The following is a 115,343-nucleotide window of genomic DNA, read 5'->3' on the forward strand; positions in this document are numbered from 1 at the left end:
CAGTAAGAAACTGGGGAGTTATTATTGATCAATTTTTAATCCTATATCAAGAAAGGGTTAGACTCTAAAAAGTAGAACCTAACCCAAGCTTAATTTTTGAACTTACACACTTTAAGAGACAGTCCTTAAAAAAATCGGGATTTACCCGATTTTAGATTTTGCGATGACTTTGCGATAAAGTTCTTCGTATTGCGGAAGAATATTCGTTTTATCAAATCGTATCGCTTGTTCTTTTGCTTGATGACTAAATTCTGCCAAACGCTTGTCATCTTCTAAGATATAGATTGCTTTTTCTGCCATCATTTCGATATCTCCTACAGGACAAACAAAACCAGTGACTCCGTTAATATTTACTTCTGGAATTCCGCCTGCATTGGACGAAATAACTGGAACACTTGCCGCCATAGCTTCAAGCGCTGCCAAACCAAAACTTTCTTGTTCGGATGGTAAAAGGAATAAATCTGCTGCTTTCAAGACATCATTCAAATCACTTACCATTCCAAGACTTTTCACTTTATCTTGAATTCCAAATTCTTGAATCATTTGATCCGCCATATCCCATTCAGGACCTTCTCCAGCAATAATCAATTTCGATGGAATTTGTTTCTGAATCAAATTAAACGTTCCAATTACATCTTCAATACGTTTAACTTTTCTCAAGTTAGAAGTATGCAAAATCACCTTCTCTTTTGGTTGCGCAAAATTATCACGACAACACACACATTTCTCTGGCAAATATTGATCGTTATCAATAAAATTTGGCACAACTTCTATCTCATTTGTAATGTCAAATGCTTGTAAAGTATCTTGTTTCAAACTTTCGGAAACTGACGTTACAGCATCCGATTCATTGATCGAAAACTCAACAGCCGTTTTATACACAGGATGTTTCCCCACCAACGTAATATCTGTTCCGTGCAACGTTGTTACAATTGGTAATTTATAGCCTTTTCGCGCCAACATTTGTTTCGTAAAATACGCCGCATACGCATGCGGGATCGCATAATGTACATGAACCAAATCTAATTCGTAATGCAAAACTTTATCATACAAAATTGTACTCAACGCCAAATCGTATGGCTGATATTGAAACAATGGATACGTTTCGACATGAATTCGATGAAAGTATATATTTGGTAATTTGATGTTTAATCTCGCAGGAACATTTGTGCTAAAAAAATGTACTTCATGACCTTTTTCCGCTAAATCCATTCCCAGTTCTGTTGCCACAATTCCACTCCCTCCATAGGTTGGATAGCATACAATTCCTATTTTCATTCGCGATTTTTATTTAGACAAATTTAAGGTAAAATTGCTTCATAAATAACTTGTCGAATATTTTCTCGCACTTTTTTAATCGAAAGATAATTTGGCTCGACAGTTTCATTGACACGATTCGAAAGAAAAATGTATACTATATTATATTTAGGATCAGCCCAAACCATCGTTCCAGTAAAACCTGTATGACCAAAACTTTCGGCTGATGGACCTATTTTAGATGAAGTTTGCATTTTATCAAAACCAGCTCCACGATGATTGCCATTGAATTGTTGTTTGGTAAATTCCGCCACCGTTTCTGGCTTCAAATAAACCTCATCACCATATTCGCCACCATTCAAATATAGTTGCATCAATTTTGCCAAATCAATCGAGTTGGAAAATAAACCAGCATGCCCCGCAATTCCGCCCATCATTGCAGCGCCTTGGTCGTGCACAAAACCATGAACGAGTTGATTTCTGTAGGTTTTGTCATATTCGGTTGGAATAATATCTTCTAAACTAAATTTTTCCTTTGGATTGAACGTTGTGCGATACATTCCTAATGATTGATAAAATTTCTCTTGTGTCAGTTGATTCAGATCTTTTCCAAAATCCTTTTCTAACTTTTTCTTGAAAATATAATAACCTAAATCTGAGTATTCATATGATTTACGACCTAAAGATGATTTATAAATATCTTCGTAAATCGTATCTTTTATAGAATTGATGATATAAATGTTATCCGTAACTTTTATTTGATGTTCTTCGTCTTGCTTTCTCGAATAGAAATCTAAATATAATCGCGCATTTTTTACATTGACCGTTTCATTATAAAAGCCAATCCAAGGTTTCAGACCAGCCTGGTGCGCTAATACTTCACGAATTTTTAAAGAAGATTTGTTCGAATTCTTCGCTTCATTGTCAATTTCTCCAATTGTTTGATCGAGGTTTAATTTTCCTTCGTTTACCTCCAACATCAACAAAGGCAACGTTGCCGTCACCTTTGTTACCGAAGCGACATCATATAAATCTGTCCACTTCACTTTTTTTGAAGAATTTTTATCTTGTGTTCCGAAGCTTTTATCATACACGATTTTCCCGTCTTTTGCGACTAGAATTTGTATTCCAGGCGTGTAATGATTTGCAATTGCTTCTTCGGCAAGTTTATCTATTTCTGAGAGTTTTTTTTTCCTAAATTCACATTTTCAGGTGCAGTAAATCCTAAACGTTTGATGTGTTTTGTTACAATTCCTTGTCCTTCTTTCAAATTTTGATTGATATCTACTGGAAACGTTCCATCTGCATCAATTGCTCCAAAAATAACTTGTGCAGCAGCTGCTTGTGCATCTTTTGTATTTTGATAATGAACTGTAACCGCATCCAAATTTGATAAATCAAGATCTTTCAAACCATAAGGACTTGTGAATAACGAAAAGATTTTCTTTTTGTCTTTTGGTAACGCTTTCAAAATTGCTTTCGAATTATCTGACAATTTATAAGGTTTATAAACCGTTTCATTCGATAAAAACGCTCCAGAAATAATCACATCATAATCATTCAATAAATTGATTTGATTTGGATTTGAAATCTTCACCAATTCAACATTAGCGTATTTTTGTAAATGTGTCAAAAATTGATCATAATCTGTTTGTTCAAGCGGAACAAAAGCTATTTTTTGATTCAATTTTTTAATTGGTAAAAGTTTGTGTTCATTCTTTACAACTGTCGAAGCTTTCTCAAAAATTTTAGTTGTTAACGCTAGATTTTCAGGAGAATTTAAATCTTCTAAAACATTTGCAGAATTTAAAGTTTTTATTTCATTTAAACCTGTAATATATTTTGCCATCAAAATTTTCTTCACACTTTCTTCTAAACGTGCTTCAGAAATCTGACCTTTATTTATTGCATCAATAATTTTTTGTTTCCCAACGTGTACATTTTGCGAAAACAATAAAATATCATTTCCCGCTACAAATGCTCTATAATCTACATCACCAGCAGGAAACATTTTTGCTACACCATCCATATTCAACGCATCTGTAATCACAATTCCTTTGAATTGTAATTCTCCTTTCAAATAATCTGTAATAATATTTTTAGATAAAGTTGAAGGTATTTTTGGATCTGGTTCTAAAGCTGGAACATTTAGATGCGCCACCATAATTGACTGTACACCTTCATCAATCATTTTCTTGAAAGGTGCAATGTGATATTTCTCTAAATCTGCTTTATTATCTGGAATCAACGGCAAAACTTTGTGCGAATCTTGATCTGTATTTCCATGTCCAGGAAAATGTTTTGCAGACGATAATACGTTTTGCGCACGCATTCCATCCATATAAGCAATTCCTTTTTCTGCAACTCGATCTGGATTTGAACCAAAAGAACGATTCCCGATAATTGGGTTATTTGGATTAACATTGACATCAACTGAAGGTGAAAAATTAAACTGAACACCCATTCTGTTCGCTTGTATACCAATTTGTTTTCCAACTTGATACACCAACTTATTATTGCGTAGAGCACCAAGCGTCATATTCCAAGGAAAACGCTCCACTCCTTTCAAACGCATTGCCAATCCCCATTCTGCATCCATTCCAATTAACAATGGAATTTTAGAAATAGATTGAAATTTATTTGTCAACTCAATTTGATGAGCCGCTTGATCTTGCATAAAAATTAATCCTCCGATATGTTCTTCTTCAATTAATTTTTGAATATCATTTTCATGCACCACATCTCTATTTGTATAGGCTGCAACGATAAATAACTGACCTACTTTTTCTTCCAATGACATTGAATTATACTTCTCATTCACCCATTTCATCTGAATAGAATCTTTGTACAATGGCGAAACGTGTTGCGCTTTCGAAGCTATAGGTAAAATAATTGTTAAGAATACGTATGCGATTACTCTTTTCATTCCGGAATAAATTAATTTTGCTTGTTTTTTCTTTTTTAGAAACATTTTTTAAAGGCCAATCAAGTTAGGATTGGTAAATTTATAGTAAATTGTCAAATTAAATAAATTTATATGAGTATTTTCAGTGTTGTACAGGATAGCATGTTGAATCATCCTGGACTAATAACTGTTTTTGGGGTTGCAGTAATTATTATGTTACTACTTGATTTAGGTGTTTTTAATAAAAATGCGCACGTGGTTTCGAACAAAGAAGCGCTTACTTGGACTATCGTTTGGATTTCCTTGGCGATGATTTTTAGTGGAGTGATTTATTTCGTTTTTAAAGAAGCAGATGGACATGCATTTGCCATCAATAAATTTTCGCAATTCCAGGCGGCGTATTGGATAGAAAAAGCCTTATCCGTAGATAATTTATTCGTCTTCATACTCGTTTTTGGATTCTTTAAAATTCCAAAAGAATATCAACATAAAGTCCTTTTTTGGGGAATTTTAGGTGCTCTTCTTTTTAGAGCAATCTTTATTTTTGCAGGTGTTGAATTAATTAAAATGACTTATTTACCATCTTTTTCTATTGGAGATTGGCACTTTAATCTTGGTGATGAAGCAACTCATGCAAATTTTGAAGCAAAACAATTCTTCCGTCCAAATGTCGTTTTAACACTGTTTGGTTTCTTCTTAATTGTCGCCGGAATCAAATCTTGGAAATCAAGTGATGATGATGAAAATCAAGATTTATCACAAAATTTTGGTGTTAAATTGGTACACAAATTCTTTAAAGTTACACCGAATTTTGATGGAGATAAATTCTTTTCTGTTCAAAACGGAATTAAAATGGCAACACCACTTTTCGTCGCTTTAATGGTAATTGAAGTAACTGATTTGGTTTTCGCTGTAGATAGTATTCCTGCTATATTCGCTGTTGCTCCAGACGATCCTTTTATTCTATATTCATCTAATATTTTTGCAATTTTAGGACTTCGTTCATTATATTTCTTGTTGGCAAATTCAATGGATAAATTCAATAAACTACATTACGGCTTAGCGATTATTTTAAGTTTTATCGGAATTAAAATGATTATTATGCCATTCTATCATTTCGAATCGACTATTTCATTGTCAATAATTGGTGGAGTTTTATTAATAACAATTATTTGGTCGTTAATTTCGAATAAATCAGAGGTTAAGGAATAGATTATTATCTTCATATAATGATAAACCCCAAGATTAAATTCAATCTTGGGGTTTATTTTATAATCATTATACCTTACGAAACAACTTCTATCAAACTACCTTTTTCTTCATCTTTTGTGATTTGTAGCGCAGCTGGAATTCGATCTTTTAATTCGTCAACATGAGAAATAATTCCGACAATTCGGTTCTCTTTTTGTAAACTCATCAACGTTTCAAACACGATATTTACCGCATCTGCGTCTTGCGTTCCAAAACCTTCATCAATAAAGAAGAAGTTCTTTTCCGACTTCGCATTTGTTTGCACACTTTCTGCCAAAGCCAAAGCCAAACTCAACGAAACTTGGAAAGATTGTCCTCCAGAAAGCGTTTTCACACTACGTGAACGACCTTCGTTCAAATAATCTATAATCTCAAAATCATTGTTGTCATTCATTTGTAAACTCAATTGATTTCTCGTCATTCGATGAAATCTCACATTTGCGTTATCACATAATTGTTTCAAATAAATTGACGAAACATATTGCACAAATCCTGCTGAATTAAACAAATTTCGCATCGTTTGTAAATTAGCCGCTCGCTTTTTCAACTTTTCCAATTCAATTAACAAATCTTTCTTTTCTGTAAAAGATTTATTCAATCGCTCAATTTCAGTTTTTATTTTAGTAACAACTTCAGTAGCTTCTTTCAATTGATTTATCACAAAAATCAATTTTTCTTCTTGTATTTTATAAATCGTTTCATCAAAAGAAACTTCCGATAATTTTTGCTCTAATTCATGAATTAAATTTTTCAACGTTTCATACAAAATTCGAAAATCTTCCAACTCTTTTCTGATTTGAGAAACATTAAATTTCTGATTTAAAACAAATTGAACCTCTTCAATGTTTTGTATTTGATATTTTTCTAATGCTTTTTCTATTTGATTTTGATTAATAGCCAACTCTTCTTTTAACTCAATAAGTTGTTTTTCAACTAATTCAATTGAAGTTTTTTGAGAAGCTAATTTTGGATTCAATTGATTTAAACTGTCTGTAAATTGAATATAATCTTGTTCAATTTTTGTATTATTTAACTTTAAATCATTCAAATTTTGAAGCACATTTTCTGTTGTTTGATTTTGAAAATCTTCAAATTTCAAGACTTTCAAATTTGCTTGATTTTGCTTGATTTGAGAAGCTTTTTCAGCTTCTTCTAATCTAAATTTTTCTAAAGCATTTTTATATTTTTCAACAGATTCACGTTCTTTCTCTAAAGTTTCACGAAAAGTTTCAATCTCTTTATTTTTATTCGAAATTGTTTTGTCCAAAGCAATAGCTGCTTTCTTTTTTTCTTCAAATAATTCAACATTTTTCGAATCAAAATCTTTCCAAACAAACAAATTCATATGATTTTCTTGTTCAATTTTCAGATCATTCAAAACTTGATTTTCTTGTGCAATTTGTTTTTCAATAAACTGTTTTTGATCAATCATTTTCTGAACTTCATTTTGTTTTTTCTGAAGCGATTTTAACTTTTCATCAATTTGATTTAATTCATTATTTACAACTTCAAATTTCGTGGAAATATCATCAATTTCAACAATATTCGGATGCTCTAAAGCGCCACAAAGCGGACAAGATTCACCTTCGTGTAAATTATGTGCAAAATGAACCAACTTTTGCTGAACTTCTAATTCATTTTTCTGTTTTTCAATTGATTTTTTAGTTGATTCAAGCTTTTCAAATTCAGAACTAAACCAATTTTCAAAACTTGAAATTTCAATATTATCTGTTTTGAATTGAGCTTCGAAAACATTAATTTGTTGCTTTTGCTCATCTATTTTAGTTTGTTGTTTCTGAATAGATTGTTGCAAATTTTGATTCTGAACAAACCAATTTCCAACCTCCATCAATGTTTGCGCATCTATTTTTGACTCAGCTAAAGTTTTGACTTCTTTTTCAGATAATTTGATTGAAGCTTCAATTTTCTGTTCATTTTTCTGAACCTCTTCAACTTCTTTCAAACCTTTTGCTGTTCTTACTTTTAACTTTTCTATCTCCTCTGAAAAAGTTAAAATTTGAACTATTAATTCTAAATCTGTTTCTTCTTTTCGTTTTATTGGTAAAGTTTCATAATCAGTTTTAATCGCTTCAATTTGGTTCGAAATTTCTTTGATTTGATTCTCGATTAAAGTCAGTTGTTTTTGTTGATTTTCAACTGAAATTGACTTTTCTTCAATCTGATTTGAAAGTTTTTTATGATTTTCTAAAAGTTGAGAAAACGCATTAAAAATCAATTCATAGCGCTCAATTTCAAGTTTTCGTTGATCCATTTCATTTTTCTGAACTGAAACTTTTTCAAAATCAATTTTCTTTTGTTTTAAAGTCTCAAAATCTGATTTCAACGCTTTTAAACGTTGAAATGATTCATTCATTTGATTATATTCTTCTTGAACTTGATTGGTAACTTTTGTTTGCTCAATCAAATTTTCTTCAAGCTCTTTTATTTTTTCTTCCGAAACTTCTTCAAATCCAGATAATTTCCCTTCTAGTTGATTCAAATTCGTTAAGTTTTGAGAATTTAAAGCTGCAACTTTATCTTGTAAATCATAACGATGAAGTCCAAAAATTTCCTTCATCATTTGTGTTCGATCTTTTGCACCCAACTCAATAAATTCCTTGAATTGCCCTTGCGGAATAATAATTGTTCGTTTGAAATTTTCGTAACTCAACCCAATTATTTCTTCTGCTTTCGAATGATTAAGCGGAATCCATTCATTGTCTTTTTGTTCATAAAAAACAACTATTGGCGATTTTACATCTTCAAAACGTTTCGAATTTCTTTTAAATTCACGTGTTGCTCTGAATAATTTTTGTTCAAAATTATAGAAATCAAACTCGATATATGCCAAATTCGATTTCAAATTCATCATATTGTAAGCACGCTTATCTTTGGAATTTAGACGTTCTGTTTCGCCATACAAAACGTACATAATCGCTTCCAAAATTGACGATTTTCCGGAACCTACATTCCCGAAAATTCCAAATAATCCTGCTTCTGTTAATTCAGAAAAGTCAATTGTTTGACGTTCTTGATACGAATAAAGTCCTTCTATGGTTAATTTTACTGGAATCATTTTTTAAGTTTAAGGTTTAGATTAAGGATAAGATTTCTTGATATCATAATATAACTTCAAAAAATAATCAATTTAACTATTCAAAATTTCGTTAAACAAATCCTTTATTTCGTCGTTTGGTTCTTGATTTCCATTCTTCGATTTGAAATAATCTGCAAACAATTCTTTCATATCTTTTGTTTGATCTGCAAACTTATATTCGACTGTTTCAATCTCTTGATTTTTAACTTTCGGAATCAAATGAATAATTCCATCATGTGATTGATAAATCAATTTTCGTTCATCAGCTTTCAAAAAAGAATCACTTTCTAAAATCAATTCAACCAACGCATTTTGATTTTCATTCAACCATTCTACAGCTAAATTTATATCATCAAAAGTTTTTCGAATAAGCGGTTTTCCATGCTTTAATTCAATTTTATGATAAGAAATAGTTTTATTTGGTTCTGCTTCTATTACCGAAACATACTTGGTTTGACCAGCTTCGGAAAAACTATAACACAAAGGCGAAGAGCTGTACACAACAGGTTTTTCTTCTGTTCCGATGTTCTTAAAACCATGCAAATGTCCAAGCGCTGTATATTGAATTTGAGGCGGAATAGCTTCGGAAAAAATCATATCTGCATTTCCAATTTTAATCGGTTTTTCGCCTTCTGGTTCCTCTAAAATTTCAGCACCTTTTTGGTTCATATACAAATGTGCTATCAATAAATTAACACCATTTTCGTCACAATATTCATCCGCAATATTTTTCCAATTTGTCGCTAAAACTTCATTCAATGCATCTTCTTTATTCTCTCCAAAATATTGTTTCAAACGAATTTCGTTTGCATAAGGCGTATGAATAATTCGAATCGGGTAATCGAAAGAATTTAATTTCAATTCAATCATTCCTTCTACAGATTTTAAAATTTTGAAATCATTTAATTCAAATTCCTGAATTTTTGCATTTGGATAACCAATCAAAATAATTCCACATTCGCGTGCCAACGGATCTGGCGCATCAATCAAACTTGGAGAATCGTGATTACCAGAAATCGCTACAACAGGACGTTTTCCGTTATTCGAAAGTCTTTTTAATGTTTTATAAAATAATTCTACAGCTTCCACACTTGGATTAAAATTATCAAATAAATCGCCCGCAATAAGTACCAAATCGACTTGTTGTTGATCTGCAATTTCGATAATCTCGTTCATCACTAAAATTTGTTCTTCTAATCGCGAAAAACTATCCAATTTTTTGCCCAAGTGCCAATCGGCTGTATGTAGAATTTTTATCATTATTCTTCCGTTTCTGGTTTATTTTTATCATTAAATCGTTGATTGATTGCTTTCAATCGAGCTTTGCGTTCAGCTTCGGCTTCTTGCGCTTTACGTTTCTTTTGATCTAACTTTTTCTTATGCGCTTTTTTATTTGCATCTGTATTTCTACTCATTTCTATTTGGTTTAAAATTAATTTTTCTCCACGCCAAATGATGTCGCAAAGTTAGATTAAATGATAAAGAATTGTAAATCTTTTGTCCAACTAAATTGAAATTATTAACTTGGCTAGAAAGTAATCGAATTTATTAATTTTAAAACATTTATAATGGGAAAAGGCGATAAAAAATCGAGAAGAGGAAAAATTGTGAATGGCTCTTATGGTGTAAAACGTCCGAGACATAAGTATTATTATGAGGAAGATGTTGTTGAAGAAAAACCAACCAAAAAAGCTAAAAAGTAATTTTTTGAAGCTGAAAATCAGGATTGATTTTCAGCTTTTTTATTTTATTGAATTTTTAGACATTCTAACAAAAGTCATTGAATACAAAATCAACAACCTCATTATATTTGCCGAAACAAAAATAACATGAAAGCAATTTTATTTGCCTTATTTCTATTATTGAATACTACAATTTTTGCTCAATCTCTTGAAATAAAATCACCGAATGAACTTCCTAAAAATGATCAACGTACAAAGATATTTTTAGGAGGAACGATTGATATGGGAAATTCTGAAGATTGGCAAGCGAAAGTTTCAAAAGAACTGAAAAATGAAAAAGTCATCCTGCTAAATCCTCGTCGTGATGATTGGAATACTGCTTGGAAGCCTGTGAAAGAAGAGCCCGAATTTCGCAAACAAGTGGAGTGGGAATTGAATGCATTGGAAAAAGCAGACTATATTATTATGTTTTTTGGAAAAGATTCTAAAAGTCCGATTAGTTTGTTGGAAATGGGATTGTATGCAAAAAGTGGAAAACTTTTGGTGATTTGTCCAGATGGTTTTTGGCGAAAAGGGAATGTTGATATTACAGCAGAAAAATATGGTGTAAAACAATTTGATTCAATAGAAAATGTGTTAGATTATTTAAAAAATAATCTAAAATAAATAATTAAAAAAGAGAGATTTAAGTTGAAACATGAAAGGTTTAACATATAATTTTATTTCTCAAAATCTTATTTTAAAAATTTATGTTTTAGCTTTGAAACCGCTTTAATAGTAAGTTTTAGAGATTATGAAACATAATGATTTGGAAATTAATCGGTTGATTGAACGATTAGAATCTTTAGGAATTTTGGTCGAAAAAATCGAGAGTTCTGGTTTTGGTAGCATGTTAAATTTTGAAATGATTTATCAACTTCCTGAGCAAAATATTTCTAATGCAATCAATTTTAGACGTTTTGATATACAAGATGTTTATCTTTATTTCAAAGAAGCTGTTAACCAAAAAGGAGATTTACTTTTTATAGAATAAACGAAAAATGCTCAAGAATTTGAGCATTTTTTTATTTCAATTTTTGTAAGTCATTAACCGTATAAAACTTCATATCATTATTCTTCACAAACTTGCAAATCTCTTCTAAGGTTTTAAATTCAGTTTCATAATTATTACTTGCTTTTGCAACTGTTTTATGCGCATAAAAAACGACTATCTTATTGTTATCTTTTGCATATTGCAACAACGAAATAAAATAAGGCACACTAAAATGCGCGTAACTATTATCGATTCCTAAACCAAAAAATAACGGTTTATTTTGATAATAACAGTTCTGAAAATTAGGCGCTTCGTTTCCATAAGTTGTTCCTCTTAATGTTTTAAAATGATTGAAAAGTAATTGATCCGATTCTACACTTCGATCGCCATAAGGATAAGAAAAATCGGTTACATCAAGACCTTTGTTTTTCATCAAAGTTAGCATTGGAGCGATTTCTTTATCAATAAATTCTTTTCCTCCAAATTCTTTTATATACTTTGTTGTATGAACGTGATTTAAACCATGCGCAGCAATCTCATTTCCGTTTTGTTGCAGATAAGTTAACTCACGTATTTGACTCTCCGAAAGCTTATCAAAATGCGTTACATAGAACGTTCCTTTCCAATTGTATTGTTTCAATTTTATATTCGCATTGAACCATTCGTCCACATAATCATCATCAAACGTAAGCACCACTCCTGCTCTATTTGTAGATTTTTTTGGTTCTTTTATCGCATCTTCTTCGTGTGTACAGCTATTCAACACAAAAATTGAAATTAAGCAAATAAAATAATAATTAAGTTTTAGCATTCTTTATCAGTAAGTTTTAGTACTTAAATATATCGAAAAAGTAACTGCTAAAATGAGAAATTTTTAAAATTAAGCAAATCTTAATTTTAGATCATTTTGAAGTGATTTAAAACAAAAAAACCACTCAAAATTGAGTGGTTTAGAAAATACTATAGTGTAATTTATATCTGCTGATACATAAAGTTTTCACCTAAATAAACGCGACGAACATCTTCATCATTTGCTAATTCTTCTGGCGAACCTTCTTTCAAGATTTTACCTTCGAACATAATATATGTTTTATCGGTAATTGCAAGCGTTTGCGATACATTATGATCGGTAATTAAGATTCCGATATTTTTATCTTTTAACGAACGTACAATTTTCTGAATATCCTCAACCGCAATAGGGTCAACTCCAGCAAAAGGCTCATCTAATAAAATAAAATTAGGTTCTGTTGCCAAACAACGTGCTATTTCGCAACGACGACGCTCACCTCCAGAAAGTAAATCACCACGATTTTTACGAACATGCTCTAACGAGAACTCTTCAATCAAAGCATCTGTACGCATTTGTTGTTCTTTTTTGGAATGTTTCGTGAATTGTAAAACAGATTTGATGTTATCTTCTACAGAAAGTTTACGAAAAACAGAGGCTTCTTGCGCCAAATATCCAATACCTTTTTGCGCGCGTTTGTACATCGCATCACTTGTGATATCTTGTTTATCCAAAAAAACTTTTCCTTGCGTAGCCTTTACTAAACCAACAATCATATAGAAAGAAGTCGTTTTACCAGCACCATTTGGTCCTAATAATCCAATAATTTCTCCTTGTTCTACTTGAAAAGACACATTTTTTACGACATGTTTTTTACCGTAATCTTTTACTAAATTCTGACCTTTTAATACAATTCCCATATCGCTTCAAAGATAGGATTTTTGTTATTTAATCGAGTTAATAATATCATATTTTGTGATGATATGATATTTTCCGTTTTCTAATTCTATTAAAACAGCTTGATTATCCTTTGTAATTAACTTCGAAACTTCTTCGATAGATGTTCCTGCTTTTACGACTGGATATGGTTTTCCCATTATTTCGTGAACAGGTTTTTCAGCAACATTTCTATCTTCTAAAAATGCTTGAAACAAATCTGATTCATCCAAAGAACCAACAATTCCATTCACGTCCGTTACTGGAATTTGAGAAATTTTGAAACGACGCATACGATCAATTGCATGAGAGGCCAATTCCTCTGTACGAACCGTAACCAAAGGCTTATCGACATGTTCTTTGATTAAATCTACAGCCGTTTTGATTTCTTCGTCCAAATATCCTCTATCACGCATCCAATCATCATTAAAGATTTTTCCTACATAACGAGAACCTGAATCGTGGAATAAAACCACTACAACATCATCTGGTCCGAATTCGTCTTTCATTTGCAACAATCCTTTTATCGCAGATCCCGAAGACATTCCTACAAACAAACCTTCTTCTAAAGCTAAACGACGCGTATAAACCGCTGCATCTTTATCAGTCACTTTTGTAAATCCATCAATAATATCAAAATCTACGTTTTCAGGTAAAATATCTTCACCAATTCCTTCTGTTACATAAGAATACACTTCGTTTTCGTCGAAAATTCCGGTTTCTTTATATTTTTTGAAAACTGATCCATACGTATCAACTCCCCAAATTTTAATGTTAGGATTTTTTTCTTTTAAGTATTTTCCAACGCCTGAAATTGTTCCTCCAGTTCCAACTCCAACAATAAAATGCGTTACTTTTCCTTCTGTTTGTTCCCAAATTTCCGGTCCAGTTTGCTCATAATTCGCTTGTGCATTCGATGGATTATCGTACTGATTTACATACCAACCATTCGGCGTTTCTTTTGCCAAACGTTTCGAAACTGAATAATAAGAACGTGGATCATCTGGCTCAACATCTGTAGGACAAACGACAACTTTTGCACCAACAGCTCGCAAAATATCCATTTTCTCTTTCGATTGTTTGTCTGTAATCACACAAATTAATTTGTAACCTTTGATCACAGCAGCCAAAGCCAATCCCATTCCTGTGTTACCAGAAGTACCTTCGATAATTGTACCTCCTGGAACTAAACGACCATCTTTTTCGGCATCTTCAACCATTTTTAACGCCATACGATCTTTACAAGAATGACCAGGGTTAAAATATTCAACTTTTGCTAAAACTGTACATGGTAAATCCTTTGTAATCTTATTAATTTTAACCAAAGGTGTATTCCCAATCGTTTCTAATATATTGTTTGCGTATTTCATTTTTTTCTAACTTTTAAATTAAAACATTAAATTTTATCTAAAATTAATAGCTTTTGCAGGTGTAATTTTAGATATCATATACGAAGGCAAAAGTAATACAATTGCACAAACTAATAACGCTCCTGCATTTAATAAAACAATTGTGCCAAAGTCTAAATAGACTGGAGCTGTTGATAAATAATAGTTTTCTGCTGGAAGTTTTATAATTCCGAAATATTTCTGAATGAATAATAATCCAAGTCCAATTACATTTCCAGCAATTAATCCTGGTAACATGATAAATAATGCGTAATTGATGAATAATTTTCGGATTCGCCAATTTGTCGCACCAAATGCTTTTAAAATTCCGATTGAATGTGTTCGTTCTAAAATTAATATCAATAAAACCATCACCATATTAATCACCACCACAAAAAGCATGATAAAAAGAATAATGACAATATTTTTGTCGAAAATCGAAATCCAATCATTAATCTGAGCAAAAGATGCTGTTGCTGATTCTGCATACAAATTATATGGAATATTTTCTTGCACACGCTTTGCAACTGGATCAATATTTTCGACATCATTTACAAATAGTTCGAAACCACCAACAGTTGTCGAATCCCAACGATTAAGGCGTTGCACATGCTTGATATCACCAAACATAATTTGATCGTCAAAATTTTTGATATCAGTTTTGAACAATCCAGAAATGGTAAATCGACGATAAATAGGCTTTGTATCTTCTTGAATAAAATACATCACAAACGAACTATCAACATCCAATTTCATTTCGTCCGCAATCTTTTTAGATAATAAAACCTCATCCATTATCGAATCTTTATTGATTCGAGGAAAATGTCCTTTTACCATAAATTTTTCGAAACGAACCGAATCATAATCTGTTCCAACTCCTTTGAACACCACACCACTAAAGTTTTCATCCGTTCGGATAACACCACTTTTATTGGCAATTGCTTGTACATGTTCTATTTCTGGAATCGATTTAAACTTTGGATAAAAAGCTTGATGAAGTGATAATGAATCGGAATTTAATGACGTATTACTATTATAGTTTCTAATCGTAATATGACCATTAAAATCGGCCAATTTTTCTTTGATTGCCATTCTTGCTCCAACACCAGTCGAAATTGTCACCAAAGAAACAATCAACCCTAATGCTACCGCAATTTGACCTACTCGAATAATAATACTCGATAAGTTATTTTTAGTATTTTTACCAAGCGCAATTTTTTTTGAAAACCACCAAGAAAAACTCAAATTATATATTTTTTATAAGATTAAAACTAACTTTAGGCTTTAAATTCGTCTAAATTCAAATGATTCAAAACGAAATGAAAAACTTTGTCAAATATACATCAATTGGTTTACTTAGTTCAGTTATTTTTTTCGGCTTTTCTACTCCAATTTTAGCTCAAAATAATACATCAAAAACAATAGATAATCATTCAACTATTCTTGTTGGAGCAGAAAATACAGCTAACTATCTTTCGAAATTAAAAGGTAAAAAAGTTGGATTAATTTCTAATCAAACAGGAATTGCTACAATTAATGGAACAACGATGCATACAGTTGATTTGTTGTTAAAAAACAACATAAATGTTATAAAATTATATTCTCCTGAACATGGTTTTCGTGGTGATGCTGATGCTGGAGCGAAAGTAAAATCTGGTGTTGATTCTAAAACAGGCTTGCCGATTGTTTCGCTTTATGGCGACAATAAAAAACCAAAAGCAAATCAAATTTCGGATGTTGATGTTTTGATTTTTGACATGCAAGATGTTGGTGCTCGTTTCTATACTTATATTTCCACTTTGCATTATGTAATGGAGGCTGCAGCTGAGAATGGTAAAAAAGTAATTGTATTGGACAGACCAAATCCGAACGGACATTATGTAGACGGACCAGTGATGAAAAATGAATATAAATCGTTTGTTGGTATGCACAATGTTCCGATTGTTTATGGAATGACGATTGGCGAATATGCACAAATGATAAACGGTGAAGGTTGGCTAGCAAATGGTGTAAAAGCAGATTTGGAAATTATTCCACTTATCAATTATACCCATCAATCCAAGTACAATTTACCTGTGAAACCATCGCCTAATTTACCAAATGCTCACGCGATTAATTTATATCCAAGTACATGTTTGTTTGAAGGGACAAACGTTAACGAAGGTCGTGGAACAGATATTCAGTTTCAGGTTTATGGTTCACCATTCCTAAAAAATATGTCTTTTCAATATACGCCAACTTCAAAACCTGGTGCAACAAGTCCAAAATTCAAAGATGAAGTTTGTTACGGAGAGGATTTATCGGATGTTCCGTATCAATCTGCCATCAATTTGAAATGGTTAATCAATGCATATAAAAATAATACGAAGCAACCTTTTTGGACGATGAATGGTAAAAAATTGTGGATTGATCAACTTTCTGGAACTGATGAATTGCGCAAACAAATAGAAGCTGGTTTATCAGAAGCAGAAATAAAAGCAACTTGGCAAAAAGATTTGGAAGCTTTCAAGAAAATAAGAGCAAAATATTTGATTTATAAAGAGTAATCTAATTATAAATGATTAGTTATGAATTATGAATATCAAAATAATAAAACGGAAGCCTAATTTGACTTCCGTTTTTATGTTTTAGAATGATTATTTTTCTCCGACAACCGCAGAAATAGATTCACCCAATTCTTTCACTTTTTCATATAATTTTGTAGAACCTTTATCAAATTCTATCGAAATTTTTCCTTCACGTGCCTTTATTTCTAAAGATTCTCCTTCTCGCCAAACATAGTTTTTTCCTTCAGTCGTTGGCTTTCCAAAAGCTTTCTCTATTTCATTTATTGCAGCTTTAGATTTTGGTTTATCAAAAATCGCCGAATACGAATAAACTTCGTTACTATCGCTCACACTAACCGAAACATTAGAATGAGTTGTTGATCCTGAAGATTTGGCAACTGCGTGTGATTTTGCTGTTTGTCCGTTACAAGCTAAAGCTGATAAAGTTATTGCTATAAATAATGTCTTTTTCATATTTTTATTTTTTATAAAATTCTGAAAAAGATTGGTTTGCATTGGTTAATGAACGGTTAACGAAGCGTTAACACAAAAAAAGCCACAAAATAATTGTAGCTCGTTTTTAAGTATTAAATTTATTTATATTTTTTGTCGCAAGAATTTTATCTCCAAGATTTTTAATTTTATCTACAATTTCTTGATTATCTGTACTTTTTTGAATCTCCATTTTAAGTGAATTATCATTCAAAATAATTTCAAAACTTCCTCGTCCAGTCCAGATATAACCAGATTCTTCCAAAATTCCTTCACCAAATTCTTTCTCGATTGTTTTCTTTATAATCTCTTTTTTATCCGAATTAAAAGTTCCTTTCATCGAGTAATAAGACTCCGTATTATTCGCTCTCAATTGTGCAAAAACTGCAAACGTTAATAACATTAAGAACAAGCTTAAATATTTTTTCATTTAAGGTCTATTATTTAAGATAAATATATGAAATTTTTCAGCAAAAAACATTTTATAATTCGTTTAATATTTCAATAGTTAAGAATTCTCCCGTCATCGAATCAAAAGAGAATAAACAATTTAAACGACTATAATCATTTGCTAAACGATTTGGATCATTATTAATAATTCTTTGATAATCATTACTTTTACGAACTTGAGTTTCATCAATATTACGATTCAAATCAAAAATATTTTGACCTTCATACACCTTACAAATTGGATTTGGAGAAAGATAAAATTTAATCGAACTAATCATTTCATCAACAATTTTCACCGAAATTCCATGCTGTTTGTACAACACAATTTTTCCTTGAGGAATATTTTGCTCTGAAATGTCAGATTCAAATTCATTTTGAAATGATTGAAATAATTCGTCATTCATCGATTTTCCGATTAAAGAAAAATACTGATTTGGATTGGCTTGAAATAAGTTTGTCATATTTTATAGATTTGATTTCATAAAAAAACCTTTCCAAAAATAGAAAGGTTTTGATTAATTATTGAGTTAAAAATATTAGTTTTCTTTCAAATAAACTCCATCAGCCTCAAAATTATATTGCAACTGAGGTTTTGTAATTTTCGCAATTTCTTCTTTCGATTGTCCTGCATCTTCTGCATAATGACGCAATTTCTCAACAGAAATTTCACTAACAAAAGCTTTTCCGTGCACGACAACATTCGCTTTTTCACCATCTAAAGGCATAAAAAAACCATAATCTTTGAAACGCACAAACGACTGTTCTTCGCCTTTTCCAAGATCAACTTTCATCCAACAACCTTTCTTTTTGCAAACAGATTCTATCGTCGAAACAAACTGAACATTTTCCAAAGAATCACCACTTTTCATGTTATCATATAACTTTCCAAGCTCGTTTTTTGTTAATGTATTTTTGATATCAAACGATTCTCCATACACTTGATACGCATATAAATCGTCTATTTTTGCCGTTCCGTTATCTAAAATTTTTAATTGAGATTTAGAAGCTTTTTCAGTTTTAACCTTGGTTTCTTTTTTCGTTTGAGCATTAGTTGTCAAAGCAAAAGATGTTAAGGCACAAAAAGTTAATATATATTTTTTCATATTAATTTTATTTAGTTCAAATTTAAATAATTGTCCATTAACAATTTTATATTTGGATATGAATTTTCTAATAATTGAGGAATTTCATTCTCTTTTTTCCATTCAACCGATTCAATTCCTTCCTCAGTTTGCGGCAAAGGCAATTCAACACCGTCATAAAAAACTTCGAACCAAAATGTTTCTTTGATAATATATTCTCTCAAAAAATAAATGTGAAAAGTAGGCATTAAAAATCGTTTCAACTCTAAATTTGTCAAACTACATTCTTCTTCAATTTCGCGAATTGCAGATTCTTCTCTCGATTCTCCTTTCTCCATTTTACCTTTTGGCAAATCCCATTTCCCAAGTCTGAAAATGAACAAATAATCGTCTTGCGGATTACGAACAATTCCGCCCGCGGCTTGAATATGTTTGTAATATTTTAAGAATTTCGTCCAAACAACATCAATATCTTCACTAAAAATATTGACTAAAGCGGCTGCTTTTGATGATAATAAATGAAAAGATTCATCAAATTGAGCTTCATTTTGAAACAAAATATTTTTTGCTTCAGGATTAGATTGGTTGCTGAAAGTTAACAAACTTTCATTAAAAAAAACTTTGTACATTTGAACGATTTGTTACAAATTTATAAAAAACTCACAAGGATATGAAGGTAAATACAAATAAAGTCCGTTTTGCAAAAAATCAACAAGAAGCATACACTTTTTTGTTGGATATGAAGAATTATGAGCAACTGATGCCAGAGGATACAAAATCGTTTGAAATTCATGAATCTGGAAAAGGATTTACGGTTGGTGTTGGTGCTTTACCAAAGGTTGGAATGCGTTTGAAAGAGACAGTTGAGCCATCGAAAATTGTTTTCGAATCTCCGGCACCTGCTTTTGAATATACTTTGACAATTTCTATTGATGCAGTTGATGAGAATTCGTCTGATGTTTCGTTAGATTTTGATGGAAATTTCAATATGATGATCGAAATGATGGCGAAAAAACCATTGACATCTTTCATTGAAACTATTGCAGAAAATTTAGGAAAAATAGGGTAAAACCATTTTTTCGGTAAATAAAATTTCTAAAACTGTTAAATAAACTTTATATTTTAAAGTTATTTAGCAGTTTTTTTATCTAAATTATTTTTTATGAAACACTTTTACTCAAAAATAATTCTCCTACTCTTTTTTACTTTTACACTAAATAGTTTTTTATTTGGTCAATATATTCAGGTAGATACATCTTTACCGAAAGAAGAATTAATTGATAAATTTATTGGAACAAACACAGGTTGTATTACTATTTCTAATATTAATATTTCTGGATACAATAGAGCTTATGATGAAATAAGCTATGGTTATTTTACAAAAGGAACTAGTAATTTTGATCTTTCTGAAGGAATTATTTTATCTACTGGAAAAGCAAAAGCTGCTGAAGGTCCAAATGCTACTTTACAAAGTTTTTATGGAACTAATTGGGGAGGAGATCAAGATTTAATTGATATTTTGATACAATCTAATTTACCTCATGACAAGATTTTAAATGCAACTTATCTTGAATTTGATTTTGTATCAAATCTAACAACAGATCAAATTAGTTTCGAATATATGTTTCTTTCAGAAGAATATCAATCAAGTAATTGCCAATACTCTGATGCTTTTGCCTTCTTAATCAAAAAAGCAGATAATTCTGAACCCTATCAAAATATCGCATTAGTTCCAAATACAACTATTCCTGTTACTTCATTAACCATAAATGGCGCAAGAGATTGTCCGAGAAACACATCATATTTTGGAAGTTTTAATACTAGGAATAGTCCAACGAATTTCAATGGACAAACAAAAGTTTTGAAAGCAAATGCACAAATAGAAGCTGACACAAAATATCATATCAAATTGGTAATTGCTGATCATGGAGATTCAAAAGGTCGTTATGATTCTGCTGTTTTCTTGAAAGCTGGAAGTTTTATAGGTTCAAAAAGTTTAGGTTCTGATGTTGTATTATGTCCTGGAACATCTGAAACAATAGATGCGACAACGACAAATGCTACAACCTATAAATGGTACAAAGATGGTGTGGAAATTAGTGGTGAAACAAATGCAACATTAGTGGTAGATGAAACAGGTTATTACGAAGTAGAAATCACATTGAATACTGGTTGTTCTTTGAAAGGTCATATTAATGTTTCTGTACAAGAAGAACCGCAGATTTATCAATATAATATTCCTATTTGTGATGATGATTTAGATGGAAAAACACAAGTAAATTTAGACGAATATACTGATCGAATTGTAGAAGATTATTATTCTGCTCATCAAGTGAAATATTTTGAAACCGAACTAGATGCAAATAATAATATTTCTGCTGGGATAACAAATTTCGAATTAAATGAAATTCAGACATCTAAAGAAGTTTGGATTCGTGTCCAAATCGGAACTTGTAAGCCTGTTATTAAAGAAATTACTTTTACATTAAATCATTTAAGTGTTGCAAACGTAATTCCTCCAATAGAAATTTGTGATGAGAATTTAAGCAATGATGAAGAAATTGTTTTATCCGATTATGTTGATGACTTGGTTACAAATCTTGAAGGCTCACCGACATATTACTTAAATGAAATTGATGCTAAAAATAAAAAAAATAATATCAACACAACACAAATTATAAATTCAGATCAAACATTTTGGGTAAGATTTAAACAAAATGGATTATGCGAAAACGTTGCTCCATTGCATTTTATTTTCAAACAATCTGGAAAATCATCAACCTTAAAAGATCTTACAATTTGCAAAGGAACAACAACGACTTTAGACGCAGGTCCAGGATTTAAAACTTACGAATGGTTACATAATGGCGACAAAAATCAATCAATTACAAATGTTCCTGTTGGAACTTATTATGTGAAGTTAGGATTGAATGGTTGTTTTTATACACAAGAAGTAAAAGTTATTGAAGCCGAAGATCCAACTATTCAATCTATCGAAATTCAAGGTTCTACGGTGACCATAAAAGTCACTGGATCTACACCGCCATATCTGTATTCATTGGATAATGGCACTTTTCAATCTTCAAATATTTTCACAAATGTAACTTTAGGAACTCATACAATTTCTGTGAAATCGGCAGATAATTGTTTGCCTATTTCGAAAGAATTTTCGCTGATTAAACTAATCAATTTTATTTCTCCAAATGGTGATGGTAAAAATGATGTGTTGGATTATTCTCAATTAAAAAGTAAAATCAATCCGAAATTTGTCATTTATAATCGAAAAGGAAAATTATTATTTACAGGTTCTGAAGCTAATAATTATACATGGGATGGAAAACTGAATGGAAAAGCGCTACCTTCCGATAGTTATTGGTATATTATCGAATGGACTGAACCAAATTCAACTCAAACTCAAAAATTTGAAGATTGGATTTTATTAAAAAGTACTTATTAATGAATAATTGGATAAATTTTCCTAAAAAGGATTTGATGCTCGAAATTTATTTTTCTGAACAAAATATGGAGGACAAAACTTTATTATTTTGGAATCAAATTAAAATTTCTCCTGAAATATGGAAATGTGATGATGTTATTGAGGATAATTTTTGGGTAGTTGCTGTATACGAAAATTATTTGATTTGATACAATGATATTGAAGAAGGTTTTAATGTTTCGAGATTCAAAATTAAAGGTGAAATAGTAGAATATAACGCTTCTAAAGATGAATTAAATTTCGCAATTAAAGCACTTAAAAATAAAATCGAATCTATTTAAAACAAAAAACCAGAAGATTAACTTCTGGTTTTTTTGTGATATATAATTTCAAATGATTAGCTCATTGATTTTTCGAAACGCTTACGATCTACTTCTTTTAAGTGAATTTTACGTAAACGGATGAAATTTGGAGTTACCTCGATACATTCATCAGCTTGGATATATTCCATACATTCTTCCAAAGTCATTTCTGTTTTTGGAGCGATAGAAGATGAATCATCTTTACCAGCTGCACGGATATTGTTCAATTTTTTAGCTTCAACAACATTTACTACTAAATCATTGTTACGAGAATGCTCTCCGATAATCATTCCTTCGTAAACTTCTTCACCTGGCTCGATAAAGAATTTTCCACGATCTTGTAATTTATCAATAGAATAAGGAGTTGATGTACCTTGATCTTTTGAAATAATTACACCTGCAGAACGACCAGCGATTGCTCCTTTGAATGGTTTATATTCTAAGAAAGTGTGTGCCATTACAGCTTCACCAGCAGTAGAAGTTAACATTTGAGAACGTAATCCGATTAATCCACGAGATGGAATTTCGAATTCTAAGTGTTGCATTCCTTCTTTCGCCTCCATAACTAATAAATCACCCTTACGTTGAGTTACTAAGTCGATTGCTTTAGAAGAATAATCATCTGGAACATCAATTACTAATGTTTCATATGGTTCACATTTTACACCGTCAATTTCTTTGAAGATAACTTGTGGTTGTCCAACTGTTAACTCATATCCTTCACGACGCATTGTTTCAATTAATACAGATAAGTGCATGATACCACGTCCGTAAACTAATTGAGTATTTGAATCTGAAGTTGGCTCAACACGTAAAGCTAAATTACGCTCTAATTCGTCCTCTAAACGCTCAACTAAGTGACGAGAAGTAACGAATTTACCATCTTTACCAAAGAATGGAGAGTTATTGATACCAAAAGACATATTCATTGTCGGTTCATCAATGTGCATTACTGGTAATGCTTCTGGATTCTCAGCATCAGCAATAGTATCTCCAATTTGGAAACCATCGATACCAACTACAGCACAGATATCACCTGCTTTAACTTCTGTAGCTTTAACTTTACCTAAACCAGAGAAAGTATAGATTTCTTTTACTTTTTGTTTCTTAGAAGATCCGTCAGGTTTTGCTAAAGCAACCCAATCACCTTCTTTAATAACACCACGAGTTACTTTACCTACAGCAATACGGCCTAAGAATTTAGAGTAATCTAAAGAAGTAATTTGCATTTGTAATTCACCTTCGTGAGCTTCTGGAGCTGGAACGTGCTCTAAAATACCATCCATTAATGGTAAGATATTTTCTGTACGAACATTCTCAGTATTAAACCATCCTTGTTTAGATGATCCGTAGTATGCTGGGAAGTCTAATTGCTCTTCTGTAGCATCTAAGTTGAAGAATAATTCGAATACTTTATCGTAAACTTCGTCAGGACGACAGTTTTCTTTATCAACTTTGTTGATTACTACTAATGGTTTTAATCCTAATTCTAATGCTTTTCCTAATACGAAACGAGTTTGAGGCATTGGTCCCTCAAAAGCATCAACTAATAAGATAACACCATCAGCCATTTTCAACACACGCTCAACTTCACCACCAAAATCGGCGTGGCCAGGAGTGTCGATAACATTGATTTTTACACCTTTATACTCTACCGAAGCATTTTTAGAGAAGATCGTAATCCCTCTTTCGCGTTCGATATCATTGTTATCCATGATTAATTCACCTGAATCTTGGTTTTCTCTGAAAACGTTTGTTGAGTGAAGAATTTTATCAACCAAAGTAGTTTTACCGTGGTCAACGTGTGCGATAATCGCAATATTTCTAATGTTTTGCATCCTTGAAATTTATGGGTGCGAATTTACGATAAATTATTTTTAATTACTATAGATTTTATTTAATTTAATGAAATCGCAACAAACGTATGTTATTTATCGTTTTTTATTACCAAATGGGTTGTATGATATACCAAAGTTGAAATAGAAAGATGATTTTGGTTTATACTCGTATATATAGTCATTAAAAGATTCATTTTTTTCAAAGATTCTTCCAGTAGGAATGCTACGTAGTCCTGTTTTTACAGTACCAATAAAATCACCAATTCTATGTTCATACATTACACCACTATTAATTTCTGTTTGTCTAAATTCAAATGTTTTATTCGATTGGTTAAAATAGAATGATGTAACATCCATTTCACTACCAAGAGAAAATCGACCATTATTAAATACATTTTTTTTCATCATTACTCTTTTTGGAAGTATGATATCGGCTATCCAACCATTTTTAAATTTATGCTCATAAGAAATAATGGGGAATGTAGGTACTTGCGAACTAGGGTCTATAATTACAGCTAAACCTAAAAGTAATTTGGTTCTTTCGTTTGCTGTAATCATTATACTACCTGTTAGTAAACCACGGAATCTTTCAAAACTATTTTCGTTACCATCAACTGATAGAGTAGCTGAATAAATTGCTGTTTTTTTCCATAGTTTAGAAATATGACTTGCAGTTACAGCTTCCGAATGATAATGAAAGTTTTGTTTCGTTTCATTCATAGTAGAACTAAGGTTATCTATATTTGCTGTCGTGTACTTATAATTAAGTGCTGTAGATATCGTCCATTTTTCTTTTTTGAAAAAATATAAATTCGCATTTGCCTTTATTTGTTGAAAGTTTTTCACTTTACTTTCGGGTAAATTAAAGTTGCTATCTTCTAACTTTTGAGAAAATTTATAAGGTGTAAGATTTGTATATTCTACATTAAGAACACGGGTAGAGGGGAATTTATCTGCAACAAAAACGACAGCTCTTTTTTGAATACTATCTTTTTTTTGAGCGAATGACAAAGTTGAAAGTAAAAGCAATAAGCTTGTAATTGCTTTTTGTTGTATTGAATGCATTAATTTTTATTTGATTTCGTGAATACTCGATTGGAAAAAATTGAAGACAAATACCTTATCATAAATCTTACTGATATTGTGTTCTTCTATTGTTTTTAAAATTGATTTTAAGGTTGTGTCTAATTTGTCATTTACAAGAACAAACCAAGATTCTTTGTTTCTATTTATAGAAATTGTTTCGTTATTTTTAAGATTAGAAATATCCATTAACTTTACTTCTTTAATATGTTCATTCTTCTCAATAATACAAAAATCATGATGTATACAATCTACAATTTCTAATGTCGGATCGTAGCATTGTATAAAACGATTTAAATCTGTTATTTGAATAATTTTATCTTCTTTTTCTGTTGCAGAAAAATTTAGAAGATTTAACTTATTTACCCAAAAATTAAAATTTTTCACACTCATAGTATTTCATGTTTTGTAAATTGAATAGCTAAGAAAAGTATAAAAAAATAGTTTTGATCGTTTTTTATACCAACACTAGATTTTTTTATACCAACCAGAAAAAAAAAGAAGAAGTATAATAAAAACGTTGGTTCGTATAAACTTTAATAATGGAATAGATTAATCAATTACCTTTGTTATAGATAAGATTTTTATAAAAATGAATTCATTGTTACCTCAATCAAAAAATCAAAAAATCATAAATTTTTTAGTAGATAAAAAGTTTAGATTTTCTCGTCATTTACTTTTTATAGTTGGATTTTTATTAGTGATATATAGTTCTACGTTTGCATCTAATTATTATGGTGTATATAGATATTATGTTATTCTTTTACTATTTGTAGTATTTGTATTAAAAACATATATTAATATTTATATATTGGTTCCAAAGTTTTTTTTTAAAGGTTACTATATTTTATATCTATTACTATTAACAATTTTAGTTTATGTGGGGATTAATATTATTGGTCAATCATTAGATATGTTTTTTGAAAAATATAGAATAGCTAATCCTAGACATTTTGGTGAAAACATAAGGAGAAGTTATGAAGGGCTTATAGTTGTTGTGCCAATTATTATGATGACAACTACCTTAAAACTTTTTCAGAAATGGATTGAAGATAATAGACAAATATCTGAACTGAAAAATTTGACATTTTCAATGGAGATAAATGAATTAAAAAATCAAATCAACCCACATTTTTTATTCAATATGTTGAATAATGTAAAAGCATTAATCAGAAAAGATCCTGAAATAGCGACAGATGTTATTATGAAACTTTCAGATTTTTTAAGATATCAATTATATGAAAATAATGAAGAAAAAACACCTGTTTCTTCAGAGTTGAAATTTTTAGCTAATTTTTTAGATTTAGAGAAAATTCGTCAAGAAAATTTAAATGTAGTTATAGAGACTGAAGCGAATAAAAGCGAATTAAATTCTACTTACATTCCGCCCAATTTATTTACAACATTTGTAGAAAATGCTATAAAGCATAGTGTTAATTTAAATGGAGAAGCAACTTATATAAAGGTAAAAGTTTCGATTATTGATAATCATTTACACTTTGTTTGTTTAAATTCTTTAGATCCTAATTACATCATTCCTAATAATAAATTTAAAGGTTTAGGGCTTCCAAATATTACAAGAAGATTAGAACTTTTGTACGGAAAAATGTATACTTTAAATATAGAATCTACAAAAGATGAATATGTTGTTAACTTAATAATTCCAATATGAATTGTATTATAATTGATGATGAGCCTTTGGCAAGAGAAGAAATGGAGTTATTAATAAACGAAGTTTCTGAATTAGAAATTCTAGGTAAGTTTCCGAATGCAGCTTTAGCTTCAAAATTTTTAAGTACAACACAACCAGATGTTATATTTCTTGACATAGAAATGCCATTAATTAATGGGATAGAGTTTGCGCAAAGTGTACCTAGAAATACTTTAATAATTTTTACAACCGCTTATTCAAGATACGCAATAGATAGTTATGAATTAGATGCTATCGATTATTTGTTAAAGCCAATTGATAAAAAGCGTTTAGAAAAAGCAATAAATAAGGCGACGTTTTTTTATAATTTCCTTTCTAATAAAAAGGTTGAAGAAAATACTGTTGAAGAGAATGATGATAATTTTTTATTTATAAAAGCCGATAGAAAACAATATAAAATAAGTTTTTCTGAAATCTTGTTCATAGAAGGTTTGAAAGATTATGTAGTGCTTTACACAACGACACAGAAGTTAATTACAGCAATGAATTTAAAAACGATTCACCAGAAAATAGATTCAGAATTTTTTATACGCGTTAGTAAATCATATATCATAAATTCAAAACATATTATTTCATTTGATAATCATACCATTTATATGAACGAATTTGAAATTCCAATAGGAGAGACCTATCGATCAGAATTCATGCTGAAATACTCAAAAGGGAATTAGATTAAAAGAAAGTAGTATAAATAAAAAAAAAAGCCAAACATTTCTGTTTGGCTTTGTGACCTGGCTGGGGCTCGAACCCAGGACCCCAACATTAAAAGTGTTGTGCTCTACCAACTGAGCTACCAGGTCTCCATTTTGGAGTTGTTATTGTTTTTAGACTTCTCAATAACTAGAAGTTTGTGACCTGGCTGGGGCTCGAACCCAGGACCCCAACATTAAAAGTGTTGTGCTCTACCAACTGAGCTACCAGGTCTCCGTTTTGGAGTTGTTACTGTTTTTAGACTTCTCAATAACTAGAAGTTTGTGACCTGGCTGGGGCTCGAACCCAGGACCCCAACATTAAAAGTGTTGTGCTCTACCAACTGAGCTACCAGGTCTCCATTTTGGAGTTGTTACTGTTTTTAGACTTCTCAATAACTAGAAGTTTGTGACCTGGCTGGGGCTCGAACCCAGGACCCCAACATTAAAAGTGTTGTGCTCTACCAACTGAGCTACCAGGTCTCCGTTTTTTCGGACTGCAAATATACGATTATATCTGAGTTTACAAAACGAAAGACGTTTTTATTTTTTTATATAAAAAAGAACGTTTTGACTAAGTGACCTGGCTGGGGCTCGAACCCAGGACCCCAACATTAAAAGTGTTGTGCTCTACCAACTGAGCTACCAGGTCGGTTTCTTAAATCGAGTGCAAATATAGGGCGTTTAATACTAATTTAACAAACGTTTTGTGAAGTTTTTTACAATTTATTAATTAATCATTTCGGTTTTAAGAACTTAAATTTAGATAAATTTTTAGTTTTTTTTTGAAAGATAGAATTTCGGATAAGAAAACTGAAAAAATAAGCCATAGAAACATCATTTTATATATTTGATAAATGATTTATATACTATATTTGTCATCCAGCAAATCTAAATCTATGTGAACCGAAATTATTTTCGGAACGCTATTTAAAGATTGAAATTTTAGAATGAAGAAGAATATACTATATATTATTATTGCTTTGTTTTCGATAGTGTCGTGTAAAAAATCTGACAACCCAGAGGCAGACGTACCCGATTCTGAATATGCAAACAATTGTAATCAGGAAACAAAAGATGCACATTTGTCTAATTTTGCATTGAAAGAATTAAAGGAATTAATAAAAGATCAACCACAGATTATTCATCAAAAATTGAATGATCGTTGTTTCAAGGTTTCTAAACTTGGAAAAAATTTATACATTCAAAATTCAGATCGTTTAGATTCTTTGAAGATTAAAAACAATAATCAAGGAACAATGTTTTTGAATAAAATAACAGCAATACAGGTTTCACAAGAGATTGTTTATAAATTAACATATTCTTTTCCTATTAAATTCTTGAATCAATATAGAGCAGAAATCAAAAAAGATGCGCCAAAATCTAAATATCATCATTCAAATTCTATTGTTACCAACGAAGATTATCAAGTAACTTATAATGTGGAACGTTATGATGCAAGACGTTTGGAGAATACGTATTCATATCAAATTGATACGTTTGATGGATATGCGAGATTAACTATTTTTTATTCAGAAGACTTACCAGTAGACTAATCATGATTATTTCTTTAGTAGGATATATGGGTAGCGGAAAATCGACTACCGGAAAAGATTTAGCCAAAGCATTGGGTTTCGAATTTATTGATCTTGATGATTTTATCGAACAAAAATATCAAACAAAAATTAGTGAGATTTTTGAAAAAGAAGGCGAATTAGGTTTTCGTAAAAAAGAACGAGAAGCCTTAAAAGAAGTTCTGACTTCAACAAACATTGTGCTTTCTTTAGGCGGTGGAACTCCTGTTTATTTCGATAATATGAATGATATTGCCAACAATTCAATTTCATTTTTTATGCGTGTACAATTACCACAATTGGTGAAACGATTAGAAAATAAAAAAGAAACTCGACCTTTAATTGCTCATCTTTCTAATGAAGAAATGATGGAGTTTATTGCGAAACATTTATTTGAACGCAATCAATATTATGAAAAGGCAAAATATACAATCAGTATTTCAAACCAAAGTACATTAGAAATTTTGGACGAAATTATGAAACATCTTAAAAAGGAGAAGATTTGGAATTAATCCAAATCTTCTCCTTTTATAATGATACCTTCTGCATCTTCTCCACCTTCTTCTAAATAATCATCCAAATCTCGCCGATCTTTTTTCGTTGGTCGACCTTCACCTCTTTCACGATAATAATCTTGCGAAAGCTTGCGAAGCTCTAACACCTCATATTCTTCTTTTGGAGTTGTATCCACAATATGCAAGGTTAACAATTTAGCTCCAATTCTATTATTTGGCACTTGCAATACTTTAAAAGATAAATTAATTTGATCTTTTCTCACCTCAATCGCATCACCCGGAATTATATCTCGCGACGCTTTTGCTACATCTCCATTCACTTTTACACGATTCTTTTTTACCGCATCAGCCGCTAAAGATCTCGTTTTATAATATCTAACACTCCAAAGAAATTTATCTAATCTCATTTAAAACTGAATATTTGTTAGGTTAAACTAATATTTTTTCTAAATTCGCAATATAAATCGAAATAACATGATAAAGAAATTCTTCGTTACTTTAATTGCATGTTCTGCTGTTTTAGTAGGATGTAATAATGATGATGATAATGGTGTAAATAAAGAAACTAAAATTCCAGTTGAAGAACGTAATGCTTTAGATGATGAAGCGATTCAACAATATATGGAAGATTTTTACTTCAATCCTAAAAATGGAAAACTTACAAAGTTCGATACTATCAAAGGAAACGATGATGATGCCTATCCAACATTAAAAAGTTTAGCAAAACAAGATAACTTAGGAATTTGGTATGCCGAAAATCCAAATCATAAAGGAACTGGAGAAACAATTGTATCTAATGATAGTACTTCTATTTATCTAAGTTCTATTTCAACATATTTTGTAGCTACAAACAGTACAGATTATAAAAGAAAATATGGATATTTAGGTCAGTTTTATTATTCAAGTATAAATACTGGAGATGGTTCTGCTGAACAAGACCCAACTTTTTATTACTTTACACCAACAGCAACAGAAATTAAAAATGGTGTAAAAAGAGAACACATCGAATTAAAAAACTTTGTAGAAGGATTAAAACATTTCAAAACAACTGAACGTGCTACAACTGATTTGTATAACTTTCAAGGTGTAATTATTTTACCTTCTCGTTTAGCTTATGCAAGAAACAAATATTACGTTCAAGGTACAGGGTTAACTGAATATTCAACATACAGAGACGCAACTATAATTTTCAATTTCGAATTACCTAAAATCGAGAAAAGAACAACAAAATAATTATCTTCAAAACAAGATAATCTTACAAAAACCATCTACATTGATGGTTTTTTTTTATCTTTAAATTTCAAAATATATTAGAATTAAACCTAAAAAATGAGTATTATAAAATCTATTATCGATAACGATTTCTATAAGTTCACCATGCAATTTGGCGTTACAAAATTGTATCCAGATGTAATGGCTCGCTATAAATTCATTAATCGTGGTGAACATCAATTTCCTGAAGGTTTTGCAGAAGAATTGCAAAAAGAAATCAATGCAATGGCTTCACTTGCTTTAACCAAAGACGAAAAAAACTTTTTCACAACGAATTGTCCTTATTTAAGTCCTGCTTATTTAGATTTTTTACAAGGTTATCGTTATGATCCAAATGAAGTAAAAATCACTCAAAATGGTGCTGATGTAGAAGTTCACGTAGAAGGATATTGGTATCGTACTATTTTATGGGAAGTTCCAATCTTGTGTTTGATTAGTGAAATTTTCTATAAATTGACAAATGCGCAACGCATTTCGAACGAAGAAATCACAAAACGTACAAGCGATAAAGTTGATTTATACAATCGCCTTGGCGTTACAGTTGCAGAGTTCGGTACGCGTCGTCGTCACAGTTATGAAGTTCATGATGTCGTGATGAAAGAATTAACAAACCATAAAGGAAAAAGTTTTGTCGGAACTTCTAATGTTCACTTTGCACATAAATATGGCGTAAAACCAATTGGAACTCATGCTCACGAATGGTTTATGTTTCATGGTGCGCGTTACGGATTCAAGATTGCGAATTCAATCAGCTTAGATCGTTGGGTAAAAGTTTATTATGGTGATTTAGGAATTGCTTTGACAGATACGTATACGTCGGATGTTTTCTTTGGACAATTTGATAAAAAACTATCTAAATTATTTGATGGTGTTCGCCACGATTCTGGAGATCCAATTGAATTTGGAGAAAAAACAATTGCACATTACGAAAAAATGGGCATCAATCCTTTATTCAAAACGATTATTTTCTCGGATGGATTAAATTCTGAAAAAGTGGAAATGATTACAAAAGCTTTCAAAGGAAGAATTGGATTATCATTTGGAATTGGAACGAATTTAACAAACGACACCGATTTAAAACCTATGAATATCGTGATGAAATTAACCGAAATTTCTTCTATTGATATTAAATGGACAGGCGTTGTAAAACTTTCGGACGAAAAAAATAAACACACCGGAACTTCACGTATGATTGCTCTTGCTAAAGAAATGTTAGATTTAGATGACATTCCATCGCATGATGCGCCAGAAAATGATTAAGAATTTTCTTTAAAATAAAAAATGGAACTCAATATTGAGTTCCATTTTTGTTATCATTTAATATAATGAAAGATTATTTATTCATTAAATCTTCGATTTCTTCTGCTTCTAACGGAATATTTTGCATCAAGTTGAAAGGCTTTCCTTCTTTTTGAATTACATAATCATCTTCCAAACGAATTCCAAAACCTTCTGCAGGAATATAGAATCCTGGCTCGTTTGTGAAAACCATTCCAGCCACAAAATCATCAGTCAATAAACCATAATCATGTGTATCTAATCCCATGTGATGAGACGTTCCGTGCATCATGTATTTTTTGTAAGCTGGCCAAGCTGGATCTTCGTTTTGTACATCTGCTTTATCCAACAAACCTAAACCTAACAATTCAGAAGTATAAACTTTTCCTAATTCTTCGTGATATTTGTACCAATTATTTCCAGGAACTAACATTGTTTCCGCTTCTTTTTTACAACGTAAAACCGCATCATATACTTCTCGTTGACGTTTTGTATATTTTCCATTAACCGGAATTGTACGTGACATATCTGATGAATAATTTGCATATTCTGCAGCAACATCAAACAAAATCAAATCACCATCTTTACATTCTTGGTTATTTTGAATATAATGTAACACATTTGCATTATTTCCAGACGCAATAATTGGCGTGTATGCAAAACCTTTCGAACGATTACGTAAAAACTCATGAACAAACTCAGCTTCGATTTCGAATTCCCAAACTCCAGGTTTTACGAAATTTAAAATACGACGAAAACCTTTTTCTGTGATATCACACGCTTGTTGAATCAAAGCAATTTCTTCCACTTCTTTTACAGAACGTAAACGTTGCAAAATAGGATTTGAACGTAAATAAGTATGTCCAGGATAATCTGCTTTCAATTGTTTTACAAAACGATCTTCGCGCGTTTCTACTTGTGGCGCTTCTGTTACGCGATAATGCTCGTTTTTATTTACATAAACATTATCCGCTTCTACCATCAATTTACGTAAAACATTTGGTAAATCTTGTAACCAAAGTACAGTTTTGATTCCAGAAACTTCTGTTGCTTGAGCTTTTGATAATTTTTCTCCTTCCCAAACTGCAATATGATCGTTCGTTTCACGAACAAATAATACTTCTTTATATTTTGGATCGTAAGCATCAGGGAAAATCAATAAAATAGATTCTTCTTGATCAACTCCAGATAAATAAAAAATATCACGATGTTGCGCAAATGGTAACGTAGAATCTGAAGAAATTGGATAAATATCGTTAGAATTGAAAATAGCAAGAGAACGAGGTTTCATTGCTTTTACAAATTTCGCTCTGTTCTTTACGAATAATTCGCTTGGAATAGGATTGTATTTTGTTGTCATAAAATTTTACATTAATTATTATGACCAAATTTAAGAAGATGTTTTTAGAAAAAAAAGGAAAACCCTCGCAGAAACGAGGGTTTTAACCTTAACCAACCTAAACCTATGAAAAAGCCATTAGCCTTTTATGTTGACAAATGTAAGCTACTTTTTTTAAACTGCAAATTTTTTTTAAAAAAAGTCAATATTTTTTTAACGTCAATATGATAAAACGATAATATTCAACAAATAAGCTATCTATAAAAAATCAATAATTATTCATTTGCGATATTCAAATAATTATTCTTATATTTGCACCTCGAATTTTAGTATAAATAATAACTTAAAAGAAGTTAAAAATGACACATTACGAAACTGTTTTCATTTTGACTCCCGTTCTATCTGATTCTCAGGTAGAGGAAGCAGTTAATAAATTCAATGACTTTGTTACTGCTAACGGTGGTGAAATCGTAGCAAAAGAGAACTGGGGCTTAAAAAAATTAGCTTACCCAATTCAAAACAAAAGAAATGGATTCTACCACTTAGTAGAATTTAAATCAGACAATAACGAGTTAGTTTCTCAATTAGAAGTTGCTTACAAACGTGATGAGCGTGTAATCCGTTTCTTAACTGTGAAATTAGACAAACACGGTATGGACTGGGCAGAAAAACGTAGAACAAAATTAAAGTCTAACTCTAACAAATAAGCAAAGCTATGGCAATTGACGATTTAGCAAAAAAAGCAGCTGGAGGTAGCGAATCAGAAATCCGTTATTTATCTCCTTTAGATATCGAAACACAATCAAACTCAAAATATTGTCGTTTCAAAAAATTTGGAATCAAATACGTTGACTATAAAGACGCTGATTTCTTAATTCAATTCGTGAATGAGCAAGGTAAAATTTTACCTCGTCGTTACACAGGAACATCTTTAAAATACCAAAGAAAAGTTTCTAAAGCGATCAAAAGAGCTCGTCACTTAGCATTAATGCCATTTATTGGTGATCAATTAAAATAATAACCTAAATATTAAAATATCATGAACGTAATTTTAAGACAAGATGTAGAAGGTTTAGGTTTTGAATTTGAAGTTGTTTCAGTAAAACCTGGATACGCACGTAACTTCTTAATCCCTCGTGGATTAGCATCAGTTGCAACTCCAAAAAATGTACAAGAATTAAATGAAGTTTTAGACGCTCGTAAAGCAGAAGAAGCTACATTAATCTCTGCAGCGAAAGAAAAAGCGGCTAAATTAGATGGTTTAGTTGTTAAAATCGACGCTAAAGTTGGTTCTGGAGACAAATTATTTGGATCTATCAACAATGCAGATTTAGCAGAAACTTTAGTAAAAGCTGGTGTTGAAATCGAGAAGAAAAACATTAGAATCCCTGGAAATACTATCAAACGTTTAGGAAAATACGAAGCTAAAGTTCGTTTCCACAGAGATGTTGAAGTAGATTTCGGATTTGAAATTGTACCAGATGCTGCATCTATCAAAGCTGCTGAAGAAGCTGCTAAAACTAGAGCAGAATTAGCTAAATTAGATGCTCAAAAAGCAGCTAATGCTACTAAAGAAGAAGGTTCTTTCTTCAACTATGATAACCCAATTTACGCTAACGACAAGAAAGCGAAAAAAGAGGAAGTATCTGAAGAAGTTGCTACAGAAGAAACTCCATCTACAGAAGAATAATTATTATTCAACTATATATAAAAAACCTCGCAGTTTGCGAGGTTTTTTTATGCTTTTATTTTAGATAATCTAACGTATTTACTTCTTTAAACTTTGGCGAACGTCGTAAGAAATCTTTAAAGAAAGCCGTATGTGTAGCTCCCATTAATACAAAAATACGATCGTCTTTTGTGATTGGTACATTATTCATATTTGCAAACATCCATAAATTACGTTCATAAAACTTTGCTGCTTGTTCTGCTCCCAAAGGATAGCCATTAACTGAAATGGTAGTTAATAAATCTGCATTATAATTAATCATTGCATCTAAATAATCTGGTTGATTTTTTAACCAAAGCAATTCTGCTACACTCATTTTACCCTCATTAATATTATTCTTTTCTTCATTCAAAGAAAATAACTCTTCATATTTTTTATATGTAATGGTATCTTGTTGATTTTTTAAAGCATAGTAAAGTGGATAATAATAATCTTTTTGATAATCTATTCCGAAAATTTGTTTTGCCCCGCTCAAACGTCCAACTTCGTAAGCTAATAACTCTATTTCTGTCGGTTTATCAAATTTCATTTTTGGATTTTTTAAATATTCCGTATAAGAAGCTGCTATTCTTGGATTCTTATAAGATTCTTGTTCTACTAAAATAATCGTTGGCTTAAACATTGCAATCTTTTTTGCTATCTCATGTACTTGTCGAATATTCTCATTATTATGTTCATCAAATTCTATAGAATTTACATCTGGTGTATATCCCATGTGAAAAGTCCCTACATTGAGAACTGGGATAGCATCATCAAATTTTGTTTGAAATTGGAATTTTGTTTGAGCAGATAAATTCATTGTTCCGATAAATCCAGCAATTGCGATAAAAAAGTTTTTCATTTGAGTTAATTTTTCATTTTGATTCAAATCTCAATCATTTCAAAAAATATATTCTTCATTTATCGACGAACCCTTTTGATTTATCGACGAATCACATTCCTTTTATATAGAAAAGCATTTAATTTTACACCAAACAAAAAAACAGATGGGAAAGAGAAAAGAAATCCAATTAATTTCTAAAAAGAACGAACTTGCAATTTTAATCATATTTTTATCTGTTTATTTTATGCTTAATTATATGAATGAAGGATTATTTCGTTTATCTAAAAACAAATCTTTCATTGGAGAAATAGAGCTGTTTAATTCAACAATTTTTTTAGTTAAAGGAGTTGTATCTATCATTATATATTTTATTATTGCGCCAAAAATTTTGAAATCCATCAATTGGAAATCAATATTATTAGCTATAGTATATTCCTTTGCAACATTTATTGCAGTTCGATATATTATTGAACAAATTATTACAGATCTTCTTTTTAATAAAGTCAACTATTTTGAAGGAACGACAATTAGTTTCTATATCTATGACAATTTACATTATGGAACTTTTATCGTTTTTTCTTCACTTTTTTTATGGATGACAATACATTTAATCAACACTTTACAACAAAAAAATAAATTTGAAAAAGAGAAAAAAGAAGCCGAAATCAATTTTCTTAAATCTCAAATCAATCCACATTTTTTGTTTAATACACTCAATAATATTTATAGTTTGGTGAGTGTAAATTCTCCTCATTCGTTAAAAGCAATCGAAAATTTGAGTGCAATTATGCGTTTTACAACCTACGAAACCAATAAAGATAAAATTGAAATTGAACGAGAAATTGATTACATCAATCAATATTTAGATTTGGAGCAGATTCGTTATGGAGAAAAATTTTATGTCGAAAAAGAATTTTTGATTGAGAATTCTAAAAAATTAATTCATCCATATATTATTTCGCCTTTAATCGAAAATGCAATCAAACATGGTGTTGTAAAAGATATTAATCATCCAATTAAAATCAATTTAAGAACTAATACTGAACACCTAGAGATTTCCGTTTCAAATAAAATTAATCAACATCAAAAAGATGAAACTTCTGGAATTGGATTAACAAATTTGAAAAAAAGATTGAATTATTATTTCGGAAATAATTATACTTTCGAGATTAAAAACGATTACGAAACCTTTCATATTTACTTAAAAATTCCATTAAATGACGAAAATTAAGTGTATTATTTTAGATGATGAACCTTTGGCTGTTGAATTATTAAAAAAACACGCTTCTGAAAATGAAAATTTAATTGTTTCACTTGCAACAACTGAAGTTTTTGAAGCAATTGATTTTCTCAAAAATAATAAAGTTGATCTTATTTTCACAGATATTCAAATGCCCGAATTGACTGGAATTCAGTTGATGAAAATCCTTGATCATTCTCAGAAATTCATTGTCACAACAGCTTATCAAGATTATGCTTTAGAAAGTTTTAATTTTCATGTGGTTGATTATTTATTGAAACCTATTACGAAAGAACGTTTTGATGCCTCTATAAAAAAATATGTTGATTTTTTTCAAACGACATCAACTAAAAATCAGTCGACTTATTTGTTTGTAAAAGCAGATGGAAAGCAAGTAAAAATTAATTTTTCAGATTTAATTTACATTGAAGGTTTGAAAGATTATATTCGAATTCATACCAAAACTGAAAAAATATTAGTCTTAGAAACCATGAAGTCTTTCGAAGAAAAATTACCAAATCATTTCAAAAGAATTCATCGTTCGTATATCATCAATCTTGATTTTTTAACTTCTATTGATGGAAATTCTGTTTATCTCAATCAGAAAATTTTACCAATTGGAGAAACTTATCGAAAAGAAATGAAGGATTTTGGTTAAGAATTATTAAGAACAAAAAATACTTGTCTTTTCGAGCTTGTCGAAAAATCTCAGATTCTTCATTTCGTTAACACTGCATTCAGAATGACAATAACAAAAAACTCCAACTTTAAAGGTTGGAGTTTTTTGTTTATATATTTCTTGTTCGTTGTATCAGCAACATATCAGCCAAAACCATCGCAGCTAAACTTTCTACAATAGGAACGGCTCTTGGAACAACACAAGGATCGTGACGACCTTTTCCATGCATTTCTACCATTTTGCCATCTGCATTCAACGTTGTTTGTTCTTGCATTAATGTCGCAACTGGCTTGAAAGCAACTTTAAAATAAATATCCATTCCATTTGAAACTCCACCTTGTATTCCTCCAGAATAATTGGTTCTTGTTGTTCCATCTTGGTTGAATTGATCATTCATTTCTGAACCTTTCATCGATGTAGAAGCAAAACCTTCGCCGTATTCAAAACCTTTTACGGCATTTATCGACATCATCGCCTGTCCTAAACGTGCATGCAATTTATCAAAAATTGGTTCACCTAAACCAACTGGCACATTTTGAATAACACAAGTTACTTCACCTCCAATTGTATCACCTTCTTTGCGAATTTCTTTGATACGATTAATCATTTTTTCTGCCATTTCTAGATCTGGACAACGAACTGCCGTTTCTTCAATTTTAGAAAAATCTAATGTAGAATAATCATTATCCAACTTCAACTCACCTACTCCGCTTACATAAGCTGTAATATTGATATTTGGAATCACATGTTTTGCAACAGCACCACCAACAACCCAATTAGCCGTTTCTCGCGCAGAAGTTCTTCCTCCACCTCTATGATCGCGAACACCATATTTGGTTTCGTATGTAAAATCGGCATGAGAAGGACGAAAAACGTCTTTTATATGATCGTAATCGTGAGATTTTTGATTATCATTCGGAATAATAAACCCGATAGAAGCACCTGTTGTTTTTCCTTCAAAAATACCTGAAAGAAATTGTACTGTATCTGGTTCTTTTCGTTGTGTCACAATTGCAGATTGTCCTGGTTTACGACGATCTAATTGCGCTTGTATCCAATCAAAATCTAATTCGATTCCACTTGGAACGCCATCAATTACACCTCCAATCGCTACACCATGACTTTCGCCAAAAGTTGAAATTTTAAATAGTCTTCCGAATGTATTCACAATAGTATATGTGTTTTTTGTTTTTATTTTTCGAATTGATAAATCACTGCATTAACATTCATTGTAGCTCCAACAGAAGCTAAAATAATTTTATCATTTGCGTGAAATTGATGAGGAGCTAATTCTCCTTTTTTGATTAAATCAAACATTGTAGGAACCGTTGCTACAGATGTATTTCCTAAGAATTGAACTGTCATTGGATCAATTTTTTCTGGTACAGCTACACCATATAATTTGTATAAACGCTCTATCATTGCATGATCCATTTTTGCATTTGCTTGGTGCAATAAAATTTTATCAATATCGGTAATTGATAAATTTGTTTCATCTAACAATTCTTTAATTGCTGGCGGAACATTTTTTAATACGAATTCGTAAACTTTACGACCTTTCATATTAATTGTTTTGATTGAACCTTTATAATCTGGATTTGCAGAACGTCCATTTGTCAAGTAAGCCAATTCATCACCTGTATAACTTAACGTTTCGTGATTGATGATTCCATATTTATAATCAGCTTCTTTCGCTTCCAAAACAACTGCTCCTGCTCCATCTGCAAAAATCATCGCAGAACGATCATGCGGATCTACAGCACGAGATAACGTATCAGAACCGATTACCAAAACTTTCTTTGCAATATTTGCTTGAATAAATTGATGTCCTAAAATCAATGATTCTATCCAACCTGGACAACCAAATGTCATATCATAAGGCTTACATTTTAGGTTTTTGATTCCTAAATTGTGTTTTACTTTTGCCGAAATTGACGGCATGATATCAATTTGATGACCAACAGGATCAATATCTCCAAAGTTGTGCCCAACGATTATATAATCTAATTCTTCTGGATTAACACCAGATTCTTCAATTGCTTTTTTAGCAGCAAAAGTTGCGATATCAGAATTTAATAAATCATCTTCTACATATCTTCTTTCTCTGATTTCTGTAATTTCCTCAAATTTACGCGTAATTTCTTCACCAGTTTTATCCAAACGATTTCCACTTTCGTCATAAAATTCGTGGTTAACAAAATCTTCGTTCGTAACAATTCTATTCGGTAAATAGTGTCCAGAACCTGTAATTACAGAGTTTATCATATTAATATTGTTCAATTTTAATAAAAAAATAATAGCGACAAAGTTACACATTTCATTAAAATAGTCATGAAAAATATGTAATAACTCATACCGAAATTAATAAAGTATATTTAATTTAGCAGCATGAAAAAAAATCCTTCATTAATTGGTCTTTTAATCGTCTGTGGATTAGCTGCTTTAATCGTTGTTATTTATAACACTTTTCTAAGCAAAAAAGATGGGTATGTGATTGATAATCCATCAAACAAAACCTTGACAATCAAAATTAACGATAAAGATTTTACAATTGCACCGCAACAAAATGCAAGAGTAGACTTGAAAAAAGGAAAAGCGCATATCGTTTATAGTTTTAATAACAAAAATGTAGATACAGTTGTAGATATTACGAGAGCAAATGGTTTTATAAATCCAACGCATCAAGAATATTATACATTTACACGACCTTATGGTGTTAGAAAAAACAAAGATTCTATCTTTTTATCAAACAATATTGCAATAGATAACAAGATTTATCACGGAATTATCGAAAAATCTTCTCAATTATACATCGAAAACTTTTACTATAACATCGATCAAGATTATCCTAAAATGTTCATAAAAAGTAGTGGAAGCGAGAAAGCAACTGATTTATCGAAAATATTTAACAAAGAAGATTTTAAACAATTTTATTTCGAGAATTACGAATAAGATTTAGATTTTATAACTTTACAAAATGGCAAATCATCAACACGATGCAGTAACTCCTTACGAAGCATCAGATCTAAATAAAAAGAAACAAGTCGAGCAAATGTTCGATAATATTTCGCCAAAATACGATTTATTAAACCGTGTTTTATCAATGGGAATCGACATTCAATGGCGAAAAGATGTTATCAAAATGGTAAAAGCTTCTCAACCAAAAACGATTTTAGATATCGCGACTGGAACAGGAGATTTAGCGATTATGATGGGTAAAAATACCGATGCAAAAATTACTGGATTAGACTTATCTAACGGAATGTTGGAAGTTGGTCGCAAAAAAGTAAAAGAAGCTGGATTAGAAAATCGTATCGAAATGGTGCAAGGTGATTCGGAAAATTTACCTTTTCCTGATAACACTTTTGACTGTGTGACCGTTTCTTTTGGTGTTCGTAATTTTGAAAACTTAGAGAAAGGTTTAGCAGAAATTAATCGTGTTTTAAGACCTGGAGGAACTTTCGTTATTTTAGAATTTTCTTATCCTACAGCTTTTCCAATGAAACAGTTGTACACATTTTATTCTAAAAATATTTTACCTGCAATTGGTAAAATGGTTTCGAAAGATCAAAGTGCTTATACCTATTTACCAGATTCAGTTCGTGCTTTTCCACATGGAGAAGAAATGAAAAACATTCTGAAAAGTGTAAAATTTACACAACCTATTGATAAAAAACTTACTTTTGGTATTGCAAGCATTTATAAAAGTATAAAATAAATTTGCTTGTTATTCGTTGAAAGTCTATGAGAAAAAATCTAATCATCGCATTATCGTTAACTGTTGCTAGCATTGCAAATGCACAGTTTCGCCCTAATAATGACAGAAGCGAAAACAGAACTGAAACTGATCAGAAAAAATTTAGTTTTGGATATTTCTTGGGAACTAATATGATGAGTTACAAGATTGTTCCTAAAGCACAAACTAACCCTGTCCCTGGAGCTCCTCAAATTCCAGAAGATGATGGAGTAAATGAACACGGTTTAGTTTATTTAGATCAAGAAAGTAAAGCTGGTTTCTCTGTTGGATTAATCGCTAAAATGCGTGTGAATGATTACATCGACTTAAAGTCTGAACCAGGATTGCATTTTGCACAACGTATTTTACATTTTCGTAACGCCCCTTTAGCTGGAACATCAACTGGTACTTACGAAGGAGATTTAGAAGATTCTAATGTAAAACGCGAAGTAAAATCTACTTATATCGAAATTCCATTGTTACTTAACTTTCACGGAGATCGTTGGTTCAATACACGTCCATATATTCAAGGAGGTTTGGGTTATCTAATGAATTTACAATCGAACGAAAATAAAGAAGACGATAACGCTACTGGAGTTTTCAGAACTACAACGAATAACTTTAACTGGCAAGCAGAAATTGGTGTTGAAATTTATTTCAAACGATTTAAACTTACACCAGCCCTAAAAGGTATGTTCTTCTTTAATAATGAAATTGTTCCTGATAAACCTTCTACAGATCCTTATTGGACAGGAAGTTTGAATTCATTATCAACCAGAGCATTTGTTTTTTCTCTAAAATTTGAATAAAAATTTAAAGTCATAATCATAAAATAATAAAAACCATAAATAATATAATCACATGAATTTTCAATTATCGGAAGAACAATTAATGATTCAAGAAGCTGCTCGTGATTTCGCTAAAGCCGAATTATTACCAGGAGTTATCGAACGCGACGAAACATCTACTTTCCCAACTGATGCAGTAAAAAAAATGGGAGAACTTGGATTCTTAGGTATGATGGTTGACCCAAAATACGGAGGATCTGGTTTAGATAGCGTTTCTTATGTCATTGCAATGGAAGAAATCGCTAAAGTTGATGCTTCTGCTGCTGTTGTCATGTCAGTTAACAACTCTTTGGTTTGTGCTGGTATGGAAAAATATTGTAACGAAGATCAAAAACAAAAATATTTAGTACCATTAGCTTCTGGTCAAGTGATTGGAGCATTTTGTTTATCTGAACCAGATGCTGGTTCTGATGCGACTTCTCAAAAAACTACTGCGGTAGATATGGGAGATTACTATTTATTAAATGGTACAAAAAACTGGATTACGAATGGTGGAACAGCTTCTACTTATTTAGTAATCGCTCAAACTGATCCAGAAAAAGGTCACAAAGGAATCAATGCTTTCATCGTAGAAAAAGGATGGGCAGGTTTCGAAATTGGACCAAAAGAACAAAAAATGGGAATCCGTGGTTCTGACACACATTCATTGTTCTTTAATGATGTTAAAGTGCCAAAAGAAAACCGTATTGGTGAAGACGGATTTGGATTTGCTTTCGCAATGAATGTCTTAAACGGAGGACGTATTGGTATCGCTTCTCAAGCTTTAGGAATTGCACAAGGTGCTTATGAATTAGCGTTAGATTATGCAAAAATTCGTAAAGCCTTCAAAACAGAAATCATCAATCACCAAGCTGTTGCATTCAAATTAGCAGATATGGCAACTAATATTACAGCTGCTCGTATGTTATGTTTTAAAGCTGCGGTTGAGAAAGATGAGGGAAAAGACATTTCTATTTCTGGTGCAATGGCAAAACTATTTGCTTCTAAAACAGCGAACGAAGTTGCTTCGGAAGCCGTTCAAATTCATGGAGGAAATGGTTATGTTCGCGAGTATCATGTAGAACGTATGATGCGCGATGCAAAAATTACTCAGATTTACGAAGGAACATCAGAAATTCAAAAAATTGTAATTTCGAGAGGAATTGCTAAATAATTTTAAATAAATATAATTATTTTTTATCTTTATAAGACATCTGTTAATGACAGATGTCTTTTTTTATTTATTTAATCAAAAAACAATACGTCGTATATTTGTGGCGGAAAAAATATAAAGAAGATGAAAATTTTTAGATTCGGACCAAAAGGTCAGGAGAAATCAGGTGTAATCATCGATGAGAAAAAATTCGATGTTTCAGCATCAGGAATTATTTATGATGATGATTTTTTTGGAAATACAGAAAAACAAGAAACTTTACAAAAATATATCGAGCTTAACATTAACAGCTTGCCATTAGTTGAAGATGATGTACGTATTGGTACACCTTTAACTCGCCCAGGAAAAATTGTTTGTGTAGGTCTTAACTTTGATGATCACGTAAAAGAAACAGGTTTACAACAACAAGCAGAACCGATTATGTTTATCAAAGCTAATCAATCGTTTAACGGACCAGAAGACGGAATTATGCAACCAAATGGTTCTACAAAAATGGACTGGGAAACAGAACTTTGTATTATTATTGGTGAAAAAGCAAATAATGTAACGGAAGAAGAGGCAATGAATCACGTATATGGTTATGCCTTAATTAATGATATTTCTGAGCGTGCTTTCCAAACAGAACGTGGAGGAACTTGGGACAAAGGAAAAGGATGTGATACATTTGCACCTGTTGGACCTTTTATTGCAACAAAAGACGAAATCGAGGATGTAAATAATTTACGTGTTTGGTTAAAATTAAACGGAGAATTAATGCAAGATGGTAATACAAGTGATTTTATTTACCGCATTCCTAAATTAATTTCTTACCTATCTCAATTTATGTCTTTCTTACCTGGAGATATTATTTCTACAGGTTCACCTGCAGGATCAGGAATGGGAAAAACACCTCAAGTTTGGCTAAAACCAGGAGATGTTATCGAATATGGAATTGAAGGTTTAGGTTCTACAACTCAAACTATTTTACCTTTCTCAAGAGGTTAAAATAAGATATCTTACAATAAAAAAAACCGTGCAATTTAAATTTTGAATTGCACGGTTTTTAAATTTTGTTTAGCGTCATACTTAATTGATTAAACAATAAAACGAATTCTTTTTCATACAATCAATCGATTAAATAGAACGTCTAATTCGAAAAAAATATTGGATATTCAATTAATTAACGTAATTTTGCAAACGTTTTGACAACCATCTAAATGGTACAAATCCATCAAAATGACGAATAATTCCTAAAATCTTTTGGGAAAACAGAATCATTTTGTACATTTGCACCCCGATCGGATTGTCGGTAATTTATAAAATATTAAAAATCAAGATAGTGGACACGTTAAGTTACAAAACTTCATCAGCCAACAAAGAAACTGCTCAGAAAGAATGGGTAGTTGTGGACGCTTCTGACTTATCATTAGGTCGTTTAGCGTCAGGTGTTGCGAAGCTTATCAGAGGTAAGCACAAAACAAACTTCACTCCTCATGCAGATTGTGGAGATTATGTAATTGTTTTAAACGCTGACAAAATTCAATTAACAGGTAACAAATGGGATGACAAATTATACATCCGTCACACAGGTTACCCAGGTGGACAAAGATCTTTAACTGCGAAAGAAGTTTTTGCAAAAGATCCTGTACGCTTAATCGAAAAGTCAGTAAAAGGAATGTTACCTAAAAATAAATTAGGTAGTAAATTATTGACTAATTTACATGTATTTGTTGGTACTGAGCACAATCACGAAGCTCAACAACCAAAACAAATCGATATTAACGAATATTTATAATCTAATTCCATGGCAATAGTTCATAAAATCGGACGTAGAAAAACATCTGTTGCTCGTGTATACTTACAAGAAGGTAATGGAGAAATCTTCATTAACGGGCGCGAGTTAGCAATCTACTTCCCTACGGCAGTATTACAATACAAAGTAGAACAACCATTTTTAATCACTGGTACAAAAGAGAAATACAATGTAGATATCAAAGTATTTGGTGGTGGAATCACTGGTCAAGCTGAAGCAATTCGTTTAGCAATTTCTAGAGCTTTATGTGAAGTTGACGCAGATTTTCGTTTACAATTAAAACCAGAAGGGTTATTAACACGTGACCCACGTATGGTTGAACGTAAAAAATTCGGTCAAAAGAAAGCGCGTAAGAAATTCCAATTCTCTAAACGTTAATTTATTCAATTCATTAAAAAATCCATTTTCCGTTGGTTTAGCATCTAAACAAATAAGGCTAGAATTTTTCGACCACTTGTTTGTTGCTTGTTGAGATAACGGAACGTAAACTAAAAAAAAGAAAATGGCAAAAGTAAATGTAAAGGACTTATTAGGTGCTGGTGTGCACTTTGGTCACTTAACAAGAAAATGGAATCCGGCTATGGCTCCTTATATTTTTATGGAGAAAAACGGAATCCACATCATCGATCTTCACAAAACTGCAGTGAAATTAGATGAAGCATCTGAAGCTTTAGGAAAAATTGCTGCATCTGGACGTAAAGTTCTTTTTGTTGCAACTAAAAAACAAGCAAAAGATGTTGTAGCTAAGCATGCTGAAGAAATCAACATGCCTTATATTACAGAACGTTGGCCTGGTGGGATGTTAACTAACTTTGTTACTATCCGTAAAGCAGTTAAAAAAATGAATTCAATCGATCGTATGAAAAAAGACGGTACGTTTGAAACACTATCTAAAAAAGAAAGATTACAAGTTGATCGTCAAAGAGCATCTTTAGAGAAAAACTTAGGTTCTATCGCTGATATGACACGTTTACCATCTGCAGTATTTATTGTAGATATCGTACGTGAGCACATCGCTGTAGCAGAAGCTCAAAAATTGGGTATTCCAATCTTTGCAATGGTTGATACAAATACTGACCCTCGTCAAGTAGATTTCCCAATCCCTGCAAATGATGATGCTTCTAAATCTATCGATATCATCTTATCTACAGTAGCTGATTCTATCAAAGCTGGTTTATCTACACGTAAAGCAGAAAAAGAAAAAGCAAAAGAAGGTAAAGAAGAAGGAGCTGAAACAAAAGAAGCTTAACATTAACTTGATGATCAATTCATCGATATAATATACCTTGTAGCTCCTACACCACTTTGTGGTGTACGAGCTACTTTTATTTAAAATATTAAGAAACAAAATAAAAATATTACTATGAGCTACAAAGCAACAGCCGCTGAGGTAAGTAAATTAAGAAACGCAACTGGTGCGGGAATGATGGATTCTAAAAAAGCTTTAGAAGAAGCTGGTGGAGATTTCGATAAAGCTGTAGAAGTTTTACGTAAACAAGGACAAAAAGTAGCTGCTAAAAGAGCTGACCGTGATTCTACAGAAGGTGCAGTTATCGCTAAAGTTAACGCTGACCAAACTAAAGGTATCGTTATCGCTTTGAACTGTGAGACTGACTTCGTTGCTAAAAATGAAGCTTTCGTTGCTATGGCTAACGAAATCGCTGATTTAGCTTTGACAGTTAACTCTAAAGAAGAATTATTAGCTTTACCATTCGCAGGAATTACAGTTGGTGAAAAATTAACTGAGCAAACAGGTGTTATTGGAGAAAAAATCGAAATTGGTACTTTCCAAGCTATCGAAGGTGCTATCGTTAATTCTTACATCCACGCTGGTAACAAAATTGGTGCTGTAGTTTCTTTATCTGCTAACGTAGAAGGTGCTTCTGAAGTAGCTCGTGACGTTGCTATGCAAGTTGCTGCTATGAACCCAGTAGCATTAGATGAAACTTCTGTTGCTCAATCTGTAATTGACACTGAATTATCTATCGCTAGAGAAACTTTAGTTGCAGAAGGTAAACCAGAAAACATGATTGAAAACATCGCTCAAGGTAAATTACAAAAATTCTTCAAAGAGAATACATTAGTTCACCAAGCGTCAATCAAAGACGGAAAAACTTCTGTTCAAGATATCGTTAAAGCTGTTAACGCTGACTTGAAAGTAACTGGATTTATCCGTTACAGCTTATAATAAGCTTATAATAAGTTTATAATTTTTATTATATATCTTAAAGTGATGCTAAATTTTAGCATCACTTTTTTGTTTGGTATATATTTTGAAATGTTTGTTTTATAATTATTTATTTTTATATTTGTTAGGATTACAAGCATATGAAACACTTTATACTATTTATAACTATATTTTTATTCACCATAACATCTGCTTCAGCTCAGTCGAGATTTGATCAGGATAAAGGCTCTGTTAGTATTTATCCAAATCCTGCGAGTTCTACGTTTACAATAAAATTTGATAATCCATCGAAAGCAAGTTCGGTATCGATATATTCGATTATTGGAAATGAAGTGATGAATAAAAAATTAGACGGAAGCCAGAAAGCAAACTTTAACGTACAAAGTTTGAAAAAAGGAAAATACATTGTTCGCGTTTTTAATGAAGATGGAACAACAGAAACACAATCCTTGATTAAGAATTAAGATTATTCATATATAAAACAAAAAAGCTTCTCAAAAATTTGAGAAGCTTTTTTTATATCGTTACCCGAAAGTTTATTTCGCTTTCTTGTAATTATCTTCAACTTGTTTCCAATCCAAAACATTGTTAAACGCTTTCAAATAATCATCGCGTTTGTTTTGGTATTTTAAATAGTAAGCATGTTCCCAAACATCAATTCCTAAAATTGGCGTTCCTGCGATCTCTGCTCCTGGCATCAATGGATTATCTTGATTTGCTGTACTTGTAACCGCCAAACTTCCGTCCGCTTTCACAACCAACCAAGCCCAACCAGAACCAAAACGTTTAGAACCCGCTTCGTCCAATTGTTTGATTAATTCTTCTGTAGAACCAAATGTTGCTTCAATCTTCGCTTTAAGATCTCCTGTAGGGGCTTTCTGTGGCGTTGGAGACATAATATCAAAATATAGCATGTGATTGTAATATCCACCAGCATTGTTGCGTAAAGCAGCATTATTCATATCCATTTTTTTCAAAATATCTACAATATCATTCGATTTGATATTTGCTTCTTTTAGCGCTGTATTCAATTTGTTGATGTATCCTAAATAATGTTTAGAGAAATGAACTTCCATTGTTTTTGCATCAATGTATTCGTTCAATTCATCGTAACCATATTTCAAAGGTTTAATTTGGAAAGTTCCTGGGTCAGCTTTAACATCTGTAGGATTTCCAACAGGCTCTGCAACAGCTTGCACTGTATCTTGTTTTACAACTTCTTTAGTTGTTGAGTCAGCATTTTCTTTCTTCGTTTCGCATGACTGAACAAAGAAAAGAACACCCAAAACTGACATCAAAAATATACCCTTTTTCATCTTATTCTTTTATGTAGTTTACTTATGATATTAATATTTCTACTAAAATATACTAAAACTATCGAATATAAAATTGATTTCTTTTAATTTTCTGTTAAAATGGAGATTATCATCTAAATCAATAAAGGTAATTTGTTTGTATATTTGATTCATGGATATTGAAATTAATAAAGAAGAATTAAATGATCTAGTTGATAAATTATATTTATTAACTGAAGATTATAAAAATTTGGCTAAAGAAATTTTTAAATATAAAGCTATGAAAGTTGATTTTATTGCTCTTAGTATTTTAAATAGAGCTATGTCAATTAATGAAGGTTGGATATACTAACTTAGTTGGGAGTAAAAGTTAAGCATAAAACCTTAATTTTAATATATGAAAAGAATCCGTAAAATTTATCCAAGCGATTTTAAACTCCAAGCGGTTGAATTAAGTTTTGAGCGAAAAAACATATCAGAATTAGCCAGAGAATTAGGTATAACAGTTAGTTTACTATATAAATGGCGCAAAGAATATGCTGAATTTGGTACAGGAAGTTTTCCAGGTAAAGGAAATCTTAAACTCACTGCAGAGCAGGAAAAAATTCACGATTTAGAGCGAAAACTGAAGGATGCTGAACTTGAACGAGACATCCTAAAAAAGGCGATCAGCATTTTTTCCAAGAGCGGTCGTTGAAATATCAATTCATCAAAAATCATGAAATTATTTATCCGATTGAAAAAATGTGTAAAGTTTTAAAAATCAGTCAAAGCAGTTATTTTAGATGGAAAAAGTGTCCGTTTTCTGTTAGATTTCATAAAAAAGAAGAGCTGAAACAACGTATTTTAACGATTTATTTTGATTCAAAGCAACGTTACGGTAGTCCAAGAATTACAGCAGAATTAAATAATTTAGGATTTAAAATATCTCGAATTACAGTTTCAAAATACATGAGAGAACTTGGAATTAGAAGTAAATTGAGCAAGAAATTTAAAATCACAACAGATTCTAAACATAATTATTTGGTTGTAGAAAATATTCTTGATAGAGATTTCGAAAGCACTAAACCTGCCCAAAAATGGGTTTCTGACATCACTTACATCAGAACAATTGAAGGATTTTTGTATTTAACAATTGTTCTTGATTTGTACGATCGCAAGGTTATTGGTTGGAGTTTGTACGATGAAATGAGCACTGAAAAAACAAGTTTATCAGCCTGGAAAGTCGCTTTAGCAAACAGAAAGATAGAAAAAGGATTGATTTTTCATTCAGATCGAGGAGTTCAATATGCCAACAATAAATTTGCTAATATGCTAGAATCTCATCATGTTATTAGAAGTATGTCGCGTAAAGGAAATTGCTGGGATAACGCTGTGGCAGAGAGTTTCTTTAAAACACTGAAAACAGAATTGATTTATGGAAATAAACTCATAAATAAACAACAAATGGAATTGGAAATATTTCAATACATCGAAATATTTTACAATAAAAAAAGAAGGCATAGTGCCTTAAATTATAAAACGATTGAAGAATTTAATCAACAAAAAATTAGTTATAAAAATGTAGCTTAACTAATACTCCTATTTTTGTTTGCATATCCAGGTTTTAGATTATTATTTCAAGAAAATAATTTTTACTCTGCAACTCATCTAATTAGAATACAAATGGATAATCTAATTAGATATAATTCTATCCTAGTTGCTAAAGACGATAGTTATATTGATTATATATTAGACGGAAAAGAAATCAGAAAATTCCGCGATAGCATTTTAAAAAAGAATTTCAATGATGCTTATTTAGTTGAACAAATTTCAAAAAAATTTCCAGAAATAAAAATTTTATACAAAAAATACTGTGGCTTTATTCATTTTAGTAACGAACATTTAGAAAGAATAAAAACCTTTCCTAATATTGAAAATGTAAAATTTCGTGTAGAGATAGGTAATTTCGAAAATTATTCACATCAAGAAAAAGTAGAAATTGTATCTGATATGATTACTATTTCATTATTTATTTTTAATCAAATCAATTATTGGACCGAAGCAAAAAAGACCATAAAATAAAAAAACCTTCCATTCGGAAGGTTTTCTTGTTATATCGAGTTTCTTAATCTCTTTTATAATCTACAACAGCTTCTATAAAAGCTTGTGCATTTTCAACTGGAATATTTGGTAAAATTCCGTGACCTAAATTGGCAATATATTTATACGGACCAAAATCGTCAATCATTTCTTTTACCATTTGCTGAATAGTTTCTGGTGGCGATAACAAACGAGAAGGATCAAAGTTACCTTGTAACGTCTTTTTGAAACCTGTAAACTCACGCGCTAATTGTGGCGTAATCGTCCAATCAACACCCAAAGCAGATGCTTTAGAATCTGCCATTTTCTCTAAAGCAAACCAACAACCTTTTGCAAAAACAGTTACAGGAACTACTTTAGAAACTTCGTTTACAATTTGCTCGATGTATTTCCAAGAAAATTCATCATAATCTTTTGGCGATAACATTCCACCCCAAGAATCAAAAATCTGAATCACATTTGCACCATGTTCCACTTTTTTCAACAAATATTGAATCGTTGTTTGTGTAATTTTTTCTAATAATTGGTGTGCTGCAACTGGATTTTGGAAACAAAAACCTTTCGCTTGATCAAAAGATTTAGAACCACGACCTTCCACTGCATAACACAACAATGTCCAAGGCGAACCTGCAAAACCAATCAACGGAATTTTATTGTCCAACTCTTTCTTTGTAATATCCATCGCTGCATAAACGTATCCTAACTCTTCTTCAACATCAGGAATATAAACTTTTTCTACATCTTGAGCTGTACGAATAGGATTCTCTAACCAAGGACCAACACCAGGTTTCATCTCGAAATTCATTCCCATTGCTTGTGGCACAACCAAAATATCTGAAAAGATAATTGCTGCATCTAACGGAAAACGACGAATTGGTTGAACTGTAATTTCAGCCGCTAACTCTGGCGTTTGACAACGTGTAAAGAAATCATATTTATCTCTCAATTCGATAAACTCTGGTAAATAACGTCCTGCTTGACGCATCATCCACACTGGCGGACGCTCTACCTCCTCACCTCTCAATGCTTTTAAAAGCAAATCATTTTTTATCATTGATGTATTTTTTTATATTTTCAATAACTACTTCCACCAATGGTGTTTGCGCAGTTATAATTTCATGATTTGGATAAACTTCTTCTATCGCAGAAGTTGTTGTATTTCCGATTGTAAAAATACGCGAACTTTCTGAAATTTCATTTTGTTGATGAAACGCTTTGAATGACAACGGACTAAAAAAAGCATACACATCAAATGTTTCATTTAATTGATAAACAATTTGCCCTGATTGATATGTTATAATTTGATTGACTTCGTGATTTGCTTTTGATAATTCATTCACCAACAAATCTCGACGGGAAGAACCACATAAGAAATTCCATTTCGGAGAATAATTTCCTGAAATTAATTTCGAAGCTAAATCTTCTGCATAATCTTCAACCAACACAACATCTCTGTTTTGCGCTTTTAGTTTTTCTGCCGTTTTTTTTCCAACAACAAAAAAATGACCATTCAATTCCAAATCTTGAATGGCATTTACAGTATTTTGACTCGTCACGATAAACTGATGAACGGATTCATCAATCTGTGCATAAATTTCATTTTTCGAAGTCAAATCGATTTGTAAAGTTGGTTTACAAACCACCTCAACATCAGTTCCAAATTCTTTTTCAAGCAATTCAGAAGAAATTAACTTCGTGAATAAAACCTTCGTTCGCACTATTTCGTTCCGATTTCTTTTTTTATTTGTTCAATCATTTTTGCTGCACCTTGTGCAATACATTCTTCAGCAAATTCGCGACCTTTCGTCAAATATTCATCTGCTTTGAATTGTCTTTCGATTGAAATCATTTCTTGTCCATCAATGGTTAAAATTGCTCCTTTGAAGGAGTAATTTTCTTCATCAATTTTCTCAACTAACGCACCAATTGGCGCTGTACAACCACCTTCTAAAACATTCAAAAATTGACGTTCTACTGTTGCAAAAAGTTCACATTGCGGATTATTAATATCACTCAAATCAAAACCTTCTTTGGCTACAATTCCTAAAATTCCTTGTGATGGTGCAGCAATCATCCAATCAATCACTTTATAATGAAGACCTTTTTCTGCCAATTCATCTAAAATTTCTGAACGATCCAAACCTGCAAAAGCAAAAACAGCTCCGTCCCAATCTGCATTATCTTGCAACTTTTTCAGACGTAATTGCACATTTCCACGTAAATCTACAATCGTATCATTTGGATATTTATGATTCCAAAATGCTTTACGACGCAAAGATCCAGTAGCGATAACACGATGTTTTTTCTCGAAAATATCTTCCGATTTGTACACCAAAATATCCGCAGAACTTGCACGTTCTGGATACGCAATCAACTCTAATGTTTCTGGTAAAACAGTTGGAACATCTTTCAACGAATGAACCGCAATATCTACTTGATCATTCAACAAAGCAATGTCCAATGAACGCGTAAAAACACCTGTTAAACCTAATGAATAAATGGGTTGTTTTAGATTTGCATCACCTTCAGAAGTAATCGGAACGATTTCTGTTGGATGACCTTTTGCCTCAAGAATAGAAGCAACTTTATTGGCTTGCCAAAGTGCTAACGGACTTTGACGTGTACCAATTTTTATTATTTTCATGATTGTATTAAGCTTGTTTTAAATGAAACATTTTTTCGATTAACTGAATTGTTTCGTCTGCATTTTCTTTATTTTCAATCAAATAAGAAGCAAACTGATTTGTAATTTTCTGAATTACTTTTTCAGTTAAAATCGTTTCATTTTCGTCAATGTTTACATTATCTTTTTTCAAATTATTTAAAGCAAAACTCTGAAAAAAGTCTAATCTATCTTTGAAAGATTGAATAGCTGGAACCAATTCTCTGGTTTCTAACCATTCGTAAAACTCTGTAGAATGCTCCTCTATAATTGCCAAAGCTTCTGGAATTGCATTGCGACGTTGCGCAATCGTATCATCTACCATTTTAGATAATCCGTCCACATTTACCAATTGAATAGATTCGCGAGCAGCCAATGTATGAATTACATTTTCTGGAACTGACATATCAATAATCGTCATTTCCTTATCGAACGGAATCATTTCTTCTGTAATCGTGTAATTACTTGCTCCCGTTGCAACAATTAGAATATCTGTTTTTTGTAATTCTTCTTTTAATTCGCTGTGATCTTTTACGGTAATATCGTATTTCAGTCCAAGAATTTCTGCCTTTTCTTTTGTACGATTGATTAGCGTAATGTTTGTATTTGGATAATGTTTGACCAAATTAGCACACGTATTACGACCAATTTTACCAATTCCGTACAACAAAATATTTTTGTCAACTAAGTTTCCTTGCGTTGCTTGAATAAAATTAACCGCTGAATATGCAACCGAAGCAGAACCGTTACTTAAGAAAGTTTCGTTCTTCACTTTTTTACTAATTTGAATCGCAGTATTTACCAAACGCTCTAAAAAAGCATTTGATGCACCTTGTTTTTTGAAACGAGAAAACCAAATTTTGATTTGTCCGATGATATCAAAATCACCTAAAATCTGACTTTCTAATCCCGACGAAACACGGAATAAATGTGTAATCGCTTCTTCTCCTTCTTTTACCATCATAAATTGACGGAATTCATCTGCATTACCTTCTGTGTATTTACAATATTGCTCAACGATTTGATCTTCGTTTTCTGCAAAACCATAAAATTCAGTACGATTACAAGTTGATACAATAAAAAAGTTTTCTAATCCATTCGTTTTAGAATCTTGCGTAAACGTTTCAACTTGTTCCGGGAAAAATGTAAATTTACCACGTGTAATGGCGTCAGCTTTTTCATAACTGATTCCGATTACGTAAAAATTTTCTTCCGTTTTATTACCTCTAATTGCCATTTCTTCAAATACTGATACAAAAGTAGTTTCAAAAGTCTTCGAAAAATAACTTTAAAAAGAAAAAATAACGCTAAAAATTAAAGTTTGCTTTTTTAGAATAATTATAAATTAAAGGTTTATATTTGTATGTAAACCATTATAAAGAGCGAAGTTGACAATTATCACGTTTTTTATATGACAAACCTCATCATTCGAAATGGATTTAAAAAATACCCATAAAAGTAAAATTAACGAGTATAAATTGTCAACAGACGTATTTATCGCTCAAATAGACAACTTTACAGCTTCTACAGACACGATTCTGAAAGGAATTGACAAGCGTTATATACAATTCTATTTTTGTACAAAAGGTTCGCTGACATTTAATTTTAATAATGGTATTTATAAAATCAATTTGAACGAAGGAAAAAGTTTTTTGTTTTATTATCCAACATTAGATATTCCATTATCGTTAAATATAAATGCAGAAAGTAAGGTTTATATTGTGGTTTTGTCTATTCATAAATTACATCAATTGTTTGCAGAATATCAAATTCAGAATAATTTGATTTCGAGCATGACGCAAGAGAAATTTTATATTGAACGCGAAATTGGGCCAGCGATAAAATTAGTTTTGAATCAAATTGAACAAATGAAACTTTCTCCACAATTTCAAAATTTATTTTTGAATGGAAAAATGTACGAATTGTTCACGCTTTATTTTTCTGAAATCGAAAATCAAACTGAGCATTGTCCTTTCTTGAATGATGAAAATGAAGGAAAACGAATCAAAGAAATCAAAGATTATTTATTAGCTGATTTTAAAAATCCTCCAACCATCAAACAACTTTGCGAAAAATTTTCGATCTCGGAATATCATCTGAAAGAAGGTTTCAAAGAACTTTATGGAACAACTGTTTATGGTTATTTATTGGATAAAAAACTGGAATATGCGTTGCATAAATTAGAAGAAAATCAACAAATGGTAAAAGATATCTCGTTTGAAATTGGTTACGAAAATCCATCTCATTTTATATCAGCATTTAAGAAAAAATACGGCTTGACACCTAAACAATACATTAAACAATTTCAGTAAAAAATTTAAGAATTGTTAATCTTAATATCATTTATAAATACTTATTTTTGTCAAATATTTATAAATAATTATGAGAAAACTTTTACTCCTTTTATTTCCTTTTGCCGCTTTTGCCCAACAGCCAGCTTATTATGAAGGGATAGATTTTAAACAAAATGGAAAAGCTATAAAAGAAGAATTGCATAATTTAATTAATGCAACTCATCATGCTGTAAGCTATACGCCGGGTGTTTGGAATATTTTAGATAAATCTGACTTAGATTTAGATTCTCAAGGCCGAGTTTTGTTAATCTATGGTTTTACAGATAACTCTACCATTTATTCAGAACAACGTACGCGCGATGTGAATAATAAAAACAATACAGGCGGAAACGCAAACGGAAAATGGGAACGTGAACATGTTTTTCCTAAATCATTGGCAAATCCTGTTTTAGACACGAGATATCCGGGAACAGGTACAGATGCACATAACTTACGCGCAGTCGACAGACAAATCAATTCTACAAGAAGTAACAATGCTTACCGCGAAAAGTGGACACAAGACGTAACTGGTCAGGCTAAATTAATAAATGGTGGTTTTTATCCCGGTGACGAATGGACTGGTGACGTTGCACGTATTATTATGTATATGTATGTACATTACGGAATGGAAACAGATCCTCAATTAGTTGCGTACAACAAAACAACCAGTAATGATGACAGAATGCCGGATATGTTCTTGAAATGGAATGTGCAGGATAAAGTATCTGAATTTGAGAAAGTGCGAAACGAAATTATTGCCGAAACACAAGGAAGTCGAAATCCATTTATTGATAATCCGTATTTAGCAACGTTGATTTGGGGAGGAGATAAAGCCGAAAATACTTGGACTGAATTATCTGCGAACGATTACAATTATCAACAAACGCTTGTAGAAGTTTTTCCTAATCCAACAACAGACAAAGTAAAGATTAATGCTAAGAATTTTGATTATGTGAATTTATATGATTTTAACGGTCGTTTACTTGGAATTGAATTAGGTTCGGAAGTTAATTTGAAAAATTATCCAGCTGGAATGTATATTTTATCTATTCACCTAAAAGATGGAAACATCGTCACAAAAAAAGTGATTAAGAAATAATTTTAAACAAAAAATTCCAACTCTAAGAGTTGGAATTTTTTGTTTATTCATTTTAACAACCTTCATTATACATTACATCGAAAGAAACTACTTTATCATTCACTAAATAAAATTGTAGAATCGATCCATTATCATAATCTTCAACATTAAAATAACGAAAAGCTTTTGTTCTTTTATCCGTTTTATCATCATAACCATCGAAAATAGAAATATTCAGATTTTTATATTTATTAATTAACTCATCCAAAGATGAGCCAATTTTAATTCCAGATAATGTTTTAAGACTAGAATCCGAAGACTTTACACTATATACAGTTAAAGTAGAAGAACCTGCTGTCTCCTCACCATTTGTTGTCAATCCAACTTTATATGTTACTCCTTTAGAGACAATTGTTACATCACCATCAGGATAACCATATTCATTCAATTTTATTTTGAATTTTTGTCCAGTTAATTTTTCTAATTCAGACAATTTCATTCCAAGTTTTACGTCATTAATACGAGTTGTAGAAACTTGCGCTTGCAAAGCTATTCCAGCTACAAAAGCAGCTATAAAAAATATTTTTTTCATTTTTATGTATTTAGGTTTTAATCATTATTTTAAAGTGTACATTCTTCTGGGTTATAAGAACTCAATCTTATTGTTGTTACAATTTCATTTTTCAAAGAAAAAGTCAATATAACACCATTTTCTCTATCATCAATTCTAAATTCTCTGTTATTATTATTCGATTTATCCAAAAACACATTATATTTTGACGAATAAGCTTTCCACAAATCCTCCAACGTACTACCAATTCCAATTCCAGACAAAGTTTTGATATTTTTACTTGTTGTAGAAATAGAACTTAAATAGGTGTCATTTTCTGTTTTACTCAAATAACCACTTCTTATTTCGATTGTATAATCAATCCCTTTTAGGGTGACATTCGTTTCTCCTTCATCAACAATTGCAGCAATTTCTTCACCTAACAATTTCAACACTTCGAACGGACGCATACCAATTTTCAGTTCATTCATTCGTGTTGTAGAAATCTGACCAAATCCAACAACCGAAAGCAAGAAAAATCCTAATAAAGTTATTTTAATCCTCATAAATTTTATTGTTTAAATATCCCGATTCTGTCTCATCATCTTCAAAAATATCTTACACCGAAATATCATATTTTTTGTACACTTTCCATAAATCGTCCAACGAACTTCCAACTTTTATTCCTGATAAAGTCAAAAGTTTAGAGCTGACAGACGAAACCATACATACTTCGAATTGTTTTGTTTTCAAATTTTTATAGTACGAAATATGATATTTAATTCCATTCAACTCAATGTCCTGTTCAGGCATTTCTGCATTATTTACATCATAAAGAGCTAATTGATTTGGTGTTAAAGCTGCAACTTGTTTTTGCTTCATTTCGTACGAAATATCTCCAAATTTGGAAGTCGTTACTTTTTGAGCAAACATTATCGAAGTGAATAGCAAGAAGCACCCTAAAATTGAAAAAAATCGACTAAGCATAAGCATTAATTTGAGCAATATGTTTTACAATTTTTCCATTATCCAAAACCCAAAGTGCATCATAAACACCAGCTCCATCGCTATATGTACCGAACAAATAATATTGATTTAACTCTTTATTGTAAGTAAGTTTTGTTGCTGATAAATTCGCATTATATAAATTGATAAAATATTCTTTTGGAATGATAATTTCTTTTCCTTTGAATGATATTTTAAACGATTTGAATTCTGTTTGAGGAATCATTCCGTCCGAACCAAGAAAATCTTTTTCATCAATCGCATAAACAAAATCACCTTCCTTGAAAATTTTATGTTTTTTCGAATTAAATTCTTGCGTTTCGAGCTGAATGGTATAATCAGCAACCGAAAATTCTATTTTAGAATCATTGACTGAAGTTGGTGAAATAGTTTCAAAATCTTCTAACTTTTTGATTCGATCATAGTAAACAAAACCAGCTTTTTCAGGCTGATATTCAACTAAATACCATTTCGAGTTTTCTTCATCAGAATCAATTGGATAAATTGAATTTGAATTGACTTTAGCAACAATTTTAGACGAAATATTTTTATCATCTCTCACATTTGCAAAACCATCTTTATCTTGCACAATCCCAAATTGAGCTTGCACAAAATAGCCTAAAAAAGTAGTAAGAATGAATAAACTTTTTTTCATTTTTTGATTCGATTTTCTTGAAGTAAAGCTAACAAAATCTAAACCAAAAATTTTCACGAATTATAGTGATTTTACAAAATCGATATTTCTTTTCAAACCATCAAATTTTGTACGTTTTACAGGTGATTTCTTAAAAATTTCTCGAAAAACATCCTCTGTAATTTCTTCCCAATCTTTCTTCGAGAATTGATTAATTTTCTTATGACCAACAAAACGAGTTTCTTTCGTTGGCAACGAAAAACGATTCCATGGACAAACTTCTTGGCAAAGATCACAACCAAAAATCCAATCATCAAATTTTCCTTTCATTTCGGTCGGAATTTGATCTTTCAATTCAATTGTAAAATACGAAATACACTGACTTCCGTTCACTGTTTTATTGGGTAAGATTGCCTCAGTTGGGCAAGCATCAATACAACGCGTACATTTTCCACAATGATCAGTTTCAATTGGAGAATCATAAGCTAAATCCAAATCAATAATTAATTCGGATAAAAAGAAAAATGAGCCTTTTTGTTTAGACAATGTTAACGAATTTTTTCCTACCCAACCAATTCCAGCTTTTCTAGCCCAAGCATGTTCCAGAATTGGTGCTGAATCGGTAAAAGCTCTTCCGTTCACTTCTCCTATTTCTTCTTGAATAAAATCTAATAATTCGCGTACTTTTTCCTTCACGACAAAATGATAATCTTCGCCTTGCGCATACATCGCAACCTTGTAAGAATTTGGATTTCGATCTAAATTTTGGTAATAATTATACGCCAACGAAATTACAGATTTTGCTCCTTCGACCAAAATTCGAGGATCCAATCGCATATCAAAATGATTTTCCATATACTGCATTTCACCATGAAAATCATTCTTCAACCAAGCTTCTAAATGAGGTGCTTCTTCTTCCAAAAAATCAGCCTTTGCTATACCACAAGAAATAAATCCCAACGCTTCAGCTTTTTCTTTGATTCGATGGGACCATTTTATTTTGATATGTTCTTCTGTTGGAAGATGCATTAGTTAATTCGTAATTATGAATTTATAATTATTATATCGACGAGATTAAATTTTGTCATTCTGAATGAAACGTGAGTGAAATGAAGAATCTTAGATTCCTCCTAACGCAAGAATAATATGTCGTGTTAAGTGATTTTCTATTCGTTAGAATAAAAAAATCGGATCGAAACATATAAAAATTCTTCGACAAGCTCAGAATGGCAGCGAACTTAGAACAAAATTACAAATCAAACAAATCAGTTTGAGGTGAATTTTCGCCACGATATTTTACCCCAATATGCTTGTATGCTTTTTCTGTTGCAATACGTCCACGCGCAGTGCGCATCAAATAACCTTCTTGAATCAAATACGGTTCATAAACTTCTTCCAACGTTCCGCCATTTTCTCCAACTGCTGTTGCCAAAGTTGTAATTCCGACTGGACCTCCTTTAAATTTTTCTATGATCGTTGATAAAATTCGGTTATCCATTTCATCTAAACCATTATCATCAACTTTCAAGGCTTTTAGAGAAAATTCAGCAATTGATAAATCAATTTTTCCATTTCCTTTAATTTGTGCAAAATCTCGAGTCCTTCTCAATAAAGCATTTGCTATACGAGGTGTTCCACGACTACGACCTGCAATTTCTATTGCTGCTCTTTCGTCAATTGGTGTATCTAAAATACGAGAAGAACGTTCAACAATCGAACTTAATAATTCTACATTATAATATTCGAAACGGAAATTAATTCCAAAACGGGCACGAAGAGGCGCAGTTAATAAACCAGAACGTGTTGTTGCGCCAATTAATGTAAAAGGATTCAAACCAATTTGAACCGAACGTGCATTTGGTCCAGACTCGATCATAATATCAATCTTAAAATCTTCCATTGCCGAATACAAATATTCTTCGATAACGGGAGACATACGATGAATTTCATCAATAAAAAGCACATCATTTTCTTCCAAATTCGTTAACAAACCAGCTAAATCACTTGGTTTATCGAGAACTGGTCCAGAAGTAATTTTAATTCCAACACCTAATTCATTTGCAATAATATTTGCCAATGTCGTTTTTCCCAAACCTGGAGGTCCATGCAACAAAACATGATCCAACGCTTCGCCTCGAAGTTTAGACGCCTTTACGAAAACTTCTAGATTCTCGAGAATATGCGCTTGTCCAACAAAATCATCAAAACTTTGCGGACGAACAGTATTTTCGTGATTTAGATCGTCGTCTGGATAAAATTCTTTATCAGGATTTAATAAATCTGACATAAAATGATGATATAAATTATAATGATGATATTACGAAGGACAAATTAAATTATCCTCCGTACTTTTACACCTACAAAGAACGCAATATTTTTTTAGATAAAAAGAATTATGAGCAAAGGAATATTATTAGTGAATTTAGGTTCGCCCGATTCTACCAATGTTGAAGACGTAAGAACTTATTTACGCGAATTTTTAATGGATAAGAAAGTTTTGGATTCTCCTTGGATTATTCGTAAAACTGTTGTTGAATTATTTATTTTACCAAAAAGACCTGAAAAATCTGCTGAAGCTTACCGAAAAATTTGGACAAAAGAAGGTTCTCCTTTGATTGTTTACTCTAAAATTTTGAGAGATATGGTACAAAAACAAATGGATATTCCAGTTGTTTTGGCAATGCGTTACAAAAATCCTTCAATAGAAGCTGGTTTACAAGAGCTTTATGACAAAGGAGTTCGCGACATTTTGGTTGTTCCTTTATACCCTCAATACACAATGTCTTCTACAGAAACTGTTGCGGATAAAGTGCTTGAAATTCAGAAAAAAAGTTACAAAGACACTAAGATTAATTTCTTGAAAGCTTTTTACAATCATCCAGATTATATCAAGGTTTTAGGAGATTCTATCAAAGAAAAATTACCTGAGAATTTTGATAAATTATTGTTTTCTTATCACGGAATTCCAGAACGTCACGATAATAAAGCACTTCGTGCTGCAAAAGCGAGCAAATTACCTATTGAAACTTATCGTAATCAATGTTTTGAAACAACACGTTTGGTAACCGAATACTTGCAATTACCAGAAGATAAATATACCACTTCTTTTCAGTCTCGTTTAGGTCGTGACCCTTGGATTAAACCTTATACAGACCACATGTTAGAAGAATTTCCTGCACAAGGCGTTAAGAATTTAGCGGTTTGCACCCCTGCCTTTGTTTCGGATTGTTTGGAGACTTTGGAAGAAATTTCGATGGAAGGACAAGAAGAATTCTTAAAAGCTGGTGGTAAGCAATTTACATACATCCCTTGTTTGAATGATCGTCAAGATTGGGTGGATACATTAGTGAAATGGTTGAAAGGTTGGCAAAATAATTAAGAAAGGTTTTTAGCCTTACAAAATAAATTAGATATCTTTGTTTGGAATTTTTCAATTTTAAACAAAGATATTTTTTTTAAAATGAGACTAATTTTCTCAATTATATTTTTAGTCCTATCACTTTTTAGTTCGGCTCAATTTTTAGATACTAGTGGAAATCTAATTATTGATGGTCGAAAATATCTGAAATCCAAAGTGGATACTACAGGACGAAAATCGGGTTGGGAAATTTATGGTGCAAATACTTTAACCGTTAATCAAAATACCTTTTCCAATTGGATGGCAGGTGGTGAAAATTCGGTTTCACTAAATGCTAAAGCTGATTACGAATTTAATTTCCGAAAAAAGAAACACTTTTGGGACAATCGTTTTATTTTTGAATATGGTTTTTTAGACAATAAAACCAATGGAACGCGTAAAACTGCTGACAATCTAAATATCACAACTTCTTATGGATATTTGATAAAAGAAAAGTGGTACCTAACCTCATCACTTAATATTCGTTCACAGTTTTCTACAGGTTACAATTACGGAACAACTCCAAAAACAAAACTATCAAACTTATTTGCGCCTGCATATGTAACAATTGGGGTCGGTGCGAATTATACGCCAAATTCTAATTTTTCTGTCAGTTTTCAACCTTTAACATCAAGAACAACAATTGTAGCAGACAAAGATTTGCAAAAGAAAGGAACTTATGGTTTACGAAACGATGGAGATACGTTTCTTTTTGAAGTTGGAGCATATTTAGGTGGTCGATACAAAATGAAACTTTTTGATAACGTAACCTACGATAATAATATTGGAATTTTCTCTAATTATTCGAACAAATTTTATAACCTCGATATTGTATATGCTGGATTATTAGACATGAAAATTAATAATTTTATGTCCACACAATTAACCATCAATTTGATTTATGATGAAGATCAAGTTACTCAAACACAGTTTAAACAAGCCCTCGGAATTGGTTTAACTTATAAAATAGATAGTACCAAGAAAAAAGATAAAAAGAAACGTCGAAAAAGAGAAATCCTCCCTTATTTTGATACATCTGGCATTTCACCAGTCAAATTACCTAGAGTAAAACTGGATAAACACAACTATGACGAAGTTTTCGATAAAAATACAATTGACGAAAAATCAACATATATTAAATCAGAATCCATATTTTTGGAGTAAGTTTATATAAATCAATCAAATCTATATGAAAAAAATTTTATTTGTATTAGCAATTTTAGGAAGTGCTATAACTTTTGCGCAAACAGTAAAAGATGGTAAAGTAACTACTGATAGCAAGCGCTATTTAAAAGATCAAAAATTTGATGGTCGTCAACCAGGATGGTTCGTTTCGGGAAATAATTCACTTTTATTTTCTCAAAGTGCATTCAGTAATTGGGTTGCAGGTGGTGTAAATTCGTTTGCATTAAACGGAAATGTTGATTATGAATTTAATTTAACAAGAGAGAAACATATTTGGGATAATCGTGTTGTTTTAGGATACGGAGTTCAAACCAATAAAGGCGAAAGTTCTCGCAAAACAAATGATGTGATAGACCTTACTTCTTCTTACGGATACAGCATCGGAAATCATTGGTATTTAGCTGCTTCTATGAATTTCCGCACACAATTTACAGATGGTTTTGATTATTCAACAGATCCAAAAACGAAGATCTCAGGCTTAATGGCTCCAGGTTATTTAAGTTTAGGATTAGGTGTTGATTACAAACCAAGCGAAAATTTTCAAGTTAATATTCACCCATTTACACCAAGAATGACTTTTGTCTTAGACAAAAATTTACAGAAAAAAGGAAACTTTGGATTAAAGAATGATGGCGATACAACTTTATTTGAATTCGGTGCATATTTAGGTGCGCGATACAAACTACAAATTATGGAAGGAATTTCTTATGACAACCGTGTTGGAATCTATGCAGATTACCTGAAAAATTTCGGAAATATGGACATTGCTTATCAAGGAATTTTGGATATGAAAGTGAATAAGTTTGTTTCGGCACAAGTAAGTTTGAATTTACTATATGATGAAGATCAAATCAAAAAAACACAGATAAAACAAACACTTGGAATCGGATTTAATTACAAATTTGATAACACTCCACCAAAAATAGAAGAAGCTCCAGCAACTGCATTTATGCAAGAAGCACCAATTTTCGAAGAAAAAGAAGAAACTGTAGAAGTAGCAACAAATATTCTGAAAAGAGAACCAATTCTTAATGAAACAAAATTAGTCACTCAATAATATTTTCAACCTGCTTTTAATAAGCAGGTTTTTTATTTTTCTTATTTTTAAAGCTCAATAGAAGAATAAAATGACAAAAAATATTTTCGGCGCACTATTACCACAAATTTTAATGATTGTTTGGGCAGCTTTCGAGTTTTACCTTGGGTTCAACAACGAACAAAATAACCGCATCATTCTTAGCGCAATCGTGATATTAATCTTCGTTATTTTTACAATTATTACATTAGTCAAAGTTATCAAATACCCTAACGACCCTACTTATTTGAAGAAAAAGTAATTTTTATGAATGTAATTCTTAAAACTGAACGATTAACTTTAAGACCAGTCACAATTGATGATACTGAAACAATTCATCAATTATATTCTATCGAAGAAGTTGATCAATACAACACGTTAGGAATTCCAGAAAATATAGAGGTTACAATTCTTCATGTAAAAGATTTAGTAAAATCTAATCAAGGAGAACAACCACAAGCTTATACTTTTGTTATCGAAAATGACAATCAATTTGATGGATTAATTTCTTTAAATTTAGGTAGGGCTAAATACAAGAATGCAGAAGTTTGGTTTAAACTTCATCCAGATTTTTGTAGTAAAGGCTTTGCAACAGAAGCTTTAAAAAAAATTATTTCTTTTGGTTTTAATACTTTAAATCTTCATAGAATCGAAGCTGGATGCGCAATTGAAAATATTGGTTCTTACAAAGTTCTTGAAAAAGTTGGAATGATTCGAGAAGCACATACCAGAAAGCTTCTTCCTCTAAAATCTGGTTGGGCAGATAATTATGGCTACGCTATTTTATCGACTGACTTACGATAAAAATTAAGTCATTGCAAACTCATTTTAGAATCATATCTTATTTGATAACAAGTTCAGCTTATCTACAAATTCTCCCTTAAATTTCGTAAACTTGTGTTATAAAACAACAAAAATGAAATTAATCGGTCCTTTCAGACAAATTATAACACTTGCCAATTTACCTTTAAAAGGTGCTATTCACGAAAACCAAGTCGAAGTTCTCGAAGATGGAGGAATTATTATTGATGATGAAACAATTGTAGAAATAGGAAATTTCGAAACGCTTTCTCAACAACATCCAACTATCGAAATTGAACATATCGAAACGGAACAAATTCTTCTTCCTGGATTTGTAGATTCGCATACACACGTTTGTTTTGGAGGAAATCGTGCCAAAGATTTCGCCATGCGTTTGGACGGAAAAACCTATTTAGAAATTGCCGAAAGTGGTGGTGGAATTTGGTCTACTGTGACAGAAACACGTAAGAAAACAGTTGACGAACTGAAAGATATTACGCTAAAACATATTGCCCAATTAGCTAAACAAGGAATCACAACTGCTGAAGTAAAATCTGGTTATGCTCTCTCTGTTGAGGGTGAAATTAAAATGTTAGAAGCGATAAATATGGCGAATCAAGAAAGTGAGATTGATTTGATTCCTACTTTTTTAGGTGCGCATATGAAACCAAAAGATTTTGAAGGTTCGAACAAAGAATATTTAGAACTTTTGGTGAAAGAAGTTTTTCCTAAATTAAAATCTGATGATTTAGCAAATCGTATCGATATTTTTGTGGAACAATCTGCTTTCTCTGTTGAGGAAGGCGATTATTTCTTAAACGAAGCAAAAAATCAAGGTTTTGATATTACGATTCACGCTGATCAATTTACAGCTGGAGGAAGTTATTTAGCTACAAAATTCGATGCTTTGAGTGCAGATCATTTAGAATTTTCAGGAGAAGAAGAAGTGAAAAAACTTGCCAATTCTGATGTTGTTGCAACTGTTTTACCTGGCGCTTCTATCGGTTTGGGAATGCAATATGCACCTGCTCGAAAATTGTTAGATGCTGGTTGTTGCGTTTCGATTGCTTCGGATTGGAATCCTGGCTCAGCTCCAATGGGAAATCTTCTTACACAAGCTTCTGTTTTGGCTACTTTTGAGAAATTATCAATGGCAGAAGTTTTAGCTGCAATTACTTTTCGTGCTGCAAAGGCTTTAAATTTAGCTGATCGTGGAACAATAGAAAAAGGTAAAAAAGCCGATTTTATCAGCTTCTCTACCTTCGATTATCGTAATATTATCTATTATCAAGGACAATTACAACCAACAAATGTGTGGAAAAATGGTGCGTTGATTAATCAATAGTGTAAATATTATCAGGAGTGATGGTGTTTGTCGGCGTGTAAATTAACCAATCGGTAATCATTTCTTGCGGATAAAGACCTTCATCTCCTTCATTCAAACCTTCTACAGCATAAGGACGATTCAAACAAACGCCAAAAATTTCGTTGTTCTCATTGATTCCGTACACATCAAACCAAATGTGTTCCTTATTCATTTCATGATCGACATCAAATCCTAATTTAATTAAAAATCGATAATAATTTTCTTCATCTGCTTCTGGATTAAAATATGTGTTAAATGCTTTTTTATACAATTCAAAACGTTGATAAGCCAAGGCTGACATTCGTTCCGTTTCCTGATCGCTGATAAAGAAAATCGGATTATCTGCAATTGTCGCCGCATAAACTTCTGGTGTCAATGTATGTCCTTCTTGCACCGCTAACAAAACGCCACAAGGTTCATAATTTTCGTTTTCTGGCTGACGTTCATTGTAACCTCCAGGAATTTTAGCAGGATAATCTTTCACCACATCTTCCCAACGTTTCCAACAAAATGTAATATCCAAACCATCATAACCAATATTAAATTCTTCATTTTCTGGCGAACGAAAATCTGGTTTGATAAACGCATTTACAATCATATCCAAAGCCGAATTCATCTGCTCTACTCCATCTTTGATGTTCAACATCTCCAACTCCACAGAACCGCAACGATGCAAACCATGCGTATGCATCCAATACACGCGATCGCCATTTTCATCCTCATCATAAACGCCATGAATCACATATAAATACGAAGGCGCAGGCGGAATTTCTGACTCTGCTGTCACTTTAGCCCATTTACCAGAAAGCAAACGATAAGGCATAAAATCGACAACAATAGACGGGTTTTCAACAATTGCTTGCATAATTTTTAATTGCAAATGAAAACTATCCAATGCATCATTTCCAAAATACATCACAGATTCCAAATAAAAATCTTGTTGCGTTGCAATTTCCATTTCTTCGTCCGAAATCATATTTCCAAAACCAAATTCAGAATAATCGTTACTTCTCGCATCCACAACATACAAATTCACATCAAATTCTTCCTCCAAATAAGACACTACAAGTTGATATTCTTGCTTTACAGCTCCATTTTCGTCTTTATCAATCTCGATAAGATCAAAATTGATTAATTGAAAATAATCGGTTGATTTTAGACTTTTTTCAATTGATTCTCTTGAAAATACAAAATCTTTCGACGAAGGAAAAATTCCCATTGTAGAAGGTAAACTCAATCCATCCTCTGCAATTCCTTTGTACAATTCTTGATTTGTCATAGTTATTTTTAGTTTGTTTTTTGTTAAAGATAAATGTTTTAAGTTCATCAAAATTTTAGCAAAATGTTAAACTTTAAAATGATTAAAGATGATAATTCAGTTCGCATTACGTTAATTTATTGTAATTTTGTTCGCATAATTTTACAATTATGATAGCATCTATGACAGGTTACGGTAAATCCGTATTGGAATTACCTGAGAAAAAAGTAACGATAGAAATCCGTTCTTTAAACAGTAAAACACTGGATTTAAACACGAGAATTCCTTCTTTTTATCGTGAAAAAGAATTAGAAATCAGAAACCTTATTTCAGAAAAAGTTCAACGTGGAAAAGTTGATTTTTCGATGTTAGTAGAGTTAAATCCTGCTGCAAGAAATCAAAATATAAATGCTGAATTAATCAAAAGTTATATGGCAGAATTTAAATCAATCACACCAAATGTGACTGATGGTGAATTATTGCCTGTAGTAATGCGCCTTCCAGACGTTATTTCGTACACGCAAGACGATTTGAGTGAAGACGAATGGAATCAAATTCGCGCAACAATTATTGATGCGATCGACGCATTAAATCAATTTAGATTAGATGAAGGAAAAGTTTTAGAGAAATATTTGACTTTAAACTTGAATAACATTCTTGAGCTTTTAACACAAGTTGTCCCTTTTGAAAAAGAACGAATTGAAACTATAAAAGAACGTTTCAATAAACGTTTAGAAGAATTAAAAGTTGATGTTGATCAAAATCGTTTCGAACAAGAATTAATTTTCTATTTGGAGAAATTTGATATCACAGAAGAAAAAGTTCGTTTGAAAAACCATTGCGAATATTTCTTAAAAGAATTAGCTGGAACTGAATCAAATGGAAAAAAACTAGGATTTATTTCGCAAGAAATTGGTCGTGAAATCAATACGTTAGGTTCTAAATCAAATCATTCTGAAATGCAAAAAATTGTTGTTCAGATGAAAGATGAATTAGAAAAAATTAAAGAACAATCGTTAAACATTTTATAATGAAAAAAGGAAAATTAATCGTCTTTTCGGCTCCATCAGGCGCAGGAAAAACAACTTTGGTTCGTTACGCTTTAGAACAATTAGATCATATCAAATTTTCTATTTCTTGTACAACTAGAGATAAACGCGAAGGTGAAACTCACGGAGAAGACTATTATTTCTTAACACCAGAAGAGTTTAAAGCAAAAATTGCAAACGACGAATTCATAGAACACGAAGAAGTTTACCGCGATAATTTTTACGGAACTTTAAAATCGGAAGTTGATCGCATTACATCTGAAGGAAATTCTGTAATTTTTGATATTGATGTTATTGGTGCATTGAATATCAAAAAATTGTACGGAGATCAATGTTTAACAGTATTTGTAAATCCTCCATCTTTGGAAATTTTGAAAGAACGTTTAATTTCTCGCAACACAGAAAGCGAAGATAAATTGAAACAACGTATTGATAAAGCAGGAATTGAAATGGAGAAAGCCAAAGAGTTTGATATCATTTTATTGAACGACGATTTAGAAACTGCAAAAGCAAAAACCTTAGAAATTATTACAGATTTTATTAAATAATAATTTTTAATCATCATGATATAAATGCCTCGAATAAATAAAATCGAGGCATTTTTGTTATCTTTAGCTTTCGAAAAAATCACTACATAAAATGGAAATAGAAAATAGTTTAGAAATTAACAACGCCAATATTCATTATGTTCACTACGAAATAAACCCAGAAAGACCAACACTTATTTTTTTACACGATTCGTTGGGTTCTACACAACTTTGGAGAGATTTCCCAAAAGAAGTTGCCGAAAAAACAAATTGTAATTTATTCATCTACGATAGAAAAGGTTATGGAAAATCGTCGCCTTTCACCATTAATCATCGCGAATTAACCTATATGCATGATGAAGCAGATTTTCTAAATGATTTGGTTCAACATTTCAACTTCAAAGACATTATTTTATTTGGACATAGCGATGGCGGATCGATTACGTTACTTTATGCCGCTAAATATAACAAAAATCTAAAAGGAATTGTTGTTGTTGGTTCGCACATTATTGTGGAAGACGTTACACTGAATGGAATTAGAGAAGCAAAAATTGCATATGCCGAAACTAATCTAAAACAACGTTTGGAGAAATATCATGGCGAAAATACCCAACAAGTTTTTGAGATGTGGACACAAACTTGGTTACGTCCAGATTTTATTGATTTTGACATTCGCGAAGAATTAAAAAATATCGAATGTCCGACTTTAGTTATTCAAGGAATTGATGATGAATTTGGGAGTTTAGAACAAGTTGATGGAATTATAAATAATGTAAAAGGACGAAAAGAAAGTTTTATCGTTCCTGATGCAAAACATACACCATATAAAGAAAATAGAACGCCGACTTTAGCTAAAACTATTGAGTTTATTTATTCGTTGTAACGAATAAATAAACCTAAAAATCACTATTTTATTCAATTTTTCTTCTTCGTTTTATCCATTTATATACTTCGAACCAAAGTACAGAAAGCATTGCTACAAGCATCGTGATCCCTAATTCATTTAGATTTAATGAAGTCACTTTAAAAAACAAAGAAATTGGTTGTATATATAATATAGCGAAGAGTATTACTAATGTCAAAACTGTCACATAGACCATTAAATTATTTTTATTTCGAAAACTTGACCATAAACTATAATAAAATGAGCGATTGGTTAAACTCAACCAAACATTCGAGAAAATTAACGTTGTAAAAACCATTGCACGTGTTTTCTCTTCATTTCCTCCAAGTTGATAAGTATATTGATATACAAACAACAATCCTAATGTGATTATAATTCCTTGAATAATACTTGTTGAAAGCTCTTTCCAATTCAAGAAAGTTTCGGTCATTGGACGAGGTTTTCTTTTCATCGAATCTTTTTCCAATGGTTCATTTTCATACACAATAGAACAGGTTGGTCCCATAACCAATTCTAAGAAAATAACGTGAACTGGCGTAAAAATTTGTGGAAAAGCCCAACCTAAAAATAATGGAAGCGAAACAATTAAAATAATCGGAATATGGATAGAGATAATATATTGAACAGCTTTTTTGAGATTCGTATAAATACGTCTTCCTGCCGCAATTCCAACAACTAATTTACCTAAATCATCATTCGTCAAAATCAATTGTGCAGCTTGTTTCGCTATTTCTGTTCCCTTTTCACCCATTGCCACTCCGATATGAGCCGCTTTCAAGGCTGGTCCATCATTAACGCCATCACCCAACATTGCCACAACATCTCCATCTTCTTTCAACGCTTTTACTACAGCCAATTTCGCTTCGGGAAACATACGTGCAAATAAGACTTTTTCGTCGGCTGCTTTTAATAATTCTTTTTCAGAAAGTTGTGTAATTTCACTTCCTGTAATACTATCTTCAGCATGAATAATTCCTGCCTGATTCGCAATACTCATCGTAGTTTCGGCATTATCGCCTGTAATTACTTTTACTTTTATTCCGGCATTATATATTTTCTCGAAAACCTCATTTATTCCCTTTTTAGGCGGATCATAAAAGACAACAAAACCTAACAATTCAAAAGGTAAATCTTGTTGTTGTTTTGGAAAATCGTTTGAATTAAAAGTAGATTTTGCAACACCCAAAAGTCGGAAACCTTTTGTTCCAAAATCGCGAATAACGTTTCGTAAATGATCTTTTTGTTGATCAGAAAGATTCGAAACTTGTAAAATAGCTTCTGGAGCACCTTTTGCCGCAATTATTCGTTGATTATCTTTATTTTTAAAACAATGCGTCATCATCGGAGGTTTTCCAGATAAAGGATATTCGAAAAACATTTGATATTGATTGCGCTCATCAACCTGTGTTTGTTCGTAAACTCGGTGCAACGTTTTTTCCATTGGATCGAATGGAACAGGTTCACTACTCCACATCGCATATTGTATAATCTTAGAAATTTCGACATCATTGAATTGAATTTCATCAAAAACCGTAGACATTTTTGCATCATAAATCGCTTTCAATTTCATCGAATTTTCGGTAATTGTGCCTGTTTTATCACTACAAATAACAGTTGTGCTTCCTAAAGTTTCGACAACGCTACTCTTTTTTACAATAATTCCTTCGCGTAATAATTTCCATGAACCCAATGCCATAAATGTAGTAAATGCAACTGGTATTTCTTCGGGTAAAATAGACATTGCCAAAGTCAAACCGTTTAATAAACTACTTACAATGTCTTTTGTTTGAAAATAATTGAATCCGCAAACCATTGCAAAAACAATAATTCCAATGATTGCCATTCCTTTCACAAATTTTTCTATCTGCAATTGCAAAGGCGATTTTTCTTCTTTTATAGATAAAATTGACGTTCCTATTTTTCCCAACTTCGTTTCTGCTCCAATGGCTGTCACTTCAAAAATAGCCAAACCAGAAACTGTCAAAGTTCCACTGTAAATTTCTGGATGATCTATATCTTTAAAAACTGACATACTTTCGCCTGTTAAAGCCGATTCATTCACCGAAAAATCATTACTATGAACAATATTTCCATCCGCATTAATCATTTTTCCTTCTTCCGTAATACACAAATCACCAATTGTAATTTCGTGTGTTGGTATCTCAACTAATCGTCCATTACGAATAACTGAACTCAAAGGTTCGTTCAACTTTTCTAACTCTTGCAGAGCTTTTTGATTACGAGAACCTTGGTAAAATGAAATTCCTGTCACAGCAACAATAGCCACAAACATAAATGCAGCTTCGCCCAAATCACCAACCAACACATAAATAATTGATACAGCAATCAAAATTAGCGTCATTGGTTCTTTTAGAATATCAAATAATAAACTATACCAAGCAGAATTCTGTTCACCCTTTATAGCATTATCTCCGTATTGTTGTTGAGCTTTTTTGACTTCAGAATCAGATAACCCTTTTAAATTTTCAGGAATTTTTATAGACATTATTTCAATCGATTAGTGTTTACTAAAGTTACAGCTAAATCCAATTAAAAAATAGTTTAATACTTGATTATATCCTATTTAGATTTGATTTCAATTAAAACAAAAAAATCATTTCTTTCGAAATGATTTTTGCTCTATTATTAAGGAATTAATTTTCGAATGCATCGCAGTTTATGCGAATATTTTTGAGAATCGGTATTGAAAATTCCATTTGTATCGATTGGATCAATTCTAACTTTTCCGTGTGCGTGCAAAATTTTTCCATTGCCACACATAATTCCGACATGAATAATTAGACCTTCTGCATTATCAAAAAAAGCTAAATCACCTGGTTCTGCTTCTTCTACAAAACTCAAAACTTCACCCATTTCCGCTTGTTGATAAGCATCTCTTGGAATTTTATAGCCACCTATTTTGTACACTTGTTGCGTTAAACCAGAACAATCAATACCGAACGAAGATTTTCCTCCCCACAAATATGGTACATTTAGATAGGCTTTTGCAATTTCTACCAATTGATCTTTTGATTTTTTACCAGACGTATATACCCCAAAATATTCAAAACATTTTGGACCAATTTTGATTTTACTTTCATTCAAAGTACGAACCTCAGCTCCAATTGTCAACGTCATTGGCAAGCCATTTTCCATCGCATGATTATACGGATTAATTGCAAATTTCTCGATCGAATCTTTATTATATTCTTCTTCCGAAATTTCTACAATTTGTTTTGGATCTAGCCAACCTTCGTAACCATCAAAAGCTAACTGAACTTTAGTCCATTTTTCTAATTCTTCTAAAATAATCAACTTTTCTCCAAACAAAACCTGACTCACCATTTCTGATGAATCTCTTGCTTCGTAGCGCAATGGCGCAACACTTACTTGACAAATGGCGTACTTCATTATTTTTTTCGAATTAACGTAATTCCATCACGAATTGGTAAAATGATCGATTCGACACGTTCATCTTTCGTTACCATCTCATTAAATTCTTTCAAGATTTTTGTCGAAGGATCTTTTTTATCTTCCTCCTCCATCATCACTTTTCCGTACCACAACACATTGTCAACTAACATTGCTCCTCCGGGACGAAGAAGTTCCAAAACCTTCTCGAAATAATAAGGGTAACTCTCTTTATCGGCATCAATAAAAGCTAAATCTACAGAATCTTTTTCAATTGTGTTCAATTCTTCACGCGCATCATTGATTCTGAAATCAATTTTTGAGGCAAATTCTGATTCATCAAAATACTTTCTGCAAAGATATTCTAACTCATCATTTTTATCTATCGTTATGATTTTTCCATCAGTAGTTAAACCTTCTGCCAAACACAATGTTGCGTAACCTGTAAAAGTTCCTAACTCTAAAATAGTTTTAGGCGCTAAAATCTTCGACAAAATGCTTAACAAACGACCTTGATATTCGCCCGAAATCATGTGGGGCTGCGTTGTACATTGATAGGTTTCAACACGTAATCGGCTCAAGATTTCAGGTTCTTGATCCACATGATGATCTAAATACGATTCTAAAACTGGTGAAATTTTTATCATACCTTTAAAAAGTCAACAAAATTACAAAAAATGCATTGAATATCGGCTATATAAAGGAAATTTAGAAGAGAAAATTTATCCAAAATAATCAAACCAAAAAAGCATTACTTTTTGGGTAATGCTTTTTGTTTTGAAAATTATTCTGATAAACTTAGGCTAAATCTTAACCTCAGCCTTACTTTAAATTTTTCCTTTCTGAATAACAGTTACAACATCTGGATCTAATAATGTTGATGTATCGCCAAAATCAGTTTCGTTGCTTGCTATTTTTCTTAAAATACGACGCATAATTTTTCCGCTTCGCGTTTTTGGTAAACCTGAAACAAACTGTATTTTATCTGGCTTTGCAATTGCTCCAATTAATTTAGAAACTCCATTTTTTATTTCTGCTTCAAGTTCTGGTGAACCTTGTACTCCATCTTGCAAAATCACATAAGCATACAATGCATTTCCTTTGATATCATGAGGATAACCAACAACCGCGCTTTCTGCTACAGCTTCGTGTTCATTTATCGCATTTTCTATTGGTGCAGTTCCTAAATTGTGTCCAGAAACAATCACTACATCATCTACACGTCCTGTAATTCGATAATTTTCCATTACATCACGATACGCTCCATCTCCTGTAAAATAATATCCCGGAAATGTTGAAAAATAGGTTTCTACATAGCGTTTATGATTACCATAAATAGTACGAGCCATAGATGGCCAAGGAAATTTAATTGCTAAACGTCCTTCTGCTTTTTCATTTACTGCTTCTACTTCTTTTCCATGTTCATCCATTAAAACTGGCTGAATTCCTGGAAGCGGTAATGTTGCAAACGTTGGACGAAGCGGCGTAATTCCTGCTAATGGCGAAATCAAAATAGATCCCGTTTCTGTTTGCCACCATGTATCTACAATTGGACAATTTCCTTTTCCAATATAATCATTAAACCAGTGCCAAGCTTCCTCGTTAATTGGTTCACCAACTGATCCTAAAACTTTAAGACTTGATAAATCATATTTCTCGACATAATCTAAGGATTCACGAGCTAACGAACGAATTGCTGTTGGAGCTGTATAGAAATGTGTCACTTTTAATTTTTCGACAATTTCCCAAAAACGTCCAAAATCAGGAAAACTTGGAATTCCTTCGAACATTACTGAAGTTGCTCCACAAGCCAAAGGTCCATAAATAATGTAACTATGTCCTGTAATCCAACCGATATCTGCTGTACACCAATAAATATCGTTGTGCTCCATTTGAAAAATATTATCGAACGAATAAGCCGTTTCCACCATATATCCACCACATGTATGCACCATTCCTTTTGGTTTTCCTGTAGAACCAGAAGTATACAAAATAAACAAAGGATCTTCGGCATCCATAATTTCCGCAGGACAATTATCGTCTACCTTATGCATTTCATCAATCCAAAATTTATCACGTCCACCAACCATAGAAGTAGGCTCGATAGCACGTCGATAAACAATACACGACTGAATAGAAGCACAATCTTTTAAGGCTTCATCACAAATTGCTTTTAAGTTAATTGATTTCGTTCCACGAAAAACTTCGTTTGCTGTCACCAAAACCTTACATTGCGCATCGTTGATACGAGAAGCTATAGCAGCAGAAGAAAATCCTGCAAAAACAATAGAATGTACCGCGCCAATACGAGCACAAGCTAACATCGCGATGGCTAATTCTGGAATCATTGGCATATAAATACACACACGATCTCCTTTTTGTACGCCATTATTTTTTAAGACATTCGCAAATTGGCAAACTTTTGAATGCAATTGACGATATGTAATAATTCGAGATTCTTCTAAAGGATTATTTGGTTCCCAAATTAAAGCTGTTTTGTTTCCATTTTTTTCCAAATGACGATCCAAAACATTTTCGGTAATATTTAGTTGTCCACCTTGAAACCATTTAAAATCTGCTTGTTCAAAATTATATTCAAGTGTTTTGTCCCATTTCTTTTGCCAAACGAAGTTTCCAGCAATTTTATCCCAAAATTTTTCAGGCTCCTCGACACTTTTTTTATACGCTTTCTTATATTCAGAAAACGAATTGATTCTAAAATTGTTAATCATTTTAATTTTAATTGTGGTTTTGAATACTAAATATAAAAAAAGCGAATCAATTTATCAAATTAACTCGCCTATATTTTACAAATGAATAAAAACTATTCTATTTTTCTTTATACGGACTTGCATTGTAATATGCTAAAGCAGTTGGTAAGGCTTCCTTTATTTTAGCCATACGCGTCGCATCCGAAGGGTGAGTACTCAAGAATTCTGAAACTCCTGCATTTCCACTTTTCGCCGCCATACGTTCCCAAAAAGGAATTGCTTGAGAAGGATCATAACCCGCCATCGCCATTAAATACAATCCTGTAACATCAGCATCTAATTCCATTTTACGAGAATAGTTTAGTAAACCAACTTGTGCACCTACAGGATATAATTGTTCAAAAACTTTTGCATATTCTGCATTTCCAATGGATCCACCAACTATTTGTCCTAAACCTTGTGCGGCCATTTGCTGAGAAGCTTGCTCCGCACTATGACCAGCCAAAGCGTGACCAATTTCGTGACCTAAAACAACAGCCAATCCAGTTGCATCTTTGGTAACAGGTAAAATACCTGAATAAACCGCAACTTTACCTCCAGGCATACACCATGCATTTACTTCGTTTGCATTTAACAACGTAAATTGCCATTGATAACCTTGTAATTGAGAAGATATTCCCTTTTCTTGATAATATTTTTCAGCGGCATATTTTAAACGTTCCCCTACTGTTTGCACCATTTTAGCATCGGCAGTACCTGTAATTACTTTCCCTTGTTTAAGAACCTGAGAATATTGATTGTAAGCTGTCGGAAATAAATCTGCATTAGAAACTAATGACAACGATTTACGTCCGGTAACAGGGTTTGTAGCACAAGAAGCTAATACTAAAGCTCCTGCTACAGTTAAAATTATTTTCTTCATATTTTTAAGTTTATTTACCAAGTTTCTTTTTGATTTCGTTCAATTTCATCAATGCTTCAACAGGTGTTAACGTATTGATATCTGTGTTCAGAATTTCTTCTCTTATAGAATCTAAAATTGGATCATCTAACTGAAAGAAACTTAATTGCATATTATCTTGCGTTATTTTCTCCGTTTTATTCGAGATTCCTTCATCTGTTTTCGTTGCTTCCAAAATTTTCAACACATCATTTGCTCTGTCCACCACTCGTTTTGGCATCCCAGCCATTTTAGCAACATGTATACCAAAACTGTGCTCACTTCCTCCTGGAACTAATTTTCTCAAAAATAATATTGTATCTTTTGTTTCTTTGATACTAACATTAAAGTTTTTGATACGTTCCATCGATTTTGACATTTTATTCAATTCATGATAATGCGTTGCAAACAATGTTTTTGGTTTCAAGGCACTTTGATGTAAAAATTCTGCAATTGCCCATGCAATCGAAATTCCATCGTAAGTCGAAGTTCCTCGACCAATTTCATCCAATAAAATCAAACTTCGTTCCGAAATGTTATTTAAGATACTTGCTGTCTCATTCATTTCGACCATAAATGTCGATTCACCTGATGAAATATTATCTGAAGCACCAACTCGAGTAAAAACTTTATCAATGATTCCTAAATCTGCAGCTTGAGCTGGAACAAAACTTCCCATTTGCGCCATCAAAACAATCAAAGCAGTTTGACGTAAAAGCGCCGATTTACCAGACATATTTGGTCCAGTAATCATAATAATTTGCTGATGATCCGAATTTAACTCAACATTATTCGACACATATTGTTCACCAATTGGTAATTGTTGCTCAATCACAGCATGACGACCTTCTTTTATATTTAGTTCAAAACCATCATTAAGAGAAGGTTTTGTGTAATTATTTTTCTCTGCTATTTCTGCAAAAGTTGACAAAACATCCAAAAATGCAATTGCTTTTGCCGTTTGTTGAATCGGTAAAAGTTTAGTGATAATTTCTTGTAACAATTCAATAAATAATTGATTTTCTATAGCAAGAATTTTTTCTTCTGCACCAAGAATTTGTGTTTCGTACTCTTTTAATTCTTCGGTAATATAACGCTCTGCATTCACCAAAGTTTGCTTACGAATCCATTCTTCTGGCACTTTATCTTTGTGCGTATTTCGAACTTCAATATAATAACCAAACACATTATTGAATGCAATTTTCAAGGACGAAATTCCAGTTCGTTCTGTTTCGCGTTGACACATTTGATCCAAATAATCTTTTCCAGAAAACTGAATTTTTCGTAATCGATCCAATTCTTCTGAAACACCTTCTCTAATCACATTTCCTTTTACAATTTGATGCGGAGGCTCGTTAGAAAGTGTATCAAAAATCTTTTGTGTTAAATGATCAATTGGTTCGATTCGAGAAAATAAATCTGCAACTTCTTTGATATTCGATTGTTCAGCAACTTCTTTTATTTCTTCCGAAATTTTCAAACTTTGTGCTAATTGTTGTAATTGACGAGGTGTAATTTTACCTGTCGAAACTTTTCCAGCCAAACGTTCTAAATCGGTTAATTGACCTAATTTTTCTCGCAAATCGTAACGTAAATCTCCAAATTTGTAGAAGTATTCGACAATATTTTGACGACGTTGAATTGATTTCAAATCTTTCAACACCATTACCATCCAACGATTCAACAAACGTGCTCCCATCGGAGTTTTGGTATCGTCTAAAACATTTAATAACGTAACACCTTTTGGATGTGGAGAATAAACCAATTCGAGATTGCGAATCGTAAATGGATCCATCCACACAAAACTATCTTGATTAAGACGCTGAATAGATGTTAGATGCTGAATTTCGAAGTGATGTGTGTCATCCAAATAAGCTAAAATTGCACCCGCAGAAATGATTCCATCTTTTAAATCCTCAATTCCAAAACCTTTTAGATTCTTAGTTTTAAAAAGATTGGTTAATTTATCAACTGCAAAATCATATTGAAAAGCCCAATCATCCAACAAAAATTTACTTTTGACATCAGAAAAATTATATTTAACACGTTTTTGGTAAATCACTTCACTTGGTCGAAACGATTGAATAATTTTCGCTACTTGATCTTCTTGTCCTTCCGAAACCAAAAATTCTCCTGTCGAAACATCTAACAACGCAATTCCAAAAGCTTTATCACCTTGATGAACAGCCATCAAAAAGTTATTCGATTTTGACGATAAAACCTCATCTTGCAACGCAACACCAGGCGTTACCAATTCTGTAACACCACGTTTTACGATACCTTTTACCATCTTTGGATCTTCGAGCTGATCACAAATTGCAACGCGTAAACCGGCTTTCACCAATTTCGGTAAATAAGTATTCAAACTATGATGAGGAAACCCTGCCAAAGCACTATTATCAGAACCATTGGCGCGTTTTGTTAAAACTATATCTAAAATGCGAGAAGCTCGCACAGCATCTTCTCCAAATGTTTCGTAAAAATCTCCCACACGGAACAACAACATTGCATCAGGATATTTCGCCTTGATGGTGTTATATTGTTTCATTAGAGGAGTTTCCTTATTCTTTACTACTTTTGTCAAATTATTATAAATTTTGAACAGCTAAGTTAGTTAAAAACGAAGTGATGAGAAAACTAAAATTAGACGAATTAGGTCGCGTTTCTGCGGAAGAATATAAAGCTATTGAAAAACACCCGATTGTTGTGGTGTTGGATAATGTGAGAAGTATGCACAATGTTGGTGCAGTTTTTAGAACTTCGGATGCATTTTTAATTGATAAAATTTATTTGTGTGGAATTACAGCAACTCCACCTCATAAAGAAATTCATAAAACGGCCATTGGTGCAGAAAATTCTGTTGATTGGGAATATGTGAAAGATTCGAATGAATTGGTTGCTAAATTAAAAGAAGATGGTTATCAAATTGTAACGATTGAACAAACGGAAGGTTCTGTTTTGTTAAATGAATTTGAAGTTGACCAATCTCAGAAATATGCAATTGTGATGGGAAATGAGGTTGATGGTGTGCAACAATCAATCATTGATCAATGTGATACGTGTATCGAAATTCCACAATCAGGAACAAAACATTCGCTTAATGTTTCGGTTTGTACAGGAATTATTTTATGGAAATGGTATGAAAGTTTTATGAAATAGCGTTAAGCAAAAATATAAACTCCAACTTTTCATCAAGTTGGAGTTTTTTGTTATTAAAAATTCACCGAAACATTAATCCATTCTGGATCAAAATCTGCGTTATATTTTTTATAGAAATTAATTGCAGGTTCATTCCAATCCAGAACTTGCCAAACCATTCCGTGGTAATTATTCGCTTTTCCATAAACAATTAATTCATCCAATAATAATTTACCAATTCCAGAACCGCGCATTTTTTCGGTTACAATCAAATCCTCCAAATATAATCTGCGTCCTTTCCAAGTCGAATAACGATCGTAATGCAACGCAATTCCTTCCACATTTCCGTCCACTTCTGCAACCAAAGAACCCCAAACTGGTTTATCTCCAAACCCGCATTCTTCCATTTCTTCTAAGGTTACCGTTACTTCGTCTGGTGCTTTTTCGTATAAAGCTAATTCGTGAATTAACTCTAAAATTCGAGGACAATCTTCTTTTCTTGCTTCTCGTATTGTTACATTTTTCATTATTGTGTGATGTTATTTAGTTATTCGTTATTCGAGACTAGAAATTAGTTATCTAGTTTACGAAACGTAGAATTCATTATTTTTTGTCATTCTGAATATAGCTTCAGCGAAATGAAGAATCTATAGATTCCTCCATTCGTCGGAATAACAAATTCGCTAATTTTTGATGAGATACTGAAACGAGTTCAGCATGACAATTTCTCTAAATTCGAGCTTCGTATTTCTAACTTCGTACTTAAATCGTCATTCCAATTTCGATTCCTTTGATACGACGATATAATTCTGTTGCGTAATTATCAGTCATTCCCGAAACATAATCCAAAATTCCCATTACCTTTTGATACTTTGTTCCTTTCTCATATAAAAACTGAGCAGGAACTAAACGCAAGGCTTTTTTCTCAAACGTTTTGCGTTCTTTTTCATCTTTTAAAATTGGAGGAATAAATTGCGAAAGCAATTCTGACATTACATTATAACCTGCATTTTCAATTTCGAGAACAGAACGATGATTATAAATATTTTCAATCGAGAAACGTTGAATTTCGTCTAAAACTCGTTTCGTTACTTGTTCCGTTTCATTTTTAATCACATCTAATAACGCCGTTTTAAATTCTCCTTTTACAATTTGATCAAAATTATTTTGGTAAACTTCAACCGATTTTTGCGTCAATAAATTAATTGATTTTGCACGTAAATACGCTATTCGATCATTTTTATCTGAAATTGATTTCAATGTATTTTTTGTTTTATCAATTTGAGATGGATCTAAAGATTCGACTAAATTCAAGAATAATTTTCGGCATTTATCATGATCAATAATTCCTAAACGTTGCGAATCTTCGACATCAATAATCGAATAACAAATATCGTCTGCCGCCTCTACCAACCACACAAACGGATGTCGCTTGTAAATAATTGGTGAATCTTGTTCCAAAATCATATTCGTTTTTTCAGCAATTGTTCGGAAAGCTTCCTTTTGCGCCTGAAAAAATCCAAATTTCTTACGATGCAATTGATTTTTATCTTTTGCAACCGATTCACATGGATATTTTGCAATCGCAGCCAATGTTGAATACGTCAAACGTAAACCACCTTCCGATTTTCCGTTTTGTTGTTGTGTTAAAATTCGAATTGCATTTGCGTTTCCTTCAAAATTGATTAAATCAGCCCATTCTGCTTCAGTAAAATATTGTTTCAAATCAGCTTCATGACGATCAAAATAAGAAGCTATCGCATCTTCACCAGAATGTCCAAAAGCTGGATTTCCGATATCGTGGCATAAACATGCCGCTGAAATCACATCGTGAATACTATACTTATAAAACTCCTGCGACTCCTTTGTTAATTTATAATTTTCGGAAATAAACTTTCCAACCAAATTTCCCATCGAACGCCCAACAGACGAAACTTCCAACGAATGCGTCAATCGATTGTGAACAAAAACACTTCCCGGCAAAGGAAAAACTTGCGTTTTGTTCTGCAAACGACGAAAGGCAGACGAAAAAATAATACGATCATAATCGCGCTGATATTCTGATCTCGCATCCGACGTATCGTTTGTATTACTGCGTTGATTGGTGTAAATATGATTTAGAAGTTCCATAAACTGATTTAGAAAACGAATTTAACGAATAATGTCCAGTCATAAAAAAATCCGAACGGTTTCGTTCGGATTTTTGGTTTTATTTAATATAATAGTATAATACTTCAGAATCAAAAATACTTTTTTTAAGTCTTATATTTTCAACTTCATTATTCGGTATCTCAATATCTCCTAACGAAGTTTTTTGAAAATAATAATAAATCTTACCATTATTAGCTTCTAATTTTATTATCGGATCATTGTGATCATAATATTTACTCGCATTCTTAATTGGATAATTTATTGCCAAAGCTTTATCTACATTAATATAAAAGTCCTTGAAAAATATAATCGAGACAGAATAAATAAAACAAAAACATAATATAAAAATTAAAAACCTAAATGCAATAGGTATCTTTCTATAGACAAATGCTAAAATAATACTTATTAATATAGAAAAAAACACAATTATATTAGAACTAAAACTACTATTACCATACAATGGATACTTTAAATTAAAATATAATGCTCCGAAATAAAAAAAGATATTTAAGAACGCTATAATTACAACTAAAAGAATAAGTATTTTTTTATTCATATAAAAATTATTACCAACTACCAGAAGCACCTCCGCCTCCGAAGCTTCCGCCACCGAAGCCACCAAAGCCGCCTCCGCCGCTAGATGATCCACCCCAAGAACTTCCTCCTGAGCCGAAACCTCCACCACCGAAAACAGAACTTCCTGTGTTCATGATGATAATATCGTCTAACAAACTTCTTCGTCTACCGCCATTTCCGCCATTATTACCTCCTCTACCTTTCGAAATAATAATGAAAATAAAAATGAAAAATCCTATGGCAAAAATCAATGCAAACCAATCCATTTCTGGTTCTTGAGATTTTGCTTTGTCTTGTTTGTATTTTCCTGCAAAAGCTTGAAAAATAGAATTGACTCCAGCATTTATTCCGCCAGCGTAATCACCTTGTTTGAAATACGGAATAATAACATTGTCAATAATCGATTTGTTGACACTTGGTGGTAGATAAATTTGAGCTCCATAACCTGTTCTAATCGTAATCTTACGATCTTGTTCACTTAAAACAATTACAACTCCATTATCTTTTCCTTGTGTACCAACTTTCCATTTTTCACCAATATCATTTGCAAACATTTCTAACGGATAACCATCTAGAGACTTCACTGTTAATACCAAAATTTGAGTAGATGTTGAATCATCATAGGCTACTAATTTTCGTTCTAATTCATCCAACTGCATTGCATCAAAAACATGTGCATAATCTTGCACAAGTTTTTTGGGTGGATGCTTGATATTAACCAATTCTTTAGGCGTTTGCCCAAAAACGGTTAAAATAGTTAGAAAAAAAGTTAGAAAAAAGTATTTAACTGTAGCTAATTTCATCTGGTAATTCGTTTGTATCATCCTCTTGATAAGGAAAATATTTTTTAAGTGCTTTGCCTGTTTTTTTTATTCCTTCACAAAGCCCTTTTACATAATGTTCTTTTTTGAAATGCTTGATGACCTCTTCTTTTATATCATCCCAAAAATCATCTGGTGTCACTTGATCAATTCCTTTATCACCAATAATTGTAAAGTTATGATCGGTTGGTGAAACATGAAACAACACACCATTTCTATCTTTGGTTTTGTGCATTTCTAATCGTTCAAACACCTCTAAAGCTTTATCAAAATGATTGGGAGAAGATTCGAATTCAATATGAACTCGAATTTCCCCACTTGTATATTTCTCCGCTTTTTGGATGGCTTCGATTATTTTTTTTTCATCTTTTGAGGAAAGAAATTTATGTTTCTTATTTCCCATAATGATTAGAATTCTACTTTAGGAGCATTTTCAGATCCTGCAGCAGCTTTGAAATAACCTTTTTTCGTAGCACCTGTAAAACCAGCGATTAAGCTGTTAGGGAAAGTTATAATCATGTTATTGAATTTCTCTGCAGCATCGTTGTATTTTTTTCTCTCAAATAAAACTTCTTGCTCGATAGAAGATAATTCTGCTTGTAAAGAAGTAAAGTTTTGATTGAATTTAATATCCGGATATTTTTCAACAGAAACCAATAAACGGCTTAATGTAGATCCTAATTGATCTTGAGCTTGTTGAAATTTCGCAATATTTGCATCTGTTAATTGACTTGGATCATCAATTTTAATTTGATTAGAAGTCGCTTTTGCACGTGCATCAATTACAGCTGTTAACGTTTCTTTTTCCATATTCGCAGCACCTTTTACCGTGTTCACTAAATTTGGAACTAAATCTGAACGTTTTTGATATGTATTTTCTACATTCGACCATTGTTTTTGTACACCTTGGTCTGTTGTTTTAATCGTATTCGAAACTCCAATTCCCCAGAAAACGATTCCTGCAAGAACTAAAAGAATCACTCCGCCAATAAGACATCCTTTGTTTTTCATAGTATTTTTAATTTATTATTACGTAAAAATAGTGTTTTTTAAACAATTTTTTATCAAAAATAAAACCGAGCTTATTTCTAAACTCGGCTTTAATATTTTTTGGATTTTAAGCGTTTAATTTAATAATGTTTTCGCCCAACTTTCTTCAATCGGTAATAACCAATTTTGCTTAAAATCATTCAAAGAAGAAATTCCATTATTGAAAACTTTTACATTTTTGATTTCTCCTTCTTTTACTTTTTGTTTGAATGTTGGTAATTTTTCGATAAAAACTTCCTGTTCATTTTCATACGAAACTAACATTCTGTTCAATAAATCGAACGAATAATCTGCATCAATTTCGCGTACGATTTTCGTTAATTTATCGATAGAACAACCACTTGCTGTCGCTTGATTTTCGTCTACACCAACTACAATAAATTGATCATAAGGTAAATCAAAATCAGCTAAAAGTTCAGCGCCATGCGCATTCCAATCCGCTATAAAAGTATTTAGTTTAGCTGTAATAGCTTGCTTTTCTTCTGTTGAGAATTTACGATTGGCTTGAAAAATCCAAATTCTTGAATCGTCTGCTAAATTCATTTTCTCTTTGTTTAAAATTTGTGTTTCAAAGATACGGAAATTTTAGATGTTAGATGTTAGATGTTAGATGTTAGATGTTAGATGTTAGATGTTAGATGTTAGATGTTAGATGTTAGATGTTAGATGTTAGATGTTAGATGTTAGATGTTAGAAAGCTAAAATTTTTACATAAAAAAGCCATCTCAAAGAGATGGCTTTTTTATATTATTTTTATAAATTCGATTATAAATCTTTCGCTTCCATAATCAATTCAGCTAAGTCTTTTACCATAACCGTTGATTCTTTTTCGAAGTGTTTTACACCGTCTGTCATCATTGTATTACAAAATGGACAACCTGTTGCGATAATGTGCGGCTCTTTCTCTAAAGCCTCTTCTGTACGTTCTACATTGATGTCTTTGTTTCCTTTTTCTGGTTCTTTGAACATCTGCGCTCCACCAGCACCACAACATAATCCACGTGTTTTGCAACGTTTCATTTCGACTAATTCGGCATCTAATTTTTCGATTAATTCACGAGGCGCTTCGTACACATCGTTACCGCGACCTAAATAACAAGGATCGTGGAAAGTGATTCGTCTTCCTTTGAACGTTTCAGAACCTTCTAATTTCAATTTACCTTCGTTGATTAACTGCTGTAAATATTGAGAATGATGCAAAACTTCATACTCTCCACCTAAACTTGGATATTCATTTTTCAACGTATTGAAACAATGTGGACAAGTTGTAACGATCTTTTTCACTTCGTAAGCATTCAGAACTTCAATATTCATCATAGCTTGCATTTGGAAAACAAATTCGTTACCAGCACGCTTTGCAGGATCACCTGTACACGATTCTTCTGTTCCTAAAACGGCGAATTCTACGCCAATATTATTTAAAATTTTAACGAATGCTCGTGTTATTTTTTTAGCTCTGTCATCAAAACTTCCGGCGCAACCAACCCAAAACAAAACTTCTGGTTGTTTGCCTTCGGCCATATATTGAGCCATTGTTTTAACTGTAATATTTGACATATTTTTTTGTAGTCTTTGTGTTATTTGAATGGATTTAGTTTAATGTTTTCCATCATCAAAAACTTGAATCGAAACATTTTTTTCAACCAAATCTGTAAATTTACCATTGTATCGTGTCGCTTTTACTAAATGGTTGTCAACCCAATGATAATTTCCTCCACGAGGTTTTCCCATTAAAAGTCCATGGTATTTGAAACCATGTTTTTTCAACCAAATTTCTGTGTACTCACGATGTTCTTCTGTACGTGATGTAAAAAATGTGATAATATGTCCTTCGTCGTACCATTTGTTTAATGTTTCTAAAGCATCTGGATATAATTCTGCTGTTAGCATACGTTCTGGTTCTTCGTTTGGAATATCATCGCAAATTGTTCCATCAATGTCAATTAAATAATTTTTAACATTTTCTGGTAAAATAGGACTTACTCTTTCTCCGTTTTCAATTTTTTCCTCTAAGAAATTTTCCATGTGTGCTGTGTTTGTGTGTTATGTACAAAAATTAATAGTTCTTTGAGAATGAGTAATTGTATTTTACAATTTTAATCGTTTGCCCAATTCAATCTATCCGCATTGTTAAATTGCCAAGGAGCTCCATTGTTTTCGACATTTGTCATCATCATGTTCAACTCGTTTGGTGCAGCAGATTGTTCCATTACCAAATAACGACGTAAATCAACAATAATTGATAACGGATCGATATTTACTGGACAAGCCTGTGTACATGCATTACAAGATGTACATGCCCATAATTCTTCTGGTGAAATGTAATCGTTGACAAGCATTTTACCATCATCCACAAAACTTCCGTTTGCATCGATGTTTTTACTTACTTCTTCTAAACGATCACGAGTATCCATCATAATTTTTCGAGGAGATAATTTTTTCCCTGTCAAATTTGCTGGACATTCAGATGTACAACGCCCACACTCCGTACATGTGTAGGCATTCAATAATTGTACTCTGTTTAAATCAAAAATATCTTTTGCTCCAAATGTTTCTGGCTCTCCCTGTGGTTCGGCAGGTGCTGCGTAAGGATCTGCATTTGGATCCATCATCATTTTTACCTCATCTGTTACAGATTGTAAATTATTGAATTCTCCTTTTGGTTCTAACTTAGAAAACCATGTATTTGGAAAAGCCAAAATGATGTGTAAATGTTTTGAATAATACAAATAATTTAAGAAAAAGAAAATTCCGATGATATGAAACCACCAAGCTGCTCTTTCTATAATTGTAATAAATGTGATGTCGTTGAATTGACTAATAATTGGTGCTGTTAACCAAGAAGAAATTGGAAAAGATCCTGTTTCGATATAATGAGGTGCACCCATTTTTTGTAACACTTGATCTGCACCATTCATTGTAAATAAAGCCAACATAAATGCAACCTCCATAATTAGGATATAATTAGCATCGTCTTTTGCCCAGCCTTTCATTTCTGGTTTCCAAAAACGTCCAACTTTTACAAAGTTTCTTCTACAGAAGAAAATGATACACGAAACCATCACCAAAAAGGCTAAAATCTCGAAAAACCCTATCATTCCGTTATAGAAACCTCCTAAGAAACTTAGAATACGGTGTGTTCCGAATACACCATCGATGATAATTTCTAATACTTCGATATTGATTAAAACAAATCCTACATAAACAAAAACATGTAGAATACCAGCAAGAGGACGAACAGTCATTTTACCTTGTCCTAAAGCCACACGAGCCATCGTTTTCCACCTTTCCGCAGGATGATCGAAACGATCTATTTCTTTCCCTAATTTGATGTTACGTATAAGTTTCTTTACGTTTTGCGCAAAGAACCAAATACTTCCTATCATAATTAGAAGAAAGATTACATTTGGAATGTACTTCATCATTTTTTATTAGTTTTTTTTGAGTTTTGAGTATTTAAATTTTAGTTTTGATTTTATGGCTGAACTGGTTGCTTTTTACCAAAAACAGAGATGTTCACATAACGACTTGGGTTTTTCTTTAAGTCTGTTACCAATTCATTCATATTTTTGATTGTTGCTTCAAGTTCGTTAGCAAGCGTTTCATCTTTTGCTAATTTTCCTAAAGAACCTTTTCCATTATTCATATCTTCTAACAATGTATTTAAGTTTTTAGACGCATTTTCAAAATTCTTAATCACTTGATCTAATTCTAACGCGTTTAATTTATCCGCAGTTTTTCCAAATTTGTCAACCGTAGCTTTTGCAGAAGCCATTGTAGCACTTGCATTGTTAAGCGTTGTGTTCAATGTCTTTTCGTTTGTTTTGATCAAATTATTTGCACTATTTGATGTTGCAGTCAACGATTGCGCTGTTTTGTCGAACGAATCAATTGTATGATTCAAGTTTCTCAACATTGCTTTAATATCTTGTTGAGTTGACGGATCCAAAACATTGTTTACACTTCCTAATGTTTGATTAAAACTTAATAAAACACTATCTAACTTTGCTTGTGTTGGCGTTAATTGTTTCGTCAAACCATCTAACATTCCGCCTGCAATACGACCTTGTAAATAATCACCATCTTTTGCTACATCTGGTCCATAGTCTAATAAAAGTCTAACTTCTGGTCCAGACATAATTCCTGGTTCGTAAATTTCTGCAATTGTTTTTTTCGAAAATTGAATATCTTTTTCGACAGAAATCACGACTTCAAAATAGATAGGTTTTGCAGTATCTATAATTTTAATTTCTTTCACCTGACCAACTCTCAAACCGTTTACAGAAACAGGTTTAGAAGGAGCTAATCCGCTTACATTTTCGTATTTTACAGTAAACAAACGTCCTGATGAAAAAATATTTTGACCTTTTAAGAAATTGAATAGCATGAAAAAACCTACTAAGGTTAAGATGGTAACAACTCCTATTTTTAATTCTTTAGATAACTTCACTTGTTATGATTTTATGCAAAAATAAAATTTAATTTGTAAAGAAACATTTTATATTACGTTTACATTGGTTCTTCACCATTAAATGTAACGATAAAGGCGTTTCTAAAACCTTTGTCTTGTACTTGTTTCAATGTTTTTTGAGCAGATTCCATTGTTTTATCAGAGCCATAATAATATTTCTGAAGTCCACCTTCTTTTACTCGCAACACATTTGTCAATCCATTAAATTTTTCGTCTTTGTCTTTATATTTTTTATTTGATGTCATAAACTGAACACGATAATTTTTACCACCTTCTAATTTTTTATTCGTTTCAAATTCTACAATTTTTGCACCAGAAAATCCTTTACGTTTTACCGTTTGCAACAAATCATCTGCACGAGATTGTAAATCTGTTTCTCCGTAATAATACACGTAATTATCACCTTCCTGAATTACATCTAAATCTGTTAAACCTCTTAATTGCGGCGAAGTTGAAGAAAATTTCATTTTAGACTCCATTACCCTTACCTTCAATTTTTTTCCTTCTACAGGTTTTTCAACTTTTTTAACTGGTTTAGGTTTTTCGTCCTCGTCCTCTACTCCACTTCTACGATCATATTCTTTTTTGAATTGTTTAAAAGCTTCATAAATTGTAGTCGTCGTTTTATCTTTTCCTTCGTCTGATGCTAAAAATGTTCCTTCATCATAATTCGAAATAAATCCTAACTCTACCAAAACAGAAGGAGAAGCATTTCCTCTCAACACGTGAAAATTTGCTTGTTTAACACCTCTACTTTTTCTGAAATCACGATTTACGAAACCTTTTTCTACCAAATCTGCAAAACGAATAGATTGTTCTTTATAAGCTGCATTCATAATCTCAAAAGCGATAACCGCTTCCGGATCATTTGGATTAAATTTTTCGTAACGTTCTTGATCTTTCTCTAAAAACACAACCGAGTTTTCACGTTTAGAAACTTCATCTGTTTCGTTAGATCGTTTCAATCCCATTACAAATGTTTCTGTTCCTGTTGCGCTTTTGTTATCAGCCGAATTACAGTGAATCGAGACAAATAAATTCGCATGATTATCATTTGAAATTCGTGTACGTTCCCATAATTCTAAAAAAATATCTGTATCACGTGTTAAAACAACTTTAACATCTTTGTGATTTTTCTTAATTAACTCCGCTAATCTTTTCGAAACATCTAACGTGATATTCTTTTCATAATCAGCGACTCCCCTTGCTCCAGCATCATGTCCACCATGACCAGCATCAATAACAATTACAAAATTTTGCTTTTTTTGTGCAAATGAAAATGTAGAAAATACCATCATCATCGCAAAAAATAAATACTTTTGTATGTTAATCATTTTTAAACTCATACTATAGGTTTGTTTTTTTGATTAATTTTGACGCAATTTATAAAAAATAAGTTTTTCAATTTGTTTACAAAGGCAATTAAATCGATTTTATTTTTTAGTCCAGTTATGGTTTGCACCGTTTCTTTTGGACAAGTTAAGCAAAATAATAACGATAAAGATCACTCTAAGATAGTTTCTGATTCAGTAAAATTAGATACTATTATCCCTGTAAAAGAGAAATTAGAGTTTGTGGTAGAGCACAATTCCGAGGACGAAATACATAATCGTAAAAAACGTATGACTTACCTTTTGCGTAAGGCACATGTAGTTTACGGCGATATGACTATTGATGCAGATTATATCGAACTAAATTGGGATACAGGTGATGTATATGCCGAAGGTAAGCGCGATTCTATTGGGAATATTATTGAAAAAACTAAGTTTACACAAGGTCAACAAGAAATTTTGCAAGATGCTTTCAAAGTAAATTTCAAAACGAAAGTTGGAATTGCATATAACATTCGCATGACGCAAGAAGATGGAATCATCATTGCTGATAAAGCGAAGCGTGTCAATGATTCGGTAATGTTGTTAAAACGTGCCGATTTTACAACGGATACTTATTTTAAAGAAGGAAAAGATACTCGACCAGATTATTTTCTTCGCGCCAAAGAAGGAAAAATGATTGATAAAAATGGTAAGAAAACATTAATTACCGGACCTATCAATATGTGGATTTATGACGTACCAACGCCCTTAGCATTGCCATTTGGTTACATCCCAGCGATGGGTGCAAAACGTGCCGCAGGTATTTTGATGCCTCGCCCAGGTGAGCGTACAAATCTTGGTTTCTTTATCGAAGATTTAGGGTTTTATGTTCCATTTGGAGATAATTTTGATTTAAAACTTTCGGGAGATATCTATACAAAAGGTAGTTGGGCTACTAGAGCCGAGTCTACCTATAAAAAACGTTACAAATACAATGGGCGACTTGCAGCGAATGTAGAAAATCGCTTAACTGGTATCAAAGGTCTTACAGAAGGCTCTAATGCCTTTTCTAAACAAAGTATGTTTGGTGTTATGTGGTCACATAGCCAAGATCCGAAAGCAAATCCATATTGGTTATTCAATGCCAATGTTAACTTTTCGAGTTCGAAATATTACCGTGAATCTGTACGAAATCAATACATTAATACTGGACAAGTTTTTACAAACAACGTTAACTCGTCTATTAACTTAACAAAAAACTTTGAGAATGCTCCACTAACAGCTCAGTTGAGTATGTCGCACTCTCAAAATTACAATACTGGAGATATTAACATTGCATTTCCTCGTTTCAACTTGACTATGTCTCGTATTTTCCCGTTTGCAAAGAAAAATATGCCAAAAGAAGGTTTAATTCAGAATCTTGGTTTAACGTATAGTATGCAAGCTGGAAATGAAGTTAACACCAACGACAAAGACATCTTTACAGACAAAATGTGGAAAGATCAAATGCGAATGGGTGCGAATCACAAAATTGGTTTGCAGACAGGTATTACACTTGCTAATTATTTCCCATTAACACTTTCTTCTGACTATAATGAAGTTTGGGGTGATAATCGTTTGATTAAAAATTACAATTCTGTTAACGGAAAAATAGAGGACACAACATTGAAAGGATTCAATTCATATCGAACATTTAATTTCAATGCTTCTGTTTCAACTAATATTTATGGATTATATCTTAATCCAAATAAAGATGCTAAGATTTTAGGAATTCAGCACGTGATTACACCATCTATTGGTTATAGTTATACGCCGGATTTCCAAAGTCAATCTTGGGGATATTACAAAGCTTATCAAAACCAAAATCAAGAAGAAGTTTGGTACAATCAATATCAAAACATGTTGTATGGTGTATCAATTCCTGGTTTGACAAATTCATTAAACTTTGGAATTTCGAACAACTTAGAGATGAAAGTAAAAGATGCAAATGACCCGAAAGGTTTCAAAAAAGTAAAGATATTTGAATATTTACGTTTGAGTTCATCTTATAACTTCTCTGCAGATGAATTTAAACTTTCTCCAATCAGTATTAACGGAATGACATCTTTGTTTGATAGAAAAGTAAACGTACAATTTTCGTCAACTGTTAATCCATATAAAATTCAACGTTACATGAATGCTGAAGGAAGTGAAGTTGCTCAATACATTGATGAACTTGGCTTAGGAAATCTTCGTATTTCGAATATGACATTAGGAACTGGTTATACATTTGACAATAGTACATTTGGCGGAAAACGTTTCGATGCCAAGAACTATAAAAAACGTGGAACAGTTCGTGATGAAAATTTCTATTATGACAGCGATAATTATGCGCAATTTGCTATTCCTTGGAGTTTAACAGCTAATTTAAGTTATAATTATAGCAAAGGAACAGAACGAAAAGGAAGTAGCACAGGTTCTATTGCAATGAATGGTAAAATTTCGCCAACACCATATTGGGCAATTTCTGCAAATGCAACTTACGATTTCATCAAAAGTGAAATAACTTATGTACGTTTTGGTTTTGAAAGAGATTTACGAAGCTTTACCTTATCATTCAACTGGACACCAATGGGAACATATAAAAGTTATGATTTCTTTATCGGAATCAAAGCATCAATCTTACAAGATTTAAAATACAACGATAGATCAAGACTTAATTACTAAAAAAATATTAATATGAAAAAACAAATCGTTCATACAGAAAAAGCACCACAAGCAATTGGACCTTATTCACAAGGTGTAAAATACAACGGATTTATTTACACATCAGGACAAATTCCTTTCAATGTAGAAAAAAATGAATTGGTTACAACAGGTATTCAAGATGAAGTTCATCAAGTAATGAAAAATGTAATTGCAATTTTAGAAGCTGGCGGAACAACAATTGACCAAGTTGTAAAAACAACAATTTTTGTTAAGGATTTGAATGATTTCAACGCAGTTAACGAAGTTTATGCTTCTTATTTTAATGACGAAAATTATCCTGCACGCGAATGTGTAGAAGTTGCTCGTTTACCACGCGACGTAAATGTTGAAATTTCTGTAATCGCTATTGCAGACTAATAAAATATTATGCTAAAAGACAAAACTGTATTAAGAAACACAATTGCTGTAATAGTAGGATTAGCTGTTATCTACGCTATCATACAATTTGGTCTTATATACAACGCGGATAGATTGGGATGGGACAACAAAGTTTTTCCGGAATGGAGACACATCATCAAATACTTTTCGCACCAAGAAGGAAAAAAATTCGAAGTTCAATTTTTTGGATCAATGCTCGCAATTAGTGGAATTGCAGCTTTAGTTGGAGGTGTTATAACAGCACTTATCGTAAGAAGAGCTAAACAAGCTTACACGATGTTTGTAGGTTTTATTGTGTTAATCGTTGCATTAGGCGACGTTCTTATCACGCCTTATCACCCAACTTGGTACGAAATTGCGATCTGTCCAGTTTTATTCTTTTCATCATGGATTGGAGGTTTAATTGTAGATTTAATTTACAAAAGATTTTTAAAAAAATACAAACCATCCAGCCAATCATATTAAACTAACATTATGTCTGAAAAAGATAGAAAAATTAGAGTTGCCATCTCGATTGGTGATTATAACGGAATCGGAATTGAGGTTATCTTAAAAACCTTACAAGAAAAAGAAATAACAGAGTTTTTTACGCCTGTTATTTTCGGTTCAACCAAATTATTATCGTATCAAAAAGATCGTTTAAAATTTGACCGAATCAATTTTCAAGGTATTCAAGATGCGAATCAAATTGTAGACGGAAAAATCAATGTGGTTAATCTTTGGAAAGATCAAATTGATGTACATTATGGTAAAGTAACCAAAGAAGCTGGTGAACACGCTTATCAATCATTAAAAGCGGCTGCAAAATCTGTTTCAGATGGTTTTACTGATGTTTTGGTAACGGCTCCAATTAATAAAGATAATATTCAGTCCGAAGAATTTCATTTCCCAGGTCATACCGAATATTTAGGAGAAATTTGGGGAGGAAAACCTTTGATGTTCTTAGTTTCAGAAAAATTGAGAGTTGGTTTAGTAACGCAACATATTCCAATTAGCGAAGTTGCAAAACAAATTAATCCAAAATCTGTTTATGCAAAAATTCAACAAATTCATAAAAGTTTGATTGAAGATTACGCCATCGAAAAACCAAAAATTGCAGTTTTAGGTCTTAATCCTCATGCAGGTGACAATGGTCTGTTAGGATCAGAAGAAAAAGAAATTATTTCGCCAGTTATCGAGCGTTGCATTAACGAAAATCAATTAGTTTTTGGACCTTATTCGGCAGATAGTTTTTTCAATCCAAGTAATTTAGACGCTTTTGATGCGGTTTTGGCCATGTATCACGATCAAGGATTGGTGGCATTCAAAACAATTAGTTTTGATGAAGGCGTTAATTATACAGCTGGATTAAAATTTGTACGAACTTCGCCAGATCATGGTGTGGCTTACGACATCGCAGGAAAAGGAATTGCAAACGAAGAATCATTTAAGGAAGCTATTTTTTCAGCGATCGAATTATATAAAAATCGAAACGAATACCAAGAGCTAACAAAAAATGTATTGCAACATATCCATCTAAAATTAGAAAAAGGCGATAATAAAGAATAAAAATTTAAAATAAGTTGCAAAGAGCTATTAATTTTAAATAAATTAGATTATCTTTGCACACCTTTTTGTGGTATGGACAAGTTAAAAAATTATAATATTGTATTTACAAGCTTGCCTTTTGGTAAGAGTGATTTTACATTCGAATTATCACAATCGTTCTTTGATTTATTTGAAATTGAGCAAGATTTTGACAATCCTAATTTAATTGCAACAATTATTTTAGATAAAAAATCAACAATGCTTGAGTTAGAAATCAGCTTAAAAGGAGACATTACAGTCCCTTGTGATTTGACTGGAGAATTGTTTCAACAAGAAATTTCAAATAATGCAGAATTAATTGTTAAATTTGGAAACGAGTTTGACGATACTGATTTTGAAATGTGGGTAATTCCAAGAGAGGAATACCAAATCAACGTTGCGCAAGTTCTTTATGAATTGGCAATGTTATCAGTACCAACAAAACGAATTCATCCAGATGTCTTGAATGGCAAAAGCGATTCTGAAATGATTGAATTGTTAGACCAATACAGCATTTACGAATTAGACGAAGATGAAGAATACGAGCATTACGATGAAGACAACAACAATGATGACGATGACGATAATAACGACATTGATCCTCGTTGGGCAAAATTGAAAGATTTGAAACCTTAATTGGTTTTTATTATTAAAATAAATTATAGAAATAAAGAAAAAAAAGTAGTTAGATATGGCACATCCTAAGAGAAGACAGTCGTCAACAAGAAGAGATAAACGTAGAACACACTACAAAATCGAAGCTCCACAATTAGCAATCGATAAAACAACAGGTGAAGCACATTTATATCACAGAGCTCACTGGTCTGACGGAAAATTATACTACAAAGGTAAAGTAGTATTAGAGAAAGTACAAGAAGTTACTGAATAATATAATCTTCGAAAGATTTTGAAGCTGTTTCTAAAAAGAAACAGCTTTTTTTATTTTTTTTTCAATACCTTTGAAATCGTTTTATAAAAAACAAACATAAAAGGTCAAATAAAAAACCGCATTATATGGACATTAAAGACATTCAAAATTTAATTAGATTCGTATCAAAAGCAGAAGTTGCTGAAGTAAGCATCAAACAAGATGACATCGAAATCAAAATCAAAACTTTAGCAAGCGTACCTGCACAAGTTGCATCTCAACAAATTTATGTACCACAAGCTCCTGTAGCTCCAATTGCCGCTCCTCAAGCGTCAGCAGCTGCACCAGCAAATAACTCTACAACATCAACAGAAGAAGAAAATAGTAATTTAATTACAGTTAAATCTCCTATGATTGGTACTTTCTACCGTGCTGCAGGACCAGGTAAAGAACCTTTTATTAATGTAGGTGATGCTATTGCTCCAGGTAAAGTTTTATGTATTGTTGAAGCAATGAAGCTATTCAACGAAATCGAATCAGAAGTTTCTGGAAAAATTGTAAAAATCTTAGTGGACGACGCTAGTCCAGTTGAGTACGATCAACCATTATTCTTAGTTGATCCAGCTTAATCAATTACATCTAAAAAATTATGTTTAAAAAGATATTAATCGCTAATAGAGGTGAAATTGCAATGCGTATTATACGTACTGCAAAAGAAATGGGAATCAAAACGGTTGCCGTTTACTCTAAAGCAGACGAGACTTCATTACACGTACGTTTCGCTGACGAAGCTGTGTGTATTGGTCCTGCTCCAAGTAAAGATTCGTACCTAAAAATGGCTAACATCATCGCGGCTGCAGAAATTACTGACGCGGATGCTATTCACCCAGGTTACGGGTTTTTATCTGAAAACTCAACTTTTTCTAAAATCTGTGCTTCTAACGGAATCAAATTCATCGGTGCTTCTGCAGAAAATATCGAGCGTATGGGAGATAAAGCCAATGCGAAAGCTACTATGAAAGAAGCTGGTGTTCCTGTAGTACCAGGTTCTGATGGTTTATTAGAAAGCTATGAGCAAGCCTTAGAAGTTGCGCGCGAAATTAAATACCCAGTTATGATGAAAGCTACTGCCGGTGGTGGTGGTAAAGGTATGCGTGCAATTTGGAAAGAAGAAGATTTATTACACGCATGGGAATCTGCTCGTACAGAAGCTGCTGCAGCTTTTGGTAACGACGGAATGTATATGGAAAAATTAATCGAAGAACCACGTCATATCGAGATTCAAGTTGCAAGTGACCAAAACGGTAAAGCTTGTCACTTATCAGAACGTGACTGTTCTATTCAACGTCGTAATCAAAAATTAGCAGAAGAAACCCCTTCTCCAATCATGACAGACGAATTACGTCAACGTATGGGAGATGCAGCAGTTAAAGCTTGTGAATATATAGGTTATGAAGGTGTTGGCACAATTGAATTCTTAGTTGACAAACACGGAGATTTCTACTTTATGGAAATGAATACTCGTATCCAAGTAGAGCATCCAATTACTGAGCAAGTAACAGGTTTCGATTTAATTCATGAACAAATTATGTTAGCGGATGGTGAGCCAATCTCTGGTCAAAACTATTATCCAAACGGACATTCTATCGAGTGTCGTATCAATGCAGAAGATCCTTATAACGACTTCCGCCCTTCTCCAGGGAAAATTACAAATATTAATATTCCTGGTGGTAACGGTGTTCGTGTTGATACACACGTTTATGCTGGATATACAATTCCACCAAATTACGATTCTATGATTGCAAAAATCATTGTTACTGCACAAACGCGTGAAGAAGCAATAGCAAAAATGAAACGTGCGTTAGGGGAATTTTATATCGAAGGTATCAAAACAACGATTCCTTTCCACTTACAGTTGATGGATAATCCAGATTTTATCGCGGGTAATTACACAACTAAATTTATGGAGGATTTTGTTTTTGACGAATCTTACGCAAATTACGGAGAATTATAAGAAATTAAATTTTCGAAATATTGAAAATCCAGAACGTATATTCTGGATTTTTTTATGTCATTGTGTCAGCAAAAATCAAATGGCTTAATTGTTGAAAATATCACCTCAGAAAAGTAGTAAATAATCAATTCAATCATTCCATCTAAAATCAAAATATCAAGTATTTGATAAGATTCCATCCGAATTGTTAATTTATAGTGATTGAATTGATTGTAATATTACTTTTTACTATTAAAAATCATTAATAATTTATACATTTGCACTCCAAATTTAAGGTAGATGAATATTACTAAAAATACAACAGACAAATTAAACGCAGTATTAACTGTAACTGTTGATAAGGCAGATTATCAAGAAAAAGTAGTTGATGTATTAAACCAATACAGAAAAACAGCTAACATCAAAGGTTTCCGTAAAGGACAAGTTCCAATGAGCTTTGTAAAAAAACAATACGAACAAGCTGTTGTTTTTGATACAGTTAACGAAATTTTACAAAAAAGTGTATCTGAATACATCAACACAGAAAAATTATCAATCTTAGGAAATCCAGTTCCAGTAATGAAAGATGTTGATTGGGATGCTGATCAATTATCATTTGATTTCGAATTAGGATTAGCTCCAGAATTTGATGTTGATTTATCTAAAGTAGAAGTTGACAGCTACAAAGTAAAAGTTGCTGACGACGAAATCCAAAAATATGTAGATAATTTCGCTGCTCGTTTTGGATCATTAAAATCTTTAACTGAAGCTGAAGCTGAAGCTGTTTTGAAAGTAGAAGCTGCTGTAGAAGGACAAGAAGCTAAACCAACATTTATCCGTTTAGAAGAATTGAAAGATGCTTCTGCATTTATCGGTAAAAAAGCTGGTGATGTTGTAGAAGTAAATTCTAACGATATTTTTGACACTGCTGAAGAAGCTGCACAACAATTGAACACAGAAGTTTCTGAAGAAGGAACTAACGTTACGTATACAATCAAAGAAATTAACAAAGCTGAAAAAGCTGAAGTTAATCAAGAATTATTTGATAAAGTTTATGGAGAAGGAGCTGTAGATTCAGAAGAAGCTTTCCGTAACAAAATCAAAGAAGAGTCAGAAAACATGTACAACAAAGAATCTGACAAACAAATTATCAATGATGTTGTAGCTAAATTATTAGATACAGTTCAATTTGATTTACCAACAGAATTTTTAACAAAATGGTTAATCACTTCTAACGAAAATGTAACTTCTGAAGAGCAAGCGAAAGAAGAATTGGTAAAAATGGACAAAGGTTTACGTTACCAATTAATCGAAGCTAAAATTGCTGAAGTTAACAATGTAGAAGTAAATGCTGAGGAAGTAAAAGAAGCTGCTTTTGCTGCAATCAAAGATCAATTAAAAATGTACGGTCAAACTTCTATTCCAGAAGAAACATTACAACAAATTGCAATGTCTGCTTTACAGAATCAAGAAGAATACAACCGTTTATCATACCAAGTGTTTACAGACAAAATGTTAGACATCTTCAAAAACAATGTAAAATTGAACGAGAAAGAAGTAACATTTGACGAGTTTGTTGACATTATTACAGAAAAAAATAAAGAATTAGCAGAAGCTTAATCACTTCTAAAAAATTCTTTATACCTTTCATTTAAAATCTAAATTTAATAATGAAAAACGTAGGAGAAGAATTTAAAAAATATGCGCTGTTAGACAAAGGAATTAGCTCTTTACATATGGAGAGTTACATCCAAAATACAACGCCTTACATCGTTGAAGAAAGAAAATTGAACGTTGCACAAATGGACGTTTTCTCTCGTTTGATGATGGACAGAATCATCTTTTTAGGAACAGGTATCGATGATCAAATTGCCAATATTATTCAAGCGCAATTATTGTTCTTAGAAAGTGTGGATGCGACAAAAGACATTCAGATTTATGTTAACTCACCAGGTGGTGGTGTTTATGCAGGATTAGGAATTTACGACACAATGCAGTTAGTAAAACCAGACGTTGCAACAATTTGTACAGGAATGGCAGCTTCTATGGGAGCAGTTTTATTATGTGCAGGTGCAGCAGGAAAACGTTCGGCTCTTAAACATTCTCGCGTGATGATTCACCAACCTTTAGGAGGTGCTCAAGGACAAGCTACTGATATGGAAATTACATTGAAGGAAATCTTGAAATTGAAGAAAGAATTATACGATATTCTTGCAACTCATTCTGGTCAAACTTTCGAGCAAATCGAAAAAGATGGTGAACGTGATTACTGGATGACTTCACAAGAAGCAAAAGAATATGGAATGATTGACGAAGTTTTATTGCCTCGTAAATAATTTTAAATTCAATAAAAATACAAAAAAAGGATACTCAACTTATTGAGTATCCTTTTTCGTTTACAAATACTTAAAAATTTGTAAAACAAAAAGAAAGAAACATAAAAAACAATAATCTAAAATAAGATAACTTCATCCTTTATTTTACCATAATTTATACTGATAGAAATTAACAAATAAATATTTTCTATCTAAAAGAAAATAAATACCTTTGCATCTTAATTAAGTATAGAAAATTGGAAGAAAATAAGTGCTCTTTTTGCGGAAAAAGCAGAAACGAAGTAAATATTTTAGTGTCTGGAATCGACGGTAATATTTGTGATAATTGCATAGAACAAGCTCATGGTATAGTTTTAGAAGAATCGAAATTTAACGAAAATAACGATTTGATAAAACCTTTAACGCTAAAATCTCCGAAAGAAATTAAAGAGTTTTTAGATGATTATGTGATTGGTCAAGACCAGGCAAAAAAAATATTGTCGGTTGCCGTATACAATCATTACAAAAGAATATTATTAGACAAGGATAATGATGTAGAGATTGACAAATCGAATGTTATTTTAGTTGGAGAAACAGGAAGTGGAAAAACATTATTAGCAAAAACAATTGCTAAGTTATTAAATGTTCCATTTGCAATCGTTGATGCAACTGTACTTACAGAAGCTGGATATGTAGGAGAAGATGTAGAAAGTATTTTGACGCGTCTTTTACAATCTGCTGATTACAATGTAGAGCTTGCCGAAAAAGGAATCGTATTTATTGATGAAGTAGATAAAATTGCACGTAAAAGTGACAATCCATCTATTACACGTGACGTTTCTGGAGAAGGTGTACAACAAGCTTTGCTTAAAATTTTGGAAGGAACTATTGTTAACGTGCCACCAAAAGGAGGACGTAAGCATCCTGATCAAAAATTTATAGAAGTTAATACAAAAGATATTTTATTTGTGGCTGGTGGAGCTTTTTCTGGAATAGAAAAACACATTGCAGATCGTTTGAAGAAACACGTAATTGGTTTCAAGAATGAGGATCACAAAGAAATCGAAAATCTTTTGGATGAAGTAAATGCACAAGATTTGAAAAACTTTGGTATCATTCCAGAATTAATTGGACGTTTACCAATTATTACGTATCTTAAAGCATTAGATAAAGAAGCGATGAGAGCTATTTTGACAGAACCAAAAAACTCTCTAATGAAACAATATACAAAACTTTTTGCCCTAGACGGAAAAGAGCTTGTAGTGACGGACGAAACCCTAAATAGAATTGTAGACCGTGCCAATGAACTGGGTTTAGGAGCTCGAGGATTACGAGCAGTTACGGAAGAAATCTTTACTGATTTAATGTATAACATTAAAGATTTACCAGAAAAAGTTATAATATAATCTGTTGAATAGTAACTTATTAATAAATATTTTTATATTTGTAATAAAATTATTATTTAATTTAATAGAAACCTACCAAAAATAACATAATTTATGAAAAAGAATCTACTTGCTTTATTCGTACTTGGTGCGATATATAGCGCTTCTGCGCAAGATACGTATATCAAAGACGCTGTGATAGTCAAAGTTAATCCTAATACTTTATTCTATAACGGAGGAAATGTAAATGTTAGTACAGATCAAATAACTGCTACAACTGAGAAAATAATTAATCAAGGGAATATCCAAATTAAAGGTGGTTTTACAAACGTAAATGAAACTGGAAAAAACTTTGTAAACAAGTACACTAGCTCAACATCTTATGGTCAATTAATCATTAAAGATGCTAGTAGTGTTACAGGAAAAGTAGCTATTGAAAGATCTGTTCCTGATTTAACAAATGATGAATATATTATCTCTTTACCATACAAAAACACATTAGCAAAAGATGTTATAAATTCTATGACTGGAGGTAATTTCTTTTCAGGAAATTGTGCTATTAATGTAGATTGTGGTTTAGACAAAAGGTATACTCAGTCTCTTTTTGTATGGGATGTAGAAGAAACAGAATATGATGCTGTTGATAACAATCATACTATTACTCCAGAACGTAGATATTTATTAAATTTAAGAAATGGAACTAATGTAAAGTCTACAATTAATTCTTTAGGAGCTGTTAATTCGTTAGTATTTGCTGGTATTCCTAATAACAATCAAACAAATTATACTCTAAAAAGTGGATTAAAAGGAAAATCATCTGATTTTGCAAATCTTGCTTGGAAAGATTGGAAAAATAGAATCAATAATTATGCAGAGTCTTATGATTCTTATTTAGGAAATCAAACAGGAACTAAATATGATACTGATGTACTTTTTGGAAAAAACTTACATAGACTAGCAAATCCATTTACATCAAATTTAGATTTATCAAATGTAAATACTAATTCTTCATGGATTACATTTGCTACAACTGCTGGCTCAAATCAATCACCAGCAAATGCTTGGGGAGCATTAAGATTTAGAGTATTCAAGGTAGCTAATGATTACATAATTAAATGGAATAGTAATTCAGGAAATACTAGTACAGGAAATACAACTGCACTTAGTGCTTACTTATCAAAAAATGGATCAAATAATAATTATTTTTGGATAGGAAGTCCTGAGGCTTTATTAGTAAAACCATATGAATCATTCTATGTAGACTATTACGCTATTAATTCATCTGTTAATGGAGGACGTATTGTTAGTGCTAATGTAAACCTTAAAGATAGTAATAAAACATTTAATAGTAATTTTATCACAACAGGAACTTCTAGTCCTGTTTATAGTAGAAGTTCACAAAATCAAACAAATCAAGACACCACATTACTTGATAATCAAGAATTAAAAGAAAATGGTTTAGTTACAGATTTCGATTTTACTCAATTAGAATTGTATTTAAGTCAAGAAAATACAATCCAAGGAAGTCCTGCTTATTTGTTGAATGCAAATTTTATGCAAACAGGTAACTCAACAACAGCAAACACTGTAGATAACCCAATATTTTTCTATGAAGAAGACAAAGAAGGAAATGTATTGTTAGATTCTCAAACATTAACTAATCAATTCAATAATGAAGATTATGTTGGTAAACCTTTAAGAATAGGTTTTTATAATTTAGAAAATGGTAAAAACTATCGACTAAACCTAAATCTTTATGAATATTCTATCTTAAACAAAGTACAAAACCTAAGCTTAGGTAAGTATTATTTATATGATAATGTTACAAAAAAAGCCATAGATGTTAGTGAGGCTACTGAATTAAGTTTTGTTGCTGATGATAAAATTAACGAACGTTTTGAGTTTTATTGGAATGAACTCCCAACTACGTTAGGAACAAGTGATTTAACTAGAACTGACGCTACTTTTCTTTATACAAATAATGGAAGTCAGTATGTTAGATTTGAAGATAAAAATACAACAGCAGATATTTCAATTTTTGATTTAACTGGACGTCAAATATTTTATAAAACAAATATTATGACAAATACTGATTATAAACTTAATCTAGCAAATATACCTACTATGTATGTTGTTAAAATAACATATAAAGATGGTAAAGTAGTAACGAAGAAAACCATTAACAAATAACCTAACTATGAAATTTTTTTTAAAACACATATTGATTATAACAATATTTTTTAGTTTTACTACATTAGAAGCTGCTAATTTACCTGAGCCTTGTGAACCAGGTTTTGAATGCTCTGGTGGTGGTGAAGAAGAAGGAGGGGGAACTGGAGGAAGAAAAGTTCCGATTCATGATTATGCGCCTATTTTAATCGTTACAGCTGTAACAATTGCAGGCTATTTTTCCTACAGACAAAGACAAATTATTAAAAAATAAATTCATACTTTTAAACCTCAATCTATTCGATTGAGGTTTTTTTATTATATCAAACAAACTATGAAAAATAAATTTATACTACCGCTTGTTGTTTTAGGAAGTTCTGTTTTTGGACAGTTTAACGTTTCTGGACAAATAGAAAATTATGCTAACAAACCTGTTTTGGTTAAGATTTTCGAGAATGCCGAAATGAAATTAATCAACAATGCGATTACTGACAACAATGGAAATTTCTCTGTAAAAGTTCCGAAAGCATACAATGGTTTTGTACGTATTGATTTACCAACTGGAGAAAATCTTTCGTTATTAACAGATAACAAAAATCTAAAATTCAAAACGGTAAGTGGACAAGAAATGTCTTCTAAGCTTGAAATTTTAGAGGGAAATACACAAAAAGAATACAATAAAGTTTTAGCTCTTCAACCATTAAATGAAATTCAGAACCAAGTTTTTCCTTATTTAATGCAAATGTATAAACCGACTGACGAGTTTTATACAGCAATGGTAAAAGAAGATAAACGAATAAAAGAGTTGAAACGTAACGAAAATTTCTCACCATTAATTACCTATATTAATGAGTTGAATGATTTGAAACAAAAAGCTCAAACAAATAAAGATACTGAAACCCTAAATGAAATTGTAAATCATTTTGTAAAAGATGATGTACGATTGGAGCAATCTGGAATCTTTAATGATTTAGTTTTTGCTTATATTAATGGAAAATTAGCTGTTGCTAACAATCAAGATGTAGAAGGAAATTTAATTGCTGCTACAGACGAAATTTTGGTTAAAACAGATATCAAAACAACAAGAGGTCAAAATGTATTGACAACTATCTTAAACTTTGTTCCTGAAAAAGAATATGCAAATTTTCATAAAAAATACGTAGATAAAGTAAAAGGTTTGACTTCTAACGTAACAGATCAATTGAAAAAGAAAGTAGGACAAAGCGCTTCTATGCAAGCAGGAAGTAAAGTTCCAAATATCACTTTTCCTCAACCTATTAACGGAAAAAAATCGTTGTATGATATCAAAGCAGATCAAAAATTAATTGTTTTCTGGGCTTCTTGGTGTCCTGCTTGTCAACAAGAGATCCCGCATATTAAAGAGTTTTACAAGAACTTTAAATCAAAAGGCGGAGAAATTGTTGCCATTTCTTTAGACTACGATCAAACAGCGTTTAATAGCGCTACAAAAGATTTACCTTGGTACAATTATACTGATCTTTTGAGATGGGATTCACCAATCGCAGCTGAGTTTGGAATAGAGTCTACTCCTACTCTAATTTTGGTTGATAAAGACAACAAATTAATTAAGAAAGTTCATCATATTTCTGAGTTAGAAGTATCGAAATAATAACGAAAAAGCTACATTGAAAATCAATGTAGCTTTTTTATTTTATTGAATTATTTTCTAAATAAATCCTTGACTGTTCTTGTAATGAATGATTAGGAAAATTCCGATCAGAATAGTGAATCCCCACAACGAACTTCCTCCATAACTAAAGAATGGTAGCGGAATACCAACTGTTGGGAAAAGCCCAATTACCATTGCAATATTGATAAAGAAATGGAAAAATAAAATAGAGGCGACTGCATATCCATAAAATCGTGCAAATCTATTTTTTTGATGTTCGGCTAAGAAAAATAATCGTCCAACAAAAATTGCGTAGACAATTACCAAAGCTGTACTTCCTATGAAACCCCACTCCTCTCCAACTGCTGTAAAAATGTAATCGGTTTGTTGTTCTGGTACAAATCGACCTTTTTTGATTGTTCCTTGATTGTATCCTTTTCCATATAATTCGCCCGAACCTATCGCTGTTTTTGCATACAACAAATTATATCCCGAAGTATCGCGGTATTTAGCTTCTCCTTCATACAAAACCATTACACGTTCTTTTTGGTGTTTTGGTAATTTTTCGAAAATAATAGGCGAAATAAAGCTAACCGTACTTGCAAATAATAACAACACAATAGACGCAATAATACTAAAATTCAGAACATTTGCAGCTAATCCAGATTGTGTTTTGAATGGTGAATCATTAATTTCTTTTTGTTCGGTTAATTTTAAAATTAAAACTGGAATAATTGATATAAAGAATCCTATTAAACCAAAGAAAGTTGTATTAAAAAATATCGGTTCTGAGAAAAATAAAGAACGCATTGGAAATAAATGTCCGAAAGATTCTCTTGTTGTTTCTGATAAATCTTCAACCAAATAACAAATTCCAATCAATAATAAAAAGAAAATTGATAAACCGATTAAAACACCATGCATTGCATCAACTACATTCTGATTATAATTGAAAGCTAAAATTAATAAAGCTATTGTAAGAATTATAAATCCAAAAACTAATAAAACGTAAAAAGGAATTTGTACAATCGAAATCAAGAAAATGATTAATAATATGATTGGCGCTAAAATTATCCATGGATTAAGCCCTTCTCTGTATAAAGCAATACTTAATGAACAGAAAATAATTACTGAACCTAAATCGGGTTGAAGAAGGATTAAAACTACTGGTATTGCGATAATCAACAATATTTTTCCTATAAAACCTAAGTCTTTTAGATTTGCATTTGAATGATTGATAAAATTAGCAATCAACAAAGCTGTACCAATCTTTGCAAATTCGGCTGGTTGCAAACTCAGAGGACCAAAACGATACCACGCTTTTGCACCATTAATTTCTTTACCAACAATCAAAACTCCGACGAGCAAAACGAGGGAAATAATGTAAAAAACAGGACTATAAATTTCGAAGAAATTACGGTTGTTTCCGCTCGCAATTATCAAAATCAATATCATCACCATTCCAAGTCCAAACCAAATTAGCTGTTTTACACCTAAATCTGGATTTACACTATACACATTCATAATCCCGAAAGTTACTATCAGAAACCCAAGGATCAGTACGGCCCAATCAATTCCTTTTAGTAATCTGCTTTGGCTCATGTTTTAGTTTTGTTGAATCTTTTTTTAATTTTAAACTATCTATTTTACTTCCGATCGAATCCTTTTTAACAGGTTCTACGTATAATCCTTTTCTTTTCAGATAATCTATCCATTGACGACGATATTCGCCTTGTAGATTACCATTTTTCATACGTTGCACTAACGCAGGACGTTTTATTGTATCTGTTACATACAATTCAGCAATCAAACTCGCCATTGGTCCAGCATAAGTTGTACCCCAAGAACCATTTTCTACAATTGCAGCAATCGCAATTTTTGGTTTATCTGCTGGAGCAAACAATACAAATAATGAGTGATCTTGTCCATGAGAATTTTGAGAAGTTCCGGTTTTACCAAATTGTACAAAAGAACTTGTATCAAAACTACGAGCTGTACCCATTGTAAATACATTACGCATTCCGCGTTGAATGATGTCAAAATGTTTTGGATCAACCAATGTATTTTTTTTCACCATATAAGTGGAATCCGTCAATGGTTTTCCATCAATACTATGTACAATATGCGGTGTATAGAAAAATCCTTTATTAGCAATAATTGCTGTATAATTAGCCATTTGTAGCGGAGTTGTATTAATATCTCCTTGTCCCATACCATTAAAAATAATACGATAAGGATTCCAAACTCCTTCTCCAAAACGATTGTCGTAAAACTCGGCCGTCGGAATAAGACCTTTGCTACCAACAGGTAAATCTGTTCCCATAAATTTTCCTAATCCGAAACTATTCAAAATAGAAGCCCATTCGTTAATTCCTACACTATAATCGTTTGGATCTTTACGAACAATATCTCGGTAAGCCTCTGAAAAAAAGTTATTACACGATTTTCCAATCGCATGTTCTAGACCTTGTGGTGTATAATACATTCCACAGTGACAACCAATATGCATACGTCCATAACGGAAACCATGTTTACAAACATACGTTGTCTTTTCTGTCATCGTTCCCATTTGTAAACCAGCCAAAGCCGTTACCATTTTGAATGTAGAACCAGGAGGATAAGTTCCTTGTAAGGCTCTATCATAAGTTGGACGAGCAATAGAATCGTTGATTAATGCACTTCTCAACTTTGTATTCAAATAATCATTTGGATTAATTGTAGGTGCAGATGCTAAAGCCAAAATTTCACCATTATTAGGATCAAGTGCGACAATTGCCCCACGTTTATTTTGAAGCATTTGTTCTGCCAATTCTTGCAAACGATAATCAATTGTCAAATGAACTGTTTTCCCACTTTTTACAGGTCGATCATAGTCACCGTTTTTATATGGACCAACAACATTCATTGTTCGGTCTACAATCCAGTTTTTTACACCTTTTACTCCACGTAAATCTTTTTCATACGATTTTTCAACTCCGGCAATTCCTACTAAATCTCCAGGTTGATAATAGGTAGAATCTGTTTTGATATAGGATTGATTGGCCTCATTTATATAGCCCAATATATTTCCTGCAGAATTTACCATGTACTTACGTTCAGGACGTTTGATGATACTAAACGCTGGATACAAATACAATTGCTCTTGCATACGAGCAAAATTCTCGCGCGAAATATTCTTTAAAAAAGGATATGGAGATAATTTTTTGTAATCTTTTGCAGTAACAATTTTATCTAAAATAGAATCAAATTGTTGTGTAGAAATTCCAATCATTCTAGAGAATTTAGGCTTATCAAAACCATTCATATATTCTCCATAACTGTCAATTAATTTTCCTGGAATAACATCTAATTCGTACGAATAGGTATTACTCACCAACAATTTTCCGTTTCGATCAAGAATATCACCACGATTGGGATAAATGATCTCTTGTTTGATCGACGTATTAAATGCATTTAATGTATAACGATCTGTAAATAATTGCAAATACGCCAAACGTCCTATAAATAGAAACACTATAAACAGGATGAGTGCATAAACAACCATCAACTTTTTCATACTCCAACTTTATTTTTAAATAAAATTTTATAAATAAAGACAAACACAAAAGTTATTCCCGAATTGATTAATGCTTTTAGCATCAAAGGTCCAATTCCTGATGGTTTAAAATTCTCAAGAAGTAATAAAATAATATGATGTGCAAGAATTAGAATAATTAAATAAAATAACCATTGCGCAAAACTAAAAGAGTTAAACGAGAAAAACTCCATTTCATATTCTTGTTTTCCAGCTAATAATTTGATAATCGGATTTCTGAAAAACGCGATAAGCGTTAATGCAAAAGCGTGAATTCCTCCTGTATATTCAAAAATATCAACCATTAACCCTAAAAGAAAGGACAAGATTAATAAAGCATATTTGTTTTGATAAGGAGGATAAAACAACACAAATACAATATAGATATATGGTTGATAACTTCCTAAGAAATTAATGTGATTAAAGACAAAAACTTGAAGTAAAGCTAAAATTATAATCTTGATAATATTGATTAAAAAATCTTTATTGAACATTCTGCGTGTTTGTTATAGTATCTGATTTCTCTACTTGTTGAATTTCAACTTTATTAAGGTTTGTTACCACATATGCTTGAGCAAGGTTTGCAAAATCCTGTTTTAATCTTACTTGAACTTTCAATTCACCTGTTTCATCTACACCTTTGCTTACCACTTTACCAATCATAATTCCTTCCGGAAAAACCGGCGATTTACCATCCGTTTCAATGATATCTCCTTTTTTGACCTCGATATATTTAGGAATTTCATACAACTGTACAAAACGAGGATCTTTACCATCCCATTTTACTGTTCCGAAATATTGATTTCCTTTGATACGTGCATTGATATTGATATCCTTGTTTAACAACGAAATTGCACGAGAATAATTTTTCCCAGCAAAAGTTACAATACCAATTACACCATTATTTGTAATGATTCCGTCACCTTTTTCTATTCCATCATTTGTTCCTTTATCAATCATCAAAAGGTTTTGCGTTTTGATAATCGAGTTATTTACAATCTCTGCAGGTACAAAAGAATACGTTTGATGATAACCTAAGGTATCCGATTTGTAAAACTTTTTAGTTTTCGCATCTTTAATACCTAAATGCACCAATTGCTCACGCAAAAAGGCATTTTCGTCCATCAAATCTTTATTGGTACTCGGTAAATGAATAAAGTTTGTCACCTTTGCAATTTTATCATCCACATAACCTGTAAACGACGTGCTTGCAGAAGCAAGAATAGTTTCGTGATAAATATTTTTCTTAAAGACAAGAAACAACGCAATTAACTCTAAAAAGACAAAAATTAATAGCATTCCATTTCTTCTAATCGCATTCAGAATATATTGCATTGCTCTTTACTCTTCTATTTCATTAAGAAAGTGAATTTATCAATATTTTTAAGTGCAATACCTGTTCCACGAACAACAGCACGTAAAGGATCATCAGCCAAGAAAACTGGTAAACCTGTTTTTTTAGAAATACGTTGATCTAAACCTCTCAACATAGCTCCACCACCAGCCATATAGATACCAGTGTTGTAAATATCTGCAGCTAATTCTGGAGGAGTTTGAGATAACGTTTCCATTACACCATCTTCGATGCGTAAAATTGATTTGTCCAATGCGCGTGCAATTTCGCGGTAATTTACAGTAATTTCTTTTGGTTTTCCTGTAATCAAATCACGTCCTTGTACTGGCATATCCTCTGGTGCATGCTCTAGTTCTTCTACAGCAGCTCCAACTTCAATTTTAACACGTTCAGCAGTTCTTTCTCCGATATATAAATTATGATGGGTTCTTAAGTAATATGCAATATCATTTGTAAAAACATCACCTGCAATTTTCACAGATTTGTCACAAACAATACCACCTAATGCAACAACGGCAATTTCTGTAGTACCACCACCTATATCAATAATCATGTTACCTTTAGGTTGAGTGATATCAATTCCAACTCCTATCGCAGCAGCCATTGGTTCGTAAATAAGACGAACATCTTTTGCATTAACGCGTGCACAAGAATCTTTTACAGCACGTTTCTCAACTTCTGTAATTCCAGAAGGAATACAAATCACCATTCGTAATGAAGGTGAAAATAACTTCCCTTGAATTCCAGGAATTTTCTTGATGAACTCTGTCAACATGAATTCTGAAGCTTCAAAATCTGCAATTACTCCGTCTTTCAAAGGACGAATTGTTTTTATATCATCATGCGTTTTACCTTGCATGTGTTTTGCTTGTTCTCCAACAGCAATAACTTTATTTGTTCTTCTATGTATAGCGACGATAGATGGACTATCTACTACAACTTTATTATTATGAATAATTAAAGTGTTAGCAGTCCCTAGGTCAATCGCAATTTCTTGCGTGAAAAAATCAAATAATCCCATCGTTGATTATGTCTCAGTATTATTAAAAATGAATGTACAAAAGTATAATAAATTTAGATGATTATAAAAGAGAATTTAATTTTTTAATCATCTAAATATTTTTACTAAAATAGTAAGATTTTAACAATAAAAAAGGGTTAAAAATATTTTAACCCTTTTTTATGATTTTTATTGAATTTGAATATCGTAAGGTAGCCTAACTTGAACACCTTTTTGTTCATTCATCATCTTTATTTCTTTGTAAATTCGGATTCCGTCCGAACCTAATTCTTTTGCAATTGCTGCTTCGGTATTTTTTCCTTGAAGATTATCCATAAATTCTTCGAAAGAATCTTTTCGTTTTGGGTAATTCTCTGTCGAATATTTTTCGATTTTAGCCAATTTAGCGGCTTCTTTTATTGCTGTATCTAAACTTCCGAAATCATCTACCAAACCAATTTGTTTTGCACGAGTTCCAGACCAAACACGTCCTTCACCTATTTTATCAACTTGCTCGTATGTTAATTTTCTATTTGTAGCAACATGATTTACGAATTTTCCATAAATCAATACAATTGATTTTTGCATCGTATTTTTTGCTGTTGGTGATAATGGTGTCGTCAAAGATTTTAACTGATCTGCATTTGCATTCGTTTTTACTTCATCAAAATCTAATCCGAAATTATTGAATAATTTTTGCGCATTTGGTCTCATTCCAAAAACACCAATAGACCCAGTTATTGTATTTGGTTGCGCATAAATTTTGTCAGAAGCTTGCGCAATATAATATCCTCCAGACGCCGCAACATCTCCAAAAGACACAACAATTGGCATTTTCGTTTTCAATTGCATCAATTCATATAAAATTTCTTCTGAAGCATTTGCGCTACCTCCAGGAGAATTTACACGTAAAACTAAAGCTTTGATTTTATCATTTTGACTGATTTTGCGAATCGCATCTACATAAGTTTTTGATTGAATACCATCAAAACCATTTCCTTCAGTAATTGTTCCTGAAGCATACAAAACTGCAATTTTATCTTTTTCAGATTTATTTGATAAGGTCTCAAAATAATCTTCCACTTTTATAGTATGTTTATCAAGAACTTCAAAATCAGTTTTTGATTTTTCTTCTTTCAAACCAAGTTTTGTGAATAACATTTTTTGATATTCATTTTCTTGAGCCAATACATCATAAATCTTGTTTTCTTTTCCTGTTTCTGGAATGAAAGCATACAAACTATCTGTTACTGTAGTGAATTGTTCAGGAGAAATTTTACGTGATTTTGTAATCGAAGTTGAAACATTACCCCAAACATCATTCAATAATTCCGATAATTGCAAACGATTCTCATCAGACATATTTGTTCTCATATAAGGCTCTACAGCACTCTTAAATTGTCCGTGACGAATCACCTGAAAATCTACACCATATTTATCTCCTGCATTTTTGAAGAACATAATATTAGAACTCAAACCTTGTAATAAAGTTCCACCCAAAGGATTTTGATAAATTTTATCAGATACACTACTTATATAATATGACAACTGACTTCCTGAATTAGAATATGAATACACAAATTTTCCAGATTTTTTAAAATCTTCTAACGCATTACGAATATCTGTTGCTTGTGTTGCTCCTCCTGAGAATTTATCTAGTTTTAAACTAATTCCCTTTATTTTATCATCATTTTTTGCTTCTTCAATAGAATGAATAATATCTTGTAAAAAAACATTTGAACTTTCTGACATATCAAAAATAGAAACGGAACGATCCATATCACTTTCCATAATAGGATCTTCAAGTGAAATTTCTAAAACAGATCCTTCCTTCACATTTTTAGATGGTGTGGATAATGCTGAAACAAATATCAAAACGAAAAGTATAATGATAAACACACTAAACGTTAATAGATTTCCTATAATAGTTGAGAAGACTCTCCCGAAAAAGTTTTTCATTTTTAATTTATTATTACTTTTGCACAATATGTCGCAAAATAAAGCCATTTTGTTACTAGGAACAAACTTAGGAAACAAAAAAAACAATTTAGAAATTGCTAAAACCCTTATAAACAAAGAGGTTGGAGAAATAAAAAAAGAGTCAAATATTTTAGAAAATGAGGCGGAAGGTTTTACAACAAATCATTTATTTTTGAATCAGAAAATTGAAATTACTACTCTATTTTCTCCATTTGAACTTTTAAAAAAAATAAAAGAAATCGAAGAAAAAATGGGAAGAACATATTTTCAACCAAAAGAAAATGAAAAATATGTGGATCGGCTAATAGATATTGATATATTATTTTACAATAATCTTTTCATTCATTGTTCCCGATTGAGAATCCCACACCCTCAAAACTATTCAAGAGATTTTATCAAAAGTTTATCT

General features: G+C 31.9%; 117 protein-coding genes, 5 tRNA genes and 1 pseudogene (1 of these 123 running past the window's edge). 60 read left to right on the top strand and 63 right to left on the bottom strand.

What is annotated here, in order from left to right; all coding sequences use genetic code 11:
• Window positions 1–141: 141 nt before the first annotated feature.
• From bshA to G0Q09_RS00015, 3 genes are read right to left on the bottom strand one after another with little or no spacing between them, the layout of a single operon-like run.
• Entirely contained in the window at window positions 142–1,278 is a 1,137-nt protein-coding gene (bshA, locus tag G0Q09_RS00005; RefSeq protein WP_219033575.1) for an N-acetyl-alpha-D-glucosaminyl L-malate synthase BshA, read from the bottom strand.
• Between the two features lie 23 nt (window positions 1,279–1,301).
• Window positions 1,302–2,432, bottom strand: a complete 1,131-nt coding sequence (locus G0Q09_RS00010; RefSeq protein ID WP_219033736.1) for a serine hydrolase domain-containing protein — start codon at window positions 2,430–2,432, stop codon at window positions 1,302–1,304.
• Window positions 2,429–4,183: a glycoside hydrolase family 3 protein gene (locus tag G0Q09_RS00015; RefSeq protein ID WP_257467962.1), complete on the bottom strand. Its 1,755-nt coding sequence runs from the start codon at window positions 4,181–4,183 to the stop codon at window positions 2,429–2,431. Before G0Q09_RS00015 ends, G0Q09_RS00010 begins: the two co-directional genes overlap by 4 nt.
• A gap of 111 nt (window positions 4,184–4,294) precedes the next feature.
• Here G0Q09_RS00015 and G0Q09_RS00020 point away from each other — a divergent pair, with 111 nt between their 5' ends.
• Window positions 4,295–5,374, top strand: a complete 1,080-nt coding sequence (locus G0Q09_RS00020) for a TerC family protein (protein WP_219033577.1) — start codon at window positions 4,295–4,297, stop codon at window positions 5,372–5,374.
• A gap of 73 nt (window positions 5,375–5,447) precedes the next feature.
• On the opposite strand, the gene G0Q09_RS00025 is transcribed toward G0Q09_RS00020, so the two are convergent.
• The 3 genes from G0Q09_RS00025 to G0Q09_RS00035 form a co-directional block, all read right to left on the bottom strand.
• Entirely contained in the window at window positions 5,448–8,489 is a 3,042-nt protein-coding gene (locus G0Q09_RS00025; protein WP_125348796.1) for an AAA family ATPase, read from the bottom strand.
• Window positions 8,490–8,561: 72 nt separating this feature from the next.
• Window positions 8,562–9,767 (bottom strand): metallophosphoesterase family protein, encoded by a 1,206-nt coding sequence (locus G0Q09_RS00030; RefSeq protein ID WP_219033737.1) that lies wholly within the window; start codon window positions 9,765–9,767, stop codon window positions 8,562–8,564.
• Window positions 9,768–9,769: 2 nt separating this feature from the next.
• Window positions 9,770–9,925, bottom strand: a complete 156-nt coding sequence (locus G0Q09_RS00035) for a hypothetical protein (RefSeq protein ID WP_185144078.1) — start codon at window positions 9,923–9,925, stop codon at window positions 9,770–9,772.
• 153 nt (window positions 9,926–10,078) lie between these two features.
• Between G0Q09_RS00035 and G0Q09_RS00040 the strand changes: the two genes are divergently transcribed.
• The 3 genes from G0Q09_RS00040 to G0Q09_RS00050 all read left to right on the top strand — a co-directional run bounded on the left by G0Q09_RS00040 (window position 10,079) and on the right by G0Q09_RS00050 (window position 11,225).
• Complete coding sequence (locus tag G0Q09_RS00040; RefSeq protein ID WP_219033578.1) at window positions 10,079–10,213, top strand: 30S ribosomal protein THX; 135 nt, start codon at window positions 10,079–10,081, stop codon at window positions 10,211–10,213.
• 126 nt (window positions 10,214–10,339) lie between these two features.
• A complete protein-coding gene (locus G0Q09_RS00045; protein ID WP_115001357.1) occupies window positions 10,340–10,858 on the top strand; it encodes a nucleoside 2-deoxyribosyltransferase domain-containing protein in 519 nt (172 codons plus the stop codon).
• Between the two features lie 127 nt (window positions 10,859–10,985).
• Window positions 10,986–11,225 carry a hypothetical protein gene (locus tag G0Q09_RS00050; protein ID WP_038334521.1) on the top strand — a complete coding sequence of 80 codons (240 nt, stop codon included), beginning with the start codon at window positions 10,986–10,988 and terminating at the stop codon, window positions 11,223–11,225.
• Window positions 11,226–11,256: 31 nt separating this feature from the next.
• Here G0Q09_RS00050 and G0Q09_RS00055 read toward each other — a convergent pair whose 3' ends face one another.
• From G0Q09_RS00055 to G0Q09_RS00070, 4 genes are all read right to left on the bottom strand, one after another.
• Window positions 11,257–12,036: a polysaccharide deacetylase family protein gene (locus tag G0Q09_RS00055; RefSeq protein ID WP_219033579.1), complete on the bottom strand. Its 780-nt coding sequence runs from the start codon at window positions 12,034–12,036 to the stop codon at window positions 11,257–11,259.
• Window positions 12,037–12,197: 161 nt separating this feature from the next.
• Window positions 12,198–12,926: an LPS export ABC transporter ATP-binding protein gene (gene lptB / locus G0Q09_RS00060; protein ID WP_038334673.1), complete on the bottom strand. Its 729-nt coding sequence runs from the start codon at window positions 12,924–12,926 to the stop codon at window positions 12,198–12,200.
• A 30-nt stretch (window positions 12,927–12,956) separates the two neighbouring features.
• Window positions 12,957–14,318 carry a pyridoxal-phosphate dependent enzyme gene (locus G0Q09_RS00065; protein WP_219033580.1) on the bottom strand — a complete coding sequence of 454 codons (1,362 nt, stop codon included), beginning with the start codon at window positions 14,316–14,318 and terminating at the stop codon, window positions 12,957–12,959.
• Between the two features lie 33 nt (window positions 14,319–14,351).
• A complete protein-coding gene (locus G0Q09_RS00070) occupies window positions 14,352–15,581 on the bottom strand; it encodes an ABC transporter permease (protein WP_115001360.1) in 1,230 nt (409 codons plus the stop codon).
• 74 nt (window positions 15,582–15,655) lie between these two features.
• Here G0Q09_RS00070 and G0Q09_RS00075 point away from each other — a divergent pair, with 74 nt between their 5' ends.
• On the top strand, window positions 15,656–16,882 hold the full coding sequence (locus G0Q09_RS00075; RefSeq protein WP_257467967.1) for an exo-beta-N-acetylmuramidase NamZ family protein: 1,227 nt from the start codon (window positions 15,656–15,658) through the stop codon (window positions 16,880–16,882).
• A gap of 90 nt (window positions 16,883–16,972) precedes the next feature.
• Here G0Q09_RS00075 and G0Q09_RS00080 read toward each other — a convergent pair whose 3' ends face one another.
• The 5 genes from G0Q09_RS00080 to G0Q09_RS00100 form a co-directional block, all read right to left on the bottom strand.
• Window positions 16,973–17,356, bottom strand: coding sequence for a hypothetical protein (locus tag G0Q09_RS00080; protein WP_219033582.1), 384 nt, complete (start codon window positions 17,354–17,356; stop codon window positions 16,973–16,975).
• Between the two features lie 106 nt (window positions 17,357–17,462).
• Window positions 17,463–17,804 carry a hypothetical protein gene (locus G0Q09_RS00085; RefSeq protein WP_115001366.1) on the bottom strand — a complete coding sequence of 114 codons (342 nt, stop codon included), beginning with the start codon at window positions 17,802–17,804 and terminating at the stop codon, window positions 17,463–17,465.
• 52 nt (window positions 17,805–17,856) lie between these two features.
• Window positions 17,857–18,285, bottom strand: a complete 429-nt coding sequence (locus G0Q09_RS00090) for a chalcone isomerase family protein (protein WP_219033583.1) — start codon at window positions 18,283–18,285, stop codon at window positions 17,857–17,859.
• 75 nt (window positions 18,286–18,360) lie between these two features.
• Window positions 18,361–18,927 carry a DUF4920 domain-containing protein gene (locus tag G0Q09_RS14885; protein WP_257467970.1) on the bottom strand — a complete coding sequence of 189 codons (567 nt, stop codon included), beginning with the start codon at window positions 18,925–18,927 and terminating at the stop codon, window positions 18,361–18,363.
• Window positions 18,928–18,938: 11 nt separating this feature from the next.
• Window positions 18,939–19,535 carry an NUDIX hydrolase gene (locus G0Q09_RS00100; protein ID WP_219033584.1) on the bottom strand — a complete coding sequence of 199 codons (597 nt, stop codon included), beginning with the start codon at window positions 19,533–19,535 and terminating at the stop codon, window positions 18,939–18,941.
• A 41-nt stretch (window positions 19,536–19,576) separates the two neighbouring features.
• Here G0Q09_RS00100 and G0Q09_RS00105 point away from each other — a divergent pair, with 41 nt between their 5' ends.
• From G0Q09_RS00105 to G0Q09_RS00115, 3 genes are all read left to right on the top strand, one after another.
• Entirely contained in the window at window positions 19,577–19,975 is a 399-nt protein-coding gene (locus G0Q09_RS00105; RefSeq protein ID WP_219033585.1) for a hypothetical protein, read from the top strand.
• A 93-nt stretch (window positions 19,976–20,068) separates the two neighbouring features.
• Window positions 20,069–22,363: a choice-of-anchor L domain-containing protein gene (locus G0Q09_RS00110; RefSeq protein WP_219033586.1), complete on the top strand. Its 2,295-nt coding sequence runs from the start codon at window positions 20,069–20,071 to the stop codon at window positions 22,361–22,363.
• Window positions 22,363–22,551: a hypothetical protein gene (locus G0Q09_RS00115; RefSeq protein ID WP_219033587.1), complete on the top strand. Its 189-nt coding sequence runs from the start codon at window positions 22,363–22,365 to the stop codon at window positions 22,549–22,551. The genes G0Q09_RS00110 and G0Q09_RS00115 overlap by 1 nt, the downstream gene beginning before the upstream one ends.
• Before the next feature lie 188 nt (window positions 22,552–22,739).
• On the opposite strand, the gene typA is transcribed toward G0Q09_RS00115, so the two are convergent.
• From typA to G0Q09_RS00130, 3 genes are all read right to left on the bottom strand, one after another.
• Entirely contained in the window at window positions 22,740–24,542 is a 1,803-nt protein-coding gene (typA, locus tag G0Q09_RS00120; protein WP_219033588.1) for a translational GTPase TypA, read from the bottom strand.
• Between the two features lie 93 nt (window positions 24,543–24,635).
• Entirely contained in the window at window positions 24,636–25,607 is a 972-nt protein-coding gene (locus tag G0Q09_RS00125; RefSeq protein WP_038334506.1) for a hypothetical protein, read from the bottom strand.
• Window positions 25,608–25,613: 6 nt separating this feature from the next.
• Window positions 25,614–26,018: a hypothetical protein gene (locus G0Q09_RS00130; RefSeq protein ID WP_038334505.1), complete on the bottom strand. Its 405-nt coding sequence runs from the start codon at window positions 26,016–26,018 to the stop codon at window positions 25,614–25,616.
• Between the two features lie 199 nt (window positions 26,019–26,217).
• Between G0Q09_RS00130 and G0Q09_RS00135 the strand changes: the two genes are divergently transcribed.
• Both G0Q09_RS00135 and G0Q09_RS00140 read left to right on the top strand, forming a co-directional pair.
• Complete coding sequence (locus G0Q09_RS00135) at window positions 26,218–27,297, top strand: sensor histidine kinase (protein WP_038334504.1); 1,080 nt, start codon at window positions 26,218–26,220, stop codon at window positions 27,295–27,297.
• Complete coding sequence (locus G0Q09_RS00140; protein WP_038334503.1) at window positions 27,294–28,007, top strand: LytR/AlgR family response regulator transcription factor; 714 nt, start codon at window positions 27,294–27,296, stop codon at window positions 28,005–28,007. The genes G0Q09_RS00135 and G0Q09_RS00140 overlap by 4 nt, the downstream gene beginning before the upstream one ends.
• A 56-nt stretch (window positions 28,008–28,063) precedes the next feature.
• Here G0Q09_RS00140 and G0Q09_RS00145 read toward each other — a convergent pair.
• The 5 genes from G0Q09_RS00145 to G0Q09_RS00165 all read right to left on the bottom strand — a co-directional run bounded on the left by G0Q09_RS00145 (window position 28,064) and on the right by G0Q09_RS00165 (window position 28,677).
• A tRNA-Lys gene (locus G0Q09_RS00145) sits at window positions 28,064–28,136 on the bottom strand.
• Window positions 28,137–28,187: 51 nt separating this feature from the next.
• Window positions 28,188–28,260, bottom strand: a tRNA-Lys gene (locus G0Q09_RS00150).
• Window positions 28,261–28,311: 51 nt separating this feature from the next.
• A tRNA-Lys gene (locus G0Q09_RS00155) sits at window positions 28,312–28,384 on the bottom strand.
• A gap of 51 nt (window positions 28,385–28,435) precedes the next feature.
• Window positions 28,436–28,508, bottom strand: a tRNA-Lys gene (locus tag G0Q09_RS00160).
• A 96-nt stretch (window positions 28,509–28,604) separates the two neighbouring features.
• A tRNA-Lys gene (locus G0Q09_RS00165) sits at window positions 28,605–28,677 on the bottom strand.
• A gap of 298 nt (window positions 28,678–28,975) precedes the next feature.
• On the opposite strand from G0Q09_RS00165, the gene G0Q09_RS00170 reads away from it, so the two are divergent.
• Both G0Q09_RS00170 and G0Q09_RS00175 read left to right on the top strand, forming a co-directional pair.
• On the top strand, window positions 28,976–29,581 hold the full coding sequence (locus tag G0Q09_RS00170; RefSeq protein ID WP_115001390.1) for a hypothetical protein: 606 nt from the start codon (window positions 28,976–28,978) through the stop codon (window positions 29,579–29,581).
• A gap of 2 nt (window positions 29,582–29,583) precedes the next feature.
• Window positions 29,584–30,111: a shikimate kinase gene (locus G0Q09_RS00175; protein WP_219033589.1), complete on the top strand. Its 528-nt coding sequence runs from the start codon at window positions 29,584–29,586 to the stop codon at window positions 30,109–30,111.
• On the opposite strand, the gene G0Q09_RS00180 is transcribed toward G0Q09_RS00175, so the two are convergent.
• The gene (locus G0Q09_RS00180; RefSeq protein ID WP_115001391.1) at window positions 30,108–30,521 is read right to left on the bottom strand and encodes an RNA-binding S4 domain-containing protein; all 414 of its coding nucleotides are present in this window, start codon (window positions 30,519–30,521) and stop codon (window positions 30,108–30,110) included. The genes G0Q09_RS00175 and G0Q09_RS00180 overlap by 4 nt on opposite strands.
• Before the next feature lie 67 nt (window positions 30,522–30,588).
• Here G0Q09_RS00180 and G0Q09_RS00185 point away from each other — a divergent pair, with 67 nt between their 5' ends.
• Together G0Q09_RS00185 and pncB are read left to right on the top strand one after the other, a co-directional pair.
• The gene (locus G0Q09_RS00185) at window positions 30,589–31,347 is read left to right on the top strand and encodes a hypothetical protein (protein WP_219033590.1); all 759 of its coding nucleotides are present in this window, start codon (window positions 30,589–30,591) and stop codon (window positions 31,345–31,347) included.
• A gap of 96 nt (window positions 31,348–31,443) precedes the next feature.
• Window positions 31,444–32,646 carry a nicotinate phosphoribosyltransferase gene (gene pncB / locus G0Q09_RS00190; protein ID WP_219033591.1) on the top strand — a complete coding sequence of 401 codons (1,203 nt, stop codon included), beginning with the start codon at window positions 31,444–31,446 and terminating at the stop codon, window positions 32,644–32,646.
• Between the two features lie 73 nt (window positions 32,647–32,719).
• Here the strand turns inward: pncB and G0Q09_RS00195 are convergent, their stop codons facing one another.
• Entirely contained in the window at window positions 32,720–34,024 is a 1,305-nt protein-coding gene (locus G0Q09_RS00195; RefSeq protein WP_219033592.1) for an aminopeptidase P family protein, read from the bottom strand.
• A gap of 338 nt (window positions 34,025–34,362) precedes the next feature.
• Between G0Q09_RS00195 and rpsF the strand changes: the two genes are divergently transcribed.
• The 3 genes and pseudogenes from rpsF to rplI form a co-directional block, all read left to right on the top strand.
• Complete coding sequence (gene rpsF, locus G0Q09_RS00200; RefSeq protein WP_038334492.1) at window positions 34,363–34,710, top strand: 30S ribosomal protein S6; 348 nt, start codon at window positions 34,363–34,365, stop codon at window positions 34,708–34,710.
• A gap of 8 nt (window positions 34,711–34,718) precedes the next feature.
• Window positions 34,719–35,021 (top strand): 30S ribosomal protein S18, encoded by a 303-nt coding sequence (gene rpsR / locus G0Q09_RS00205; RefSeq protein ID WP_019976570.1) that lies wholly within the window; start codon window positions 34,719–34,721, stop codon window positions 35,019–35,021.
• A 21-nt stretch (window positions 35,022–35,042) separates the two neighbouring features.
• Window positions 35,043–35,540, top strand: a pseudogene (gene rplI, locus G0Q09_RS00210) (50S ribosomal protein L9); the annotation flags it as partial.
• 208 nt (window positions 35,541–35,748) lie between these two features.
• Here rplI and G0Q09_RS00215 read toward each other — a convergent pair.
• Window positions 35,749–36,573, bottom strand: coding sequence for a DUF5694 domain-containing protein (locus G0Q09_RS00215; RefSeq protein ID WP_219033594.1), 825 nt, complete (start codon window positions 36,571–36,573; stop codon window positions 35,749–35,751).
• Between the two features lie 145 nt (window positions 36,574–36,718).
• On the opposite strand from G0Q09_RS00215, the gene G0Q09_RS00220 reads away from it, so the two are divergent.
• The gene (locus G0Q09_RS00220; protein WP_219033595.1) at window positions 36,719–37,786 is read left to right on the top strand and encodes a sensor histidine kinase; all 1,068 of its coding nucleotides are present in this window, start codon (window positions 36,719–36,721) and stop codon (window positions 37,784–37,786) included.
• A complete protein-coding gene (locus tag G0Q09_RS00225) occupies window positions 37,773–38,453 on the top strand; it encodes a LytR/AlgR family response regulator transcription factor (protein ID WP_219033596.1) in 681 nt (226 codons plus the stop codon). The genes G0Q09_RS00220 and G0Q09_RS00225 overlap by 14 nt, the downstream gene beginning before the upstream one ends.
• Before the next feature lie 130 nt (window positions 38,454–38,583).
• On the opposite strand, the gene aroC is transcribed toward G0Q09_RS00225, so the two are convergent.
• Together aroC and G0Q09_RS00235 are read right to left on the bottom strand one after the other, a co-directional pair.
• On the bottom strand, window positions 38,584–39,642 hold the full coding sequence (gene aroC / locus G0Q09_RS00230) for a chorismate synthase (protein WP_115001405.1): 1,059 nt from the start codon (window positions 39,640–39,642) through the stop codon (window positions 38,584–38,586).
• A 23-nt stretch (window positions 39,643–39,665) separates the two neighbouring features.
• Entirely contained in the window at window positions 39,666–40,739 is a 1,074-nt protein-coding gene (locus G0Q09_RS00235; RefSeq protein ID WP_038334667.1) for a 3-oxoacyl-ACP synthase III family protein, read from the bottom strand.
• 123 nt (window positions 40,740–40,862) lie between these two features.
• Between G0Q09_RS00235 and G0Q09_RS00240 the strand changes: the two genes are divergently transcribed.
• From G0Q09_RS00240 to G0Q09_RS00285, 10 genes are all read left to right on the top strand, one after another.
• Window positions 40,863–41,426: a hypothetical protein gene (locus G0Q09_RS00240; protein WP_038334487.1), complete on the top strand. Its 564-nt coding sequence runs from the start codon at window positions 40,863–40,865 to the stop codon at window positions 41,424–41,426.
• 25 nt (window positions 41,427–41,451) lie between these two features.
• A complete protein-coding gene (gene ubiE / locus G0Q09_RS00245) occupies window positions 41,452–42,192 on the top strand; it encodes a bifunctional demethylmenaquinone methyltransferase/2-methoxy-6-polyprenyl-1,4-benzoquinol methylase UbiE (protein WP_038334486.1) in 741 nt (246 codons plus the stop codon).
• A gap of 26 nt (window positions 42,193–42,218) precedes the next feature.
• Window positions 42,219–43,019 carry a type IX secretion/gliding motility protein PorT/SprT gene (porT, locus tag G0Q09_RS00250; protein WP_038334485.1) on the top strand — a complete coding sequence of 267 codons (801 nt, stop codon included), beginning with the start codon at window positions 42,219–42,221 and terminating at the stop codon, window positions 43,017–43,019.
• 52 nt (window positions 43,020–43,071) lie between these two features.
• Window positions 43,072–44,211: an acyl-CoA dehydrogenase family protein gene (locus G0Q09_RS00255; RefSeq protein WP_219033597.1), complete on the top strand. Its 1,140-nt coding sequence runs from the start codon at window positions 43,072–43,074 to the stop codon at window positions 44,209–44,211.
• A 123-nt stretch (window positions 44,212–44,334) separates the two neighbouring features.
• Window positions 44,335–45,195, top strand: coding sequence for a fumarylacetoacetate hydrolase family protein (locus tag G0Q09_RS00260; RefSeq protein WP_125348772.1), 861 nt, complete (start codon window positions 44,335–44,337; stop codon window positions 45,193–45,195).
• Between the two features lie 334 nt (window positions 45,196–45,529).
• A complete protein-coding gene (rplM, locus tag G0Q09_RS00265) occupies window positions 45,530–45,985 on the top strand; it encodes a 50S ribosomal protein L13 (protein WP_038334665.1) in 456 nt (151 codons plus the stop codon).
• 9 nt (window positions 45,986–45,994) lie between these two features.
• Complete coding sequence (rpsI, locus tag G0Q09_RS00270) at window positions 45,995–46,381, top strand: 30S ribosomal protein S9 (protein WP_038334481.1); 387 nt, start codon at window positions 45,995–45,997, stop codon at window positions 46,379–46,381.
• 124 nt (window positions 46,382–46,505) lie between these two features.
• On the top strand, window positions 46,506–47,252 hold the full coding sequence (gene rpsB, locus G0Q09_RS00275; protein WP_038334479.1) for a 30S ribosomal protein S2: 747 nt from the start codon (window positions 46,506–46,508) through the stop codon (window positions 47,250–47,252).
• 114 nt (window positions 47,253–47,366) lie between these two features.
• Entirely contained in the window at window positions 47,367–48,191 is an 825-nt protein-coding gene (tsf, locus tag G0Q09_RS00280) for a translation elongation factor Ts (protein WP_219033598.1), read from the top strand.
• A 140-nt stretch (window positions 48,192–48,331) separates the two neighbouring features.
• Window positions 48,332–48,655 carry a T9SS type A sorting domain-containing protein gene (locus G0Q09_RS00285; RefSeq protein ID WP_115001418.1) on the top strand — a complete coding sequence of 108 codons (324 nt, stop codon included), beginning with the start codon at window positions 48,332–48,334 and terminating at the stop codon, window positions 48,653–48,655.
• Between the two features lie 72 nt (window positions 48,656–48,727).
• On the opposite strand, the gene G0Q09_RS00290 is transcribed toward G0Q09_RS00285, so the two are convergent.
• Window positions 48,728–49,507: a superoxide dismutase gene (locus tag G0Q09_RS00290; protein ID WP_257467972.1), complete on the bottom strand. Its 780-nt coding sequence runs from the start codon at window positions 49,505–49,507 to the stop codon at window positions 48,728–48,730.
• Window positions 49,508–49,658: 151 nt separating this feature from the next.
• Here G0Q09_RS00290 and G0Q09_RS00295 point away from each other — a divergent pair, with 151 nt between their 5' ends.
• The 4 genes from G0Q09_RS00295 (at window position 49,659) to G0Q09_RS00305 (ending at window position 51,550) form a co-directional block, all read left to right on the top strand.
• A complete protein-coding gene (locus G0Q09_RS00295) occupies window positions 49,659–49,838 on the top strand; it encodes a hypothetical protein (RefSeq protein ID WP_219033599.1) in 180 nt (59 codons plus the stop codon).
• 45 nt (window positions 49,839–49,883) lie between these two features.
• Window positions 49,884–50,183: a transposase gene (locus G0Q09_RS14890; RefSeq protein WP_225540518.1), complete on the top strand. Its 300-nt coding sequence runs from the start codon at window positions 49,884–49,886 to the stop codon at window positions 50,181–50,183.
• Complete coding sequence (locus G0Q09_RS00300) at window positions 50,180–51,058, top strand: IS3 family transposase (RefSeq protein ID WP_257467973.1); 879 nt, start codon at window positions 50,180–50,182, stop codon at window positions 51,056–51,058. The genes G0Q09_RS14890 and G0Q09_RS00300 overlap by 4 nt, the downstream gene beginning before the upstream one ends.
• Window positions 51,059–51,151: 93 nt before the next feature.
• The gene (locus G0Q09_RS00305; protein ID WP_219033600.1) at window positions 51,152–51,550 is read left to right on the top strand and encodes a hypothetical protein; all 399 of its coding nucleotides are present in this window, start codon (window positions 51,152–51,154) and stop codon (window positions 51,548–51,550) included.
• A gap of 43 nt (window positions 51,551–51,593) precedes the next feature.
• On the opposite strand, the gene hemE is transcribed toward G0Q09_RS00305, so the two are convergent.
• Genes hemE through hemA form a run of 4 tightly spaced genes read right to left on the bottom strand, consistent with a single transcriptional unit; the run spans window position 51,594 to window position 55,467 of the window.
• A complete protein-coding gene (gene hemE / locus G0Q09_RS00310; protein ID WP_219033601.1) occupies window positions 51,594–52,622 on the bottom strand; it encodes a uroporphyrinogen decarboxylase in 1,029 nt (342 codons plus the stop codon).
• Window positions 52,609–53,286 carry a uroporphyrinogen-III synthase gene (locus G0Q09_RS00315; RefSeq protein ID WP_181816324.1) on the bottom strand — a complete coding sequence of 226 codons (678 nt, stop codon included), beginning with the start codon at window positions 53,284–53,286 and terminating at the stop codon, window positions 52,609–52,611. The genes hemE and G0Q09_RS00315 overlap by 14 nt, the downstream gene beginning before the upstream one ends.
• Window positions 53,286–54,212 (bottom strand): hydroxymethylbilane synthase, encoded by a 927-nt coding sequence (gene hemC, locus G0Q09_RS00320; RefSeq protein ID WP_219033602.1) that lies wholly within the window; start codon window positions 54,210–54,212, stop codon window positions 53,286–53,288. Before hemC ends, G0Q09_RS00315 begins: the two co-directional genes overlap by 1 nt.
• 7 nt (window positions 54,213–54,219) lie before the next feature.
• On the bottom strand, window positions 54,220–55,467 hold the full coding sequence (hemA, locus tag G0Q09_RS00325) for a glutamyl-tRNA reductase (protein ID WP_219033603.1): 1,248 nt from the start codon (window positions 55,465–55,467) through the stop codon (window positions 54,220–54,222).
• A gap of 196 nt (window positions 55,468–55,663) precedes the next feature.
• On the opposite strand from hemA, the gene G0Q09_RS00330 reads away from it, so the two are divergent.
• Entirely contained in the window at window positions 55,664–56,542 is an 879-nt protein-coding gene (locus G0Q09_RS00330; protein WP_219033604.1) for a helix-turn-helix domain-containing protein, read from the top strand.
• A 70-nt stretch (window positions 56,543–56,612) separates the two neighbouring features.
• A complete protein-coding gene (locus G0Q09_RS00335; protein WP_219033605.1) occupies window positions 56,613–57,662 on the top strand; it encodes an endonuclease in 1,050 nt (349 codons plus the stop codon).
• Window positions 57,663–57,714: 52 nt separating this feature from the next.
• On the opposite strand, the gene G0Q09_RS00340 is transcribed toward G0Q09_RS00335, so the two are convergent.
• From G0Q09_RS00340 to ruvB, 6 genes are all read right to left on the bottom strand, one after another.
• Window positions 57,715–58,233, bottom strand: a complete 519-nt coding sequence (locus G0Q09_RS00340) for a hypothetical protein (protein WP_052217554.1) — start codon at window positions 58,231–58,233, stop codon at window positions 57,715–57,717.
• A gap of 29 nt (window positions 58,234–58,262) precedes the next feature.
• A complete protein-coding gene (locus tag G0Q09_RS00345; protein WP_038332097.1) occupies window positions 58,263–58,757 on the bottom strand; it encodes a hypothetical protein in 495 nt (164 codons plus the stop codon).
• A gap of 52 nt (window positions 58,758–58,809) precedes the next feature.
• Window positions 58,810–59,124, bottom strand: a complete 315-nt coding sequence (locus G0Q09_RS00350) for a hypothetical protein (protein ID WP_219033606.1) — start codon at window positions 59,122–59,124, stop codon at window positions 58,810–58,812.
• 46 nt (window positions 59,125–59,170) lie between these two features.
• Window positions 59,171–59,851 (bottom strand): SH3 domain-containing protein, encoded by a 681-nt coding sequence (locus tag G0Q09_RS00355; RefSeq protein ID WP_219033607.1) that lies wholly within the window; start codon window positions 59,849–59,851, stop codon window positions 59,171–59,173.
• A 60-nt stretch (window positions 59,852–59,911) separates the two neighbouring features.
• Window positions 59,912–60,859 carry a tRNA epoxyqueuosine(34) reductase QueG gene (gene queG / locus G0Q09_RS00360; RefSeq protein ID WP_219033608.1) on the bottom strand — a complete coding sequence of 316 codons (948 nt, stop codon included), beginning with the start codon at window positions 60,857–60,859 and terminating at the stop codon, window positions 59,912–59,914.
• A gap of 220 nt (window positions 60,860–61,079) precedes the next feature.
• A complete protein-coding gene (ruvB, locus tag G0Q09_RS00365) occupies window positions 61,080–62,117 on the bottom strand; it encodes a Holliday junction branch migration DNA helicase RuvB (protein ID WP_219033609.1) in 1,038 nt (345 codons plus the stop codon).
• Window positions 62,118–62,225: 108 nt separating this feature from the next.
• On the opposite strand from ruvB, the gene hemH reads away from it, so the two are divergent.
• The 6 genes from hemH to hutI all read left to right on the top strand — a co-directional run bounded on the left by hemH (window position 62,226) and on the right by hutI (window position 67,633).
• The gene (gene hemH, locus G0Q09_RS00370) at window positions 62,226–63,209 is read left to right on the top strand and encodes a ferrochelatase (RefSeq protein WP_219033610.1); all 984 of its coding nucleotides are present in this window, start codon (window positions 62,226–62,228) and stop codon (window positions 63,207–63,209) included.
• An 81-nt stretch (window positions 63,210–63,290) separates the two neighbouring features.
• A complete protein-coding gene (locus G0Q09_RS00375; protein ID WP_219033611.1) occupies window positions 63,291–64,391 on the top strand; it encodes a DUF3078 domain-containing protein in 1,101 nt (366 codons plus the stop codon).
• 25 nt (window positions 64,392–64,416) lie between these two features.
• Window positions 64,417–65,469, top strand: coding sequence for a DUF3078 domain-containing protein (locus G0Q09_RS00380; RefSeq protein ID WP_219033612.1), 1,053 nt, complete (start codon window positions 64,417–64,419; stop codon window positions 65,467–65,469).
• Between the two features lie 70 nt (window positions 65,470–65,539).
• On the top strand, window positions 65,540–65,749 hold the full coding sequence (locus tag G0Q09_RS00385) for a hypothetical protein (RefSeq protein WP_125348759.1): 210 nt from the start codon (window positions 65,540–65,542) through the stop codon (window positions 65,747–65,749).
• A 5-nt stretch (window positions 65,750–65,754) separates the two neighbouring features.
• Window positions 65,755–66,291, top strand: coding sequence for a GNAT family N-acetyltransferase (locus G0Q09_RS00390; RefSeq protein ID WP_219033613.1), 537 nt, complete (start codon window positions 65,755–65,757; stop codon window positions 66,289–66,291).
• Window positions 66,292–66,403: 112 nt separating this feature from the next.
• On the top strand, window positions 66,404–67,633 hold the full coding sequence (gene hutI / locus G0Q09_RS00395; RefSeq protein WP_219033614.1) for an imidazolonepropionase: 1,230 nt from the start codon (window positions 66,404–66,406) through the stop codon (window positions 67,631–67,633).
• Here the strand turns inward: hutI and G0Q09_RS00400 are convergent.
• Window positions 67,623–68,933, bottom strand: a complete 1,311-nt coding sequence (locus G0Q09_RS00400; RefSeq protein ID WP_219033615.1) for a DUF4026 domain-containing protein — start codon at window positions 68,931–68,933, stop codon at window positions 67,623–67,625. The two genes, hutI and G0Q09_RS00400, sit on opposite strands and share 11 nt — an antisense overlap.
• A gap of 149 nt (window positions 68,934–69,082) precedes the next feature.
• Here G0Q09_RS00400 and G0Q09_RS00405 point away from each other — a divergent pair, with 149 nt between their 5' ends.
• The 3 genes from G0Q09_RS00405 to G0Q09_RS00415 all read left to right on the top strand — a co-directional run bounded on the left by G0Q09_RS00405 (window position 69,083) and on the right by G0Q09_RS00415 (window position 71,371).
• Complete coding sequence (locus G0Q09_RS00405) at window positions 69,083–69,943, top strand: YicC/YloC family endoribonuclease (RefSeq protein WP_236688172.1); 861 nt, start codon at window positions 69,083–69,085, stop codon at window positions 69,941–69,943.
• Window positions 69,943–70,509 (top strand): guanylate kinase, encoded by a 567-nt coding sequence (gene gmk / locus G0Q09_RS00410; RefSeq protein ID WP_219033616.1) that lies wholly within the window; start codon window positions 69,943–69,945, stop codon window positions 70,507–70,509. The genes G0Q09_RS00405 and gmk overlap by 1 nt, the downstream gene beginning before the upstream one ends.
• Window positions 70,510–70,600: 91 nt before the next feature.
• Entirely contained in the window at window positions 70,601–71,371 is a 771-nt protein-coding gene (locus tag G0Q09_RS00415; RefSeq protein ID WP_219033617.1) for an alpha/beta fold hydrolase, read from the top strand.
• A 28-nt stretch (window positions 71,372–71,399) separates the two neighbouring features.
• On the opposite strand, the gene G0Q09_RS00420 is transcribed toward G0Q09_RS00415, so the two are convergent.
• The 6 genes from G0Q09_RS00420 to mutS all read right to left on the bottom strand — a co-directional run bounded on the left by G0Q09_RS00420 (window position 71,400) and on the right by mutS (window position 81,002).
• A complete protein-coding gene (locus G0Q09_RS00420) occupies window positions 71,400–73,898 on the bottom strand; it encodes a cation-translocating P-type ATPase (protein WP_219033618.1) in 2,499 nt (832 codons plus the stop codon).
• A 140-nt stretch (window positions 73,899–74,038) separates the two neighbouring features.
• Window positions 74,039–74,803: a C40 family peptidase gene (locus tag G0Q09_RS00425; protein ID WP_219033619.1), complete on the bottom strand. Its 765-nt coding sequence runs from the start codon at window positions 74,801–74,803 to the stop codon at window positions 74,039–74,041.
• Window positions 74,803–75,450 carry an O-methyltransferase gene (locus tag G0Q09_RS00430; protein WP_219033620.1) on the bottom strand — a complete coding sequence of 216 codons (648 nt, stop codon included), beginning with the start codon at window positions 75,448–75,450 and terminating at the stop codon, window positions 74,803–74,805. Before G0Q09_RS00430 ends, G0Q09_RS00425 begins: the two co-directional genes overlap by 1 nt.
• Before the next feature lie 180 nt (window positions 75,451–75,630).
• Window positions 75,631–77,535, bottom strand: a complete 1,905-nt coding sequence (acs, locus tag G0Q09_RS00435) for an acetate--CoA ligase (RefSeq protein ID WP_219033621.1) — start codon at window positions 77,533–77,535, stop codon at window positions 75,631–75,633.
• Window positions 77,536–77,632: 97 nt separating this feature from the next.
• Window positions 77,633–78,436, bottom strand: a complete 804-nt coding sequence (locus G0Q09_RS00440; RefSeq protein WP_219033622.1) for a M48 family metallopeptidase — start codon at window positions 78,434–78,436, stop codon at window positions 77,633–77,635.
• Window positions 78,437–78,446: 10 nt separating this feature from the next.
• Window positions 78,447–81,002: a DNA mismatch repair protein MutS gene (gene mutS, locus G0Q09_RS00445; RefSeq protein ID WP_219033623.1), complete on the bottom strand. Its 2,556-nt coding sequence runs from the start codon at window positions 81,000–81,002 to the stop codon at window positions 78,447–78,449.
• Between the two features lie 80 nt (window positions 81,003–81,082).
• Here mutS and G0Q09_RS00450 point away from each other — a divergent pair, with 80 nt between their 5' ends.
• Complete coding sequence (locus G0Q09_RS00450) at window positions 81,083–81,613, top strand: RNA methyltransferase (protein ID WP_125348748.1); 531 nt, start codon at window positions 81,083–81,085, stop codon at window positions 81,611–81,613.
• A 53-nt stretch (window positions 81,614–81,666) separates the two neighbouring features.
• On the opposite strand, the gene G0Q09_RS00455 is transcribed toward G0Q09_RS00450, so the two are convergent.
• The 11 genes from G0Q09_RS00455 to G0Q09_RS00505 form a co-directional block, all read right to left on the bottom strand.
• Window positions 81,667–82,119, bottom strand: a complete 453-nt coding sequence (locus tag G0Q09_RS00455) for a GNAT family N-acetyltransferase (RefSeq protein ID WP_115001464.1) — start codon at window positions 82,117–82,119, stop codon at window positions 81,667–81,669.
• Window positions 82,120–82,354: 235 nt separating this feature from the next.
• Window positions 82,355–83,722, bottom strand: a complete 1,368-nt coding sequence (locus G0Q09_RS00460) for a deoxyguanosinetriphosphate triphosphohydrolase (protein ID WP_125348747.1) — start codon at window positions 83,720–83,722, stop codon at window positions 82,355–82,357.
• Between the two features lie 587 nt (window positions 83,723–84,309).
• Window positions 84,310–85,122 carry a TPM domain-containing protein gene (locus tag G0Q09_RS00465; protein WP_219033624.1) on the bottom strand — a complete coding sequence of 271 codons (813 nt, stop codon included), beginning with the start codon at window positions 85,120–85,122 and terminating at the stop codon, window positions 84,310–84,312.
• A complete protein-coding gene (locus G0Q09_RS00470; RefSeq protein WP_219033625.1) occupies window positions 85,103–85,543 on the bottom strand; it encodes a TPM domain-containing protein in 441 nt (146 codons plus the stop codon). The genes G0Q09_RS00465 and G0Q09_RS00470 overlap by 20 nt, the downstream gene beginning before the upstream one ends.
• A 5-nt stretch (window positions 85,544–85,548) precedes the next feature.
• Window positions 85,549–86,151 carry a LemA family protein gene (locus G0Q09_RS00475; RefSeq protein ID WP_125348741.1) on the bottom strand — a complete coding sequence of 201 codons (603 nt, stop codon included), beginning with the start codon at window positions 86,149–86,151 and terminating at the stop codon, window positions 85,549–85,551.
• A gap of 114 nt (window positions 86,152–86,265) precedes the next feature.
• Entirely contained in the window at window positions 86,266–86,733 is a 468-nt protein-coding gene (locus tag G0Q09_RS00480) for an ABC transporter ATPase (protein WP_125348739.1), read from the bottom strand.
• A gap of 222 nt (window positions 86,734–86,955) precedes the next feature.
• Window positions 86,956–87,747 carry a (Fe-S)-binding protein gene (locus G0Q09_RS00485; RefSeq protein WP_038332021.1) on the bottom strand — a complete coding sequence of 264 codons (792 nt, stop codon included), beginning with the start codon at window positions 87,745–87,747 and terminating at the stop codon, window positions 86,956–86,958.
• A 39-nt stretch (window positions 87,748–87,786) separates the two neighbouring features.
• Complete coding sequence (locus G0Q09_RS00490; protein ID WP_125348737.1) at window positions 87,787–88,215, bottom strand: LNS2 domain-containing protein; 429 nt, start codon at window positions 88,213–88,215, stop codon at window positions 87,787–87,789.
• 71 nt (window positions 88,216–88,286) lie between these two features.
• Entirely contained in the window at window positions 88,287–89,612 is a 1,326-nt protein-coding gene (locus G0Q09_RS00495; RefSeq protein ID WP_185144083.1) for a 4Fe-4S dicluster domain-containing protein, read from the bottom strand.
• A gap of 53 nt (window positions 89,613–89,665) precedes the next feature.
• On the bottom strand, window positions 89,666–90,640 hold the full coding sequence (locus G0Q09_RS00500) for an MlaD family protein (protein ID WP_038332017.1): 975 nt from the start codon (window positions 90,638–90,640) through the stop codon (window positions 89,666–89,668).
• 59 nt (window positions 90,641–90,699) lie between these two features.
• On the bottom strand, window positions 90,700–91,995 hold the full coding sequence (locus G0Q09_RS00505) for an N-acetylmuramoyl-L-alanine amidase family protein (protein WP_257467976.1): 1,296 nt from the start codon (window positions 91,993–91,995) through the stop codon (window positions 90,700–90,702).
• A 72-nt stretch (window positions 91,996–92,067) separates the two neighbouring features.
• Between G0Q09_RS00505 and G0Q09_RS00510 the strand changes: the two genes are divergently transcribed.
• From G0Q09_RS00510 to G0Q09_RS00575, 14 genes are all read left to right on the top strand, one after another.
• Complete coding sequence (locus G0Q09_RS00510) at window positions 92,068–94,680, top strand: putative LPS assembly protein LptD (protein WP_219033626.1); 2,613 nt, start codon at window positions 92,068–92,070, stop codon at window positions 94,678–94,680.
• Window positions 94,681–94,692: 12 nt separating this feature from the next.
• Window positions 94,693–95,079: a RidA family protein gene (locus G0Q09_RS00515; RefSeq protein WP_125348731.1), complete on the top strand. Its 387-nt coding sequence runs from the start codon at window positions 94,693–94,695 to the stop codon at window positions 95,077–95,079.
• 9 nt (window positions 95,080–95,088) lie between these two features.
• Complete coding sequence (locus G0Q09_RS00520; protein WP_125348729.1) at window positions 95,089–95,565, top strand: hypothetical protein; 477 nt, start codon at window positions 95,089–95,091, stop codon at window positions 95,563–95,565.
• A 9-nt stretch (window positions 95,566–95,574) separates the two neighbouring features.
• Window positions 95,575–96,648 carry a 4-hydroxythreonine-4-phosphate dehydrogenase PdxA gene (pdxA, locus tag G0Q09_RS00525; protein ID WP_125348727.1) on the top strand — a complete coding sequence of 358 codons (1,074 nt, stop codon included), beginning with the start codon at window positions 95,575–95,577 and terminating at the stop codon, window positions 96,646–96,648.
• A gap of 72 nt (window positions 96,649–96,720) precedes the next feature.
• Window positions 96,721–97,302, top strand: a complete 582-nt coding sequence (locus G0Q09_RS00530) for a YceD family protein (RefSeq protein WP_125348725.1) — start codon at window positions 96,721–96,723, stop codon at window positions 97,300–97,302.
• A gap of 55 nt (window positions 97,303–97,357) precedes the next feature.
• A complete protein-coding gene (gene rpmF / locus G0Q09_RS00535) occupies window positions 97,358–97,555 on the top strand; it encodes a 50S ribosomal protein L32 (RefSeq protein ID WP_019975824.1) in 198 nt (65 codons plus the stop codon).
• A gap of 125 nt (window positions 97,556–97,680) precedes the next feature.
• A complete protein-coding gene (gene accB / locus G0Q09_RS00540; protein WP_125348723.1) occupies window positions 97,681–98,163 on the top strand; it encodes an acetyl-CoA carboxylase biotin carboxyl carrier protein in 483 nt (160 codons plus the stop codon).
• 20 nt (window positions 98,164–98,183) lie between these two features.
• Window positions 98,184–99,548: an acetyl-CoA carboxylase biotin carboxylase subunit gene (accC, locus tag G0Q09_RS00545; protein ID WP_219033627.1), complete on the top strand. Its 1,365-nt coding sequence runs from the start codon at window positions 98,184–98,186 to the stop codon at window positions 99,546–99,548.
• A 279-nt stretch (window positions 99,549–99,827) separates the two neighbouring features.
• Window positions 99,828–101,147: a trigger factor gene (locus G0Q09_RS00550; RefSeq protein WP_180905001.1), complete on the top strand. Its 1,320-nt coding sequence runs from the start codon at window positions 99,828–99,830 to the stop codon at window positions 101,145–101,147.
• A gap of 50 nt (window positions 101,148–101,197) precedes the next feature.
• Complete coding sequence (clpP, locus tag G0Q09_RS00555; RefSeq protein WP_038331995.1) at window positions 101,198–101,863, top strand: ATP-dependent Clp endopeptidase proteolytic subunit ClpP; 666 nt, start codon at window positions 101,198–101,200, stop codon at window positions 101,861–101,863.
• A gap of 236 nt (window positions 101,864–102,099) precedes the next feature.
• A complete protein-coding gene (clpX, locus tag G0Q09_RS00560) occupies window positions 102,100–103,248 on the top strand; it encodes an ATP-dependent Clp protease ATP-binding subunit ClpX (protein WP_219033628.1) in 1,149 nt (382 codons plus the stop codon).
• Between the two features lie 93 nt (window positions 103,249–103,341).
• A complete protein-coding gene (locus G0Q09_RS00565; protein WP_219033629.1) occupies window positions 103,342–105,417 on the top strand; it encodes a DUF8694 domain-containing protein in 2,076 nt (691 codons plus the stop codon).
• 31 nt (window positions 105,418–105,448) lie between these two features.
• A complete protein-coding gene (locus G0Q09_RS00570) occupies window positions 105,449–105,670 on the top strand; it encodes a hypothetical protein (protein WP_219033630.1) in 222 nt (73 codons plus the stop codon).
• Window positions 105,671–105,730: 60 nt separating this feature from the next.
• Window positions 105,731–107,026, top strand: coding sequence for a TlpA family protein disulfide reductase (locus tag G0Q09_RS00575; protein WP_180905006.1), 1,296 nt, complete (start codon window positions 105,731–105,733; stop codon window positions 107,024–107,026).
• 57 nt (window positions 107,027–107,083) lie between these two features.
• Here the strand turns inward: G0Q09_RS00575 and rodA are convergent, their stop codons facing one another.
• The 6 genes from rodA to sppA form a co-directional block, all read right to left on the bottom strand.
• Window positions 107,084–108,628, bottom strand: a complete 1,545-nt coding sequence (gene rodA / locus G0Q09_RS00580; RefSeq protein WP_125348714.1) for a rod shape-determining protein RodA — start codon at window positions 108,626–108,628, stop codon at window positions 107,084–107,086.
• The gene (locus tag G0Q09_RS00585) at window positions 108,597–110,582 is read right to left on the bottom strand and encodes a peptidoglycan D,D-transpeptidase FtsI family protein (RefSeq protein WP_219033631.1); all 1,986 of its coding nucleotides are present in this window, start codon (window positions 110,580–110,582) and stop codon (window positions 108,597–108,599) included. The genes rodA and G0Q09_RS00585 overlap by 32 nt, the downstream gene beginning before the upstream one ends.
• The gene (mreD, locus tag G0Q09_RS00590; protein ID WP_219033632.1) at window positions 110,579–111,094 is read right to left on the bottom strand and encodes a rod shape-determining protein MreD; all 516 of its coding nucleotides are present in this window, start codon (window positions 111,092–111,094) and stop codon (window positions 110,579–110,581) included. The genes G0Q09_RS00585 and mreD overlap by 4 nt, the downstream gene beginning before the upstream one ends.
• A complete protein-coding gene (gene mreC / locus G0Q09_RS00595; RefSeq protein ID WP_219033633.1) occupies window positions 111,084–111,935 on the bottom strand; it encodes a rod shape-determining protein MreC in 852 nt (283 codons plus the stop codon). Before mreC ends, mreD begins: the two co-directional genes overlap by 11 nt.
• A 14-nt stretch (window positions 111,936–111,949) precedes the next feature.
• Window positions 111,950–112,975 carry a rod shape-determining protein gene (locus tag G0Q09_RS00600; RefSeq protein WP_019975837.1) on the bottom strand — a complete coding sequence of 342 codons (1,026 nt, stop codon included), beginning with the start codon at window positions 112,973–112,975 and terminating at the stop codon, window positions 111,950–111,952.
• 168 nt (window positions 112,976–113,143) lie between these two features.
• On the bottom strand, window positions 113,144–114,913 hold the full coding sequence (sppA, locus tag G0Q09_RS00605; protein WP_219033634.1) for a signal peptide peptidase SppA: 1,770 nt from the start codon (window positions 114,911–114,913) through the stop codon (window positions 113,144–113,146).
• 28 nt (window positions 114,914–114,941) lie between these two features.
• Here sppA and folK point away from each other — a divergent pair, with 28 nt between their 5' ends.
• Window positions 114,942–115,343 carry the 5' portion of a 2-amino-4-hydroxy-6-hydroxymethyldihydropteridine diphosphokinase gene (folK, locus tag G0Q09_RS00610; protein WP_019975839.1) on the top strand. It continues 9 nt past the right edge of the window, so 402 of the gene's 411 nt are visible here — the first part of the coding sequence; the start codon lies at window positions 114,942–114,944; its stop codon lies off the right edge, out of view.

This window comes from Empedobacter falsenii, assembly GCF_019308355.1.
GTDB lineage: Bacteria > Bacteroidota > Bacteroidia > Flavobacteriales > Weeksellaceae > Empedobacter > Empedobacter falsenii_B.

Bases quoted from the DNA above. Each gene is read 5' to 3' on its own strand.
- G0Q09_RS00490 (WP_125348737.1), bottom strand. From the start codon at position 88,215: ATGGAAAATTTCTTAGAGGAAAAAATTGAAAACGGAGAAAGAGTAAGT.
- G0Q09_RS00340 (WP_052217554.1), bottom strand. From the start codon at position 58,233: ATGAAAAAAATATTTTTTATAGCTGCTTTTGTAGCTGGAATAGCTTTG.
- G0Q09_RS00430 (WP_219033620.1), bottom strand. From the start codon at position 75,450: ATGATAAAAATTTCACCAGTTTTAGAATCGTATTTAGATCATCATGTG.
- G0Q09_RS00115 (WP_219033587.1), top strand. From the start codon at position 22,363: ATGAATAATTGGATAAATTTTCCTAAAAAGGATTTGATGCTCGAAATT.
- G0Q09_RS00355 (WP_219033607.1), bottom strand. From the start codon at position 59,851: ATGAAAAAAAGTTTATTCATTCTTACTACTTTTTTAGGCTATTTTGTG.
- rpsF (WP_038334492.1), top strand. From the start codon at position 34,363: ATGACACATTACGAAACTGTTTTCATTTTGACTCCCGTTCTATCTGAT.
- hemC (WP_219033602.1), bottom strand. From the start codon at position 54,212: ATGAAAATAATAAAAATTGGTACACGTCAAAGTCCGTTAGCACTTTGG.
- G0Q09_RS00565 (WP_219033629.1), top strand. From the start codon at position 103,342: ATGAAAAAGAATCTACTTGCTTTATTCGTACTTGGTGCGATATATAGC.
- G0Q09_RS00440 (WP_219033622.1), bottom strand. From the start codon at position 78,436: ATGAAGAAAATAATTTTAACTGTAGCAGGAGCTTTAGTATTAGCTTCT.
- G0Q09_RS00575 (WP_180905006.1), top strand. From the start codon at position 105,731: ATGAAAAATAAATTTATACTACCGCTTGTTGTTTTAGGAAGTTCTGTT.
- G0Q09_RS00130 (WP_038334505.1), bottom strand. From the start codon at position 26,018: ATGAGTGTGAAAAATTTTAATTTTTGGGTAAATAAGTTAAATCTTCTA.
- G0Q09_RS00455 (WP_115001464.1), bottom strand. From the start codon at position 82,119: ATGAAAAATGTAACAATACGAGAAGCAAGAAAAGAAGATTGTCCTCGA.
- G0Q09_RS00400 (WP_219033615.1), bottom strand. From the start codon at position 68,933: ATGACAAATCAAGAATTGTACAAAGGAATTGCAGAGGATGGATTGAGT.
- G0Q09_RS00085 (WP_115001366.1), bottom strand. From the start codon at position 17,804: ATGAAAAAATATTTAAGCTTGTTCTTAATGTTATTAACGTTTGCAGTT.
- G0Q09_RS00385 (WP_125348759.1), top strand. From the start codon at position 65,540: ATGACAAAAAATATTTTCGGCGCACTATTACCACAAATTTTAATGATT.
- sppA (WP_219033634.1), bottom strand. From the start codon at position 114,913: ATGAAAAACTTTTTCGGGAGAGTCTTCTCAACTATTATAGGAAATCTA.
- G0Q09_RS00215 (WP_219033594.1), bottom strand. From the start codon at position 36,573: ATGAAAAACTTTTTTATCGCAATTGCTGGATTTATCGGAACAATGAAT.
- G0Q09_RS00075 (WP_257467967.1), top strand. From the start codon at position 15,656: ATGAAAAACTTTGTCAAATATACATCAATTGGTTTACTTAGTTCAGTT.
- hemA (WP_219033603.1), bottom strand. From the start codon at position 55,467: ATGGCAATTAGAGGTAATAAAACGGAAGAAAATTTTTACGTAATCGGA.
- G0Q09_RS14885 (WP_257467970.1), bottom strand. From the start codon at position 18,927: ATGAAAAAATATATATTAACTTTTTGTGCCTTAACATCTTTTGCTTTG.
- G0Q09_RS00585 (WP_219033631.1), bottom strand. From the start codon at position 110,582: ATGAAAAAGTTGATGGTTGTTTATGCACTCATCCTGTTTATAGTGTTT.
- mutS (WP_219033623.1), bottom strand. From the start codon at position 81,002: ATGAAACAATATAACACCATCAAGGCGAAATATCCTGATGCAATGTTG.
- G0Q09_RS00125 (WP_038334506.1), bottom strand. From the start codon at position 25,607: ATGCATTCAATACAACAAAAAGCAATTACAAGCTTATTGCTTTTACTT.
- G0Q09_RS00600 (WP_019975837.1), bottom strand. From the start codon at position 112,975: ATGGGATTATTTGATTTTTTCACGCAAGAAATTGCGATTGACCTAGGG.
- G0Q09_RS00290 (WP_257467972.1), bottom strand. From the start codon at position 49,507: ATGAAAAAGGGTATATTTTTGATGTCAGTTTTGGGTGTTCTTTTCTTT.
- hutI (WP_219033614.1), top strand. From the start codon at position 66,404: ATGAAATTAATCGGTCCTTTCAGACAAATTATAACACTTGCCAATTTA.
- tsf (WP_219033598.1), top strand. From the start codon at position 47,367: ATGAGCTACAAAGCAACAGCCGCTGAGGTAAGTAAATTAAGAAACGCA.
- G0Q09_RS00195 (WP_219033592.1), bottom strand. From the start codon at position 34,024: ATGACAACAAAATACAATCCTATTCCAAGCGAATTATTCGTAAAGAAC.
- G0Q09_RS00335 (WP_219033605.1), top strand. From the start codon at position 56,613: ATGAGAAAACTTTTACTCCTTTTATTTCCTTTTGCCGCTTTTGCCCAA.
- typA (WP_219033588.1), bottom strand. From the start codon at position 24,542: ATGCAAAACATTAGAAATATTGCGATTATCGCACACGTTGACCACGGT.
- G0Q09_RS00505 (WP_257467976.1), bottom strand. From the start codon at position 91,995: ATGATTAACATACAAAAGTATTTATTTTTTGCGATGATGATGGTATTT.
- mreC (WP_219033633.1), bottom strand. From the start codon at position 111,935: ATGCAATATATTCTGAATGCGATTAGAAGAAATGGAATGCTATTAATT.
- G0Q09_RS00460 (WP_125348747.1), bottom strand. From the start codon at position 83,722: ATGGAACTTCTAAATCATATTTACACCAATCAACGCAGTAATACAAAC.
- G0Q09_RS00550 (WP_180905001.1), top strand. From the start codon at position 99,828: ATGAATATTACTAAAAATACAACAGACAAATTAAACGCAGTATTAACT.
- G0Q09_RS00330 (WP_219033604.1), top strand. From the start codon at position 55,664: ATGGATTTAAAAAATACCCATAAAAGTAAAATTAACGAGTATAAATTG.
- rodA (WP_125348714.1), bottom strand. From the start codon at position 108,628: ATGAGCCAAAGCAGATTACTAAAAGGAATTGATTGGGCCGTACTGATC.
- mreD (WP_219033632.1), bottom strand. From the start codon at position 111,094: ATGTTCAATAAAGATTTTTTAATCAATATTATCAAGATTATAATTTTA.
- G0Q09_RS00425 (WP_219033619.1), bottom strand. From the start codon at position 74,803: ATGAAGTACGCCATTTGTCAAGTAAGTGTTGCGCCATTGCGCTACGAA.
- G0Q09_RS00390 (WP_219033613.1), top strand. From the start codon at position 65,755: ATGAATGTAATTCTTAAAACTGAACGATTAACTTTAAGACCAGTCACA.
- G0Q09_RS00415 (WP_219033617.1), top strand. From the start codon at position 70,601: ATGGAAATAGAAAATAGTTTAGAAATTAACAACGCCAATATTCATTAT.
- G0Q09_RS00470 (WP_219033625.1), bottom strand. From the start codon at position 85,543: ATGGGAAATAAGAAACATAAATTTCTTTCCTCAAAAGATGAAAAAAAA.
- rpmF (WP_019975824.1), top strand. From the start codon at position 97,358: ATGGCACATCCTAAGAGAAGACAGTCGTCAACAAGAAGAGATAAACGT.
- G0Q09_RS00050 (WP_038334521.1), top strand. From the start codon at position 10,986: ATGAAACATAATGATTTGGAAATTAATCGGTTGATTGAACGATTAGAA.
- G0Q09_RS14890 (WP_225540518.1), top strand. From the start codon at position 49,884: ATGAAAAGAATCCGTAAAATTTATCCAAGCGATTTTAAACTCCAAGCG.
- G0Q09_RS00295 (WP_219033599.1), top strand. From the start codon at position 49,659: ATGGATATTGAAATTAATAAAGAAGAATTAAATGATCTAGTTGATAAA.
- G0Q09_RS00065 (WP_219033580.1), bottom strand. From the start codon at position 14,318: ATGAAATACGCAAACAATATATTAGAAACGATTGGGAATACACCTTTG.
- G0Q09_RS00350 (WP_219033606.1), bottom strand. From the start codon at position 59,124: ATGTTTGCTCAAAAAGTAACGACTTCCAAATTTGGAGATATTTCGTAC.
- G0Q09_RS00405 (WP_236688172.1), top strand. From the start codon at position 69,083: ATGATAGCATCTATGACAGGTTACGGTAAATCCGTATTGGAATTACCT.
- G0Q09_RS00045 (WP_115001357.1), top strand. From the start codon at position 10,340: ATGAAAGCAATTTTATTTGCCTTATTTCTATTATTGAATACTACAATT.
- G0Q09_RS00515 (WP_125348731.1), top strand. From the start codon at position 94,693: ATGAAAAAACAAATCGTTCATACAGAAAAAGCACCACAAGCAATTGGA.
- G0Q09_RS00185 (WP_219033590.1), top strand. From the start codon at position 30,589: ATGATAAAGAAATTCTTCGTTACTTTAATTGCATGTTCTGCTGTTTTA.
- G0Q09_RS00480 (WP_125348739.1), bottom strand. From the start codon at position 86,733: ATGAATTTAGCAGACGATTCAAGAATTTGGATTTTTCAAGCCAATCGT.
- G0Q09_RS00240 (WP_038334487.1), top strand. From the start codon at position 40,863: ATGAAAAAAAATCCTTCATTAATTGGTCTTTTAATCGTCTGTGGATTA.
- G0Q09_RS00025 (WP_125348796.1), bottom strand. From the start codon at position 8,489: ATGATTCCAGTAAAATTAACCATAGAAGGACTTTATTCGTATCAAGAA.
- G0Q09_RS00530 (WP_125348725.1), top strand. From the start codon at position 96,721: ATGGACAAGTTAAAAAATTATAATATTGTATTTACAAGCTTGCCTTTT.
- accB (WP_125348723.1), top strand. From the start codon at position 97,681: ATGGACATTAAAGACATTCAAAATTTAATTAGATTCGTATCAAAAGCA.
- G0Q09_RS00100 (WP_219033584.1), bottom strand. From the start codon at position 19,535: ATGTACAAAGTTTTTTTTAATGAAAGTTTGTTAACTTTCAGCAACCAA.
- clpP (WP_038331995.1), top strand. From the start codon at position 101,198: ATGAAAAACGTAGGAGAAGAATTTAAAAAATATGCGCTGTTAGACAAA.
- G0Q09_RS00220 (WP_219033595.1), top strand. From the start codon at position 36,719: ATGGGAAAGAGAAAAGAAATCCAATTAATTTCTAAAAAGAACGAACTT.
- G0Q09_RS00140 (WP_038334503.1), top strand. From the start codon at position 27,294: ATGAATTGTATTATAATTGATGATGAGCCTTTGGCAAGAGAAGAAATG.
- G0Q09_RS00040 (WP_219033578.1), top strand. From the start codon at position 10,079: ATGGGAAAAGGCGATAAAAAATCGAGAAGAGGAAAAATTGTGAATGGC.
- G0Q09_RS00235 (WP_038334667.1), bottom strand. From the start codon at position 40,739: ATGATAAACTCTGTAATTACAGGTTCTGGACACTATTTACCGAATAGA.
- ubiE (WP_038334486.1), top strand. From the start codon at position 41,452: ATGGCAAATCATCAACACGATGCAGTAACTCCTTACGAAGCATCAGAT.
- porT (WP_038334485.1), top strand. From the start codon at position 42,219: ATGAGAAAAAATCTAATCATCGCATTATCGTTAACTGTTGCTAGCATT.
- rpsI (WP_038334481.1), top strand. From the start codon at position 45,995: ATGGCAATAGTTCATAAAATCGGACGTAGAAAAACATCTGTTGCTCGT.
- G0Q09_RS00450 (WP_125348748.1), top strand. From the start codon at position 81,083: ATGAGAAAACTAAAATTAGACGAATTAGGTCGCGTTTCTGCGGAAGAA.
- G0Q09_RS00520 (WP_125348729.1), top strand. From the start codon at position 95,089: ATGCTAAAAGACAAAACTGTATTAAGAAACACAATTGCTGTAATAGTA.
- G0Q09_RS00110 (WP_219033586.1), top strand. From the start codon at position 20,069: ATGAAACACTTTTACTCAAAAATAATTCTCCTACTCTTTTTTACTTTT.
- G0Q09_RS00170 (WP_115001390.1), top strand. From the start codon at position 28,976: ATGAAGAAGAATATACTATATATTATTATTGCTTTGTTTTCGATAGTG.
- G0Q09_RS00420 (WP_219033618.1), bottom strand. From the start codon at position 73,898: ATGTCTATAAAAATTCCTGAAAATTTAAAAGGGTTATCTGATTCTGAA.
- G0Q09_RS00285 (WP_115001418.1), top strand. From the start codon at position 48,332: ATGAAACACTTTATACTATTTATAACTATATTTTTATTCACCATAACA.
- G0Q09_RS00020 (WP_219033577.1), top strand. From the start codon at position 4,295: ATGAGTATTTTCAGTGTTGTACAGGATAGCATGTTGAATCATCCTGGA.
- G0Q09_RS00485 (WP_038332021.1), bottom strand. From the start codon at position 87,747: ATGTCAAATATTACAGTTAAAACAATGGCTCAATATATGGCCGAAGGC.
- G0Q09_RS00465 (WP_219033624.1), bottom strand. From the start codon at position 85,122: ATGAAATTAGCTACAGTTAAATACTTTTTTCTAACTTTTTTTCTAACT.
- accC (WP_219033627.1), top strand. From the start codon at position 98,184: ATGTTTAAAAAGATATTAATCGCTAATAGAGGTGAAATTGCAATGCGT.
- G0Q09_RS00255 (WP_219033597.1), top strand. From the start codon at position 43,072: ATGAATTTTCAATTATCGGAAGAACAATTAATGATTCAAGAAGCTGCT.
- G0Q09_RS00105 (WP_219033585.1), top strand. From the start codon at position 19,577: ATGAAGGTAAATACAAATAAAGTCCGTTTTGCAAAAAATCAACAAGAA.
- rpsB (WP_038334479.1), top strand. From the start codon at position 46,506: ATGGCAAAAGTAAATGTAAAGGACTTATTAGGTGCTGGTGTGCACTTT.
- ruvB (WP_219033609.1), bottom strand. From the start codon at position 62,117: ATGTCAGATTTATTAAATCCTGATAAAGAATTTTATCCAGACGACGAT.
- G0Q09_RS00375 (WP_219033611.1), top strand. From the start codon at position 63,291: ATGAGACTAATTTTCTCAATTATATTTTTAGTCCTATCACTTTTTAGT.
- G0Q09_RS00090 (WP_219033583.1), bottom strand. From the start codon at position 18,285: ATGACAAACTTATTTCAAGCCAATCCAAATCAGTATTTTTCTTTAATC.
- G0Q09_RS00175 (WP_219033589.1), top strand. From the start codon at position 29,584: ATGATTATTTCTTTAGTAGGATATATGGGTAGCGGAAAATCGACTACC.
- rpsR (WP_019976570.1), top strand. From the start codon at position 34,719: ATGGCAATTGACGATTTAGCAAAAAAAGCAGCTGGAGGTAGCGAATCA.
- queG (WP_219033608.1), bottom strand. From the start codon at position 60,859: ATGCATCTTCCAACAGAAGAACATATCAAAATAAAATGGTCCCATCGA.
- G0Q09_RS00015 (WP_257467962.1), bottom strand. From the start codon at position 4,183: ATGAAAAGAGTAATCGCATACGTATTCTTAACAATTATTTTACCTATA.
- G0Q09_RS00495 (WP_185144083.1), bottom strand. From the start codon at position 89,612: ATGAAGTACATTCCAAATGTAATCTTTCTTCTAATTATGATAGGAAGT.
- G0Q09_RS00260 (WP_125348772.1), top strand. From the start codon at position 44,335: ATGAAAATTTTTAGATTCGGACCAAAAGGTCAGGAGAAATCAGGTGTA.
- hemE (WP_219033601.1), bottom strand. From the start codon at position 52,622: ATGATAAAAAATGATTTGCTTTTAAAAGCATTGAGAGGTGAGGAGGTA.
- pncB (WP_219033591.1), top strand. From the start codon at position 31,444: ATGAGTATTATAAAATCTATTATCGATAACGATTTCTATAAGTTCACC.
- G0Q09_RS00345 (WP_038332097.1), bottom strand. From the start codon at position 58,757: ATGAGGATTAAAATAACTTTATTAGGATTTTTCTTGCTTTCGGTTGTT.
- pdxA (WP_125348727.1), top strand. From the start codon at position 95,575: ATGTCTGAAAAAGATAGAAAAATTAGAGTTGCCATCTCGATTGGTGAT.
- G0Q09_RS00135 (WP_038334504.1), top strand. From the start codon at position 26,218: ATGAATTCATTGTTACCTCAATCAAAAAATCAAAAAATCATAAATTTT.
- gmk (WP_219033616.1), top strand. From the start codon at position 69,943: ATGAAAAAAGGAAAATTAATCGTCTTTTCGGCTCCATCAGGCGCAGGA.
- G0Q09_RS00055 (WP_219033579.1), bottom strand. From the start codon at position 12,036: ATGCTAAAACTTAATTATTATTTTATTTGCTTAATTTCAATTTTTGTG.
- G0Q09_RS00380 (WP_219033612.1), top strand. From the start codon at position 64,417: ATGAAAAAAATTTTATTTGTATTAGCAATTTTAGGAAGTGCTATAACT.
- G0Q09_RS00475 (WP_125348741.1), bottom strand. From the start codon at position 86,151: ATGAAAAACAAAGGATGTCTTATTGGCGGAGTGATTCTTTTAGTTCTT.
- acs (WP_219033621.1), bottom strand. From the start codon at position 77,535: ATGATTAACAATTTTAGAATCAATTCGTTTTCTGAATATAAGAAAGCG.
- G0Q09_RS00080 (WP_219033582.1), bottom strand. From the start codon at position 17,356: ATGAAAAAGACATTATTTATAGCAATAACTTTATCAGCTTTAGCTTGT.
- bshA (WP_219033575.1), bottom strand. From the start codon at position 1,278: ATGAAAATAGGAATTGTATGCTATCCAACCTATGGAGGGAGTGGAATT.
- hemH (WP_219033610.1), top strand. From the start codon at position 62,226: ATGAGCAAAGGAATATTATTAGTGAATTTAGGTTCGCCCGATTCTACC.
- G0Q09_RS00035 (WP_185144078.1), bottom strand. From the start codon at position 9,925: ATGAGTAGAAATACAGATGCAAATAAAAAAGCGCATAAGAAAAAGTTA.
- G0Q09_RS00180 (WP_115001391.1), bottom strand. From the start codon at position 30,521: ATGAGATTAGATAAATTTCTTTGGAGTGTTAGATATTATAAAACGAGA.
- G0Q09_RS00305 (WP_219033600.1), top strand. From the start codon at position 51,152: ATGGATAATCTAATTAGATATAATTCTATCCTAGTTGCTAAAGACGAT.
- G0Q09_RS00225 (WP_219033596.1), top strand. From the start codon at position 37,773: ATGACGAAAATTAAGTGTATTATTTTAGATGATGAACCTTTGGCTGTT.